Raw genomic sequence first — 112,051 nt, forward strand, 5'->3', positions numbered from 1 at the left:
ACCCCCACGGTGGTGGAGAGGGCAAGACCTCCGGTGGTCGCCACCCGGTCAGCCCCTGGGGCCAGTCCGAGGGACGCACCCGTCGCCCCAACAAGGAGAGCGACAAGCTCATCGTTCGCCGCCGCACCGCCGGTAAGAAGCGCAAGTAGGAGTTGTAGAAGATGCCTCGCAGTCTCAAGAAGGGCCCCTTCGTTGACGACCACCTGCTCCGCAAGGTGTTCACGGCCAACGAAGCCGGCAACAAGAACGTCATCAAGACCTGGTCGCGCCGCTCGATGATCATCCCGGCGATGCTGGGTCACACCATCGCGGTCCACGACGGTCGCAAGCACATCCCCGTGTTCGTGACCGAGACCATGGTCGGCCACAAGCTCGGCGAGTTCGCCCCCACTCGGACCTTCCGCGGTCACGAGAAGGACGACAAGAAGGGCCGTCGCCGCTGACGCGGCGACGAGAAGGAGGAGAGAAATGGTGGAGTCGATCGCACGCGTGCGACACATCCGCGTCACCCCCCAGAAGGCTCGCCGTGTCGTGAACCTGATCCGCGGGAAGCAGGCGGAGGAGGCCCTGGCCATCCTCAAGTTCGCCCCGCAGGGTGCGTCCGAGCCCGTCTACAAGCTCGTCGCCTCGGCGATGGCCAACGCTCGCGTCAAGGCCGATGCCTCGAACGAGTACCTCGACGACCAGGACCTGTTCGTGTCCCGCGCCTTCGTCGATGAGGGAACCACCCTCAAGCGATTCCAGCCCCGTGCTCAGGGTCGTGCCTTCCGCATCAACAAGCGCACCAGCCACATCACCGTCGTGCTGGCCACTCCTGAGGAGGGGACCAAGTAATGGGTCAGAAAGTAAACCCCTACGGTTTCCGTCTGGGAATCACCACCGACCACGTGTCGCGCTGGTTCTCCGACAGCACCAAGAAGGGCCAGCGGTACAGCGACTTCCTCGCTGAGGACGTCAAGATCCGCCGGCTCCTCGCCGCGCAGCTCGACCGCGCGGGCGTCGCCCGCATCGAGATCGAGCGCACCCGCGACCGCGTCCGCGTCGACATCCACACCGCCCGCCCGGGCATCGTGATCGGTCGCCGCGGCGCCGAGGCCGAGCGCATCCGCGCCGACCTCGAGAAGCTCACCGCCAAGCAGATCCAGCTGAACATCCTCGAGGTGAAGAACCCCGAGGCCGAGGCTCAGCTGGTCGCGCAGGGCATCGCCGAGCAGCTCTCCGCCCGCGTGGCCTTCCGCCGCGCGATGCGCAAGGGTCTGCAGGGCGCGCAGCGCGCCGGCGCCAAGGGCGTCCGCATCCAGGTCTCCGGCCGCCTCGGCGGCGCCGAGATGAGCCGCTCGGAGTTCTACCGCGAGGGACGCGTGCCGCTGCACACCCTCCGCGCGAACATCGACTACGGCTTCTACGAGGCGAAGACCACCTTCGGCCGCATCGGCGTGAAGGTCTGGATCTACAAGGGCGACATCACCAACAAGGAGCTCGCTCGGGAGCAGGCGAACAGCAAGTCGTCGCGCCCCGAGCGCAGCGACCGTCCGCGTCGCGCCCCCCGCCAGCAGAGCGAGGCGCCCGTCGCAGCAGGAGTTGAGGCATAACCATGTTGATTCCGCGTCGAGTCAAGCACCGCAAGCAGCACCACCCGGGCCGTTCCGGCCAGGCCACCGGTGGCACCAAGGTGTCGTTCGGTGAGTACGGCATCCAGGCCCTCACCCCGGCCTACGTGACCAACCGTCAGATCGAGTCCGCTCGTATCGCCATGACGCGCCACATCAAGCGCGGTGGGAAGGTGTGGATCAACATCTACCCCGACCGCCCGCTGACCAAGAAGCCCGCCGAGACCCGCATGGGTTCCGGTAAGGGCTCGCCGGAGTGGTGGGTCGCGAACGTCAAGCCGGGTCGCGTCCTCTTCGAGGTCGCCGGCGTCGACGAGCAGCTCGCTCGTGAGGCCATGACCCGTGCCATCCACAAGCTGCCCCTCAAGGCACGCATCATCAAGCGCGAGGAGGGAGACGCATAATGGCGATCGGATCCAAGGAGCTCGTTCCCACCGAGCTCGACACCTTCGAGGACGAGCGTCTCGTCTCGGAGCTGAAGAAGGCCAAGGAGGAGCTGTTCAACCTCCGCTTCCAGTCGGCCACCGGCCAGCTGGACACCAACGGCCGCCTGCGTGCCGTCAAGCGCGACATCGCCCGCATCTACACGGTCATCCGTGAGCGCGAGCTGGGCATCCGCGCCACCCCCGCCCCCGTCGAGGCTCCGGCCAAGGCGGAGAAGAAGCCGAAGACCAAGAAGGCCGCCAAGGCCGAGGTCGCGGCGACCGAGTCGAACGAGGAGGCCAAGTAATGGCAACCGTCACTGACAGCGCCGGCCACGAGTCGGCCGCCCACGACATCAAGGAGGCGGGTGCTCGCGGTTACCGCAAGACCCGTCGCGGCTACGTGACCAGCGACAAGATGGACAAGACCATCGTCGTCGAGGTCGAGGACCGGGTGAAGCACCCGCTGTACGGCAAGGTCATCCGCCGCACGTCCAAGGTCAAGGTCCACGACGAGCTGAACTCCGCCGGCATCGGCGACTCCGTCGTCATCAGCGAGACCCGTCCCCTCAGCGCCACCAAGCGCTGGCGCCTGGTCGAGATCCTCGAGAAGGCCAAGTAGGCCCCGGCCCGCTTGAGTTAGCAGGAGAGACACATGCTTCAGCAAGAATCCCGAGTCAAGGTCGCCGACAACACCGGCGCCAAGATGCTCCTCACCATCCGCGTGCTCGGTGGCTCCGGCCGCCGCTACGCCGGCCTCGGTGACGTCATCGTCGCGACCGTCAAGGACGCGATCCCCGGCGGAAACGTCAAGAAGGGCGATGTGGTCAAGGCCGTCATCGTCCGCACCATCAAGCAGACCCGTCGTCCCGACGGCTCGTACATCAAGTTCGACGAGAACGCCGCCGTGATCCTGAAGAACGACGGGGACCCCCGCGGCACCCGCATCTTCGGACCGGTCGGTCGCGAGCTCCGCGACAAGAAGTTCATGAAGATCGTCTCGCTGGCACCGGAGGTTATCTAGTCATGGCCAAGATCAAGAAGGGTGACCTCGTGCAGGTCATCTCGGGCGCGACCCAGGCCCGCGGCGGAGACCGCGGCAAGCAGGGCAAGGTTCTCGAGGTCCTGGTCGAGAAGAACCGCGTCGTCGTCGAGGGTGTGAACTTCGTCAAGAAGCACAACCGCGTCGGCCAGTCGCAGCGCGGCTCGAAGGAGGGCGGCATCGAGACCATCGAGGCCCCCCTCCACATCTCGAACGTCGCGGTCGTCGACCCGAAGACCAAGAAGCCGACCCGGGTCGGCCACCGCAACGTGGCCGTCACCAAGGACGGCGTGACCAAGACGGTTCGCGTTCGCTACGCGAAGGCGTCGGGTGAGGAACTGTAATGACTGACACCACCGCAGTGGCTGCGAAGGTTCAGCCGCGGCTCAAGGCCAAGTACCAGGCCGACATCATCCCCGCTCTCAAGGAGCAGTTCGGCTTCTCGAACATCCACCAGGTCCCCGGCCTGGTGAAGGTGGTCGTGAACACCGGAGTCGGCGAGGCGGCCCGCGACGGCAAGATCATCGACGGCGCCATCAAGGACCTCACCGCGATCACGGGCCAGAAGCCCCAGGTCACGAAGGCCCGCAAGTCCATCGCGCAGTTCAAGCTGCGCGAGGGCCAGGCCATCGGCGCGCACGTCACCCTCCGCGGTGACCGCGCGTGGGAGTTCCTGGACCGCCTGCTCTCGGTGGCGCTGCCGCGCATCCGCGACTTCCGCGGTCTCTCGGACCGCCAGTTCGACGGCAACGGCAACTACACCTTCGGCATCACGGAGCAGTCGATCTTCCACGAGATCGACCAGGACCGCATCGACCGCGTCCGCGGCTTCGACGTGACCGTGGTCACCACCGCGAAGACCGACGACGAGGGTCGCGCGCTGCTCAAGCAGCTCGGCTTCCCGTTCAAGTCGGCGGACAACGCGTAGCACGACCCCCGAGGCCGGAGGGCGGATCACCCGCCCTCCGGCCTCGCTGTGCACCCGCCCGCCCCGCGGCGCGGAAGCACTCTCAGAGCTCCGGTCCTCTCCCGGGAGGATCGGCCGTCGGCCCTCGACCGCCGGCCCTCAGCCGTGTACCATGGCTCGTTGGCCTGCGCTCGCGCGGCCGCATGGGCGTCGACGTCGTCGGCGCCGTCCCACACCACAGGTCGTCACTCTTGTAAAGGGTGCCGAAACCAGGCGAGAAAGGCACCATCAGCCATGACCATGACTGATCCGGTCGCAGATCTGCTGACCAGAATCCGCAACGCGAACTCCGCGCACCACGACTCCATCGCCCTCCCCGGCTCGAAGCTCAAGGCGAACATCGCCGAGATCCTCAAGCGCGAGGGCTACATCTCCGACTGGAAGGTCGAGGAGGCGCGCGTCGGCACGACGCTCTCCATCTCCCTCAAGTACGGACCGAACCGCGAGCGCTCCATCGCCGGCATCAAGCGCGTCTCGAAGCCCGGCCTGCGCGTCTACGCGAAGTCGACCGAGATCCCCACCGTCCTCGGTGGCCTCGGCGTCGCCATCCTGTCCACGTCGAGCGGTCTGCTGACCGACCGTCAGGCCGAGAAGAAGGGCGTGGGTGGGGAGATCCTCGCCTACGTGTGGTAACCCCATGTCGCGAATCGGAAGACTCCCCATCGAGATCCCGGCGGGCGTCGACGTCTCCGTCGCCGGATCCCTCGTCACCGTCAAGGGCCCCAAGGGCGAGCTGACCATCCCGGTCGCCAGCCCCATCCAGGTCGCCGTCGAAGGCGGCCAGGTCCTGGTCTCCCGCCCCGACGACGAGCGCGAGTCGCGCTCGCTCCACGGCCTCACCCGGACGCTCATCGCGAACGACATCATCGGTGTCACGCAGGGCTACTCCAAGGGCCTCGAGGTCGTCGGAACCGGTTACCGCGTGCTGGTGAAGGGCTCGGACATCGAGTTCGCCCTCGGCTTCTCGCACCCGGTCGTCGTCACCCCTCCCGCGGGCATCTCGTTCACGGTCGAGGGCAACAACAAGGTCACCGTGCACGGCATCTCCAAGCAGGCCGTCGGTGAAGTGGCCGCCAACATTCGTAAGATCCGCAAGCCCGAGCCCTACAAGGGCAAGGGCGTGCGCTACGCCGGCGAGGTCGTTCGCCGCAAGGCCGGAAAGAGCGGTAAGTGATCATGGGACTCGGAACCAGAGGAAAGAGCAAGTCCGCTGCGCGCGGTCGTCGACACGACCGTCTGCGCAAGAAGGTCGTCGGCTCCGCCGAGCGCCCCCGTCTCGTCGTCAACCGATCGGCCCGTCACGTCTTCGTGCAGATCGTCGACGACTCGCTGGGTCGCACCCTCGCGTCCGCGTCGACCCTCGAGGCCGACCTCCGCGTGTTCGACGGTGACAAGACCGCCAAGGCCCGCCGGGTCGGCGAGCTTCTCGCCGAGCGCGCGAAGACCGCAGGAGTCGAGGCGGTCGTCTTCGACCGCGGAGGCAACAAGTACGCCGGTCGCGTCGCCGCGATCGCCGATGGAGCACGAGAGGCAGGGCTCAACCTGTGACCGCCGCAGAGAGCAAGGAACCCGAGGTCGCCGCCGTGTCGGAGGCCCCCGTCGAGACCGCTGCGTCCACGCAGCCCCAGCAGGAGGCTCGCGAGCCCCGTCGTGGTGGCCGTGACCGCAACCAGGGTGGCCGCGACCGCGGTGGCCGCGACTCCGAGAAGAGCCAGTTCCTCGAGCGCGTCGTGACCATCAACCGCGTGTCGAAGGTCGTCAAGGGCGGTCGTCGCTTCAGCTTCACCGCGCTCGTCGTCGTCGGCGACGGCAACGGACTCGTCGGAGTCGGCTACGGCAAGGCCCGCGAGGTCCCCACCGCCATCTCCAAGGGCGTCGAGGAGGCGAAGAAGAACTTCTTCCGCGTCCCGCGCGTCGGCTCGACCATCCCGCACCCCGTCCAGGGTGAGGCCGCTGCCGGTGTCGTGCTCCTGCGCCCCGCGTCGTCGGGTACCGGTGTCATCGCCGGCGGTCCCGTCCGCGCCGTGCTCGAGTGCGCCGGCATCCACGACGTCCTGAGCAAGTCGCTCGGCTCGTCGAACACCATCAACATCGTCCACGCGACGGTGACGGCCCTGCAGCAGCTCGAGGAGCCGCGCGCCGTCGCCGCTCGTCGCGGGCTCGACTTCGACCAGGTCGCGCCGCCCCGGCTCGTCCGTGCCGAGGCCGACGCCCTCGCCGCCGCGTCCAAGTCGAAGGCAGGTGCCTGATGGCCCAGCTCAAGGTGACCCAGATCAAGTCGAAGGTCAGCGAGAAGCAGTACCAGCGCGACACGCTGCGCTCGCTCGGCCTCAGGAAGATCGGTCAGAGCGTCGTCCGCGAGGACAACTCTCAGAACCGCGGATACGTGAAGACCGTCGCCCACCTGGTGAAGGTCGAGGAGATTGACTAATGGCTGAGAAGAACCAGGCCGTCGCGGAGTCCACGACTCCCGCGCAGGCCTCGACCAAGGAGCACGTGCTCAAGGTCCACCACCTCCGACCCGCAGTGGGCGCCAAGAAGGCGAAGACTCGCGTCGGCCGCGGTGAGGGATCCAAGGGAAAGACCGCCGGTCGCGGCACCAAGGGCACCAAGGCCCGCTACCAGGTGCGCGTCGGCTTCGAGGGTGGGCAGATGCCGCTGCACATGCGCACCCCGAAGCTCCGCGGCTTCAAGAACCCGTTCCGCGTCGAGTACCAGGTCGTGAACCTGTCCGCTCTCGCGGAGCTCTACCCTCAGGGCGGCGACGTCACCATCAGCGACCTGGTCGCGAAGGGTGCCGTCCGCAAGAACGAGAAGGTCAAGGTTCTCGGCGACGGGGACATTGCGGTTACGCTGAACGTCGCGGTCGACAAGGTCTCCAGCTCTGCCGAGCAGAAGATCGTCGCCGCGGGCGGATCCATCAAGTAGCACCAGCAGCTTGTCGGTCGGGCTTGCCACGACGACTCCCCACGGGCACCTCGCCCCTGGAGAGCGCGTGGCAAGCTCGACCTGTATCCCGCACCAAGAACTGAGCAGGAGACCCTAGGTAGATGTTTGGCGCCGTAGCGCGGATCTTCCGCACCCCCGACCTCCGCCGCAAGATCGGCTTCACTCTCGCGATCGTGGCGATCTTCCGGCTGGGATCCTTCATCCCCGCTCCGTTCGTCGACTTCGAGGCCGTCCAGGCCTGCCTCGCCGGCAACCAGGGCACCTCGGGTCTCTACGAGCTCGTGAACCTCTTCAGCGGTGGAGCCCTGCTCCAGCTGTCGATCTTCGCGCTCGGCATCATGCCGTACATCACGGCGTCGATCATCGTGCAGCTCCTGCGCGTGGTCATCCCGCACTTCGAGACCCTCTACAAGGAGGGCCAGTCGGGCCAGGGCCGTCTGACGCAGTACACCCGCTATCTCACGATCGCGCTGGGCGTCCTGCAGTCGACCACCCTCATCACCGTCGCCCGCTCGGGCGCGCTGTTCGGCAACTCCGGTGTCCCGGAGTGCTCGGCGCTCATCATCACCGACGAGTGGTACTCCATCCTGCTCATGGTCATCACCATGACCGCGGGCACCGGCATCATCATGTGGATGGGCGAGCTCATCACCGAGCGCGGCATCGGCAACGGCATGTCGCTCCTGATCTTCACCTCGATCGCCGCCCAGTTCCCCACCTCTCTCTGGTCGATCGCGCAGTCGCGCGGCTTCGAGACCTTCCTCCTCGTCCTCGCGGTCGGGCTCGTGCTCGTCGTCGCGGTCGTCTTCGTCGAGCAGTCGCAGCGGCGGATCCCCGTGCAGTACGCCAAGCGGATGGTCGGGCGCAGAACGTACGGCGGCAACAACACGTACATCCCGATCAAGGTCAACATGGCCGGCGTCGTGCCCGTCATCTTCGCCTCGTCGCTGCTGTACCTGCCCGCGCTCATCGCGCAGTTCAACCAGCCCGCGGCCGGCCAGGAGGCGCCGTTCTGGGTGACCTGGATCACGAACTACCTCACCAAGGGCGATCACCCGCTCTACATGGCGCTGTACTTCCTGCTGATCGTCGGCTTCACCTACTTCTACGTCGCGATCACCTTCAACCCGGACGAGGTCGCCGACAACATGAAGCGCTACGGCGGCTTCATCCCCGGCATCCGCGCCGGCCGTCCGACCGCCGAGTACCTGAACTACGTGCTGACCCGGGTGACGCTGCCCGGCTCGGTCTACCTCGGTCTGATCGCGCTCGTGCCCCTCGTGGCGCTCGCGCTCGTCGGCGCCAACCAGAACTTCCCGTTCGGCGGCACGTCCATCCTGATCATCGTCGGAGTCGGACTCGAGACGGTGAAGCAGATCGACTCCCAGCTGCAGCAGCGCCACTACGAAGGGCTCCTCCGATGACCTCGACCCCGGTCGGCTTCCGTCTGCTGCTGATCGGCCCTCCGGGCGCCGGCAAGGGGACTCAGGCCGCTCGGCTCAGCGAGGTCCTGAAGGTCCCCGCGATCTCGACCGGAGACATCTTCCGCGCCAACGTCGCCAACGAGACCGAGCTCGGCCTGCAGGCCAAGTCCTACCTCGACGCCGGCCGCTACGTGCCCGACGAGCTGACCAACGCCATCGTGCATGACCGGCTGCAGGAGGCCGACGTCTCGACGGGCTTCCTCCTCGACGGCTACCCGCGCACCACGGAGCAGGTCGACGAGCTCGACCGCATCGTCGCGGCGGACGGCAACCGGCTCGACGCGGTCGTGCAGCTGACCGCCGATCCCGACGAGGTCGTCGCACGTCTGCTCAAGCGCTCCGCGGAGCAGGGCCGCAGCGACGACACCGAGGAGGTCATCCGGCACCGTCTCGCCCTCTACGAGGAGCAGACCGCGCCGCTGATCGACATCTACGCCGCGCGCGGGCTCGTCATCGTCGTCGACGGCCTCGGCCCGGTCGACGAGGTCACCGAGCGCATCGTCGTCGCCCTCGAGGGCCACCGCGTCGGTCGCCTCGTCGGCGACTCGCCGGCCGCCTGACCCGTGGCGCTGCGCTCCTCCCTCTACAAGACGCCGGCCCAGCTGCGATCGATGATCGCGCCCGGGCTGGCGACCGCCGCATCTCTGGACGCTGTCCGTGCCGCCGTGCGACCCGGCGTCAGCACGCTCGAGCTCGACGCGATCGCCGAGGCCGCGATCGTCGCGCTCGGCGGGCACTCGAACTTCCAGCTCGTGCCGGGCTACCGGCACACGATCTGCGCCTCGGTGAACGAGGAGGTCGTGCACGGGATCCCCGGCGGCCGCGTCCTCGAGCCCGGCGACATCGTCTCCATCGACAGCGGCGCCGAGATCGACGGCTGGAACGGCGATTCCGCCATGACGATCGTCCTGCCCGATGCCGAGCGCCCCGACGAGGTCGCGCGCCGCGAGGCGCTGTCCCGCGTCACCGAGGGCTCGCTCTGGCGCGGCATCGCAGCTCTGGCGTCCGCCCGGCACCTCAACGAGGTGGGCGCGGCGATCGAGGAGTACATCGAGGACGAGGCGGAGGCCTCCGGCGCCGTCTACGGCATCCTCACCGACTACATCGGCCACGGCATCGGCCGGACGATGCACGAGGCGCCGCCGGTGTTCAACTACCGGGTCCGCCAGCGCGGCCCGGAGGTGAAGCCCGGTCTCGTCGTCGCCATCGAGCCGATGGTCACCGCGGGCAGCGCGGAGACGGTCGTCCGCGAGGACGAGTGGACCGTCGCCACCATCGACGGCAGCATGTCGGCGCACTGGGAGCACTCGGTCGCGGTGCACCGCGACGGCATCTGGGTGACGACGCTCGCCGACGGCGGCGCCGCCGGCCTCGCGCAGTACGGGATCGTGCCGACGCCGATCGCGTAGGGGAGGACTTCGTCGCGGTGATGCGACCCATTGAGGGTCGCCGTCGCGTTGTCGAGTCTTCCGCGGTGAGGGCGGTCCACTGGACCGCCCGGCTGGCCGCCTTGGAGGAGCTGGTCAGGGCGACCGACAGCTAGCTGTCGATCACCCTGACCAGCTCCTCGATGAAGCCGCCGAAGTCCGCGGAGCGGCGGATCAGGCGCTGCACCTCCGCGCGGTCGGCGAAGACCTCGACGAACTGGTCGAACACCGACTGGAAGCTGCTGCGCCCGGCCGAGGCGAAGGCGATCATCGCGATCACGTTCACCCGCTGCTCGCCCCACGCCATCGGCACGTCGTTGACGACGATGGCGATCGCGGTCCGACGCGCGCTCATCGCCATCGCGTGCGGGACGGCGAGGTTGTCGGTGAACGCGGTGGAGCTCATCCGCTCGCGCTCGATCGCGCCGTCGACGTAGTCCTCGTCGATGATGCCGCCGGCGATCATCCGCTCGCCGAGCAGCCGGATCATCGCGGCTTCGTCGCGGGCGTGCACGTTCCGGAAGAAGAGCGACTCGTCGAAGAACTGCAGCAGCTCGTCCTTGATCCGCGCGCGGCGGCGGTGCCGGCGCACCCGGGCGATCGCGCGGCGCACGGCGTCCACGTCGTGGTCGGTGAGGAACGGCTGCACCACGACGACGTCCTCGGAGGCGGGCCGCTCGTCGATCGTGGTGATCACCAGATCCGCGGTGAGGCGGTCCCAGTCGACGTCGCTCCTGGTGATCAGCGAGCGGACCTCCACCTCGGTGCCGAGCGAGCGCTCGACCCGCAGCCGCAGCATGTGCGCGAGGTCGTAGTAGTTGGGGCAGACGATGACGCAGGAGAGCCGCTCCTCGCGCCGGGACACCCGCTCGAGGAAGGAGCCGACGTGCAGGGCGATGTAGGCGATCTCGTCCTCGTTGACGGTGATCCCGCGCAGTCGCTGCAGTCCGCTCGCGAGGAACACCGCGATCTCGTAGGTCATCGGGAAGCTGGTCTTGATCGAGCGGGTGAGCGGGTTCCGCGAGTAGCCGCCCTCGGCCGCCCGCGCGACGAGGTTCCGCACATGCAGTGCGAGGCGGACGATGAAGCCCTCGTCGTCCAGGTCGACGAGATAGGCCTCGTTCACATCGGCGACGAGCTCGCGGACGACGGCGACGTCCTCCGGATCGAGGTAGTTCTCGACGACGGCGGCGACGGGCTCGTTCTGCCCCGGCGTCGCCACCCGCGTCGTCATCAGGATCGCCAGCTGGGCGAGCTCGGCGTCGGTGAGCCGCGTGGCGAAGTGGCGCTCGACGAGCTCGGCGAGCAGGGCGGCGAGCTCGCCGTGCACCGCGGGGGAGGGGCGCGAGCCGGACGGGTCGCCGATGCCCCGCGAGACGCGGTCGACGGCGATCGCGATGTGCAGCAGCACGCTGTTCACGCCGTAGTCGTTGATGTAGTAGCCGCGGGTCTCGAGCTCGGCCAGCAGCTCGGTCTTGAACGCGCCGAGACCGGGGGAGGCGAACTCGCGCTGCACGTCGTCGAGCGTGAAGACGCCCTGCGCGCTCTCGTCGCGGAACATCCGCGAGATCAGCCGGCGCCGGGCCTCCTCGCTGCCCTCGAGACGAACGGAAGGACCCCGGCGCACGAGGGCCAGGCCGGACTCGTCCGCCAGCGCCTTCACCCGGCGCAGATCGGCGTCGATCGTCGACTCGCTGACGGAGAGCGTGTCCGCCAGTGCCGCGAGGTCGAGTCCTTCGTCGGAGTCGACCAGGCGCCGGACGATGCTGTACAGCCGGTCGCGCGGGGTGTCGGGCTCGTCGTCGCGGAGCAGCCGCGTCTCGAGGAAGGCCGTGTACGCGTCGCGGGCGAGCCGGTAGCCGTTCGCCGACGACTCCACGGGCTCGAGCGGGGCCGCCTGGGCCTTCACCGCCGTCACGTAGCTGCGGACGCTCCGGGTGGTGACTCCGAGCCGGTCGGCCAGCTCGTGCGCGGTCACCCAGCCGTCGGCGCGGGAGAGGTACTCCAGCAGTCGTTCGCGGTTGTCAGGCATCGGTCTTCCAGTCAACCATCTCCGGGTCGGCGGGGTCGGACCCGCGCCGAAGCCGCCGGGAGCGCTCTTCCGCCCCCGCGGAAGATTGTCTGCGGGGGGCGGACGCGCGGCCCCCGAGATGCTTGGATGAGGCAAGACCCGGACGCGAGGAGGCGAACGAGGTGCGCACGATCCTGATCGTCTGCGGTGCAGGCGCGTCGAGCACGTTCCTGGCCCACCGGCTGCGAGCGGGCGCGAAGCAACGCGGCATCGATGCCGTGTTCCGATCCGAGACCCTTCCCGGTCTCGCGGACGCTCTGCCCCAGGCGGACGTCCTCCTGGTCGGACCGCACCTCGAGCCGCAGTTCGACGAGCTCCGCCAGCGCGCGGTGCACGTCGGCGCCGCGGCAGCACTCCTCCCGCACGACGTCTTCGGGGCGCACGGTGCCGATGCCGTGCTCGACACCCTTCCCGTCCTCTTCGCCGCTCGCGCGGTCGTCGCAGGATCGGACGGGGACGCCTCACCTCCCGCCCCGGGCCTCGCGCCCGGCGCCGGGAACCACTGACGCAGTTCCGACTGCAGGATCAAGGAGAAACGTTCATGGTCGAGCGCACCGTGCAGGTTGCATCGTCGAAGGGCCTCCACGCCCGCCCCGCCTCGCTCTTCAGCCAGGCTGCGGCGAAGTCGGGTCAGAAGGTCCTGGTGAAGAAGGGCGAGGGCACCGCGGTGAACGCGGCCTCGATCCTCGGCATCATCTCGCTCGGCATCGAGCACGGCGACTCGCTGACCCTCTCGGTCGAGGGCGACAACGAGCAGACCGTCCTCGACGAGCTCAGCGACTTCCTCTCCACCGATCACGATGCGTGACGCATAGCGTCACGAAAGGCGGCAGCCCCGGCGCACACGGCGCCGGCAGCCGCGGAAGACCGCGAGTCGTGACGGCGACCCTCAATGGGTCGCATCAGCTCCTCCTGACTTCCACCCCCTCGACCCCCACCGCCCTCTCACCGACGAGACGCACGACAGGAACCGGGAACCCATGACGCTGTCCACTCCTTCCACCGCCTACGCCTCCGCGAAGCTCCAGGGCACCGGAGTCGGCCGCGGCCTGGCCCTCGGGCCGGTGCTGCGCATGCCCGACCCGCTCCCCGAGCCCGAGGACACCGCCAGCACCCGCTCCGTCGCGCAGGAGGAGGAGCGCGCGGTCGCCTCGCTGTCGGCGACCGCCGCGACCATCCGCCACCGCGGTGAGCGCGCCGGCGGCTCGGCGAAGGACGTCCTCGACGCGCAGGCGCTGATGGCGGAGGACCCCTCGCTCGCGGACGACGTCAAGGCGCGGCTCGCGACCGGCAAGACCGCCGAGCGCGCGGTGCACGAGGCGTTCGCCGGCTTCCGCGACCTGCTGGTCGCGATGGGCGGCTACATGGCCGAGCGCGCGACCGACCTCGACGACGTCTCGCAGCGGGTCGTCGCCCACCTGCGCGGCGTCCCGGCGCCCGGCGTCCCGGAGTCGGACGAGCCGTTCGTGCTCGTCGCCCGCGACCTCGCGCCGGCCGACACCGCGCTGCTCGACCTCGAGAAGGTCCTCGGCCTGATCACGAGCGACGGCGGCCCGACCTCGCACACGGCGATCCTCGCCCGCGAGAAGTCGATCACCGCCATCGTCGGCACCACCGGCGCACTCGACCTGCGCGACGGCCAGCTCGTCATCCTCGACGCCTCCTCCGGTGTCGTGACGGTGAACCCGTCCGACGTCGAGATCGGCGACGCGAAGTCCTCGATCGCGGAGCGCGCCGAGATGCTCGCCGCCCCCGTCGTCCCCGGCGCACTCGCGGACGGTCACGCCGTGCCGCTGCTGGCGAACCTCGGCTCGGCCGACGGCGCCGAGAACGCCGTCGAGCTCGGCGCGGAGGGCGTGGGCCTGTTCCGCACCGAGTTCCTCTTCCTCGACGCGAAGGAGGCCCCGACCGTCGCCGAGCAGGCCGAGCAGTACACCCGCCTCCTCGCAGCCTTCCCCGGCCGCAAGGTCGTGGTGCGCGCGCTCGACGCCGGCGCCGACAAGCCGCTCGCCTTCCTCAACGACAACCACGAGGAGAACCCGGCGCTCGGTCTCCGCGGCCTCCGCGCCCTGCGAGCGAGCGAGCAGATCCTCCGCGACCAGCTCACCGCGCTCGCCCAGGCCGACGCCGCGACCGACGCCGACCTCTGGGTCATGGCGCCGATGGTCGCGACGGTCGACGAGACCCGCTACTTCACCTCCATGGCCAAGGAGCTCGGGATCCGCACCGCCGGCGTGATGGTGGAGGTCCCCTCCTCCGCCCTGCTCGCCGACCGGATCCTCGGAGTCGCCGACTTCGCCTCCATCGGCACCAACGACCTGACCCAGTACACCCTGGCGGCGGACCGGATGCTCGGCACCGTGTCCGCCTTCCAGGACCCGTGGCACCCCGCCGTCCTCCGCCTCGTCGGCGAGGTCGGCCGCGCGGGCGCCGCACTGGGCAAGCCCGTCGGCATCTGCGGCGAGGCCGCCGCGGATCCGCTGCTCGCCGTGGTCCTCGTGGGCCTCGGCGCGACGACCCTCTCGATGTCGCCGTCGGCTCTCGCCGACGTCCGCGCCGAGCTGGCCGAGCACACCCTCGAGGACGCGAGGCGCTACGCCGAGCTCGCCCTCGCGGCCGACAGCGCGGCGGACGCCCGGTCCGCCGTCACCGAGGCGATCGCCGCCTCCTGATCCCGGGGATCGCGCGGCCCGCATCCGCGCGATCCTCCGCAGCACCACCCCGCACCACCGCACCATCCCGCACCACCCCTGCACCACCCCGTCTCGTCCCGCCCCGCGGGAGCCCGGCCCGCCTCAGGAGCGACCGGATCTCCCACCCTCAGAATCGGAGAACACACCACATGACAACGACGTCAGCGACGTCGACGCGCGGAGGTACGCGCGTCCACGTCCAGCGATTCGGCACCTTCCTCTCGGGGATGGTCATGCCGAACATCGCGGCCTTCATCGCGTGGGGTCTCATCACCTCGCTCTTCATCGCCGCGGGCTGGCTGCCCAACGGCATCCTCGGCGGCTTCGGCGACGCGGCCCAGATCGGCTGGGAGGGTGCCCGCACCCAGCTCGCCGCCGGTGAGGACGGCGCGACCTTCCAGCAGTACATCGGTCTCGTCGCCCCGATGATCACCTACCTGCTCCCGCTGCTCATCGCGAACACCGGTGGCCGCATGGTCTACGGCCAGCGCGGTGGCGTGGTCGCCTCGATCGCCACCATGGGCGTCATCGTCGGCGCCACCATCCCGATGTTCCTCGGCGCCATGATCATCGGCCCGCTCGCCGCGTGGCTGATGAAGAAGGTCGACTCGATCTGGGACGGCAAGATCAAGCCCGGCTTCGAGATGCTGGTCAACAACTTCTCCGCCGGAATCCTCGGCATGCTCCTCTCGCTGGGCGCGTTCTTCGGCATCGCGCCGATCATCTCGTTCCTCACCAAGATCCTCGGCGACGGCGTCGACCTCCTGGTGAACGCGGGCCTGCTGCCGCTGACCTCGATCTTCATCGAGCCGGCCAAGATCCTGTTCCTCAACAACGCCATCAACCAGGGCGTCCTCACCCCGCTCGGCACCGTCATGGCGCAGGACCAGGGCAAGTCGTATCTGTTCCTGCTCGAGGCCAACCCCGGCCCCGGCATGGGCGTGCTGCTCGCCTTCGCGATCTTCGGAGTGGGCATCGCCCGCGGCTCCGCCCCCGGCGCCGCGCTGATCCACTTCGTCGGCGGCATCCACGAGATCTACTTCCCCTACGTGCTGATGAAGCCCGCGCTCGTCGCGGCCGTCATCCTCGGCGGCATGACGGGCGTCGCGACCAACGTCGCGTTCGACTCCGGCCTCGTCGCCCCGGCGTCCCCGGGATCGATCATCGCGGTGCTCCTGCAGACCTCGCGTGACAGCTACCTCGGCGTGATCCTCTCGGTCCTGCTCTCGATGGCCGTGTCGTTCGTCGTCGCGTCGTTCATCATCCGCGGCAGCCGCAAGCGCGACCTCGACGCCATGGAGGCCGGTGACGACAAGCTCGCCGCCGCCGTCGCCGCCAACTCGTCGAACAAGGGCAAGGAGAGCGCCGTCGGCTCGCTCCTCAACGCGAGCGGCGCGTCCAACCAGGACGGCGCCTCGGCGACCGCCACCGCCACGCAGGTGCGCAACATCGTCTTCGCCTGCGACGCCGGGATGGGATCGTCCGCCATGGGCGCCTCCGTCCTGCGCAACAAGATGAAGAAGGCGGGCTTCGAGGACGTCACGGTCACCAACAAGGCGATCGCGGCTCTCGAGGACGACGTCGACCTGGTCATCACCCAGGCCGAGCTGACCGAGCGGGCGCGTCAGCGCACGCCGGGCGCGATCCACGTCTCCGTCGACAACTTCATGAACAGCCCCAAGTACGACGAGGTCGTCTCGCTCGTCGCGGAGCAGCACGGCAAGTAGTCGGGAACACCCCTGAGGGAGCCCGTAGGGTGCGACGTGGCGGAGACGCTCCGCTCGCCCCTGCGGGTTCCCTCATTCGTTCACCACCCACGGAAAGGACGCACGCCATGAGCGATGTGCTCACCATCGGACAGATCAACGCCTCCGGCACCGCCACGTCGAAGGAGACCGCCATCAAGGAGGCCGCCGACATGCTGGTCGGCGTCGGCGCCGTCACGCCCGCCTACCACGAGGCGATGCTCGCCCGCGAGGCGACCGTCTCCACCTACATGGGCAACCTGCTCGCCATCCCGCACGGCACGAACGACGCGAAGGACGAGATCCGCTCCTCGGCGCTGTCCTTCGTCCGCTACGCGCAGCCGATCGACTGGGACGGCAACGAGGTCCGCTTCGTCGTCGGCATCGCGGGCGTCAACAACGAGCACCTCGAGATCCTCTCGAAGATCGCGATCATCTTCTCCGAGGAGGACGAGGTGCAGAAGCTCCTCGACGCCCCGGACGCGCAGTCGCTCTACGCGCTGCTGGGCGAGGTCAACTCCTGATGCCCACCGCCGTCCACTTCGGCGCCGGCAACATCGGCCGCGGCTTCGTCGGGCTGATCCTGCACGGTGCCGGCTACGAGCTCGTCTTCGCCGACGTCAACGCGGCACTGATCGACCAGCTCGCCGCCGCCGACAGCTACGAGGTGCACGAGGTGGGGGAGTCGTCCGCGACGCACGTCGTCGACGGCTTCCGCGCGATCAACTCGGCGAGCGACGAGGAGGCCCTCGTCCGCGAGATCGCCGCCGCGGACATCGTCACCACCGCGGTGGGGCCGAACATCCTGCGCTTCGTCGCCCCGGTCATCGCGAAGGGCCTCGCGGCCCGCGCGGAGTCGGCGCCCCGCCTGGCCGTGATGGCCTGCGAGAACGCGATCAACGCGACCCGGCTGCTGCAGACCGAGGTCGCCGCGAGCCTGGGCGCGGACGACTGGGAGCGCCTGCGCACCCGCGCGGTCTTCGCCGACACCGCGGTCGATCGCATCGTGCCGAACCAGGCGGCCGGCCAGGGTCTCGACGTCACGGTCGAGAGCTTCTTCGAGTGGGTCGTGGACCGCACGCCGTTCGAGGGCTCCGAGCCCGAGATCCCCGGGGCGACCTGGGTCGACGACCTCGAGCCGTTCATCGAGCGCAAGCTCTTCACGGTGAACACCGGGCACGCCACCGCGGCGTACGTCGGCTTCGCGGCCGGCGCGCACAAGCTGTCGGACGCGCTCGCGCTGCCCGAGGTGCACGACGCGGTGAAGGCCGCGCTCGAGGACACCAAGACGCTGATCGTCGAGAAGCACGGCTTCAGCGACGAGGAGCAGGAGGCCTACCTCCAGAAGACGCTGAAGCGCTTCGCGAACCCGGGTCTGACCGACACGGTGGACCGGGTCGGGCGCCAGCCGCTGCGCAAGCTCTCGCGGCACGAGCGCTTCATCGGCCCGGCGGCCGAGCTCGCCGAGCGCGGGCACGTGCCGAGCGGACTGCTGACGGCGATCGGCGCGGCCCTCCGCTTCGACGTGCCGGAGGACCCGCAGAGCGTCGAGCTGAAGGAGAAGCTGGCGGCGCTGTCGCCGGAGGAGTTCGTCACCGAGGTGACCGGCCTCGGCGCGGACCACCCGCTGTTCGAGCAGGTCGTCGCGGTCGTCCGCGGCTGACCTCCGCGAGGCCGCGTCCGGAGGGGCGGGATCGGGTGCTCCGGCATCCGGTCCCGCCCCTTCGCAGTTCGCGTCGCGATCCGGAACGCGACCCGGACTAGAAGAGGCGCCAGCGGGTCAGCGGCCAGGCCACGGCGAAGACGCGCCCGACCACGCGCTCGATCGGCACCGTCTTCACGCAGGAGTCGATCGGGCCCGGCGCCCCGCGGCAGTCGCCGAGCGAGTCGTTGGAGTTGGAGCGGTGGTCGCCGAGGACGAAGAGCGTGTCCTCCGGCACCGTGTACTCCTGGAAGCAGCGGGTGGAGGCCGGTTGCGAGTCGCAGTCCTGGGTGCCGGGGGCGAACGGGAAGTCCTCGAAGACGTAGTCGCCCGCGAGCGGCTGCCCGTCCACGAGCACGTGCCCCTCGGCGTCGCAGCAGGAGACCGTCTGGCCGGCGGTCGCGATCACGCGCTTCACGAGGAACTCCTCGTGCGACGGGCCGATGCTCGTGACGTCGCCGAAGTACTTCACCGCCTCGGAGAGCGGGTTCCCGACCGCGTCGGTCGCGCCCCAGCGCGCGTCCCGCGAGAAGACGACGATCTGCTCCGACTCCGGCTCGCCGTGGAGCGCCGCGGTGCGGTCGACCAGGATGCGGTCGCCGAAGAAGCCGCCGCCCTGCAGGGTGTTCTCCATCGAGCCGGTCGGCACGGTGTACACCTTCACGAAGAAGGTCTGCACGAGGGCGATGACGACGATCGCGACGAGCACGGTCACCAGGGGGTGCGAGTACCAGCTCCGCCGGCTCCTCGCCGGGCCGTCCGTCGTCTTCTCCGTGCGCGCCATCCGCGGTCCCTTCGACGAGGGAGAGCCTAGGCGGCGGCCGTCGTGCTCGCGCTCCGCGGCGCGCACACCGCCGTCCCCGACGGGTGCCCGCCCCCGCCCTGAGGCGACACGCCCGGGCTGGCGGAGAAGCGGGGATTCGCGTAGTATCGACCCTTGGTGTTTGCGCGTGCTCCGGCACGCCCGCGCACCGCTCCCCAGGCTCCGCCCGGGGGGAGGATCGTCGCGGAAGCATTCGCACGACCAGTACACACACTACTTCCGAACGACAGTGAGGCTATGGCCAAAAAAGACGGTGTCATCGAAATCGAAGGTGCGGTTGTCGAGGCGCTCCCCAACGCGATGTTCCGCGTGGAGCTCACCAACGGACACAAGGTTCTCGCCCACATCTCGGGCAAGATGCGTCAGCACTACATCCGCATCCTCCCTGAGGACCGCGTGATCGTGGAGCTCAGCCCCTACGACCTGACCCGCGGCCGGATCGTCTACCGCTACAAGTAGACGTTCGCTCCGCTCAGTTCGCGACGTGCGTGTCCTGTAAGGAACGGCCCCGGCATCCGCCGGGAGCACGACGCCAGCGAAAACAAGGAACAGAACAATGAAGGTCAACCCCAGCGTCAAGCGCATCTGCGACCACTGCAAGATCATCCGCCGCCACGGCAACGTGATGGTCATCTGCAGCAGCAACCCCCGCCACAAGCAGCGCCAGGGCTAGTCCTCCGGGACTCCCGGCGCTCCTGCGAGGAGCGCGGGCGGGAAACCGCCCAGCAGCACGGCAACACACCACCCCGCAACGTCAGAAATCGCGCAGCACCCCGGGTCTCCCGGAGTGAACGGCGAGGACACCTTCGGTCGGAGGCCGAGGCACCGACGTTGCTTCACACCTCCACTCACTCACAGGAGAAGCCACCATGGCACGTCTGGCAGGAGTAGACATCCCGCGCGAGAAGCGCGTGGAGGTCGCACTGACCTACATCTACGGAGTCGGCCGCACGAGCGCGCTGAAGACGCTGAGCGACACGGGGATCGACGGCAACATCCGCGTCAAGGACCTCACCGACGACCAGCTCGTCGCGCTCCGCGACTACATCGAGGGCAACTACAAGGTGGAGGGAGACCTCCGCCGCGAGGTCGCCGCCGACATCCGCCGCAAGGTCGAGATCGGGTCCTACGAGGGCATCCGCCACCGTCGCGGCCTCCCGGTCCGTGGACAGCGCACCAAGACGAACGCTCGCACCCGCAAGGGCCCGAAGCGCACCGTCGCCGGCAAGAAGAAGGCCGGCCGCAAGTAACGCGGGCGACACGGACCTAGAGGAGATAACAAGTGGCTACCCCCAAGTCGGCCGCGCGCAAGCCGCGCCGCAAGGAGAAGAAGAACATCGCTGTGGGCCAGGCCCACATCAAGTCGACGTTCAACAACACCATCGTGTCGATCACCGACCCCGCCGGGGCCGTCATCAGCTGGGCCTCGTCCGGTGGAGTCGGCTTCAAGGGCTCGCGCAAGTCGACGCCGTTCGCCGCCCAGCTCGCTGCCGAGTCGGCCGCGCGTCAGGCGCAGGAGCACGGCATGAAGAAGGTCGACGTCTTCGTGAAGGGCCCGGGCTCGGGTCGCGAGACCGCGATCCGCTCGCTCCAGGCCGCAGGCCTCGAGGTCGGCTCGATCAACGACGTCACCCCGCAGGCGCACAACGGCTGCCGCCCGCCGAAGCGCCGTCGCGTCTAACGCAGCACTCGCAGCCGTCGGCCGGCCGAACGAAGCGCTCTCCAGCGCGACGTGAGGCCGGCCGGCGGATCGCGCATTTCTTTCACAACTTCAGACTCGCAAACGCACGTGTCATATAGCGGACACGTGATCGAAAGGAATCAACAGTGCTTATCGCACAGCGTCCGACGCTCACCGAGGAGAACATCTCGGAGTTCCGTTCCCGCTTCGTCATCGAGCCCCTCGAGCCCGGCTTCGGCTACACGCTCGGCAACTCGCTGCGTCGCACCCTGCTGTCCTCCATCCCCGGCGCCGCTGTCACCAGCATCCGGATCGACGGAGTCCTGCACGAGTTCACGACCGTCCCGGGCGTCCGCGAGGACGTCACCGAGATCATCCTGAACATCAAGGGACTCGTCGTCTCCTCCGAGCACGACGAGCCGATCACCGCCTACCTGCGCAAGCAGGGCGCCGGCCAGGTCACCGCCGCCGACATCTCGGCTCCGGCCGGTGTCGAGATCCACAACCCGGACCTCGTCATCGCGACCCTGAACGACAAGGCGAAGTTCGAGCTCGAGCTCACCATCGAGCGCGGCCGCGGCTACGTGTCGGCGACCCAGAACCGCAGCGAGTTCTCCGAGGCCGGCCAGATCCCGGTCGACTCGATCTACTCGCCCGTGCTCAAGGTCACCTACCGCGTCGAGGCCACCCGTGCCGGCGAGCGCACCGACTTCGACCGCCTCGTCGTCGACGTCGAGTCGAAGCCGGCGATCACGCCGCGCGACGCCATCGCGTCGGCCGGTCGCACGCTGACCGAGCTGTTCGGACTCGCCCGCGAGCTGAACAACGCGGCCGAGGGCATCGAGATCGGCCCCGCGCCGGTCGACGCCGTCCTCTCGACCGAGCTGTCCATGCCCATCGAGGACCTCGACCTCTCGGTGCGCAGCTACAACTGCCTCAAGCGCGAGGGCATCAACAACGTCAATGAGCTCGTCGCCCTCTCGGAGACGCAGCTCATGAACATCCGCAACTTCGGTCAGAAGTCGGTGGATGAGGTCAAGGAGAAGCTGACGGAGCTGGGCCTGTCGCTGAAGGACTCGGTCCCCGGGTTCGACGGCGCCCACTTCTACAGCTACGACGACGAGAGCATCTAGGTCTCCGCTCCGGCGTTCGACCTTCTGACACCCCTTTAGTACTGGAGTAAAGCCATGCCCAAGCCCACGAAGGGCCCCCGCCTCGGAGGCGGTCCCGCACACGAGCGTCTGCTGCTCGCGAACCTGGCCGCGGCCCTGTTCACGCACAAGAGCATCAAGACGACCGAGACCAAGGCCAAGCGCCTGCGTCCCCTCGCCGAGCGTCTGGTGACGTTCGCGAAGCGCGGCGACCTGCACGCCCGCCGCCGCGTCCTCGCGACCATCGGCGACAAGAGCGTCGTGCACGAGCTCTTCACCGAGATCGCGCCGCTCGTCGCCGAGCGTGAGGGCGGCTACACCCGCATCACGAAGATCGGTCCCCGCAAGGGCGACAACGCCCCGATGGCCGTCATCGAGCTCGTCCTCGAGCCCGTGACGCCGAAGGTCAAGAAGTCGCGCACCGGCGCCGCTCCCGTCTCGGCTCCGGTCGAGGACGAGGCCGTCGTCGCGGACGCCCCCGCCGAGGACGCCACTGTCGAGGAGGCGCCCGTCGCCGACACGACCGAGGCCGACGCGACCGTCCAGGACGCGCCCGTCGAGGACGCCCCGGTCGAGACGACCGCCGAGACCAAGTAGTCCCGAGCGCGTCTCGAGAGCCCTCCGCCCCCTCGGGGACGGGGGGCTCTCGTCGTTCCCGGCCGTGGCACTCCTGAGTGCTCGGTGGCGCGGAACGTCGCTTACGATGGCGGGATCGTCCCGACAGAGGGTCGGGATGCGTCCGGTACCCGGACCCCCGTCCTCGTCGGCCAGCAGGAGGAGTTCCGTGCGCGCGCACCATGCGGTCCTGCTCCTCGCCGCTACGGCCCTGCTGGCGGGCTGCTCCTCCACCGGGGTCGTCGACGTGCCGGAGTCGGCGCGCACGACGGCACCGAGCTCGGTCGCCGCCCCCGAGTCCGTGCCCAGCGCGACCGCTGCGACCGTCGCGGCGTCGGCTCCCGCCCTCGACTGCTCCGCGGCACTGCCCGCCTCAGCGGTCGAGACGGCGGTCGGACTGCCCGCCGGAACGGCCGTGCTCGTCCAGGCGGAGGACTCCTGCTCCTACGGCATCGCCGGAAATCCGTCCGCGGTCCTCGTCAGCGTCGGGCCCGCGCGGCTCGCGGAGACGTTCGCCGGTGCGGGGGAGGCCGTCGGCGCCGTGCCGGCTCCGCTGGGGGAGGCGGCCTACCGGCTCGAGGGCTCGGCGGCGACGCCGTCCCAGCTGGCCGTCCTGGCGGGCGGCTACGAGCTGCACGTCGAGTCCTTCGTCGGGGACCAGGACGTCCTCGCCGACTGGGCGGTGGCCGTCTTCGACTCGCTCGGCGTCCGGCTCTCGGCCGGCTGATCCGGCGACCCGGAACGGCCCGGCGGACGACCTAGACTCGTCGGGTGCTCCACCGCGTCCGCCTCGATCTGGCCTACGACGGCACCCACTTCGCGGGCTGGGCGCTCCAGCCCGGCCTCCGCACGGTGCAGGGCGTCCTCGAGGACGCGCTCGGCGTGCTGCTGCGCTCGGAGGAGCGGACGGTGGTCACCGTCGCGGGCCGGACCGACGCCGGCGTGCACGCGAGCGCGCAGGTGGCGCACCTGGACCTCACGCCCCAGCAGTGGTCGCGCCTGAACGGCAGCCCGCGGGCCGGCACCGAGAAGGTCGCGCCCGAGGTCGTGCTCCAGCGCAAGCTCCAGGGCATCCTCGGTCAGTACTCGGACCTGTCCGTGCACCGGGTGACCCGGGCGCCCGAGGGCTTCGACGCGCGCTTCTCCGCGCGCTGGCGGCGCTACGAGTACCGGCTCGCCGACCGCACCTCGCTGCGGCGGCCGCTCGAGCGCGGCTTCACGACCTGGATCAACGAGGCGGTCGACGAGGGCGTGATGGCGCAGGCGGCCGAGTCGCTGCTCGGCCTGCACGACTACGCCTCGTTCTGCCGCGCGCGCGTCGGAGCCACCACCATCCGCAGCCTCCTCGACTTCACCTGGGAGCGGGACGAGGACGGCGTGCTGCACGCCCACCTGCGCGCCGACGCCTTCTGCCACAGCATGGTGCGCGCCCTCGTCGGCTCCTGCGTGGCCGTGGGGATCGGCAAGCTGGAGGCGGGCGAGCTCCCGCTGCTGCGCGACGCCGCCCGCCGCACGAACGCCTTCGCGGTCATGCCGGCGCGCGGCCTCATCCTGCGCGAGGTCGATTACCCTGAGGACTCGGAACTTGCCGAGCGGGCGGTGCTCACCCGGGTGAAGCGCACCCTGCCCGGCGGGGACGCCCAGGGGGAGGACGACGAGTGATCCGAAGGAACCACCGCGGGAGCGCGCTCGTCGCCGCGCTCGTCCTGCCGGCGGCGCTGTTGCTGGCCGGCTGCTCGTCGTCGGCGATCGACGTGCCGGACCGGGCGCCCGCCGCCGCGGTGGACACCACCGCGCCGACCGCCGTGCCCACCGCGGTGCCGACCGCTCCCGCGGCCGAGCCGACCGCCGGTGCGACGGTCGAGGTCCTCGACTGCGCCGCGGTGCTGCCGGTGACGGCGATCGAGGCGGCCCTCGAGCTGCCCGAGGGCTTCGTCACCGCCTCGGACCAGGGGTCGGGCTGCGCCTGGGCGATGGCGGGCAACCCCGCCGCGCTCGTCCTGCAGACGGCCACCGGCGCCACCACGGCCGACGTCACCGCGCAGGAGTCCGAGGCCCCCGTCGAGCCGAGCGGGCTGGGCGACGTCGCCTTCTTCCGCGCCGGCGACCCGGCGGTCGACCCGGCCGCCACGGTCGTCGTGCTGGCCGGGGACCGGCTGCTCTCGCTCCGCTCCTACGTCGGCGGCCAGGCCCCGCTCGAGGAGCTGGCGACCGAGGTCCTGGCCGCGCTGGGACAGGACGACTCCTGACCCGGACCGCCCGGGGGAGCGCGGCGGCGAGCCCGTGAGCTTCCGCTCCGGTGCGGATTGCTGTACTGTCGACCCTTGGTGTTCTCGGCCGCGTGCCGGCACCCGAAGTTGAGCCCTCCACCGGATCGGTTCGGCCCCCTCGCGGGTCGAACGGCCACGGAGCGGGATTCACGAACTCCTCACTCCGATCAGAAAGCAGCACTCACGTGACTCGCACTTTTTCTCCGAAGCCGGCTGACGTCCAGCACGACTGGATCGTCATCGACGCGTCCGACGTCGTGCTCGGCCGTCTGGCCACCCACGCCGCTGCGCTCCTGCGCGGCAAGCACAAGCCGACGTTCGCGCCGCACATGGACATGGGCGACTTCGTCATCATCGTCAACGCCGAGAAGGTGGCCCTGACCGGCCAGAAGCTCCTCCAGAAGAAGGCGTACCGCCACTCCGGCTACCCGGGCGGCCTCACGGCCACCACGTACGCCGAGCTCCTCGAGAAGAACCCGATCCGCGCCGTCGAGAAGGCCATCCGCGGAATGCTCCCCAAGAACTCCCTCGGTCGTGCGCAGCTGCGCAAGCTGAAGGTCTACACGGGCACCGAGCACCCTCACGCGGCTCAGCAGCCCAAGGCGTACGCCTTCACCCAGGTCGCCCAGTAGGCTCCGGCCCTCCCCGACACCCCAGACTTCGAAGACAAAGGATCACCTACACCGTGGCGAAGATCGCAGACCAGATCGACGTGGCTCCCGAGAGCTACTCCACCGAAAGCCCGGCCACCGAGGCGTCCTCGACGCCCCGCGCCGTCCTCAACGTCTCCGGCGCAGCCGTGGGCCGTCGCAAGCAGGCCATCGCCCGCGTGCGCCTGGTCCCGGGCTCCGGCAGCCTGACCGTGAACGCCCGCGAGTTCGCGGAGTACTTCCCGAACAAGCTGCACCAGCAGCTGATCAACGACCCGTTCAAGGTCCTCGACCTCCTCGGCTCGTACGACGTCGTCGCGAAGATCACTGGCGGCGGCCCCTCCGGCCAGGCCGGCGCGCTCCGCCTCGCGATCGCGCGTGCGCTGAACGAGATCGACCGCGAGAACAACCGCGCCTTTCTGAAGAAGGCCGGCTTCCTCACCCGCGACGCTCGCGTCATCGAGCGCAAGAAGGCCGGTCTCAAGAAGGCCCGCAAGGCGTCCCAGTTCTCGAAGCGCTAGTCGCTGCGGCCCCCGTGGCCGCCGATCAGCAGCTTCAGAAGGGGACTGGCATCATGCCGCGCCTGTTCGGAACAGATGGCGTCCGTGGCCTCGCGAATCGCGACGTCACGGCCGACCTGGCCCTCGGCCTCGCTCAGGCGGCCGCCCGTGTACTCGGTGCGGCCGCCCGGGCGGAGGGCCGTCGGCCCCTCGCCGTCCTGGCCCGCGATCCTCGGATCTCGGGCCAGTTCATCGGTGCCGCCGTCGCGGCCGGCCTCGCGAGCGCCGGCGTCGACGTGCTGGACGCAGGAGTGATCCCGACGCCCGCCGCCGCCTACCTCATCGCCGACGAGAGCGCCGACTTCGGCGTGATGATCTCGGCGTCGCACAACCCCGCCGCCGACAACGGCATCAAGTTCTTCGCGGCCGGCGGCCGCAAGCTCCCGGACGAGCTCGAGAACCGCATCGAGGCGGCTCTCGGCGTCCCGCCGCTCACGCCGCTCGGCCCCGACGTGGGCCGCATCCGCCGCTTCGCCGACGCCGAGGACCGCTACGTCCTCCACCTGCTCGGCTCGCTCGGCAGCACCCGCCTGGACGGACTGCACGTGGTCATCGACTGCGCGCACGGCGCCGCCGCGGGCATCTCGCCGGAGGTCTTCACGGATGCCGGCGCGACCGTCACCGTGATCGGCAACGATCCGGACGGCATCAACATCAACGACGGCGTGGGCTCGACCCACCTCGACCACGTCGCCGAGGCGGTCCGCGAGGCGGGCGCCGATCTCGGCATCGCGCACGACGGCGATGCGGACCGCTGCCTCGCGGTCGACGCCGAGGGGCGCGTCGTCGACGGCGACCAGATCATGGCGATCCTCGCGACCTCGATGGCCCGTCGCGGCGTCCTCCGCGACAACGTGCTCGTCGCCACGGTGATGAGCAACCTCGGCCTCAAGACCGCGATGGCCGACGCCGGCATCCGCGTGATCGAGACGGGCGTGGGCGACCGCTACGTGCTCGAGGCGATGAACGACGGCGGCTACTCGCTCGGTGGTGAGCAGTCCGGTCACGTCATCATGAGCCGCTTCGCGACGACCGGCGACGGCGTCCTCACCGGGCTGCAGATCGCGGCCGAGGTGGCGCGGACCGGGAAGTCGCTCGCCGAGCTCGCCTCGGTGATGCGGGTGTTCCCGCAGACGCTCGTCAACGTCCGCGGCGTCGACCGCGAGGGCGTGCACGACGACGCCGTCATCGCGGCCGCCATCGCCGAGGCGGAGCGCGAGCTCGGCACCGGCGGGCGCGTGCTGCTCCGACCCTCGGGCACCGAGCCGATGGTGCGGGTCATGGTCGAGGCCTCCACCAAGGAGACCGCCGACCGGCTGGCCGAGTCCCTCGCGGCCGTCGTGCTCGAGCAGCTGCGCGTCGCGGCCTAGCGGCCTCGCCCGCCGCTGGCCCGGAGATCTCGAGACGCCCCTGCGGGGCTGCTCGATCAGCATGATTCCGCCTGCTCGCTGGGCGAGCCACGGCATGACTCGGCCTGCTCGCCGCCTGCTGGTCGAGCCGCGCCGGAGGCGCGCATCGAGACCTGCCGCCTCCCATGCTGGTCGAGTAGCGCCGGAGGCGCGTATCGAGACCAGCCGCCGGGACTTCGCGTCAGATCTTGCGGAGGAGCACCGAGGAGACGGTGTGGTCGGCCTGCTTGCGCAGGACGAGGCTCGCGCGCGAGCGCGTGGGCCGCACGTTCTGCAGCAGGTTCGGCTCGTTGATCGAGGACCAGATGCTGCGGGCCCGCTCGCGCGCCTCGTCGGGCGTCAGCGAGGCGTAACGGTGGAAGTAGGAGTTCGGGCTCGCGAAGGCGCCCTGCTGCAGCGCGAGGAACCGCTCCTCGTACCAGCGCGCGATGTCGCTCGTCCGGGCGTCGACGTAGACCGTGAAGTCGAAGAGGTCGCTGACGGCGAGGCCGTGCCCGGGCGCGGGCGGCTGCAGGACGTTCAGTCCCTCGACGATCAGCACGTCCGGTCGCCGCACCACGATCTCGGCGTCGCGGACGATGTCGTAGGAGAGGTGCGAGTAGAACGGAGCGCGCACCTCGGCCGCCCCGCCCTTCACCTCCGAGACGAAGCGCAGGAGCGCGCGGCGGTCGTACGACTCCGGGAAGCCCTTCCGGCTCATCAGCCCGCGCCGCTCCAGCTCGCTGTTGGGCAGGAGGAAGCCGTCGGTCGTCACGAGCTCGACGCGCGGGGTGTCGTCCCAGCGGGCGAGCAGCTCGCGGAGCAGGCGGGCGATGGTCGACTTGCCGACCGCGACCGAGCCGGCGACGCCGATCACGAACGGAGTGGGCTGCGCGCGCTCGCCGAGGAAGGTGCTCGTCGCCCGGTGCAGCTGGCGCGCGCCGCCGGCGTAGAGGGTCAGCAGGCGGGACAGCGGGAGGTACACCTCGGCGACCTCGGTGAGGCTCAGCCGGTCGCCCAGCCCGCGCAGCTGCACGACCTCGGTCTCGCTCAGCGGCAGCTCGGTGCTGCGGGCGAGCTCGGCCCAGTCGGAGCGGACGATCTCGACGAACGGGGAGGGGTGCGCCTCGCGCCCGGGTTCGCGAGCTGACGAGGACATCTGCACGATCCTAGCGGCCGTCGCGGCTCGGCCCCGTCGCCGCAGGAGCGCCCCCGCGCGCGATTAGGATCGAGCGCATGTGTGGAATCGTTGGATACGTCGGCGCGCGCGACAGCCTGGCCGTGCTGCTCGGGGGACTGAAGCGACTGGAGTACCGCGGGTACGACTCCGCCGGTGTGGCCGTGATCGACGCCGACGGCCGGATCGACAGCCGCAAGCGCTCCGGCAAGCTCAGCGTCCTCGTCGACGACCTCGAGGCGCACCCGATCGCGCAGGGCACCACCGGCATCGGGCACACCCGCTGGGCGACCCACGGCGGCCCGACCGACCGCAACGCGCACCCGCACCTCGCGGACGACGGGCGCCTCGCGGTCATCCACAACGGCATCATCGAGAACTTCCAGCCCCTCAAGGAGGAGTTGCTCGCCGAGGGCGCGGTCTTCGAGAGCGAGACCGACACCGAGGTCGCCGCGCACCTGATCGCCCGCGAGCACCGCCGCACCGGCGATCTCGTGCTCGCGTTCCAGGCCGTCGTCGCGCGCCTCGAGGGCGCCTTCACGCTGCTCGCGCTGCACCAGGACCAGCCCGGCGTCGTCGTCGGCGCGCGCCGCAACTCGCCGCTCGTGATCGGCCTCGGCGACGGCGAGAACTTCCTCGGCTCCGACGTCGCCGCGTTCGTCGAGTTCACCCGCCGCGCGGTCGCGATCGGGCAGGACCAGATCGTCACCATCACGCCGGACGAGGTGACCGTCACCGACTTCTTCGGAAACCCCGTCGAGACCGAGCCGTTCGAGATCGCCTGGGACGCCTCCGCCTCCGAGAAGGGCGGCTGGTCGAGCTTCATGGCCAAGGAGATCAGCGAGGGCCCGGAGGCCGTCGCCAAGACGCTGCTCGGCCGCATCCAGGACGGCGCGATCGTGCTGCCGGAGCTCGCGTCGCTCGACGCGACCCTCACCGACATCGACCGCATCACCGTGATCGCCTGCGGCACCGCCGCCTACTCCGGCATGGTCGCCAAGTACGCGATCGAGAAGTGGGCGCGCGTGCCCGTCGAGGTCGAGCTGAGCCACGAGTTCCGCTACCGCGACCCGGTGCTGACCCCGCGCACCCTGGTCGTCTCGATCAGCCAGTCCGGCGAGACCATGGACACGCTGATGGCCGTCAAGTACGCCCGCGAGAAGGGCGCGAAGACGCTCTCCGTCTGCAACACGCAGGGGGCGACGATCCCGCGCGAGTCCGACGCCGTGCTCTACACCCACGCCGGCCCGGAGGTCGCGGTCGCCTCGACCAAGGCGTTCGTCGCGCAGATCGCGGCGCTCTACCTCTTCGGCCTGCACCTGGCCGCGGTGCGCGGGGCGGCCACGCCCGAGCTGATCGCCTCGCAGGCCGCGCAGCTCGCCGCGATCCCGGAGAAGCTCTCGCGGGTGCTCGACGCCTCCGAGGCGATCGCGCAGCTCGCGGGCTGGATGGCGGACACCCGCGCGGTGCTCTTCCTCGGCCGCCACGTCGGCTACCCGGTGGCGCTCGAGGGCGCGCTCAAGCTCAAGGAGCTCGCCTACATCCACGCCGAGGGCTTCGCTGCGGGCGAGCTCAAGCACGGGCCGATCGCGCTGATCGAGCCGGGTCAGGTCGTCTTCGTGATCGTGCCGAGCCCGAGCGAGTCCTACGAGCTGCAGCGCAAGGTGATCTCGAACATCCAGGAGATCAAGGCGCGCGGGGCACGGGTGATCGCGATCGCCGAGCAGGGCGACGCGGCCGCGATCCAGATCGCCGACGAGGTCGTGCCGATCCCGCTGGCCGACCCGCTGTTCGAGCCGCTGCTCGCCGTGACGCCGCTGCAGATGTTCGCGATGGAGCTCGCCTCGGCCAAGGGCCTCGACGTCGACCAGCCGCGCAACCTCGCCAAGTCGGTCACGGTCGAGTGACCCTGCCGTGATCGTCGGGATCGGCGTGGACGTGGTGGATCTCGCGCGCTTCGAGCGGGCGATCTCCCGCACGCCCCGGCTCCGCGAGCGGCTGTTCGCCGAGAGCGAACGCGACCTGCCGACGCCCTCGCTGGCGGGACGGTTCGCGGCGAAGGAGGCGCTGATCAAGGCGCTGGGCGACTCCGCCGGCGCGCGCTGGCACGACATGGTGGTCGAGCGGGACGAGCACGGGAATCCGTCCTTCGTCCTGCACGGCGCGGCGCGCGCGGCGGCGGAGTCGCGCGGGATCGCGCGGGTGCACCTCTCGATGAGCCACGACGCCGGGGTCGCCTGCGCGTTCGTGGTGGCCGAGTCGTGATCGCGCCGCTGGCCTTCCGCGAGGCGCTGATCGATCTGGACGCCGTCGCGGCGAACACGGCGCGGCTCCGGGAGCTGACGTCCGCGCCCCGGCTGATGGCGGTCGTCAAGGCGAACGCCTACGGGCACGGCGCGCTCGCCGTCGCGCAGGCGGCGCTCGCCGGCGGCGCGGACGCGCTCGGCACGGCCGATCTCGACGAGGCGGTCGCGCTCCGCGAGGCCGGGATCCTGGCGCCGGTGCTCTGCTGGCTGCACGACCCCGAGCAGGACTTCGACACCGCCCTCGAGCACGGGATCGAGGTCGCCGTCTCCTCGGTCGGTCAGCTCGACCGGCTCGCGCAGGCCGCCGAGGACCGCGGCGTGCGCGGGGCGGTGCAGCTCAAGGTCGACACCGGACTCAGCCGCAACGGGGCGGCGGAGGCGGAGTGGGTGCCGCTCGCGCAGTCCCTCGTGCAGCACGCGGCGCGCGGCTCGCTGCAGCTCACCGGGCTGTTCTCGCACCTCTCCAACACCTCGCGCGAGGAGGACCTCGCGCAGCTCGCGCTGCTGCGCCGCGCGGAGGAGGTGCTGCGCGCGCACGGCACGCCGGCGCCGCTGGTGCACCTGGCCGCGACGGCCGCGGCGCTCCGCCTGCCGGAGGCGCGGCTCGACCAGGTGCGCACCGGGATCGGCGTGTACGGGCTCTCGCCGTTCGACGACGAGACGTCCCTCGGGCTCGGCCTGGTGCCGGCGATGACCCTGCAGGGGCGGGTGGCCGGAGTGCGGCGAGTGCCCGCGGGGACGGGCGTCAGCTACGACTACGCCTACCGCGCGTCCGGCGAGACGACGCTCGCGCTGGTGCCGTTCGGCTACGCCGACGGGATCCCGCGCGCCGCCTCCGGTGTCGCCGAGGTGTCGATCGGTGGGCGCCGGCACCGCATCGCCGGGCGGGTGGCGATGGACCAGTTCGTCGTCGACGTCGGGGATGCTCCCGTCGTGGTCGGCGACCCGGTGACGCTCTGGGGCGACCCGACCACCGGGGTCCCGTCGGTCGACGAGTGGGCGCGCTGGTGCGGCACCATCAACTACGAGCTCGTCACCCGGGTCGGGCACCGCGTTCCACGGAGGACGGTCGGCGGCTCTGCGGGAGGCGTCCGTGCCTGAGCGGGACTGGTTCGCCGACCGCACCGTCGAAATCGCGGATCCGGAGGCGATGGAGGAGCTCGGCCGCTCCCTCGGCCGGGTGCTGCGCGCCGGCGACCTGCTGGTGCTGACCGGGCCGCTCGGGGCGGGCAAGACGACCTTCACCCGCGGGCTCGGCGAGGGGCTCGGGGTGCGCGGGCCGGTGACCAGCCCGACCTTCGTGATCGCGCGGACGCACCCGCCGCTGCACGGCGGCCCGCCGCTCGTGCACGTGGACGCCTACCGCGTCGGCTCCGCGGTGGAGCTGGACGACCTCGACCTCGACCTCGAGCACTCGGTCGTCGTGGTCGAGTGGGGCGCCGGTCTGCTCGACGGCGTGGCGGACTCGTGGCTCGACGTCGTCCTGGAGCGCCCGACCGGCGGCTCCGACGCGGAGGACGGCGAGGAGCCGATCGAGCCGCGCACGGTGCGCTTCCGCGGCACCGGCTGGCGCTGACCGCTCTGCTGACGGCGGGTCTCGAGACGCCGCTGCGCGGCTGCTCGACCAGCATGGTCCGCCTGCTGACCGGACAGCCGTCGGAGAGGTCCGCCGGCCATGCTGATCGAGCAGCCCTCGGAGAGGGCGTATCGAGATCCACCGAGCAGCTGCGGAGCGCCGCGGGCTCCTCGGCCGGTGCCCCGTCGCCCGCGGGTACCCTGTCAGGGTGCTGCTCGCGATCGACACCTCCTCCGGAACCTCCGTCGCCGTCGTCGGCGCCGACGGGGCGGTCCGGGCCGAGCGCACCGAGACCGACACCATGCGGCACGCCGAGGTCGTCGGCCGGCTGATCGAGGAGGCCCTCGAGGCGGCCGGCATCGGCCCGGACGCGATCGAGGCCGTCGCCGTCGGCATGGGCCCCGGCCCCTTCACCGGACTCCGGGTCGGCATCGCCGCCGCCCGCGCCTTCGCGTTCGGCCGCGGCGTGCCCACCCTCCCGGTCGTCTCGCACGACGCGGTCGCACTCGGCGCGCTGCGCCACGGCCGTGCGGACGGTTTCCTCGTCGTCACCGACGCGCGCCGCCGCGAGCTCTACTGGAGCGCCTACGCCGGCCTCGACGAGCAGGGCCTGCCCGTCCGCACCGCCGGACCCGGCCTCGACAAGCCGCCCGCGCTGCCCTTCCCCGAGCTGCCCCGCCTCGAGGCGGAGACGGTGTCCGCCGCCGAGCTGGGCGTGGTGGCCGCGCTCACCCGCGCGGCCGGTCGCGCCCCCGCGGCGGACGAGCCGCTCTACCTCCGCTCGCCCGACGTCACGCTCTCCGCCGGTCCCAAGCGGGTCACCGCGTGAGCGCGGAGCTGCGCGACGCCACCGTCCACGACCTCGACGCGATCATGGCGATCGAGGAGTCCGAGTTCACCAGCGACGCCTGGTCCCGCACCATGATGCGCGAGGAGATCCGCAGCCGGCACACCCGCTACCTGGTCGCCGAGGACGCGGGCGAGCTGGTCGGCTACGCCGGGCTGCTCTGCCCGGTCGGCGCGCACGAGGGCGACGTGCAGACCATCGCGGTGCTCGCCTCCGCGCGCCGCACCGGACTCGGCAGGCGCCTCCTGCGCGCCCTCGTCGCCATCGCCGCCGAGCGCGGTGCCCGCGAGGTCTTCCTCGAGGTCCGTGCCGACAACCCGGCCGCCCAGTCGCTCTACCGCTCGGAGGGCTTCGAGGAGATCGGGGTCCGCCCCGCCTACTACCAGCCCGACAACGTCGACGCGCTCGTGATGCGCGCGCCGATCGCCGCCCCTCGACAGGAGTCGCCATGACCGCCGGTCCGATCGTCCTCGGCATCGAGACCAGCTGCGACGAGACCGGGATCGGCATCGTCCGCGGCACGACGCTCCTCGCCAACACCATCGCCTCGTCGATGGAGGAGCACGCCCGCTACGGCGGCGTCGTGCCCGAGGTCGCCGCCCGCGCGCACCTCGAGGCGCTCGAGCCGACGCTGCGGACGGCGCTCGCCGAGGCCGGCGTCACGCTGCAGGAGCTGGACGCGATCGCGGTCACCAGCGGCCCCGGGCTCTCCGGGGCGCTGATGGTCGGCGTCGGCGCGGCCAAGGCGCTGGCGGTCTCGCTCGGGAAGCCGCTCTACGCGGTCAACCACCTCGTCGGGCACGTCGGCGCCGACGTCCTGCGCGCCGACGGCGGCGAGGGCGGCCCGGTCGAGGTGCCGACCATCGCGCTGCTCGTCTCGGGCGGGCACACCTCGCTCCTGCACGTGCGCGATCTCGTCTCCGACGTCGAGCTGCTCGGCGAGACGATCGACGACGCGGCCGGTGAGGCGTTCGACAAGGTCGCCCGCGTGCTCGGCCTGCCCTACCCCGGCGGCCCGCAGATCGACCGCGTCGCCGCCGACGGCGATCCGCGGGCCATCCGCTTCCCCCGCGGCCTCACCCTCCCGAAGGACAGGGAGAAGCACCGCTACGACTTCTCCTTCTCGGGGCTGAAGACCGCCGTCGCGCGCTGGGTGGAGAAGCGCCAGGACGCGGGCGAGGAGGTGCCGGTCGCCGACGTCGCCGCGAGCTTCCGCGAGGCGGTCGCGGACGTGCTGCTGACCAAGGCGATCGCGGCCTGCGTCGACCGGGAGGTGCCCCGGCTGCTGCTGGGCGGGGGAGTGGTCGCCAACGCGCGGGTCCGCGAGCTCGCCGAGGAGCGCTGCGCGGCGGCGGGCATCGCGCTGCGGATCCCCCCGCTCTCGCTCTGCACCGACAACGGCGCGATGATCGCGGCGCTCGGCGCGCAGCTGATCGAGGCGGGGCACGCGCCCTCGAGCCTCTCCTTCGGCGCCGATTCCACGCTGCCCGTCACCGAGATCCAGGTGCGCTAGGCGCTCTACCGCAGTGCCGTCTCGCGTCACAAGCGCCGTCCAGGGTTTTGACAGCCCTCCGGGGACGCTGCCACTCTGAGCGCATCCACTCGTTCCTGATCAAGGGGGATCTTCCATGACCGCTCCGTACACGCCCGCGTCCGACCGCTACAACATCCTGGCGATCATCGGCTTCATCGCCTCGTTCTTCATCGCGATCGTGGGGATCGTCCTGGGCTTCATCGCTCTCTCGCAGATCAAGCGGACCGGAGAGAAGGGCCGCGGACTCGCGATCGCCGCCGTCGTGATCGGCTTCGTCGCGATCATCGTCTACATCGTCCTGTTCGTCACCCTGTTCTCCCTCGCAGGCATCGCGGGCACGACGAACTACTGATCCACTCCGCCCCGCCCTGCACGGCGGGGACGGCGGAGCGCTCGAGGAGGGCGACGTGAACGACGAGTCCACCGGCGATCCGGCACCGGGGTCGGTGCCGCCCCCGCCGCCGCGGTACGCGCCGCCCTCCGGAGCACCGTCCCCCGCCTCCGCTCCGCCGCCGGCGGCCGGCGGTGCCGCGTCCGGCTGGACCGGGGAGGCCGTTCCCTCCGGAGCCCCTGGCGGCCCGGAGGCCTTCGACGGCGCCGCGCATCCCGGCGCTCCCGCACCGCGCCCGCCGCTGAACGGCCTCGCCGTCGCCGCCCTGATCTGCGGCATCCTCGGGCTCGCGCCCGCCGCGATCGTCCTCGGGCACGTCGGCTTCGCGCAGGCGCGCCGCTCGGGGCAGCGCGGCCGCGGACTCGCGATCGCCGGCTTCCTCCTCGGCTACCTCGCGCTCGTGCTGCTGCTGGTCGGCGCTCTCGCCTACTCGGCCTTCGTCGGCGGACTCCGGACGGACGGCTACCTCCCGGCCTGAGCCGGTCGGCGGCCTCGTTCTAGACTTCGAGGCATGAGCGACAGCAGCCGGCCCGGGTCCGACGACCGACAGGGCCCTCCCGTCCCCCCTGCTCCCCCCGTGCCGCCGGCGCCCCCGGCCCCGCCCGTGCACTCCGGTGGCACTCCGGCGCCCCCGGCCCCGCCCGCGTACTCGGGCGGCACCCCGACGGCACCGGGACAGGGTGCCCAGGACACCCCGCCGCCCGCGTACGGGACGCCGCTCCCGCCGGCCCCGAGCGCCGCGCCGCCGCAGTACGCCTACGTCCCGGCAGCCACGACGGTGCCCAAGACCCTGAGCCTCACCGGCATGATCCTCGGCATCGTCGGCCTGGTCATCTCGATCTTCGGCTGGGGCTTCGGCTTCATCCTGTCCGCGCCCGCGATCGTGCTCGGCTTCCTCGGCCGCCGTCGCGAGCCGGGAGCACGCGGCTTCGCGCTGACCGCGATCATCACCGGCATCGCCGGCGTCGTGGTCTCGCTGATCTACCTCGCCGTCACGATCGTGATCTTCGTGGTCGCCCTCGACGCTGCGACCTCCTCCTCCGGCTACTGAGCGCCGGCGCCCGGTCTCAGGAGACGCGCTCGGCGAGCAGGGCGCGGTGGCGCCCCTGGATCCTGGTGAGGATCAGGACGGCGCTGCCCCGCCCGGCCAGGCCGAGCTTCCTGCGGAAGCGCGCGGGGTCGACGTCGACGCCGCGCTTCTTGATCTCCAGGACGCCGATGCCGCGGGCGCGCAGCTCGCGCGCGAGGGTGCGCTCGTCCAGGGGCAGCTCCGCGAGCACGCGGAAGCTCCGCAGGAACGGCGACGCGGACGGCTCGTCGCCCGTGAGGTAGGCGATGCCGGGCGAGAGCATCCGCGAGCCGCTGGTGCGGGCCAGCTCGCCGAGCAGGCGCGCGCGGATGGCGGACCCGTCCGGCTCGTGCACGAACGCGCCGAGGTCGCCCACCTCCTCGTCGTCGCTGTCGGCCGGTGCGGTGAGCTCCACGGCGCCGGTCGCCGAGAGCAGGAGCGCGGACCGGCGGACGCCCGGCCGCGCCAGCGGACCGAACCACAGGCCCGTCTCGACGAGCTCGCCGTCCACCGACACCCACTGCGCCTCCGCGTCAGCGGGGATCCGCTCGCGGTCGAAGCCCGGCCCGAGCTTCACGCCCACGGGCCGCGCCTCGGCGAGGCCGAAGGCGAAGTCGAGCGAGGGGGAGTAGTCGTCCGGATCGTCGAGGCGCCGGGTCTCGCGGTGGCCGGCGGTGCGGCGGGCCGGATCGAGGTAGACGGCGTCGAAGCCGTCCAGGTCGAACGCCTCGGCGTCGGCGTGCACGGCCTGTGCGGAGGGGAACGGGGCGAGGTTGAAGCTGGCCAGGGTCGCGGTGATCTCGTCCGCGTCCACCGCGGTCACCTCGAGGTCGATGGCCGCCATCGCGAGGGCGTCGCCGCCGATGCCGCTGCCGAGGTCGGCGATGCGGGTGAGCCCGGCGGAGGAGAAGCGGCCGGCGTGCAGCGCGGCGACCCGGAGGCGGGTCGCCTGCTCGAGTCCGGCGTCCGTGAAGAGCATCGACCGGGCGAACTCGCCGAACTTCCCGGTCGCCTTCGCCCGCAGCCGCGCCTGGGTCAGCACGGCCGACACCAGGCCGGGGGAGTGGCCGGCGGAGCGGAGCGCCGCGACGGCGCGCACCAGGTCGTCCGCGCGGTAGCCGTCGAGCGAGTCGAGGAGCCGGAGGCCCTCGGGGGAGAGGAGCTCGACCAGCTCGGCGCGTTGCATCCGGCCATGCTAGGCCACGCCCTCCGCCCGACGCGGCGCGCCTGCCTGGCACTCTGATTGCACGAGTGCCAGCGGAGCCTCTACAGTGGAGCTAGCACTCTCGGAGCGTGTCTGCCAACGGCGGCGCTCCGCCCCCGTCGTCGTCAAGAAAGAGGTCAACCGTGTCGGTGTCCATCAAGCCGCTCGAAGATCGCATCGTCATCAAGCAGGTCGAGGCCGAGCAGGTCACTGCTTCCGGTCTCGTCATCCCCGACACCGCCAAGGAGAAGCCCCAGGAGGGCGAAGTCGTCGCCGTCGGCCCCGGCCGCATCGACGACAACGGCAACCGCGTCCCGCTCGACGTGGCCGTCGGTGACAAGGTCATCTACTCCAAGTACGGCGGAACCGAGGTCAAGTTCGGTGGGGACGACCTGCTGGTCCTCTCCGCCCGCGACGTCCTCGCGGTCGTGGTCCGCTAGAGACGGATCCCCGAAGGGCCCGGCGACGACAGTCGCCGGGCCCTTCGTCTTTCAGCGCAGTGGGCCCGGCGACGCGAGTCGCCGGGCCCTTCGTCGTGCGCCCGGTCCTCTTCGCGACCGGTGGCCTGATCCTGACGTCCGGTGACCGTTCCGGGCGGTCCGCGGGCGCCGGCCCTGCGTAGCATCGGACGGGTGCCCGCCTCCCGCCTCCCCGCCGAACCCGCCTCGCCGACGACGGGCGACGCCGCGGCCGGCGAGGGCGTCGAGGCCCTGCCCGTGAAGGGCGCCGGCGGCGCGCTGTCGTCGACCGGCCTCTGGTTCGGCTTCGCCGCCTACCTGCTCTGGGGCGCGATGCCGCTCTACTTCATCGCGATGGCCCCCGCCTCGCCGTTCGAGATCGTCGCGCTGCGCGTGCTCTTCTCGCTGGTCTTCTGCCTGCTCCTGCTGACGGTGACGCGCAGCTGGCGCGGCTTCGCGGCGCTCTTCCGCGAGCCGCGGCTGCTCGGCGTGATGGCGATCGCCGGCGTGCTGATCTACATCAACTGGCAGGTCTACGTCATCGCGACGACCACCGGCCACGTGATCGAGGCGGCGCTCGGCTACTTCATGAACCCGCTCGTCACGGTGCTGCTCGGCGTGATCGTGCTGCGCGAGCGGCTGCGGCGGGCGCAGTGGATCGCGATGGCGATCAGCGCCGTCGCCGTCCTCGTGATCGCCGTCGGCTACGGCTCCTTCCCCTAGGTCTCGCTGGCGCTCGCCTTCTCCTTCGGCCTCTACGGCCTGGTGAAGAGCCGGGTCGGCGGCCGGATGGACGCGGTCAGCGGTCTCACGCTCGAGACGCTCTGGCTCACGCCGCTCGCGATCGTGCAGCTGCTGGTCGTCGGCTCGACCGTCGGGCTGACGCTGGCGACGGAGGGCACGGGGCACGCGCTCATCCTCGCCTCGGCCGGCATCGTCACCGCGGTGCCGCTGCTGCTCTTCGCGGGCGCCGCCCGGCGGCTGCCGCTCTCGATCGTCGGCTTCATCCAGTACCTGACGCCGGTGCTGCAGTTCGTCGTCGGCGCCTTCCTCCTGCACGAGGAGATGCCGCCGGAGCGCTGGATCGGCTTCGCGCTCGTCTGGGCGGCCCTGGCGATCTTCTCAGTGGACCTCGTCTCGGCCGAGCGCCGGAGGCGACGCGTGACGGCCGGACCTGCGGATCGCGTCGCGGGAGAGCGCTCCGACGACGAAAAGTAACGATCAGGTCGCGAAACGCATCTGAAACACCCCCGTATTGTTCACGGCTTCTCCGAAGGTTAGGTTGGCCGAGCGGTTGCCTCCGGCACCGCTCCCACGACAGAACCTCTCAAGGAGAAACATGCGCGTTCACGCGAAGGCCGGGACGGCCCGTACGCGATCCCTCCGGGCGACCCTGAGCGGGGTCGCCTTCCTGGGCGCCAGCGCTCTCGTCCTCGCCGGTTGCGCCAGCGGCGGCGGCGGAGACGCGGGCACCGACGGCGGCGAGTCCGGCGACCTGTCCCTGAAGATCGGCACGATCCTCCCGCAGACCGGCACCCTGGCCGTCCTCGGCCCGCCCGAGATCGCGGGCGTCGACCTCGCCGTCAAGGACATCAACGACGCCGCTGCCGGCCTCACCATCGATGTCGAGCAGAAGGACTCCGGCGACACCACGACGGACATCGCGACGCAGTCCGCGACCTCGCTGATCGCCGACGGCGCGAGCGTCATCATCGGTGCGGCCTCCTCGGGCGTCTCGAAGACGTTCATCGACCAGGTGACCCAGGCGGGCGTCGTCCAGATCTCGCCGGCCAACACCTCGCCGGACTTCACCACCTACGACGACGACGGCTACTACTGGCGCACCGCCCCCTCGGACGTGCTCCAGGGCCGCATCCTCGGCAACAAGATCCTCGGCGACGGCAAGACCAACGTCTCGATCCTGTACCTGAACGACGCGTACGGCACCGGCCTCGAGTCGAACATCAAGGAGACCCTCGAGGCGGGCGGCGCGACCGTCGCGGCCGAGGAGATCTTCGAGCCGGCCTCGACCGACTTCAACTCGGCGCTGACCTCGCTGCTCGCCCCGAACCCGGACGCGCTCGTCGTCATCTCGTTCGACGAGATCACCACGATCGCCGAGCAGCTCGCGGCCAAGGGCTTCGACTTCGCGAACCTCTACGGCACGGACGGCAACTACGGCGTCATCACCGATGCGGACACCAACGTCGACATCGACGGCGCCCAGTTCACCAACCCCGGTGTGCAGGCGTCCGACGAGTTCCAGTCGAACCTCCAGGCTCTCGTCGAGGAGCAGGGGAACGACGCGCTGACGGTGTTCAGCTACGCCCCCGAGTCGTACGACGCCACGGTGCTCGCCGCGCTCGCCGCGCTCAAGGGCGGCGCGACCGACGGAGCGACGATCCGCGACAACCTGCAGGACGTCTCGACCGAGGGCACGAAGTGCACCACGTTCGCCGACTGCGCCGCGCTGCTCGCCGACGGTGAGGACATCGACTACGACGGCCTCTCCGGCCCGATCTCGTGGGACGAGAACGGCGACCCGACCGAGGCGTCCGTCTCGATCTACAAGTACGGCCCCGGCAACGTCACCTCGTTCGAGGAGACCGTCGACGGCTCGCTGAACTAGCACCCCGCCTGCGGCTCCGGCCGCGACGCGCGAAGGGGCCCGGTCATCCGACCGGGCCCCTTCGTCGTCCCCGGGAGTCGTTGCTCGGCTGCTGACCGGCAGGGACGCGGCGCTCGGTGCTGGGGGACCGGTGGGCGGGTCTCGATACGCCGCTGCGCGGCTGCTCGACCAGCATGGTCTCGCTGCGCGGCTACTCGACCAGCATGGCCGGAGGGGCGTCGATCGCCGGCGGGCTGGCCGCACAACGCGTCGAGCGCGCGCCCCCGGGGGGACGCGCGCTCGACGGCGAGGCGGTGCGGCCTCAGGAGGCGCGGAGGAGCTCCGCCTCCTGAGCCAGGCGGTAGGTCACGAACGAGCGGCTGTAGTTGCGGCGCTTGCCGCCGGTGGTCTCGGCGATGACGACCTGAGCGTAGACGCCGACGACGGACCAGCGCTCGTAGTCGCCGATCGCACCGGTGCCGAAGGTCGCGCCGAGGGCGACGGGTGCGGGGGTGTAGCTCTTCATGGGTCGGCTCCTTCGAAGACGGGGACCGCGGCGCCGGGAGGGGACGCGGAAGGGGAAGGAATCGGTGCCGGGGAGAGCGGGAATCCGGCCCTGATCAGGGGGAGAGGAGTCCGGTCGAGGTGTCGGCGCCGATGTTTCTTGTCCCCAAAATTACGGCACGGCGGCCGCTGTCCTGGCCCTCGGGCGGGGGGTGCCAGCGCAGAGAGAGACTCGATGTCCGTGGTGCGCCGGCGCTCACTGCCAGCGGCAGGAGTCCTCGGCGATGAAGCGGTAGAGCGCCCCGCGCACGGCGTCGGAGACACCGACGGCGACGACGCCCGAGGTGCCGTCGTCGAGCGTGACGGCGACCGGGAAGAACGTGCCGCGCTTGTCCTCGGAGACGGTGTGCGTGTTGCAGTTGTTCGGCACGATCGCGAGGTCGACGCGGGTCGTGGCGGCGCCGGCGTCCATCGGCACCCCGACGGGCCAGCTGTCCTGTCCCGAGGCGGGTCGGAGCAGGATCGTGCGTCCGACCGAGGCGATCGAGACGCCCCCGTCGGCCCCCGTCGGCGTCAGGGTGAGCGGCAGGTGCGCGACGGGCTGTCCGCCCTCCTGCGCCACCGTGACGGCGTCTCCGGGCACGATCGACACCACCTCCGCCACGCGCTGTGCGAGGCAGTCCTCGCCGTGGATGCGCGGCAGGCTGCCGAGCGGATCGTCCGGCGCGACCACGGCCGTCCCCGAGACCCCGCCCTGCGTGAAGGCGAGCCTCACACGGGCGTCCGCGCCGGGGTCCGCGCAGTCCGGGGGAGCGAGCTGCAGCCGGAGCGCGGTCGTCGTCCCCGGGCGCACCGTGGTCGGGCCGTCGGTGGCGGCCGGGTCGGTGAAGGCGGGGGAGTCGAGCCGCGCCTCCCAGACGTCCAGGGGCTCGTCGGCGGTGTTGGTCACCAGGACCTCGAGCCGGCGGGGACCGTAGTCGTCGCGGTTCTGCTGCACGCCGACGGAGACGCCCGCCGGCAGGTCCGAGACCGGCCCGGGTGCGCAGCCGGAGAGGAGCCCTGCCGCGAGCGCGACGACGACCAGAGCGGCGCTGCGGCGCATCCGGTCCTCCTCCTCGACGACGACGGGCCCGCCCCCGCCTCTCGGCGGGTGACGGGCCCGGGGGTGCGGCGGCCTCAGCCGCCGACGGTGGGCGTGCTCGTGGTGACCTCGTTGGTCGTCGCGAGCGTGCCGAGGTAGAGCTCGATCACCTTCGGATCGTTCATCAGCTCGCGGCCGGGACCCTCGTAGGCGTCGCGGCCCTGGTCGAGCACGTAGCCGCGGTCGCAGATCTGCAGCGCGCGGCGGGCGTTCTGCTCGACGATCATGATCGAGACGCCGGCGCGGTTGATCCGCTGGACGTTGACGAAGGTCTCGTCCTGGCGCATCGGCGAGAGACCGGCGCTCGGCTCGTCGAGCAGCAGCATCGACGGGTCCATCATCAGGGCCCGCGACATCGCGACCATCTGGCGCTCGCCGCCCGAGAGCGAGCCGGAGCGCTGCTTGAGGCGCTTGGTCAGCTCGGGGAAGAGCTCCGTCACGAACTCGAGGCGGTCCTTGAACATCTTCGGCTTCTGGTACATGCCCATCTCGAGGTTCTCCTCGATGGTGAGCGACGGGAAGACGTTGTTGTTCTGCGGCACGAAGCCGACGCCCTTGGAGACCAGCTTGTCGGCCTTGAAGCCGGTGATGTCCTCGCCGTTGAGCAGGACCGTGCCCTGGCGGATGTTCACCAGCCCGAACATCGCCTTGAGCAGCGTCGACTTGCCGGCTCCGTTGGGGCCGATGATGCCGACGAGCTCGCCCTTCTTCACGTAGACGTTCGACCCGTTCAGGATGTTGACTCCCGGCACGTACCCCGCGTGGAGGTCGTGCGTCTCGAGCGTGTTCTGGGTCACTTCTCGTCCTTTCCGAAGTCGACGGCGGGCGCGTCGGTGGTCGGCGCGATGCTCGTCGGTGCGCCGTCCGCGGGGACGGCCGTCGCGGGGGCGGCGTCCACGGCGTGCGCGACGGCGGGGGACGGCGCAGCGGTGGCCGCGTCGTCGCGGTGCGGGTGCACGTCGACGCCGGCCGCCTCGGCCCGCTTCTCGACGTCCTCGCGGACGAGGTCCGAGTCCATCTCCTCCGCCACCTCGAGCTGGCCCTCGATCGTGCCGAGGTCGGTGTCGTGGTGCGCGCCGAGATAGGCGTCGATGACCGCGGGGTCGTTCATCACCGTCGAGGGCGGTCCCTCGGCGACGACCTTGCCCTCGGCCATCACGATCACCCAGTCGGCGATCGTGTTGACCATGTGCATGTCGTGCTCGACGAAGAGCACGGTCATGCCCTCGTCCTTGAGGTTCACGATGTGGCCCAGCAGCGACTGCGTCAGCGCCGGGTTCACGCCGGCCATCGGCTCGTCGAGCATGACCAGCTCGGGCTCCGACATCAGGGCGCGCGCCATCTCCAGCAGCTTCTTCTGGCCGCCCGAGAGGCTGGACGCGTAGTCGTCCTTCTTTGTGTCGAGCTTGAACTTCTCCAGCAGCCGGATCGCGCGGTTCTCGATCGACTCCTCCTCCTTCGACCACAGCGGCCGGATGAGCGAGGTGAGGATGTTCTCGCCCTTCTGCCCCTTGGCGCCGAGGAGCATGTTCTCGAGCACCGTCATGCCGCCGAGGGCCTTGGTGAGCTGGAAGGTGCGCACCATGCCCATCCGGGACACCTTGTAGGCGGGGACGTTCGCGAGGTTCTTGCCCTTGAAGTTCCAGCGCCCGGTGTTGGGCTTGTCGAAGCCCGTCAGCAGGTTGAAGAACGTGGTCTTGCCGGCGCCGTTCGGGCCGATCAGCGCGGTGATCGAGCCGCGCGGGATCTCGACGTGGGCGACGTCGACCGCGGTGAGGCCGCCGAAGCGGCGGCTGACGCCGTCGGCGACGAGGATGGGGTCCTTCTTGACGACCCCGGGGACGATTTCCTGCTCGGTGATGTCCGAGACCGGCGTTTTAGGCAAAGTGCAGATCCTTCTTCTTGCCGAAGATGCCCTGGGGTCTGAAGATCACCAGGAGCATGAGGGCCACACCCACCACGATGAACCGGATCGGTCCGGTCTGCACGGTGGTGAGCTTGATGAGGTCGTTGTTGAGGACCCCGGTGTCGATCCCGAGCGTGAGCAGTCCGTCGGTCAGACCGAGGACGACCCAGAAGATGATCGAGCCGACGACCGGCCCGAAGACCGTCGCGGCACCGCCCAGCAGCATGATCGTGTAGAGGAAGAACGTCAGCTGGGTGCCGTAGTTGTCGGGCTGCAGGGAGCGCGGCAGGATGAACAGCGCTCCGGCCAGGCCGCCCAGCACGCCGCCGAGGATCAGCGCCTGGATCTTGTAGGAGAAGACGTTCTTGCCGAGCGAGCGCACGGCGTCCTCGTCCTCGCGGATGCCCTTGATGACGCGGCCCCAGGGGCTGCGCATCAGGAGGAAGACCAGCAGGCAGGCCAGGAGCACGAGGCCCCAGCCGACGATGCGGACCCACCACTGGTCCTGGTTGTAGGTGAGGATCCCGATCCCGAAGCGCCCCTCCGGCAGCGGGTTGAGGTCGTTGAACGCCTTCGCCGCGCCGTTGATGCCCTCCGAGCCGCCGGTCACCGCCGAGAACTCGGGTGTCTTGACCGAGAGCCGGACGATCTCGGCCGCCGCGATCGTGACGATCGAGAGGTAGTCCGCCCGCAGTCTCAGCGTCGGGATGCCGAGGATGAGGGCGAAGAGGGTCGCCGCGACGATCGTCGCGAGCAGGGAGCCCCAGACGGGCCATTCGAACTTGACCGAGGTGATGGCGAAGGCGTAGCCGCCCACCGCCATGAAGCCGGCCTGGCCGAAGTTGAGGAGGCCGGTGAATCCGAAGTGGATGACCAGGCCGATGGTCGCGAGCGCGTAGGCGGCGACGGTGGGATCGACGATCTGCCCGATCGCCAGCCAGATGAAGTTGAGGTTCATGGTGTCAGCCGATCCGTTCCTTGCGACCGAGGATGCCCTGCGGTCTGACCAGCAGGATGATGATCATGAGGACGAGCGGAGCCACGTACTTGAGGTTCTCCGGGATCCAGATCGTCGAGATGTTCATCATCAGGCCGATGATGAGCGAGCCGACCAGCGCTCCGTAGGCGGAGCCGAGTCCGCCGAGCGTGATCGCCGCGAAGATCAGCAGCAGGATCGACGCTCCGGTGTCCCAGCGCAGCGACTGGTAGTAGCCGATGTAGACGCCGGCCAGTGCGGCGAGGGCTCCGGAGAGCACCCAGACCACGCGGATGACGCGCTCGACGTTGATGCCGGAGGCGGAGGCGAGGGCCCGGTTGTCGGACACCGCGCGCATCGCCTTGCCGATCTTGGTCTTCGTGAGCAGCAGGGCGACACCGACGATGCAGACGATGCCGACGGCTGCGCCGACGAGGTCGGTGAACTTGAGGCTGATGCCGAGCGCCGGGACCGTGAAGAACGGCGCCGTGCTGTTCGGCAGCGAGAGGCGGTCCGCGCCGAAGAAGAAGACGAAGGTGTAGCGCAGCGCGAGCGACAGGCCGATGGTCACGATCATCAGCGGGATCAGCTGGATGTTCCTCTTGCGCAGCGGCTTCCAGAGCAGTCCGTCCTGCGCGAAGCCGAACACCCCGCCGAGGATCACCGCGATCGGGATCGCCAGCAGCGCCGGCAGCCCGAAGACGCCGGAGAAGAGGTACGCCATCAGCGCGCCGAAGGTGACCAGCTCGCCGTGGGCGAAGTTGTTCAGCCCGGTGACGCCGTAGATCAGCGAGGCGCCGATCGCCGCGAGGGCGATCAGGAGTCCGAAGATCAGGCCGGTGACGACCTTGGGCCAGAAGATGATCCAGAAGGTGTTCGCCGTGACCGGCTGGTTCGCCGCGGTCGAGGTCCCGTCGGGGTTCGTCGCGTCGTTGCCCGTGGTGCCCTCGGTGGCGGGGTTCGTGGGGGCGGCGGAGTCGGTCGGGACCGGAGCGCTCGCGCCCGTGCCGATCGGGTTGGCCGTCGAGACGATGAAGTTCACGATCTGGTTCTGCGAGGAGACGATCGTCACCTGCTTCGGGTTCTGCCCCGCTGCCGGGTAGCCCTTGTCGGCGGGGAGCGTCTCCTCGTCGACCGTCACGCTGAAGGTGCCGGCCTCTTCGAGCGGGAAGACGGCGCGGCCGTCGTCGCCCGTGGTGAGGGTCGCGGTGGCGTCGCCGCCGAGCTCGACGGTCACCCCCACCAGGTTCTCGTTCGTGCCCTGCACGCGGACCCAGGCGATGATCGACTGGTCGGCCGTGGTCTCGGCGGTCGCAGCGGGCGCCGCGGCGGCGACGCCGGTCAGGGTCGCGGCGAGCAGGCCGAGTGCGACCAGGCCGTCGCGGAGCGTGCGGAGTGTGGGGAGCCGCCTAGGCACGGGGAGCCTCCCGGTCCGTCGGATGCAGGGTCGTCGCGCGCTTGTGGCGCGTCGAACGGCTGGCTGTGAGCAAGACGTCTACCTCTCGTCAGGGTGCACAGACGGATGGGGTCCTCGGGCGCGCCCGGATCGCCGTCGTCAAACAACGTTGGTTGACCATACGTTCCGCATGTGTCGGCGGTGTTTCCCCACCTGCACTACTGCGTGACGACATTATGCGGGGCGGAGAGCGCTCCCGTGTCCCCCGCACGGGTCGCGAGCGCGCCCGGAGCACATCCGAGGGACGTCCGGGCAGGAATACCGGGCGCGTCGCCGCGCTTAAGATTGAGCATCCGGGACACCCGTGACCGGATGCGCGACCTCCACCACCGGGCCACCCGCACGACCTGCTAAGGGGCATTGATGGACCAGCCGGATCCCTTCGGATTCCTCGGACTCACCTACGACGACGTCATGCTGCTCCCCGGGCACACCGACGTCATCCCGAGCGAGGCCGACACGGCCTCCCGGCTCACCAAGCGCATCACGGTCGCGACCCCGCTGCTCTCCGCGGCGATGGACACCGTCACCGAGTCGCGGATGGCGATCGCCATGGCCCGTCAGGGCGGGCTCGGCATCCTGCACCGCAACCTCTCGATCGCCGATCAGGCCGACCAGGTCGACCGCGTCAAGCGCAGCGAGTCGGGCATGGTGTCGAATCCCGTCACCACCACCCCCGACGCGACGGTCGCGCAGGTCGACGACCTCTGCGGGCAGTACCGGATCAGCGGCCTCCCCGTCGTCGACGCGAGCGGCGTCCTCGTCGGCATCATCACCAACCGCGACATGCGCTTCGTCTCGCCGTTCGAGAAGGCGTCCACCCTCGTCCGCGACGTGATGACGAGCGCCGGCCTGATCACCGGCCGCGTCGGCATCCCCGACAGCGAGGTGATCGCGCTCTTCGCGCAGCACAAGATCGAGAAGCTGCCCCTCGTCGACGCTCAGGGCAAGCTCGCCGGGCTCATCACGGTGAAGGACTTCGACAAGTCCGAGCAGTACCCGAACGCGACGAAGGACGAGGAGGGTCGCCTGCGCGTCGGCGCCGCCATCGGCTTCTTCGGCGACGCCTGGCAGCGCGCCACCGCGCTCCTCGACGCCGGGGTCGACGTCCTCGTCGTGGACACCGCGAACGGGGACTCCGCCGGGGTCCTCGAGATCATCCGCCGCCTCAAGGCCGACTCGGCCTTCGCCGGCGTCGACGTCATCGGCGGCAACGTGGCCACCCGCTCCGGCGCCCAGGCGCTCGTCGACGCGGGCGCCGACGCCATCAAGGTCGGAGTCGGCCCCGGCTCCATCTGCACCACCCGCGTCGTCGCCGGCGTCGGCGTGCCGCAGGTGACCGCCGTCTACGAGGCGTCGCTCGCCGCCCGCGAGTCGGGCGTCCCGGTGATCGCCGACGGCGGGCTGCAGTACTCCGGCGACATCGCGAAGGCGCTCGTCGCCGGCGCCGACACCGTCATGCTCGGCTCGCTCCTCGCGGGCTGCGAGGAGAGCCCCGGCGACCTCGTCTTCCAGAACGGCAAGCAGTTCAAGACCTACCGCGGCATGGGCTCGCTCGGCGCGCTGCAGACCCGCGGCGAGCGGACCTCCTACTCGAAGGACCGCTACTTCCAGTCCGACGTCCCCACCGACGACAAGCTGATCGCGGAGGGCATCGAGGGCCAGGTGCCGTACCGCGGGCCGCTCGCGAACGTGGCGTACCAGCTGGCGGGCGGGCTGCGGCAGTCGATGTTCTACGTGGGGGCGCGGACGATCTCGGAGCTCAAGGAGCGCGGGAAGTTCGTGCGGATCACGGCGGCGGGGCTCAAGGAGTCGCACCCGCATGATGTGCAGATGGTGGTGGAGGCGCCGAACTACCGGCGCTGATCCTGCTGCTGGGGCTCTGGGTGGGGGTCGGCGTCGGGTCGTGAGGGCGGCCCCTCTGCCCGATGGGCCTTCGGCCCATACGCCCACCACGCCGGAGGGGCCGCCCTCACGACCCGACGCCTCCCACTCGGGGCACGCGGACCTGGGGGAGACCGAGGGACTCAGCGCGAGCGGCGCTGACGCGCCGCCGCGACTGCCCCGCCAGACACGCGCGGCAGCAGGGTGGGAGCGCTATCCGCCGATCCGCGTGCCAGCGGATAGGCGTGCGCGGACGCGAGACGCTCTACGGGACGCGACCCGTTGCTCGAGCCGACTGCGGGCGACAGACGAGCGGAGTGCTGAGCGGAGCGAGGCGCGGAGCGAGGATGGAGCCACAGGTAAACTGCCGCTCATGGAGATCGAGATCGGGCGCGCCAAGCGCGCCCGCCGCGCGTACGCCTTCGACGACATCGCGGTGGTCCCGAGCCGCCGGACCCGCGACCCGGAGGTGGTCTCGGTGAAGTGGGCGATCGACGCGTACCAGTTCAGCACTCCGATCCTCGCGGCGCCGATGGACTCGGTGGTCTCGCCGGCGACGGCGATCACGCTGGGCCGGCTGGGGGCGCTGGGCGTCCTCGACCTCGAGGGGCTGTGGACGCGCTACGAGGACCCGGAGCCGCTGCTGGCGGAGATCCGGGAGCTGCCGGCGGAGCGGGCGACGCAGCGCATGCAGGAGATCTACTCGGAGCCGGTGAAGCCGGAGCTGGTGACGGCGCGGCTCGCGGAGATCCGCGCGGCCGGCGTGACGGTCGCGGGTGCGCTGTCGCCGCAGCGCACCGCCGAGCTGTACCAGACGGTGGTCGACGCGGGGGTCGACGTGTTCGTCATCCGCGGAACGACCGTGTCGGCCGAGCACGTCTCGCGGGACACCGAGCCGCTCAACCTCAAGAAGTTCATCTACGAGCTCGACGTGCCGGTCATCGTCGGCGGGGCCTCGACGTACACGGCCGCCCTGCACCTGATGCGCACGGGCGCCGCGGGCGTCCTCGTCGGCTTCGGCGGCGGCGCCGCCTCGACGACCCGCGCGACGCTCGGCATCCAGGCGCCGATGGCCACCGCGGTCGCCGACGTCGCCGGCGCTCGCCGCGACTACCTCGACGAGTCCGGCGGACGCTACGTGCACGTCATCGCGGACGGCGGCCTCGGCACCTCCGGCGACATCGTCAAGGCCGTCGCGGTCGGCGCCGACGCCGTGATGCTCGGCTCCGCGCTCGCCCGCGCCACCGACGCGCCCGGCGGCGGCTGGCACTGGGGTGCCGAGGCGCACCACCAGCAGCTCCCGCGCGGACGCCGCGTCCAGGTCGGCACCGTCGGCACGCTCGAGCAGGTGCTCTACGGCCCCGCGACCGACGCGAACGGCACCGCGAACCTGATCGGCGCCCTGCGCCGCTCGATGGCGACCACCGGCTACTCCGACCTCAAGGAGTTCCAGCGCGTCGAGGTCGTCGTCGCCCCCTACCAGCCCAGCTAGCCCGCCGGCCGGCCGAGGTGACCGCTCGCCGTCTTCGCCGGATGGCTCGCGCTCATGGGCCCTTGTTTGCTGGTCGAGTAGCGCCGGAGGGGCGTATCGAGACCCACCGTCCTCAGCAGGGGGGTCTGCAGACTCGTCGTCTGACGCGGGTGGATCTCGATACGCCCGCTGCGCGGGCTACTCGATCAGCATGGGTCAGGTGTGCTGCGATCAGGGAGCGGAGTCCGAGGTCCGGTCGCCCGTCCTTGCTCGTTCGTGCGCCCTTCTTCGCTGGTCGAGTAGCCCCGGAGGGGCGTATCGAGACCCACCGTGATCAGCACGGCGGATCTGCAGACTCATGTCTTCATGCGCGTGCATCTCGATGCGCCCGCTGCGCGGGCTGCTCGATCAGCAGAGGGGACGCACCTCGACCGAGCGAGGAGGCCGACGTGACCGGGTCCTCCGTGGGCGAACGGGGGCCGGGGGCGGGCGGTGGCCGCCTAAACTGGGAGGAATCCCGAGGTCGGAGCGCTGTCAGGCGCGGATGGAGCACGCATGGTCGAGGTCCGCAGGGTCAAGCTGCCCGGTGTCGGTGTCCTGCACACCTTCCTCACCGCCGACGGCGGCAAGGTCGGCGTCATCGCGCACCGCTCGGGTCACAGCGACCTGATCACCTTCGCCGAGGGCGATCAGGACGGCGCGAAGGTCTCGCTCCGCCTCAGCGACGACGAGGCGCACACCCTCGCCGAGCTGCTCGGCGGCACCCAGATCACCGAGTCGCTCACCGCGCTCGACCAGATCCCCGGGCTCTCCATCGACTGGTTCACCGTCGACTACGACGACCACATCGCGGGCCAGCAGCTGGGCAAGCCCGCCGACCGCGGCATCGTCGGCCTCACCGTCGTCGCCGTCGTGCGCGGTGACGCCGCGAACCCCGCTCCCGCCCCCGACTTCCGGGTGTTCCCGGGCGACACGCTCGTCGTCGCCGGCAGCCCGGAGAAGGTCGCCAAGGCCTTCGCCTTCTTCCGCTCCGGCGTCTTCGCCAAGGCTACCGAGACGCCGCCCGGAGCCTGAGGATGCACCACGGCGAAGACCTCATCGTCCTCGGTGTCCTGTTCGTCGTCGCCTACGTCCTCGGGCGGCTGGGGCGCACGATCGGCCTTCCGGCCATCCCGATCTACATGGTCGTCGGCCTGCTCGCGAGCCCGAACTTCCACCTCTTCCCGCTCGACTTCGAGTCGTCCTACATCGAGCTGACGGCGGTCTTCGGGCTGATCCTGCTGCTGTTCAACCTCGGCCTGGAGTTCGATCAGGACGAGTTCTACGGCAATGCGGCGCGGCTGATCCTCTCCGGCGGCTCCTACATCGCCGTCAACATGGCGGCCGGCCTGGCCTTCGGGTTCGTGCTGGGCTGGGGCAGCCGCGAGGCGCTGATCATCGCGGGCATCACGGCGACGAGCTCGAGCGCGATCGTGACGAAGCTGCTGATCGAGCTCAAGCGCCTCGCCAACCCGGAGACGCCGATGATCCTCGGCGTGACCGTCGTGGAGGACATCTTCATCGCGGTCTACCTGGCGATCGTGTCGGTCGTGCTCTCGGGCGAGACGGAGCCGTGGCCGGTGGTCCTGAAGCTGGTCATCGCGTTCGCGTTCCTCGTGGTGATGTTCGCGATCGCGCGCTGGGGCGGCCGGGTGGTCTCGCGGTTCTTCCGCACCCGCGACGACGAGCTGTTCACGATCCTGTTCTTCGGTCTCGCGATCCTCTTCGGCGGGATCGGTGAGGTGCTCGGCGTGACCGACGCGATCGGCGCGTTCCTGATCGGCCTGGTGATCGGCGCCACCCGGTTCCGCGCGCGGGTCGAGCGGATCGCGATCCCGCTGCGCGACGTGTTCGGCGCCTTCTTCTTCGTCAACTTCGGCCTCGGCCTCGACCCCGGGGCGTTCCCCGAGGTGGTGCTGCCGGTGATCGCCGCCGCGGTGATGACGATCGTGCTCAACCTCGGCGCCGGCCAGTTCGTCGCCTGGCTGAACAAGCTCGGGCCCCGGGCCGGGCTCAACGCGGCCTTCATCCTGCACAACCGGGGCGAGTTCGCGCTGATCCTCGCGACGCTCTCGCTCTCGGCGGGGCTCGACGAGCGGATCCAGCCGTTCGCGGGACTCTACGTGCTGATCATGGCGATCGTCGGCCCGATCCTCGCGTCGCGCTCGGAGAGCATCGGGCAGTTCCTCTCGCGGCGGCGGCACCGGCCGAAGCCGGCCACCCGCAGCGCGATGGCGGAGGAGGACTTCGCTCTGGTCGAGGCGGCGATGGCGGACGGGGCGGCGGACGAGCGTCCGGCGGCCGACCCCGCCGAGGCGCCGGTCGCCGAGCCTGCTCCCCGCCCGCGCCGACCCGTCGAGCCCGACGAGCTGGACGACGAGTTCCCGGACCCGATGCGGCAGGCCCTCATCGACCAGGCGATGCAGCAGTCCGACGGCATCGACTCCGACCGGCCGCGGCGCCCGCGCGAGCCCGACTACTGAGCCGCCCGGCGCGGTCGCTCGGCGGACGCCCTCTGCTGATCGAGTAGCCCGCGGAGCGGGCGTATCGAGATCCACCTCGATCAGCAGGAGGGATCTGCAGACCCGCCCTGTCGGTGACGGTGGGTCTCGATACGCCCCTGCGGGGCTGCTCGAGCAGCAGGAGGGGCAGCGATCCGAGGGTCCTCCCACCCTGGTTGGCTAGGCTTCAGCGGTCCGCCGCCGCCGAGCGGATCCGCCCCGAACGAGGAACGCATGACGCAGAGCGCCCCGCCGCAGAGCACGGTCTGGCAGGTCGCCCGGCGACCGCGCTGGCTCGCGGCCCTGGCCCTTGCGCTGGTGATCGCGGGGCTCTTCGCGGCCCTCGGCCAGTGGCAGGTGGGACGCGCGGTCGAGGCCGCCGCGCCCGACTCCGGCGTCTCCGAGACGGTGCTGCCGCTCGACGAGGTCGCCGCCCCGTCGCGCCCGATCACCGCGACCGCCGACGGCCAGCGCGTGGCGGGCAGCTCCGAGTTCGTCCCGGGCGGCGCCGAGATCCTCGGCGGGCGCCTGAACGGCGAGCAGCCGGGCTGGTGGGTCATCGCGCGCACCCGCACCGCTGACGCCGACCTCGTCGTCGCCTACGGCTGGACCGCGGACCAGGAGCAGGCGCGGAGCGTCGCCGAGCGTCTGAACGACGGCGCGGAGGCGGCGCCGACCGGCTTCACCGGCCGCCTCGTCGCGAACGAGGCCGCCGAGGTGCCCGCCGAGGGCACCGATCCGATGACCCTCACCGCGCTCTCGATCCCGGCGCTGATCAACCGCTGGCCGGACCCGCCGCTGGACGTCTACCAGGGCTACGTCGTCGTCGACCAGCCGGTCTCCGGCCTCGAGGCGATCGACTCGCCCGCCCGCGTCACCGACGTCTCGCTGAACTGGCTCAACGTCTTCTACGCGATCGAGTGGGTCGTCTTCGCCGGCTTCGCGCTCTACCTGTGGTTCCGCCTCGTCCGCGACGCCTGGGAGCGCGAGACCGAGGAGGCCCTCGAGGCCGCCGAGCTCGCGCAGAGCCCGGTCACCGCCTCCGCCCCGTAAACTGGACCCCATGCCCCTCGAGCCCAAGCCCGCGCAGTTCCCTGCGATCCGGAGCGCGCTGCGCTTCTACCGGGTGACCTCGATCATCACCGGCGTGATGCTCCTGCTGCTCTGCGCGGAGATGCTGCTGAAGTACGTGTTCCACCTCGAGCTGTTCGTCTTCGGGCAGCAGGGGATCGCGCACTTCGCCCCGATGTACGAGGTGCCGGGCGGCGAGTGGAAGTCGAGCGGGACGGGCGCGAACCTGTCCACCGGCATCCTGATCGCGCACGGCTGGTTCTACGTCGTCTACCTCTTCGCCGACTTCCGCCTCTGGAGCCTGATGCGCTGGCCGTTCTCGCGGTTCGTCCTCATCGCGCTCGGCGGCGTCGTGCCGACCCTGTCCTTCTTCGTCGAGACCCGCATCGCCCGCGAGGTGGAGCAGTACCTCGAGCGGCGTACCGCCGCCCTCGAGCCGACGACCCCGACCGACTCCGTGGAGGCCCCCCATCAGTGAGCAGTCCGGCGCCAGCGCGCCGCAGTCCGCCCCGCAGCCGCACCTCGCCGCCCAGCCCGTGCTCGTCGTCGACTTCGGCGCCCAGTACGCGCAGCTGATCGCGCGGCGCGTCCGCGAGGCGAACGTGTACTCCGAGATCGTTCCGTCCGGCACGACGGCCGCGGAGATCGCCGCCAAGTCGCCGGTCGGGATCATCCTGTCCGGCGGTCCCTCGAGCGTCTACGAGGAGGGGGCGCCGCAGCTCGACCCCGCCATCTTCGACCTCGGCATCCCCGTGCTGGGCATCTGCTACGGCTTCCAGGTGATGGCCAAGACGCTCGGCGGCGAGGTCGCGAACACGGGCCTGCGCGAGTACGGCGCGACCGACGCGTCCGTCACGGCCGACGGCGGCGTGCTCCTCGGCGACCAGCCCGTCGACCAGACGGTGTGGATGAGCCACGGCGACCAGGTCTCGAAGGCGCCTGCCGGCTTCGACGTGCTCGCCTCGACCGGCTCGACCGCCGTCGCCGCGTTCGGCAGCGACGAGCGCCGCCTCTACGGCGTGCAGTGGCACCCCGAGGTCAAGCACTCCGCGCACGGCCAGGCCGTCATCGAGAACTTCCTGCACCGCGCCGCCGGCATCCCCGCCGACTGGAACTCCTCCAACGTCATCGACGACCAGGTCGCGCTGATCCGCGAGCAGGTCGGCACCGGCCGCGTCATCTGCGGCCTGTCCGGTGGCGTCGACTCCGCCGTCGCCGCCGCGATCGTCCACCGTGCGGTCGGCGACCAGCTGGTCTGCGTCTTCGTCGACCACGGCCTGCTGCGCAAGGACGAGCGCCGCCAGGTCGAGGAGGACTACGTCGCCGCCACGGGTGTGCGCCTGGTGACGGTCGACGCGCGCGAGCAGTTCCTCGACGCGCTCGCCGGCGTCAGCGATCCCGAGCAGAAGCGCAAGATCATCGGCCGCGAGTTCATCCGCACCTTCGAGGGCGCCGCCGAGGCGCTCGTGCTCGAGGCGCAGGGCGAGGGCACCTCGATCGACTTCCTCGTGCAGGGCACGCTCTACCCCGACGTCGTCGAGTCGGGCGGCGGCACGGGCACCGCGAACATCAAGTCCCACCACAACGTCGGCGGCCTCCCCGAGGACCTGCAGTTCGCGCTCGTCGAGCCGCTGCGGACCCTCTTCAAGGACGAGGTCCGCGCCATCGGCCGCGAGCTCGGGCTGCCCGAGGCGATCGTCGGCCGCCAGCCGTTCCCCGGCCCCGGCCTCGGCATCCGCATCGTCGGCGAGGTCACCCAGGAGCGGCTCGACCTGCTCCAGGAGGCCGACGCGATCGTCCGCGCCGAGCTCACCGCCGCCGGGCTCGACGGCGAGATCTGGCAGTGCCCGGTCGTGCTGCTCGCCGACGTCCGCTCCGTCGGCGTCCAGGGCGACGGTCGCACCTACGGCCACCCGATCGTGCTGCGCCCCGTCTCCTCCGAGGACGCGATGACGGCCGACTGGACGCGCCTGCCCTACGACCTGCTCGCCCGCATCTCCAACCGCATCACCAACGAGGTGAGCGGCGTGAACCGCGTGGTCCTCGACGTGACCTCGAAGCCGCCAGGCACCATCGAATGGGAGTAGCCGCGACCGCGGTCTGAGAACGGGCCTCCTGCGGGGGGCCCGTTCCTCGTCGTGCTCGGGTGGTCCGATGAGCAGGTGATCCCGGCGCGAGAGCGCGCTCACCCGCGTCGGACGTGAGCGGGCGGCCGGATCGCCTGCGAATCGGACGGGGGCAGGCGGGGCGGGCGGGTCAGACGGGGGTGTCGAGGACGCCGACGAAGCGGGTGCCGATGCCGTCGTACTCGTCGCGGCGGTGACCCTCGGGGTGGTGCGGCCACGCGTCGGGGGAGTGGTCCTCGCAGACGAGGAAGCTGAAGTCGGGCCACCACTTCTTCGGGCGGGCCGACTCGGAGCAACCGCAGACGGCGCAGTCCAGGGTCACCCAGACCGGGCGCTTCCCGGTGCGGTTCTCGCGCGACTGGGCGAGCCAGGCGGGCGGATCCTGCTCCAGGGCGACGAGCTCCTCCTCGGAGAGGCGCGTGGGCAGCCCGTGCCGCGTCGCCATCTCGACGGGGATGTCGAGGCGCTGAGCGGCTTCGCGTCGCGTGATCATCGGATCACCCTAGCCGAGCGCCGGGCGGGCGGCCCGGGTGCGCGGCCGGAGCGAGGCCCGCGCGACCAGCCACTCCAGCGGCCCCTGGCCGACGAAGCGGCGCCAGAGCAGGGCGCCGAACACCGCGACGACCGTGAAGGACGCGAGCAGCGTCCAGCTCTGCCAGGCGGCGAAGTCGAAGGGCTCGTAGGGGATCAGGTAGACCGCCAGCGCGACGAGCTGCACGGAGTAGACCGTGAGCGGCATGGACCCCACCGCGGCGAGCGGCGCGGTGACCGCACGGACGACGGCGAGGCGCGCGGCGAGCGCGGTGAGCGCTCCGATCGCGACGGCCGCGACACCGCCGGCGCCGACGATCTCGGCGGTGGTGCTCGAGTGCGCCTCGACGCTCTCCGGCCCGCCGAGGGCGAGGCCGACACCGTAGCCGAGGACCGCGGCGATCGCGCCGCCGATCACGAGCCAGCGCTGCGTCGTGGCCGAGCGGATGTCGCAGCGCGCGATCAGCAGCCCGAGCATCGCGTAGGCGAGCCAGGAGGGCACGGGATAGTACTGCGTCAGCCAGGTGAGCGGCATCCGCGCGAGCAGGGCGTCCTCGGGGGACAGCGTCGTGATCCAGTCGTTCCCGGCGGTGACGATCCGGTCGACGAGCAGGGGGCCGCCGACGGCGGAGACGGCGGCGAGGGCCGCGAGCACCGCCCGCGGCAGGAACATCAGCAGCGCCGCGACGACGAACATCAGGCCGTAGTGCGGCAGGATCACCGCGATCGGCGTGCCGAGCAGAGTCAGACCGACCCCGATGACGAGGAGGTAGAGGCCGCGCAGGAGGATCGACGCGGTGTCCAGGAACGGCCGGGTCGACCGCGTCGCCCCGCCGGACATCAGGCCGATCGAGACGCCCGCGAGGACGGCGAAGAGGACGGCGCTGCGGCCGTCCCAGATCATCTCGCGCTCGGTGGGGGCGAGGTGCGCCGCGAACATCCCGAGCACGGCGAGACCGCGGGCCACGTCGAGGCCGACGATGCGGGTCGAAGCGGCGGCCATCATTCCTCCATCGTCTCAAAAGCGGCGGGCGGGGCTGCGCGGCCCGGCCGCAGAACGACGAACGGGCGCCCGACCGTGAGGTCGAGCGCCCGTCGGGCCGGTCCGGATCGCTCCGGAGAGGACGTGACTACTGGCGGAAGATCGAGATCAGGCGCAGCAGCTCGAGGTACATCCAGACGACGGTGACGAGGATGCCGTAGGCGCCCGTCCAGCCGTAGATGCGAGGGGCGCCGTTGCGGACGCCCTGCTGGATGAACTCGAAGTCCATCACGAGGGAGTAGGTGGCGAGCGCGATGGCGATGAGGCCGATCACGATGCCGATGAAGCCGGTGCGGAGACCGAAGCCGCCGCCGACGCCGAACAGGCCGAGGCCGAGGTTGACCAGCGAGAAGACCGCGTAGCTGATCATCCCGATGAAGAAGATCTTGTTCAGCTTCGGCGAGGTGCGGATCTTGCCGTTCATGAACAGCGCCAGGGTGACGCCGATCACGACGACGGTCGCGAGCAGGGCCTGGACGACCGCGCCCTCGTAGGCGCTCTCGAAGAAGCGCGAGATCGCGCCGACTCCGATGCCCTGGGTCGCCGCGTAGCCGAGGATCAGGGCCGGCGACGGCACCTTCTTGAAGGCGTTGACGATGCCGAGGACCAGCGCGATGAGCACGGCCGGCAGCATCAGCCCGGGGACGAACCAGCCCACCGCGGCACCCGCGAGGAGCACGACGAAGGCGAGTGCCGTCTTCGCGAGGGTGTCCTCGACGGTCATCCGGTTGGTGTCGGCCGAGCCCGCGGCCGGACGGTTGTACATCTGGTCGAGCGTGCCGGGCGACACGTCCGGGACGTCCTGCACGCGGCCGGCGTAGCCCCGGTTGCTGAACTCCGGACGACCGAACGCCGGGTTGTTGCTTGCCATGGTTCCTCTTCTCTCAGGTGCGCTCGACGGTGACGGACGGATCCGTCGGGACTCGCGGAGCTGAGTCGCTGTGACTGCGGGATCCACCGGCTGCCCTCTCGGGCCGCAGGCGGTAGGTCCACAGTATCTGAGAACATCTCTCAGAGTCTGGCTATTCCCTTCGCGGGAGCCCCGGTTCCGCCCGGAGTCACCTGCCGCCGCCCGTAGGATCGCCGCATGCCGACCCGTCCCGTCCCGCTCGTCATCGGCCACCGCGGGGCCAGCGGCTACCGCCCGGAGCACACCAGATCGGCCTACGAGCTGGCGATCGCGCTCGGCGCCGACGCCGTCGAGCCGGATCTCGTCGCCTCGCGCGACGGGGTGCTGGTGCTCCGGCACGAGAACGAGATCTCCGGCACGACTGACGTGGAACGTCGCCCCGAGTTCGCGCAGCGCCGCACGACGAAGCGCGTCGACGGCAAGGAGATCACGGGCTGGTTCACCGAGGACTTCACCTGGGCCGAGCTGTCGACGCTCCGCGCGCGGGAGCGGCTGCCGGCCGTCCGCGCCTCGAGCGCCACCTTCGACGGGCAGTTCCCGATCCTGCGCTTCCGCGATCTCCTCGCCCTGCTCGACCGGGCGGGGGAGGAGTCGCCCCCGTCGCCGCCGGGGCTCGTCGCCGAGATCAAGCACGCCACGTACTTCGATGCGCTGGGTCTGCCGCTGGACGTCCTCCTCGAGCAGGAGCTGGCCGCGGCGGGCTGGGCGCGCACCGATCCGCGGCTGACGATCGAGAGCTTCGAGAAGACCGTCCTCGAGCGCCTCGCGGTCCGCGGGGTGGGCACTCGGCGCGTCTACCTGATCGAGTCCCGCGGCACCCCGCCCGATCTCGTCGCCGCCCACGGCTCCCGGGCGACGCCCTACGCCGACTTCGTCACCCCCGCGGGCCTGCGCGGTCTCGCCGGAACGGTGGACGGCGTCAGCGTGGACAAGAGCATGCTCTTCGGGCGGGACGGCGCCGGGCGGGCCGTGGGGACGAACTCGCTGGTCGCCGACGCGCACGCGGTCGGGCTGCAGGTCTACACGTGGACGCTGCGCGCCGAGAACCGCTTCCTGGAGAAGGTGCACCGGATCGGCAAGGAGCCGGAGGCGTACGGCGCCTGGCAGGACGAGTTCCGCGCGATTCTGCGCACCGGGATCGACGGCGTGTTCGCGGACCAGCCGGACCTGGCGATCGAGGCGCGCGCCGCCGAGGACGACGCCTGGGCGGGGTCCGCCGGCTGATCCCGAGCGCGCGGCCCGGCGAGTGCGCAGGCGACCGGGAGCCTCCGCTGGCATCATCGGGCCGACGACCCCGCCGCCCGGCGCCCCCGCCGGTGCCGACCGACCCCGCCCCGCGCATCCCGAGAGGAGCCCGACCGTGAAGACCCGCGCCCGCATCACCCGCCGCTGGATCGTGTTCGCCGTGCTCGCCGCGCTCGGGGTCGCCGTGGTCTACGGGCTCGCCGTGCTCACCCCGCAGGGGCAGGCGGCCGAGAACTCCGGGCTGCGTGGCGCGGACCTGGTCTTCGGCCGGGCCACCGGCACCGCGGCGGGTGCGCTCGCCGACGTCACCCCGGTGTCGATGATCGGCGGTGCGCTGCTGGTCGCGGCGATCGCGCTGATCCGCCGGCGTCCGGCGCTGGCGCTCGCCTCCGTCGGCTCGATCGTGGTCACGGCCGGGCTGACGCAGCTGCTGAAGAACGTGGTGCTCGAGCGGCCGCTGCTCGTGGAGACCGACTCCTGGTACACCGGCGGCAGCTTCCCGAGCGGGCACACCGCGGCGGCGGTGTCGGTGGTCTTCGCGCTGGCGATGGTCGTCCCGGGGCGCGGGCGCACGGTCGTGCTGGCGATCGGCGGCGCCGTGGTGGTGCTGGTCGGGAATCTGACGATGGCCGCCTCCTGGCACCGCGCGAGCGATGTGCTGGGCGCCGATCTGGTCGGTCTCGCCTCCGCTTCCCTGGCCTGCGCCTGGCTGTCGACGCGGGCGCAGGTGTGGCGGGCGCCGCGGAAGCCGCCGCGCCGGGCGGTGCTGCGGGTACTGCTGGTCTGCTCGATCGTGCTCGTGCTGACGCTCGGGGCGCTCGCCGTGCAGGGCATCCAGTACTACCCGGACGACACGAAGGACCTCACGGCGTTCGTGCTGCTGCAGGTGCTCGCGGTGGCGACCTCCACCGTCGCGGTGGTCGGCTTCGCGCTGGCCTGGCGCGGACTCGACATCGGTGGGCCGCTCACCACGCCCGCGCGGCGGTCGCGCGCCGCCTGATCGGAGCCCGACCGTGCGGCGTCCCGCGGCGGGGTGTCGGAGGCGCGATCTACACTCGGAGGGACATGAGCCTCCTCTTCGATCCGAGCGATTCCCGCGCCACCCCGGTCATCGTCGGCGCGCCCGGCGGGCCCTCCGGCGACTCCGCGCGCACCGACCCCGAGCACGAGCGCCTCGTCGCGGGACTCAACCCGCAGCAGCGCGAGGCGGTCGAGTACCGCGGCGACGCGCTGCTCATCGTCGCGGGCGCCGGGTCCGGCAAGACCAGCGTGCTGACGCGGCGCATCGCGAGCCTGCTCGGCAGTGGCGAGGCCTGGCCCAGCCAGATCCTCGCGATCACCTTCACCAACAAGGCGGCCGCCGAGATGCGCGAGCGCGTCGAGAAGATCGTCGGCCAGGCGGCCGAGGGGATGTGGATCTCGACGTTCCACTCCGCCTGCGTGCGGATCCTGCGGCGCGAGGCCGAGAACTTCGGGATGACCTCGTCGTTCACGATCTACGACTCGGGTGACCAGCGGGCGCTGCTCAAGCGGATCGTGAAGGACCTCGAGGCGGACTCGCTCGGCATCACGGTCGCGAGCGCCTCGTCGAAGATCTCCAAGCTCAAGAACGAGCTCGCCGACGTCGACTCCTACGCGCGGACGGCGAACATGAGCGACCCGAACGAGGAGATGTTCCTCCAGGTCTTCCGCGCCTACTCGCGCGCGCTCGAGAGTGCGAACGCCTTCGACTTCGACGACCTGATCGCGCAGACGGTCTACCTCTTCCGCGCGTTCCCGCACGTCGCGGCGAAGTACCAGCGCCGCTTCCGGCACGTGATGGTCGACGAGTACCAGGACACGAACCACGCGCAGTACTCGCTGATCCACGAGCTGACCCGGGCCGTGCCGCCGGCCACGATCGCGGCGGCCGCCTTCGACCGGCCCTACCGCGGCCCGGTGACGGCCGACGGCTCGATCCCCGGCGCCTCGCTCACCGTGGTCGGCGACTCGGACCAGTCGATCTACGCGTTCCGCGGGGCGGACATCCGCAACATCGTCGAGTTCGAGCGCGACTTCCCCGGCTGCCGGGTGATCCTGCTCGAGCAGAACTACCGCTCCACCCAGAACATCCTCTCGGCCGCGAACGCCGTCATCTCGAACAACTTCGACCGCCGTGCGAAGAACCTCTGGTCGGCCAGCGGCGAGGGCGAGAAGATCATCGGCTACACCGGGTACTCCGGCCACGACGAGGCGCAGTTCGTCGTCGACGAGATCGCCCGGATCCACGCGGCCGGCACCGGCTACGACGAGATCGCGGTGTTCTACCGCACCAACGCGCAGACCCGCGCGCTGGAGGAGATCTTCATCCGCTCCGCCCTGCCCTACCGGATCCTCGGCGGCACCAAGTTCTACGAGCGCGCCGAGATCAAGGACGCGCTCGCGTACCTGATCACGGTCGCGAACCCGGCCGACGTGCTGGCGCTGCGGCGGATCATGAACACGCCCAAGCGCGGCATCGGCCCGGCGACGGAGGCGCAGCTGCAGTCCTTCGCGGACACCAACGCGGTGACCCTGCGCGAGGCGATGCGCAACGCCGGGTCGCTGGGCATGGGGCCGAAGGTGACGAAGGCGATCGTCGACCTCGCGACGCTGCTCGACGAGTGCGCCCTGATGCTCGACCCGGGGCGGCCCGAGGGCGAGGCGAAGGTGCACGAGGTGCTGTCGGCGCTGCTCTCCCGCAGCGGGTACATCGACATGCTCCGCGCCAGCCGCGACCCGCAGGACGAGGCGCGCGCCGAGAACGTCGACGAGCTGATCGCCGTGACGAAGGAGTTCGCGCGGAACAACCCCGACGGCGGCCTGGTCGACTTCCTGACCGAGGTGTCGCTGGTCGCCGCGGCGGACGACCTGGACGACGACTCCGGGACCGTGTCGCTGATGACCCTGCACACCGCGAAGGGGCTCGAGTACGACGCGGTGTTCCTCACCGGCATCGAGGAGGACCTGCTCCCGCACCGCATCTCGGCGAACGAGCCGGGCGGCCCGGCGGAGGAGCGGCGGCTGTTCTACGTGGGCATCACCCGCGCGCGCAAGCGGCTCTACCTCTCGCTCGCGATGACCCGCGCGCAGTACGGCGAGACCTCGGTCGCGATGCCCAGCCGGTTCCTCCAGGAGATCCCGGCCGAGCTGATCGAGTGGCGCCAGTCGCCGGGGGCGGCGACCTCTCGCGGCGGCACCCAGCCGCGGGCGCTGAACGCGCAGCGGCCCGGGTTCGGCCGCTCGAAGTCGAACACCGAGTTCCGCCAGGCGCTCGCCGCGGCGCCGAAGGCGAAGGGCGAGTTCCCCAACCGGATCACCGGGATGGTGCGCGACAACGGCGACCTCGAGCTGATCGCGGGCGACCGCATCCGGCACACCGACTTCGGCGAGGGCCGCGTGAACGCGGTCACCGGCGAGGGCAGCAAGCGGGTCGCGCACGTGCTCTTCGACCAGGTCGGCGCCAAGAAGCTGCTGATCAAGGTCGCGCCCATCGAGAAGATCTGAGCCGGTCGGAATGCCCCGTGCCGGTCGACGAGTCGTGAGCCGCTTCAGGGGCCCTGCGGCCGACACCGCGACGAGCGGACGCGGGCCGCTCGCGGCGCGGGTGGCGACGGAGGCGTTCGCGCCGCCGGTGCTGGCGATGGTCGTCCCGCTCATCGTGGGCGCGCGGGTCGCGGACCCGCCGCTGCTCGGCGTGGCCTGGGGAGCACTCGCGGCGCTGTTCGTGGGCGTGCTGCCGTACCTCGTGGTGCGGCTGCTGATGCGCGCGGGGCGGATCCGCGGCGATCACCACGTGCCGGACCGCCGCGAGCGGGCCCTGCCGATCGGGCTCGCGCTGGTCTCGATCGTGGTCGGGCTCGTGCTGCTCGCCGTGCTCGGCGCGCCGGCCGAGGTGACGACGTTCGGGGTGGTGACGGTGGCGGTGCTCACGGTGATCGGGATCGTCAACCTCGGCTGGAAGCTGTCGGGCCATGCGGCGGTCGTCGCGACCTGCGCGGTGGTGGTGCTGATCGCCTACGGCCCGTGGTCGCTGCTGATCACCGTGCCGATCGCGCTCTGGACCGGCTGGTCGCGCGTACGCCTCGGCGCGCACACTCCCGCTCAGGTGATCGCGGGCGCCCTGGTCGGCGCCGTGCTCGCCTCGCTGGTCTGGTCGCTCCTGAGCTGACCCCCGCCGCGAGATGCCACTTGTGCACGCTCGACACGGCGTGTCGCCTGCACAAGTGGCATCTCGCGGCGGGGGAGGGGGTTACTTGTCGCAGGCGATGCCGTCGCCGTCGCGGTCGAGGTCGTACTCGTCGGGGCCGACGACCGTGACCGGGCCCTGGATGTAGACCGGGCCGTTGCCGGAGCCCGCGGCGCAGTCGCCGTCGGAGGCGATGGGGACGCACTCGCCGGCGTAGCTGGGGTGGCAGCCGGCGTCGGCTGCCGCGGCGACCGGGGCGGGGGCCGGGGCCAGCGTGCCGACGCGGGTGACGTCGTCGACAGCGGCTGTGGTGACCGCCTCCGACAGCTGCGCGCGGGAGACCTCGACGCCGTCGTGCTTGACGACCTCGAAGGTGCGGGTGAGCACGCCGTCGACGCCCGCCACGACGGTGCTCGTGCCCTGCGCGGCGCTCGGGTCGTCCTCGGTGCGCGAGGAGCGGGCGATAGGAGCGGTCTCGGTGACCGTCTCGGTCGTGACCACGACGATCGGGGTGGGCGTCGGGGTCGGAGTGGGAGCCGGGGTCGCGGTGCGGGTCGGAGCGGCGGCGGGCGACGCCGAGCTCTCGGGTCCGGAGGCGACGGCCGGGTCGTCCGTGGGCGCCGGGGCCGCTGTCGACCCGAACGCCGACAGGCCGACGATCAGGGCGAGCATCGCCGCCGTTCCGGCGTACGCCGACGAACGACGACGGCGGGGGAGCCCGAGCCAGGTCGGCCGGCGCAGGAGCACACCGTAGGCGGCCGTGACGAGAACGACGAGGGCGATCACGACGAGGGCCGCCCCGGGGCCGCCCGTCAGCCAGCCGACCAGTGCGAAGAAGAGGGTGACGCCGCCGACGACCCACTGCAGCGGAGTGAGGCGGAGGCGGGTGAGCCGCAGCGATCCCGCCCGCAGCGGCCGGCGCCCGGACGGGCTGCGGTCCGGGGAGGCGGGGGCGGCGGGAACGCTGTCCTGCGGCCGGCCCCCGGACCGGAGGAGGGCGGGCAGGGCGGCCGCCCGTCGGCGGACGGCGGACTGCGGATCGGCGGAGCGGGCGTTCCGGCGGGCGCGACCCGGCAGATCGGGCGGGAGGTGCGGGTGGCGGGGGCTCATCGTCGTTTCTTCCTGGTGGCGCGGCGGGACGCCTCAGCATGCCCCACGCGCGCCCCTCCCCGTGTCCCCCTTACAGGGCAGACTCTGCACAGCGCTCCCAAGCTCACCTCTTCGCGAGATGCCACTTATGAGCGCGACACGCCGTGAGAGGTGTGCACTAGTGGCATCTCGCGGAGGGGACGCAGGGGTCAGGAGTACTGGGCGACGAGCTCGCGCTTCAGGATCTTGCCGCTCGGGCCGAGGGGGAGAGCGTCGACGAGCTCGATGCGGCGGGGGAACTTGAAGGCCGCGAGGTGCTCGTTCGCGTAGGCGATCAGCTCCTCCGCGGTCGCCGTCGCCGAGGGCAGCAGCACGACGGCCGCCATGATCTCCTGGCCGTGCTTCTCGTCGGGGACGCCGAAGACAGCGGCGTTGGCCACGGCGGAGTGCCCGATCAGGACCTCCTCGACCTCGCGCGGGTACACGTTGTAGCCGTTGCGGATGATCATGTCCTTGGTCCGGTCGAGGATGCGGATGTAGTCCTCGTCGTCCTTGGTGCCGAGGTCGCCGGTGCGGAACCAGCCGTCGACGACCGCGGCGGCCGAGGCCTCGGGGTTGCCGAGGTAGCCCTTCATCAGGTTGTGGCCGCGGACCACGATCTCGCCCAGCTCGCCGCGGGGGAGCAGCTCGATCCGGTCGGCGACCTCGGCGCGGGCGACCTCGACGTCCACGCCCCAGATCGGCGTGCCGACGGTGCCTGCGCGCGGCGGGACGCCGACGTGGTTGAAGGTCGCGACAGGGGAGGTCTCGGTCAGGCCGTATCCCTCGTAGATCTCGACGCCGAACACCTCGCGGAACCGCTCGATCACCGCGACGGGCAGGGCTGCTCCGCCGGAGACCGCGTAGCGCAGCGGCGGGCGGTCCTCACGGCGGGTCGCGGCGTCGAGCAGTGCGACGTACATCGTCGGCACGCCCTCGAACACGGTGCACTCGTGCGCGATCATCGCCTCGAGCGCGGCGTCGCCGTCGAACTTGGGCACGAGCACGACGGTCGCGGCGGTGCGGAACGCGGTGTTCATCGCGCAGACCTGGCCGAAGGTGTGGAAGAGCGGCAACGCGCCCAGCACGACGTCGCCCTGATGCAGGTCGAAGGTGTTCATCAGGAGCACGTCGGACTGCGAGACGATCGCGAAGTGCGTGCCCTCGGCTCCCTTGGGCCGGCCGGTGGTGCCGCTGGTGTAGAGGATCGTCGCGGTGTCGAACGGCGAGCGCGGCACGTAGGTGTCGACCGGCGTCGCGTCGGCGGCGAGGTCCTCGAGGCGGGGGAAGGGGCTCTCGGTGCCGTCGGGCACCAGCACGCTCAGCACGGGGACGTCGGCCAGGGCCGCTCCGGCGGCGCCCTCGGCCAGCAGCGGAGCCGCGCAGATCAGCGCGGTCGCTCCGGAGTCGCGCAGCACGTAGGCGATCTCGTCGTGCTTGAGCAGCGCGTGCACGGGCACCACGACGGCGCCCAGGGCGAGCACGGCGAAGTAGCCGCGCGGGAAGTCGGGGACGTTGGGGATCAGCAGGGCGACCCGGTCGCCGGGGCCGATGCCCCGCGCGCGGAGAGCTCCGGCGTAGGCGCGGGTCTGCTCCCAGAGGCTCCCGTAGTCGATCGCCTGCGGGCCGACCCGGACCGCGATCGTCGCCGGCGTCCGTCGGGCCGCCTCCGCCAGGATCGCCGCGACCGAGACGCTGCCGAACCCGGCCGTGGGCGGGGGTGCGGCGGGTGCCTCGGTGGTGCGCGGTTCGGTGATGCTCATCGGGGCTCCAGTCGTCGTTGACCGCCGCGGCGCGTTCGCCGGGTGCTTCACGGTAGATCCGCCGGGGGCGCCGTTCAAGCGCTGCGCATCGGATGCTCAGCGTGCCCTCCCTCTGCGGCAGCGCGGCGGCAGGCTGGTGGTGGTCGTCGGCGAGGGAGCGGATCCCGCCGGAGACAAGGGCCTGCAGCCGAGCACGGCCGCCCGTACAGTCGAGGCGACGACGGAGGAGGCGCTCATGCGCGGCGAGGCGACGCTCTACACCGAGACGATCGCGACGGCGCCGTTCGCGCTGGCCGTGATCGCGGAGGCGACCGGCTCGCGGGTGGTCGGCGCGCGCACGGCGGATGCGCACGTCCCGCTCTACAGCGGCCCGACCAGCGCGCGGGTCTCGGTCGCGGGCTTCGGCGACAGCGTGCCGATCAGCGTCGACGTCCGCGACGAGCGCGGGCAGGACGAGGCGCGGGCCGCCGCGCAGGCGCTCGGGCTGGAGCTCGCCGCCTACGCGGGCTGGACGATCACGGCCGGCTTCTGAGGCTCCGGTCGGACTCCGCGCGCACCCGGGCCAGGAAGAACCGGCTCGGCGCCGTGCGCACCGCGGTCGGCAGGACGCGGTAGACGGCGAAGGTGCGGGCGAGCGCCCGGTCGAACCGCGCCTGCTGCCGCGCGCTCCAGCGGAAGCCGAACGGCGCGCGGAGCTCCGGTGGCAGGAGGCCCGCCGTCATCAGCCGCAGGTAGGGGCCGACCGGTCGCAGCCACCAGGCGGCGATCCCGCCGTCGAGCAGGTCGTGCGCGACCCGGCGCGCGGCGGGCGTGACCTCGAGCCGGGCGAGCTCCCGCTCCCAGTAGGCGTCGAAGGCCGCCCGGGAGTCGGGCCAGAGCTCCTCGGGCATCTGCAGCGCCGTGCCGACGACGCGGGAGCGGTGCACGATCTCGTCCGCCTCCTCGCGGCCGAGCGGGCCGAAGGCGCCCTCGTGGAGCTGGAGCATCGACTGGGTGATCGTCGCGGCGACCCAGCGCTGGAGCTCCGGATCGAACGCGGTGTAGCCGGGGCCGCGGACCGGCGCATGCGCGCGGTTCACCCGGCGCTGGACGGAGCGGACGTCCTCGCGGCTGCCGAACTGCAGGGCGTAGAGGTAGGAGAGGGTGCCGAACAGCCGGCCGAGCGCGCGGTGGACGAAGTCGGAGTGCTCGGCGACGCCGGCGCCGACCGCGGGGTGCGCGATCTGCAGGAGGATGGCGCGCGCGCCCGCGACGAGGAAGACGCCCTCGCGGAAGACGTCGCGGTCGGCGGGTGCTCGCAGGGGCATCCCTCCACGGTACGCGGGGCAGGTCCCTCCACACGCGGCGATCCGGTGGTCCCTCCACAGTCCGCCGCTGCGCGCCCCGCGGCGCAGGAACGCCTCGCGGGGTCCGGAGTAGAGTTGGCGCGGCCCAGGAAGAGTGCCGACACAGAACCGTGCCGAGACTCCGGACAGCGCAGCGGACCACCAGCGCGGATCCGGACAGCACGGACCGCCGGCGCCGTGGGCCGACCTCGGACTCGGAACGCAAGCGCGCTCGGCGCGGAATGGGAATGCAGCGTGGATCTCTTCGAATACCAGGCCCGTGATCTGTTCGAGAAGTACGGCGTGCCCGTGCTCCCCGGCATCATCGCCGACACGCCGGAGGAGGTGCGCGCCGCGGCGGAGAAGCTGGGCGGCGTCACCGTCGTCAAGGCGCAGGTCAAGATCGGCGGCCGCGGCAAGGCGGGCGGCGTGAAGGTCGCGAAGACCGCGGACGACGCGTTCGAGGCGGCGAAGTCGATCCTCGGCCTGGACATCAAGGGCCACGTCGTCAAGCGCGTCATGGTCGCCGGTGGCGCCCGCATCGACCGCGAGTTCTACTTCTCGGTCCTGCTCGACCGGGCGAACCGCTCCTACCTCTCGCTCACCTCCTACGAGGGCGGCATGGAGATCGAGCAGCTCGCCGTCGAGCGCCCCGAGGCTCTCGCGCGCGTCGAGGTCGTCCCCGGCCAGGGCATCGACCAGGCCAAGGCCGAGGAGATCGCCCGCGCGGCGAAGTTCCCGGAGGAGCTGATCGCCAAGGTCGCCCCCGTGCTCGTCAAGCTCTACGACGTCTACACCGGCGAGGACGCGACGCTCGTCGAGGTCAACCCGCTCGTGCTCACCGAGGAGGGCGACATCGTCGCGCTCGACGGCAAGGTCTCGATCGACGAGAACGCCGGCTTCCGCCACCCCGAGCACGCCGCGCTGGAGGACAAGGACGCGGCCGACCCGCTCGAGGCCAAGGCCAAGGAGAACGACCTCAACTACGTGAAGCTCGACGGCGAGGTCGGCATCATCGGCAACGGCGCGGGCCTGGTCATGTCCACGCTCGACGTCGTCGCCTACGCCGGCGAGAAGCACAAGGGCGTGAAGCCCGCCAACTTCCTCGACATCGGCGGCGGAGCCTCCGCCCAGGTGATGGCGAACGGCCTCGACGTGATCCTCGGCGACGAGCAGGTCAAGAGCGTCTTCGTCAACGTCTTCGGCGGCATCACCGCCTGCGACGCGGTCGCCAACGGCATCCTGCAGGCCCTCGAGATCCTCGGCGACTCGGCGACCAAGCCGCTCGTCGTGCGCCTCGACGGCAACAAGGTGGAGGAGGGCCGCGCGATCCTCGAGGCCGCCGCCAACCCGCTCATCACCCTGGCCGCGACGATGGACGAGGGCGCCGACAAGGCCGCCGCACTCGCCGCCGCATAACGACCCCCTCGACTCAAGGAATCAGAGAACAAGCATGTCGATCTTCCTCAACAAGGACTCCAAGGTCATCGTCCAGGGCATCACCGGCGGCGAGGGCACCAAGCACACCGCGCTGATGCTCAAGGCCGGCACGAACGTCGTCGGCGGCGTCAACGCCCGCAAGGCCGGCACGACCGTCACCCACGGCGACGTCGAGCTCCCGGTCTTCGGCACCGTCAAGGAGGCCATCGAGGCCACCGGCGCCGACGTCTCGATCGCGTTCGTCCCGCCCGCCTTCTCGAAGGACGCCGTCATCGAGGCGATCGACGCCGAGATCGGCCTCCTCGTCGTCATCACCGAGGGCATCCCGGTGCAGGACTCGGCCGAGTTCTGGGCCTACGCGCAGGAGAAGGGCAACAAGACGCGGATCATCGGCCCGAACTGCCCCGGCATCATCACGCCGGGCGAGTCGCTCGTGGGCATCACCCCCGCGACGATTACCGGCAAGGGCCCGATCGGCCTCGTCTCCAAGTCGGGCACGCTGACCTATCAGATGATGTACGAGCTGCGCGATCTGGGCTTCTCGACCGCCATCGGCATCGGCGGCGACCCGATCATCGGCACCACGCACATCGACGCCCTCGCGGCGTTCGAGGCGGACCCCGAGACCAAGGCGATCGTGATGATCGGCGAGATCGGCGGCGACGCCGAGGAGCGCGCGGCCGACTTCATCAAGGCGAACGTCACCAAGCCGGTCGTCGGCTACGTCGCGGGCTTCACGGCTCCCGAGGGCAAGACCATGGGCCACGCCGGCGCCATCGTCTCCGGCTCCGCGGGCACCGCGCAGGCGAAGAAGGAGGCCCTCGAGGCCGCCGGAGTCCGCGTGGGCAAGACGCCCTCCGAGACGGCCGACCTGCTCCGCGAGGTCTACGCCGCGCTGTAGCGCACCACCGTCCCGCGCGCCGCGGGACGCGATCGGACGGGATCCTCTGCCTCGGCAGGGGGTCCCGTCGGTCGTTCGGGCCCCCGGCGGCGGTAGCGTGCAGGGGTGACCCGCCGCCTCGGACTCGACTTCCTGACCTTCGTCCCCTACCCGGAGGGCCCCGAGCAGCCGGGCGACGCGGCGCGCAGCCTCGAGGACGGCCTCGCGCTCTTCGAGCTCGCGGAGGAGCTCGGCTACGACACCGGCTGGGTGCGGGTGCGGCACTTCGAGCGCTTCCTCGCCTCGCCGATGACCTTCTTCGCCGCCGCCTCGCAGCGCACCCGGCGCCTGCGCCTCGGCACCGCCGTGATCGGCGCGCGCTACGAGTCGCCCGTCCGCCTCGCCGAGGACGCGGCCACGGTGGACCTGCTCTCCGGCGGCCGGCTCGACCTCGGCGTCAGCAGCGGCTTCGCGCACCTCGCCTCGGTCTTCGACGGCGTCTTCGGCCAGGCCGACCGCGAGTTCCGCGCCGAGGCGCAGGAGCGGATCGAGCGCCTGCGCGACGCGCTCTCGGGCTCGGTGCTCGGCATCGCGGAGTCCGCGCTGATGTCGGTGCCGGTCGGCGATCCGCTCGTGCAGCAGCCGCACGCGCCCGGTCTGGCCGACCGGCTCTGGTACGGCGCCGGCACCACCGCCTCCGCGGTCCGCGCAGGGGAGCAGGGCATGCACCTCCAGGTCTCCACGCTCAACACGGAGGAGACCGGGCTGTCGTTCGCGGAGCAGCAGGCCGCGCAGATCCGCGCCTACCGCGAGACGTTCGCCGCCGCCCACCCCGGACGCACCTCGCGGGTCACGGCGGGGCGCATCGTGCTGCCGCTGACCGGCCCCGCGGACGAGGAGGCGCACCGCCCCTTCATCGAGGGCTACCTCGCGCGGATGGACGACGACGGCCGGCCGCGCACCGCCGACCGCTCGATCATCGCGGCGCCGATGCGCTTCAGCCCGCTGCACCTCGGCACGGCCGACGAGATCGTCGCGTCGCTTTCAGCCGACCCCGCGCTGGCGGAGGCGGACTCGCTCACGATCACGCTGCCCGCGGTCGGCGGGGTCGAGTCGCACCGGCGGATCCTGCGGACGATCGCCGCGGAGATCGCGCCGCGGCTGGGCTGGACGCCCGCCGCCTAGCTGCGGCGCAGCAGGAGCAGCGAGAGCGGACGCTGGGCGATCAGCAGCAGCAGCCACCAGAGTCCGACCGAGGGCACGAGCAGTGCGAGCGCGAGGGCGAGCACGAGAAGGGCGAACGGGACGACGGCGGGGGCCAGCCGGACCGGCCCGGCGCCCTCCCGCAGCAGGTGCGGCCGGCGCCGCAGCCGCAGCTCGATCAGCAGCAGCGCCCCGCTGACCACGACCATCGTGCCGATGTAGAGGCCGATCGTCGCGCGCGAGTCGGGCAGCAGGGCGATGGCGCTCGTCGAGAACGGGAAGAACGCGATCGCGACCAGCCAGAGCAGATCGAGCCAGACCAGCCCCGCGTCGTAGTCGCCGGCCAGCTCGAAGACCCGGTGGTGCGGCATCCAGAACACCGCGATCAGCGTGAAGGAGAGCGCGAAGGCGAGCACCGAGTCGAGGTGCCGGCCGAGGACCTCGCCCACGCCGCCGCCGTCGCGGCCGATCTCGGGGGCGAGCTCGACCAGCGGGAGCACCAGGATCGTGATCGCGATGGCGACGGTCGCGTCGGAGAAGTTGACCAGCCGGTCGAGGCCCCGCTCCGTGCGGGTGGGCCGGTGCCGCTCCGGCGGGTGACCGCGGTGCACCAGGCGCTCGATCGGGCCGGAGAGCAGCAGCAGCAGGAGCGCGAACATGTTGACGCTCGGGAGGGTGACGGCGAGCACGAGCGCGGCGGCCAGCAGCGCGATCACGATCAGCGAGCGCGAGAGCGAGCGGAGCGGGTCCGTGCCGGGCACGAGGAGGGCGGGGTCCCGGCGCAGGATCAGCTGCATCGCCAGGGTCGCGGTGCTCGCGACGATCATGGTGCCGATGTAGAGCGCGAACACGCTCGGGTCGGTGGTGAAGACGTTCGACAGCAGATTCGCCGCGAACGGCAGCAGCACGATCGCCGCGAGCCAGACGAAGTTCACCGCGACCAGCGCGGGGGAGTAGCGGGCCACGCCCTCGAAGACCGCGTGGTGCACCAGCCACAGGCGCCCGATCACGGCGAAGGTGATGAAGAACGCCGAGAGCGTGCCGTAGTGGCCGCCGAGCAGCGCGCCGAGGTCGGTCGCGCCGCCCTCCTCGACGACGTCGACGAGGGGGAGCACGAGGAACGTGATCGCGATGGCCACCGTCGCGTCGGTGAAATTCACCAGGCGGTCGAGTCCGCGCTCGGTGCGGGAGGCGCTGGTCGTCACGGCTCGACCCTAGGGGACGGCTGCTCTGGTGACGCAGGTGGATCTCGAGACGCCCGCTGCGCGGGCTGCTCGATCAGCATGAGCGGGCCGTCCGGCGCGCGTCGATCAGCACGGCCCGGCAATGTGCATGCTGGTCGAGTAGCCCCGGAGGGGCGTATCGAGACCCCGCATCGTCAGCGGGGCTTCCGGCCTCGGTCCGGGGCGTCGCTGGACGGTGCCGGGCGGGGCCGCCGATAGGCTCGACAGGCTCATGAACCGGATCACCGTCGCACTCCTCGCCGCCTTCGACGCCGCGCTCTCGGCGCTGATCGGCCTCGCGATCCCGCTCGTGCCGCTGACGATCCTCTGGGCCGTCCAGTACGACACGGCGGTCGACTGGAGCGTCTTCTGGCGCGTCGCCGCTGACGCCTGGCTGCTCGGCCACGGCGCCGATCTGCAGGCCGCCTTCGCCCCCGACTCCCCGCTGGCGCTCGGGCTGCCGGACGGCGGGCAGTCGTTCGCGATCACTCTCGCCCCACTGGCGTTCGCGCTCCTCGCCATCCTGCTCGGCGCTCGCACGGGCCGTCGCGCGCAGGAGTCGCCCTACCGCCTCCTCGGCATCGGCTCCGCGATCGCCACCTACCTCCTCGTCGCGCTGCTGGTCACCCTCGGCGCGACCACCGACGTCGCCCGGATCGACGTCCTGCAGGGCACGCTGCTCCCGCCGCTCGTCTTCGGCCTCGGCGTGCTGATCGGAGCCGCGACCCACTCGGCCAGGAGCGGCGAGCGCGACCCGATCGGCGAGTTCGCCGACCGGACGCTGCACCGCCTGCCCGAGCCGGCCGCGCCGCTCGTCCTCGCCTCGCTCCGCGGCGGGACGCTCGCGGCGGCCGGCGTGATCGGAGTCGCCGGCGTGCTCGTCGCGGTGCTGCTGGTCGCCGACTACGCCGCCGTCGTCGCGCTCTACGAGGGTCTCGGCGGGGAGGCGCTCGGCGGCCTCGCCCTGACGCTCGGGCAGCTGGCGATCCTCCCGAACCTGGTGATCTGGGCGGCGAGCTGGCTGATCGGACCGGGCTTCGCCCTCGGCGTCGGCTCGTCCGTCGCACCCGCCGGGACCCTCCTCGGCCCGATCCCCTCGATCCCCGTGCTCGCGGCGCTGCCGCAGGGCGAGCTCGCCTTCGCCTTCCTCGGTCTGCTGGTGCCGCTGCTCGCGGGCTTCCTCGCCGGCTGGCGGATGCGCGCGGAGGTCGTCGACGGGCTCGACGGCCGGTCGCTGCTGCGCTGGGGTGCGGCCGCGGCGGGCGGCATCGGCGTGGTCGGCGGTCTGCTGCTCGGGCTGCTCGCCTGGTTCTCGGCGGGAGCGGCCGGGCCGGGGCGCCTCGTCCAGGTCGGGCCCGACCCGCTGCTCGTCGGGGCGCTCGCGGCGCTCGAGCTGGCGCTCGCCGCGGGTCTCGGACTGGCAGCCGGCCGCATCCGCCGCGGCTGAGCGCCGGGCCCGACCGCCGGTGGTCGCCGCGGAGGCGTCCCCCTAGACTTGCGCAGTGCTGAAGTTGGTCGTCCTCATCTCCGGCGGTGGCTCCAATCTCCGCGCGCTGCTCGAGGCGACGCGCGACGACCGCTTCCCCGCCCGCGTCGTGGCGGTCGGCAGCGACACCGACGCCGACGGCCTGCGCCACGCCGAGGCGCACGACGTCCCCTCTTTCACCGTGACGCCCGGCGCCTTCGCCTCCCGCGACGCCTGGGGCGCGGAGCTGCTCGCGCAGATCCAGGGCTGGCAGCCCGACCTCGTCGTCTGCGCCGGCTTCATGCGGATCCTCCCGCCCGTCGTCGTCGACGCGCTCAGCCCGCGGATGATCAACACGCACCCCGCCCTGCTGCCGCTGTATCCCGGTGCGCACGCCGTCCGCGACGCCCTCGCCGCAGGCGCCACCGAGACCGGAGTGACGGTGCACGTCATCGACACCGGCGTCGACACCGGCCCGGTCATCGCCCAGGAGAGCCTCGCCGTGCTCCCCGGCGAGAGCGAGCACGAGCTGCACGAGCGCATCAAGACCATCGAGCGTCGCCTGCTGGTGCAGACGGTGCTCGACATCGCCCACGGAACCGTCGATCTCGAGGAGCTCGCCCGCGCATGAGCATCACCGCACACGATCCCAGCAGCTACGACGACCGCGACGTCGTCCCCGTCCGCCGGGCGCTGATCTCGGTCAGCGACAAGACCGGACTGCTCGAGCTCGCCTCGGCGCTGGCCGGCGCCGGCGTCGAGCTGGTCTCCACCGGCTCGACCGCCGCGACCATCCGCGACGCAGGCCACTCCGTCACCGACGTCGCGGCCGTGACCGGCTTCCCCGAGTCGCTCGACGGCCGGGTGAAGACCCTGCACCCCGGCGTGCACGCGGGCATCCTCGCGGACGTGCGCCTCGCCTCGCACCGCGAGCAGCTCGAGCAGCTCGAGATCGCGCCGTTCGAGCTCGTCGTCGTGAACCTCTACCCGTTCCGCGAGACCGTCGCCGGCGGCGCCGACGCGCCGACCGTGGTCGAGAACATCGACATCGGCGGCCCCGCGCTCGTCCGCGCCTCGGCGAAGAACCACGCGAACGTGGCGATCGTCGTCGATCCGGCCGACTACGCCGGCGTCGTCGCCGCGCTCGGCACCGGCGGCACGACCCTCGCCGCTCGGCGCACTCTCGCCGCGCGCGCCTTCGCGCACACCGCCTCGTACGACTCCGCCGTCGCCGCCTGGTTCGCCGGGCAGGAGGCGGATGGCGAGTCCGAGTTCCCCGGCTCGGTCGAGATCCGCGGCACCCGGCAGCAGGTGCTCCGCTACGGCGAGAACTCGCACCAGAAGGCCGCGCTCTACGTCTCGCCCGACGGCACCGGCATCGCCCAGGCGCGCCAGCTGCACGGCAAGGAGATGTCGTACAACAACTTCGTCGACGCCGACGCGGCCGTCCGCGCGGCCTACGACTTCGTCCTCCCCGCCGTTGCGATCATCAAGCACGCCAACCCGTGCGGCATCGCGATCGCCGGCGCGAAGGCCATCGACCCGATCGCGTCCGCGCACCGCCGCGCCCACGAGTGCGACCCGGTGTCGGCCTTCGGCGGCGTCATCGCCGCGAACCGGACCGTCACCCTCGCCATGGCCGAGACGGTGAAGGAGATCTTCACCGAGGTCCTCGTCGCCCCCGGCTTCGAGCCCGAGGCGCTCGAGGTGCTGAAGACCAAGAAGAACCTGCGCCTGCTGCAGCTGCCCGACTTCTACGCCCCGGTCGAGACCGAGTTCAAGCAGATCTCCGGCGGGATCCTGCTGCAGCAGCCGGACCGCTTCGTCGGCGGCCCCGGCGAGGTCAGCTCCGGCTGGGAGCTCGTCGCCGGCGAGCCCGCCGACGCGGACACGATGCTCGACCTCGAGTTCGCCTGGAAGGCCTGCCGCGCCGTCAAGTCGAACGCGATCCTGCTCGCCAAGGGCGGTGCCTCCGTCGGCGTCGGCATGGGCCAGGTCAACCGCGTCGACTCCTGCCACCTCGCCGTCTCCCGCGCCGGCGACCGCGCCCCCGGCTCCGTCGCCGCCTCCGACGCGTTCTTCCCCTTCGCCGACGGCCTCGAGGTCCTCCTCGCCGCCGGCGTCAAGGCCGTCGTCCAGCCCGGCGGCTCCGTCCGCGACCCCGAGGTCATCGAGGCCGCGAAGCGCGCCGGCGTCACCATGTACACGACGGGGGAGCGGCACTTCTTCCACTGAGCGCCGCAGGCGCTCAGTGGGCGCCTTCTTCCACGCCGCTCCCTGCGCGGCGTGGCGCGGTCGGCCTCCTGGGGTGGTGCGTTCCGCAGAGCGGGTCGCGTCGGCCGCCGCGGGAATCGCTTGGCACGCGATCCCCGCACGCGGCCTCTCCCTTCGGGAGTCGGGGTCTGCCCGCTCCACTCCTCAGAAGTTGTCGTAGTCGAGCGTCGAGTCCGACAACATCTGCGGACTCGGGGTGCGTGCCCGGCGCCGCGCCGCCACTCTCCAAAATTTGCGGTAGTGGCATGCGACTACCGCAACTTCCGCGGAGTCGGTGGCCTCCGAGCGCGGACGGGTCCCTCCGCTCTCCAGAAGTTGTCGTAGGCGACCGTCGAGTACGACAACTTTTGCGGACTCGGGGAGCGAGCCCGGCGCCGCGCACCCACTCTCCAGAAGTTGCGGTAGCGGGGCGCGACTACCGCAACTTCTGCGGAGTCGGCGGCTTCCGAGCGCGGAGGAGCCGCTCCGCTCTCCAAAAGTTGTCGTAGTGGGGCGTCGGGTACGACGACTTCTGCGCACTGGCGGCGCGAGGCGGGCGGGCGGCTTCATTCCGTAGAAGTTGCGGTAGTGGGGTGCGAGTACCGCGACTTCCGCGGAGTCGGTGTCCGGCGAGGGCGGGCCGGGTGCTCCATCCGCCGGAAGTCGCGGTAGTGGGGTGCGAGTACCGCGACTTCTGCGGAGTGGCGGGGGAGCCGGGCGGGCGCGGCCCGGCCCGCGGCTCTCAGATGGCTGCAAGGGTCTGGGCAGGGGGCGCAGGGGTGCGGGCGCGTAGGGTCTCCGGGTGCCCTCCGACTCGACGCTGAACGCGCCCACCGCCCCGACCGCCGCCACCGCTCCGACCGTGAGGCGGCGCCTGCTGACGGCGCTCGTCGCCGCGGCGGCCACGGCGGTCGCGGCCCACCTCGCCAACCTGCTCGCCTTCTTCATCGGCAACCAGCTGGCGCCGACGTCGATCCCGCAGGTCAACGCCTACTTCCTGCTCTCGAGCGTGCTCGCCTTCGTGGTGGTGCTCGTCCTCGCCGCGGCCGGGCTGCTCGCCCGCGCCTGGACGGCCGCGATCGCCGGGCTCGTCGCGGGGATCGTCGGCGCCGTCTTCGGCACCCTCGTGCAGGCCAGCGCGACGGGCGAGCCGATCACCGGCGAGGTCTGGTTCTCCATCGTGCAGACCTTCGGCGGGCTCAACCTCGTCTTCCTGCTCGCCTTCGTGATCGCCGCCGCGACCCTCGGCCACCGCATCGCCGTCGCCTCGACGCACGCCAGGTCCGCGAAGTCCTCGGCCACCGCCGCCCGCCCGGAGCGCCGCATCGCGCTCATCCGGCAGCCCGCGGACGACCTCGACGCCGGCGAGCTCACCCACCTCGAGCGCGTCCCCGTCGACCGGGTGAAGGCGCTGCAGCAGTGGGAGGAGTACGTCGATGCGCTCGAGGAGGCCGGCTGGGAGACCGTCCAAGTCGCCACGGCGCCCGAGCTGCCCGACTCCGTCTTCCTCGAGGACGCGCTGCTCGTCGTCGACGGGCACGCGGTCCTCACCCGCCCGGGTGCCGAGTCGCGCCGCGGCGAGGTCGACGGCGCGGAGGAGGCGGCCCGCGCCCTCGACCTGATCGTGCACCGGATCGAGGCGCCCGGCACCCTGGAGGGCGGCGACGTCCTCCGCATCGGCTCGACCGTCTACGTCGGCCGCGGTGGCCGCACCAACGCCGAGGGCGTCGCGCAGCTGCGGGTCCTGCTCCGTCCGCTCGGCCTGAGGGTCGTCGCGGTCCCGCTCACCCGCGCCCTGCACCTCAAGAGCGCCGTCACCGCGCTGCCGGACGGCACCGTGATCGGCTGGGAGTCCGTCGTCGACGAGCCGCGGCTCTTCCCCTCCTTCCTGCCGATGCCGGAGGAGGGCGGCGCCCACGTGGTCGTGCTCGGCCCGGACACGCTGCTGATGGCGGCGTCCGCGCCGCGGAGCGCGGAGCTGCTCCGCGAGCTCGGCTACCGCGTCGTGGCGGTCGACATCTCGGAGTTCGAGAAGCTCGAGGGCTGCGTGACCTGTCTGTCGGTGCGGGTGCGCTGACCGCCTCGGCGGCGCTCGCGCGGGCACTCGACGGGGCCGGTCGTGGTGGAGAAGACGACCCGGCGATCCGCGCCCGCGGTCGCCGTGCGGTGGACGCCGCCGAGGGACCGGGTATAGCCTTCAAGGCTGCCCAGAAGCCCGCAAGGGGCCGGCGGCATCCCCGCCCTCGCGACGCCACGGTGCCGCGGGGCTCCGTCCTCCGTCGCGAAAGCCCAGCACCGTGCTCGCACAGTCCTCTCCGCCCGCCGCTCCGAAGCGCCCGAACACCCTCCGCACTCTGCTGCGCCTGGTCCCGTTCGTCGGCGACGCGCTGCCCCGCCTGGTCGGCGGCATCGCGATCGCCCTCGTGGCCAGCCTCGTCTCGCTCGCGATCCCGATCGTCCTCCAGCAGCTGGTCGACGGACCGCTCGGCGACGGCGCGACCGCCGCAGGGTCCGGCGATCTCGGCCCGCTGATCGGCCCGGTCGTCGTCGTGCTCCTGCTCGGCGTCCTCGAGGCCGCCGCCATCGCGCTGCGCCGGCGGATGGTGCTCACCCCGAGCACGCGGGTCGAGGCACGGATGCGCACCGCGCTCTACCGCCAGCTCCAGGACCTGCCCGTCTCGTTCCACGACCGCTGGCAGAGCGGGCAGCTGCTCTCGCGCGCGATGAGCGACCTCAGCCTCATCCGCCGCTGGATCGCCTTCGGCTTCGTGCTGCTGGTGGTCAACGCGCTGACGATCGTCGTCGGCTTCGGCGTCCTCGTCTACTGGAACCCGATCCTCGGCGCGCTGTTCGTGGCCTGCTCGATCCCGGTCTGGATCTACGGCTTCGCCTTCGAGAAGCGCTACTCGAGCATCGCGCGCCGCAGCCAGGACCAGGCCGGCGACCTCGCCACCACGGTCGAGCAGTCGGTGCACGGCATCCGCGTCCTCAAGGCGTTCGGCCGCCACCAGCACGCGCTCGCCGGCTTCGCCGACCAGGCGGAGAAGCTGCGCGGCACGGAGGTGGAGAAGGCGAAGGCCATCGCGGGCATCTGGGTGGTCCTGCTGCTCATCCCCGACATCGCCTTCGCGCTCTGCCTCCTCGCCGGAGTCTGGCTGGCCGCCGACGGACAGCTCAGCGTCGGCGAGCTCTTCGCCTTCTTCGCCACCGCGACCGTGCTGCGCTGGCCGGTGGAGTCGATCGGCTTCCTCCTCTCGATGACGTTCGACGCGCGCACCGCCGTCGACCGCTACTTCGAGGTGATGGACAGCCGGAACACGATCACCGACCCGGAGGCGCCCGCGACGATCGCCCGGCCGCTCGGCCGAGTGAGCTTCCGCGACGTGCACTTCCGCTACCAGGACGCGCCCGAGCGCTTCGCCGACCTCCTCGACGGCGTCGACCTCGAGGTCGAGCCCGGCGAGACGATGGCGCTCGTCGGCCTCACCGGCTCCGGCAAGACGACGCTCACCGCGCTGCTGCCGCGCCTCTACGACGTGACCGGCGGGGTGATCGAGATCGACGGCGTCGACGTGCGGCACCTCCGGCGCGACGAGCTGCGCTCCCACGTGGGCATGGCCTTCGAGGACGCGACGCTGTTCTCCACCTCGGTGCGCGAGAACGTGCTGCTCGGCCGCCCCGACGCCTCCGAGGCGGAGCTGCTCGAGGCGCTCGAGATCGCGCAGGCGGACTTCGTGCACTCCCTGCCGAACGGGCTCGACACCACCGTGGGCGAGGAGGGGATGAGCCTCTCCGGCGGCCAGCGCCAGCGGCTCGCCCTCGCGCGCGCCATCGCCGCGCGGCCCGCCGTCCTCGTCCTGGACGACCCGCTGTCGGCCCTCGACGTCGACACCGAGGCGCGGGTGGAGAAGGGCCTGCGCCGCGTGCTCGGCGACACCACCGCGCTGATCGTCGCGCACCGCCCCTCGACGGTCGCCCTCGCCGACCGCGTCGCCCTCCTCGAGGAGGGCCGCGTCACGGCGGTCGGAACCCACACCGAGCTGCTCGCGAGCAGCCCGCACTACCGCTTCGTCATCTCGAGCCTCGAGGAGGACGAGCTCGCCCGTCCCCGGGGCACCGAGCGCGTCGGCTCGCGCCCGCGCGCCGAGGCCGAGCTGACGGACCTGACCGACCTCACGGAGCTGGAGACCCGATCATGAGCACTCTCGGATCCACCGAGGAGCGCGACGACCTCACCCGCGCGGAGTCCGCGGCCCTGCGCCGGCGCTCGCTCGCGCTGCTCGGGTCGCTGCTGCGCCCGCTGCGGATGCGGCTGGTGCTGACGGCCGTCGTCGTGGTGATCTCGACCGCCGCCCAGGTGGCGGGGCCGGCGCTGATCGCACTCGGCATCGACAACGGACTGCCGGCGATCCTCGACGGCGACGCGACCCCGCTGGTCCTCACTGTCGTCGCCTACGTCCTGACCGGCGTGGTCGGCGCCGTCCTCGTCGCCTGGTACACCGTGCTGTCGGCGCGGGTGAGCCAGGCGATCCTGATCGACCTGCGCAAGCGCGTCTTCCTGCACACCCAGAAGCTGAGCCTCGAGTTCCACGAGAACTACACCTCCGGCCGGATCATCTCCCGGCAGACCAGCGACCTCGACTCGATCCGCGAGCTGCTCGACTCCGGCATCAACCAGCTCGTGCAGGGCGCCCTCTACATGGGGTTCGTCGCCATCGCGCTGGTCTCGCTCGACGGCGTCAGCGGCCTCGTGCTCGCCTGCGCTCTCGTGCCGCTGGCGATCCTGACCCGCTGGTTCCAGAAGCGCTCGCAGTCGCTCTTCCGCGGCACCCGCGTCGCGTCGTCCCGCCTGATCGTCCAGTTCGTCGAGACGATGACCGGCATCCGAGCGGTGCAGACCTTCCGCACCCAGGAGCGCAACGAGTCGGCCTTCGGCGTCGTCGTCGAGCGCTACCGGGTCGCCTACAAGAAGGTCTTCGGCGTCTTCGGCACCTTCGACCCCGGTCTCGTGCTGATCGGCAACGTCACGATGGCGGCCGTGCTCTTCTTCGGCGGGATGCGGGTGCTCGACGGCGGTCTCGAGATCGGCGCCCTGCTCGGCGTGCTGCTCTACACCCGGCGGTTCTTCGCGCCGGTGCAGGAGATGGCGATGTTCTACAACTCCTACCAGTCCGCGGCGGCCGCGCTCGAGAAGATCTCGGGCGTCCTCGCGGAGGAGCAGAGCGTCCCGGATCCGGCGCACCCCGTCGACCTCCGCGAGGCGCGGGGGGCGCTCGGCTTCGAGGGCGTCCGCTTCGCCTACACGACCGACCGGGAGATCCTGCCGCGCTTCGACCTGCGGATCCCCGCGGGCCAGACGATCGCGCTGGTCGGCTCGACCGGCGCCGGCAAGTCGACGCTCGCGAAGCTCATCTCGCGCTTCTACGACCCGACCGACGGAGTGGTGACCCTCGACGGCGTCGACCTCCGGCAGCTGCACCCGAAGGACCTGCGGCGCGCGATCGTGATGGTGACCCAGGAGGCGTACCTCTTCTCCGGCTCCGTCGCCGACAACATCGCGATCGGCCGACCCTCGGCCTCCTACGACGAGATCGTCGACGCGGCGAAGGCGGTCGGCGCGCACGCGTTCATCCAGGCGCTGCCGGACGGCTACGACACCGACGTGAACAAGCGCGGCGGACGGGTCTCGGCCGGCCAGCGCCAGCTGATCTCGTTCGCGCGGGCGTTCCTGGCGGACCCGGCGGTGCTGATCCTGGACGAGGCGACCTCCTCGCTCGACATCCCGAGCGAGCGGCTGGTGCAGCTCGGCCTGCAGACGCTGCTCGCGGACCGGACCGCGGTGATCATCGCGCACCGGCTGTCGACGGTCGCGATCGCCGACCGGGTGCTGGTGATGGAGCACGGCCGCATCGTCGAGGACGGGACGCCGGAGGCGCTGATCGCGGGCGACGGCCGCTTCGCCACGCTGCACGCGGCCTGGCGGGACTCCCTGGTCTGACCCGGAGCGGCTGCCGCGTCAGGGCGTCCAGCGCGCGGCGCGGACGTCCACCCGGTAGCCGCCCGGCGTCGTGACGAGCGGCGTGCCCTCGCGCTCGTAGTGCTCGCGAGCGCGCTCCTCGTGCCCGATCGCGGGCGCGCCGCCGGAGCGGACGACCCGCCACCAGGCCACGTCGGAGCCGTAGCGGGCGAGCACCGTGCCGACGGCGCGGGCGGCGCGGGTGCCGAGCACCGCGGCGATCCCGCCGTAGGCCATCACGCGGCCGGGCGGGATCGCGTCGACGACGGCGAGGACCGCCGAGACGAAGTCTGCGGGGTCCGCCGCGTCGTCGGGACGCTCGGTCAGAGCTTCAGCGCCCCGATGTTCTCGCCGTACGGGGTCTCGCCGATGACCTCGAAGCCGATCCAACGGAAGAACTGCTCGGGGCCGTCGGCGCCGGACTCCCAGATCACGGTGAGGGTGTCGAAGCCGCGGGCGCGCGCCTCGTCGGCGGCGGCGCGGACGGCGAAGGTGCCGACGCCGCGGCCCTGCTTGGCCGCGTCGATGTTGATCCGCCAGATGCAGCTGCGGAACTCCTCCGGCGCCTGCGGGTCGAAGTGCGCGTGGATGAAGCCGACGAGCTCGTCGCCGTCGAGGATCGCCCGCTGCCAGGCCGCGCCCGGGTCGATCACGGCGGCGGCCGCGGAGTACGACTCCGGTGCGACGAACTGCTCCTGACCCGGTTTGAGGCTCAGTCCGTTCACGGCGGAGATGTTCGCGGCCGACAGCTCTTCCAGGCGGAGGTCACTCATGCCGCCCAATCTAGCGGCCCGGCTCGGCGGCGGTCATCCTCCTCGCGGACGAGCGTCGCGGCGCGCAGGGTGCGGGGCTCCTCCCCGCGGAGAACTGTCTCGACGTCGAGACAGTTCCGGCCTCGGGTAGGCTGGTCGAGGCCGTCTGGAGCGGCCGCGGAGCCACCCGTCCCTCGCAGCAGCGGGGCGGTGCAACGAGACCCTGGGAGTGCAATGTCGAAGATCAAGGTTGAAGGAACCGTCGTCGAGCTCGACGGCGACGAGATGACGCGGATCATCTGGCAGAAGATCAAGGACACCCTGATCCACCCGTACCTCGACGTGAACCTCGAGTACTACGACCTCGGCATGGAGTACCGCGACCAGACCGACGACCAGGTCACGATCGACGCCGCCCACGCCATCCAGAAGCACGGCGTCGGCGTCAAGTGCGCGACCATCACGCCCGACGAGGCGCGCGTCGAGGAGTTCGGCCTGAAGAAGATGTGGAAGTCGCCGAACGGCACGATCCGCAACATCCTCGGCGGCGTCATCTTCCGCGAGCCGATCATCATCTCGAACATCCCGCGCCTGGTGCCCGGCTGGAACAAGCCGATCATCATCGGCCGCCACGCCTTCGGCGACCAGTACCGCGCCACCGACTTCGTCTTCAAGGGCAAGGGCACGCTCACCGTCGAGTTCACCCCCGAGGACGGCTCCGAGCCGATGAAGTTCGAGGTCTACAAGGCCCCCGACGACGGCATCGCGCAGGTCCAGTACAACCAGGACTCGTCGATCCGCGACTTCGCGCGCTCCTCGCTCAACTACGGCCTGACCCGCAACTACCCGGTCTACCTCTCCACGAAGAACACGATCCTCAAGGCCTACGACGGCCGGTTCAAGGACATCTTCGAGGAGATCTTCGAGACCGAGTTCAAGGAGCGCTTCGAGGCCGCCGGTCTCACCTACGAGCACCGCCTCATCGACGACATGGTCGCCTCGGCCATGAAGTGGGAGGGCGGCTACGTCTGGGCCTGCAAGAACTACGACGGCGACGTCCAGTCCGACACCGTCGCGCAGGGCTTCGGCTCGCTCGGCCTGATGACCTCGGTCCTCTCCACCCCCGACGGCAGCGTCGTCGAGGCGGAGGCGGCGCACGGCACCGTCACGCGCCACTACCGCCAGCACCAGGCCGGCAAGCCCACCTCGACGAACCCGATCGCCTCGATCTACGCCTGGACGCGCGGCCTCGCGCACCGCGGCAAGCTCGACGGCAACCAGGAGCTCATCGACTTCTCGCTGACCCTCGAGGACGTCGTCATCAAGACGGTCGAGTCCGGCAGCATGACGAAGGACCTCGCGCTCCTCGTCGGCCCCGACCAGGCCTGGCAGACGACCGAGGAGTTCCTCGCCACGCTCGACGAGAACCTCAAGGCGCGCATGGCGAGCTGAGCTCCGCCCCTCGGCCCGACCTCGGGCTCGCATGAACGGCTCCGGCTCGCGGGAATCCTCGGATTCCGCGAGCCGGAGCCGTTTCCGCGTGCCGGAGGTGCGGTGGCGGTCGGTACCGCCGTCAGAGCACGCGCGCCAGCTGCTCCATCGCCGCCCGGGGATCGCTGCCGACCGGCATGAGCACGGTGCTGGCCGCTCCGGCCGCGTGCAGCTCGTCGATCCGCGCGCGGGCCGTCTCCGGAGTCCCGACGACGGCGAGCCGGTCGACCCACTCGTCCGGCAGATCGCGGACGAAGGCGGCGCGGTCGGCGCTCCGGGCGCGCAGCTGCGCGAACTCCTCGGCGAAGGGCAGCGGCTCGATGTGCGGCGCCCAGTCCGGCTCACCGACCCACTCCAGTCCGGGGCGCACGGCGGCGCGGGCCTCTCCGGCGTCGTCCGAGACGGCGGCCACGTTGTAGGCGACGACGCGGCCCGGCGTGCCCATCTGCTCCCGGGCGCGGGCGAGGTACTCCGGAGCGACCGGCTCGGCGAGGATCGCCCCGTCGGCGATGCGCCCGGCGAGCTCGAGCGAGCGCGGTCCGCGCACGCCGGCCAGCAGCGGCGGCACGACCCGCGGCGGTGACTCGAGCCGTAGCCCGTCGACGTGGACGTAGCGGCCGTCACGGGTCACCTGCTCGCCGGCGAGCAGTGCGCGGATCGCGTCGAACTGCTCCGAGAGCAGGGTCAGCGGGCTCTTCGGCCAGACGCCGAGTCCGCGCATCCAGCCCGGCATGCCGTGGCCGATGCCCGCGTGGACGCGGCCGGGGAAGAGCTCGGCGAGCGTGCCGAGCTCCATCGCGGTGAAGGCGGCGGTGCGGACCGCGGCGGGCAGGATGCCGATGCCGACGACGATCCGCTCGGTCGCGGCGAGGACGGCCGCGGCCTGGGCGACGCCGCCGCGGAAGCCGAGGTCCTCCACGACCCAGAGCTCGTCGAAGCCGAGCTCCTCGGCCCGGCGGGCGTAGGGCAGGACCTCGGCGGCGGGGAGATCGCGGGGGAGCAGGACGCCGACGGCGGCGTCGGGATTCGGAGAGCGCATCCCGCCAGCGTAGGACCGGCAGGGTGGAGTCCCCGAAATGGGGGCATCCGGATCCCCGGAGATCGGACGCCGCTGTCCCCCGAACAAGGACTTCGTTACCTGTTCGTAACAGAGCCGGGCGATCCAGTTCGTAGGGTCGACTCTGTGCGAGAACCGATCCGGTTCTCAGCAACTGTGAGTAAAGGACATCGATTGCCGCTTCACTTGTCCCACCGTCCACCCGTCCGCCGCGCTGAGAAGCGCATCCTCGCCGGCCTCGCCGCCCTCGGCATCGCCGCCTCCGGCGCCTTCGCCGTCTCGGCCGCCTCGGCCGCCCCGCTCGTCGGCGGGGCCGCTCTCGTCGGCGGACTCTCCACCCTCCAGACCTTCGACGACGGCGACTACGTCGTCACGCTCGTCGAGCCGTCCGCGGCGACCTACGAGGGCACCGACGCCCGCTTCGCCCGCACCGCTCCGGACGCCGGCGCGCAGCTGCAGGCCCGCTCGGCTCCGGTAGAGGACTACTCCGCGCACCTCGAGCAGCGGCAGGACGACGTCGCCGCCGCCGTCGACGCCGCGATCGGCTACCACTACACGGTCGCCCTCAACGGCTTCTCCGCCTCGCTCACCGCCGCGCAGGCGAGCGAGCTCGCCGGCCGCAAGGACGTCGCGCAGGTGCGGGAGCTCGAGGACCTGAAGCTCGACCGCGCCGCGGCCTCCACCACGTCGGCTCCCGGCGCCACCGCCGAGGCCGGCATCCCCGTCCCCGACACCGGTCAGGAGTCCTCCACGAGCTTCCTCGGCCTCGAGGGCGACGGCGGAGTCTGGGACACCGTCGGCGGTGTCGAGAAGGCCGGCGAGGGCATCGTCGTCGGCGTCATCGACTCCGGCATCGCACCCGAGAACCCGTCCTTCGCGGGCGCTCCGCTCGCGACCTCCCCGGGCGCCGCTCCCTACACGGACGGCACGACCGTCAGCTACCGCAAGTCCGACGGCACCACCTTCGCCGGCTCCTGCTCGCCCGGCCTCGCCGCGTCCGAGCAGTGGGACGGCGGCGAGTGCAACCAGAAGCTGATCGGCGCGCGCTGGTTCCTCGGCCAGAACGAGGAGGCCGGCTCCGCTGACAACCCCGAGTACCGCTCCCCGCGCGACGCGGACGGCCACGGCTCGCACACCGCGAGCACGGCGGCCGGCAACGCCGACGTCGAGGCCTCGGTCGACGGCTACGACTACGGCACCATCTCCGGTGTCGCACCCGCCGCGAAGGTCGCCGCCTACAAGGTCTGCTGGAACGGCGACGTGGACGGCACCGACGACGACGACTACTGCTCCGGCGAGGGCATCCTGGCCGCGATCAACGCGGCCGTCGCGGACGGCGTCGACGTGATCAACTTCTCGATCGGCGGCGGTTCCGCCGTGTCGACGCTGACCCCCTACGACGAGGCGTTCCTGAACGCCGCGGCCGCGGGTGTCTTCGTGGCCGCCTCGGCCGGCAACTCCGGCCCGGGCGTCTCGACCCTCGACCACGCCTCGCCCTGGTACACCACGGTCGCCGCGTCCTCGATCCCGACCTACACGGCGACCGCCACCCTCGGTGACGGCCAGGCCTTCGTCGGCGGATCGATCAGCGTGCACGACGACGTCACCGGCCCCCTCGTGAACAGCGCCGACGTCGTCGTCGCCGGGACCGAGAACGCCGACATCTGCGCGCCGGGCTCGCTCGACGCCGCGAAGGTCGCCGGCAAGATCGTCGCCTGCACCGCGGGCGTCACCGCGCGCGTCTCCAAGTCGGCCGAGGTCGACCGGGCCGGGGGCATCGGCATGCTGCTGCTGAACCCGTTCCCGAACGCCCTGCACGTCGACGACCACTCGGTCCCGAGCATCCAGATCGACTCGCAGGCCTACGACGCGATCACCGCGTACGCCGGCACCGCGGGCGCGACGGCGACGCTGACCGAGGGCAACGCGACCGGCACCGAGATCCCGGTGCCGCAGGTCGCAGGATTCTCCTCGCGCGGCCCGGCCGAGGCGGACGGCACCGACGTGCTCAAGCCCGACCTCACGGCGCCCGGCGTCGCGATCCTCGCCGACAGCTTCAACGCCGAGGGCGACGACCCCGCCTTCGCGTTCGAGTCCGGCACCTCGATGTCCTCCCCGCACATCGCGGGCCTCGCCGCCCTCATCCTCGGCGTGACCCCGAACGCGTCGCCGTCGGCGGTCAAGTCGGCCATGATGACGACCTCCTACGACAGCGTCGACCAGTCGGGTGCCGCGTCCGACGACGTCTTCGCGCAGGGCGCCGGACACGTCGACCCGACCGCGTTCCTCGACCCCGGACTGCTCTACGAGAGCGGCACGAGCGACTGGATCGCCTTCCTCAAGGGCGCCGGCTACGTCTTCGCCGACCCCGAGCTCGACGCGGTCGAGGCGATCGACCCGTCCGACCTCAACCAGGCCTCGATCGCGATCGGCGCCCTGGCCGGGACCCAGACGGTCACCCGCACGGTCACCTCGACCGAGGCCGGCAGCTACACCGCCGGCCTCGACATCCCGGGAGTCGACGCCGTCGTCTCCCCGTCGACCCTCTCCTTCACCGGAGCGGGCCAGACCGCCGAGTACACGGTGACCTTCACCCGGACCGACGCCGAGCTCGCCGAGTTCGCGACCGGCTACCTCACCTGGTCGAGCGCCGAGCACGAGGTGCGCAGCCCCGTGGCCGTGCGTCCCGTGCTGCTCGACGCGCCGTACGAGGTGTCGGGCTCCGGCTCGACCGGCTCGACGAGCGTCGAGATCATCCCCGGCATCGACGGCCCGCTGCCGCTGGTCCCGAGCGGCCTCGCGGTGGGAGTCCTCGCCGAGGACGCGACCGCGGCGGACGGCCACACCGGCACCCTGCCGCAGGGCGAGACCTTCGAGACGACCGTCGAGGTGCCCGAGGGCACCGAGTTCGCCCGCTTCGACCTCGACTCGCTCGACGACACGGCCGACCTCGACCTGACGATCGCGCAGATCGTCGACGGGAAGCCGGTGACCACGGCGACCAGCGCGACCGGCTCGGCCGACGAGCGGGTGGACCTCTACGCCCCTGAGGCCGGCAGCTACCTGGTCTCCGCGGACATCTACGCGGTGGGCGCGGAGCCGGAGGCGACCTTCGACCTCCGGAGCTTCCTCATCGCGGCGGACGGCGGCGAGGGCTCGCTGACCACCGCGCCCGAGACCGTCGACGCGGTCCTGGGTGAGCCGACGAGCTACTCCGTGTCCTGGACCGGCCTCGCCGGCCCGGCGCAGTACCTCGGCAGCATCGACTACGCGGACTCGGGTCTCCGGACCCTCGTCAGCGTGGACGTGACGGAGGCGGCGACGCCGGCTCCGACCGCGACGCCGACGGCCGGACCCACGGCCGAGCCGACCGCGACGCCGACCGCCGGACCGACGGCGACGCCGGCTCCGACCGGGACGCCGACCGCCGGACCGACCGCGCCTCCCGCGCCGACCTCCACGCCCACCGCCGGACCGGGCGCCCCCGGCCACGGCGCGGGCGGGCTGCCCTCCACCGGCTTCGGCGGCGGACTGCTCGGAGCGGGCGCCCTGGCGCTGATCGGCGCCGGAGCGGTTCTGACGGGACTGCGTCGCCGCGCGCTCGCGCAGCGTGAGGCGGGCGCCGCGGAGTAGCCCTCCGCAGCCCGTCGACGGCCGCTCCGCACGCCCCTCCGGGGGCGGCGGGGCGGCCGTCGCTCGTTGCGCGCGGGTCGAGCCCCACCGTCGTCAGCAGGGTGGTCTGCAGGCCACTGTCCTGATGGAGGTGGATCTCGATACGCACGCTGCGCGGGCTACTCGATCAGCATGAAGCGACGCCCTCGTCTGCTGAGCCGCAGCCCCCTCGCATGCTGGTCGAGTAGCCCCGGAGGGGCGTATCGAGACCCGCAGTCGCCAGCAGGGTGGTCTGCAGGCTCCGGTTCGGGTGGTGGTGGATCTCGATACGCCCGCTGCGCGGGCTACTCGATCAGCACAGGTGCACTCGCACAGCGCCGTCAGCTCAGCGCGCGGCGCCCCGAGATCACGCCGGACACCACGGCGACCACGCCGAAGACGATCGCGACGACCGGCTGGCCGAGGTCGAGCCAGGCGAGGGCGGCGGCGCCCATGACCAGCAGCTCGATCAGCGAGCGGCCGTAGAGGTCGATCGCGAGGACGGCGCGCGGCGACAGGAAGAGCGCCCACAGCAGGATCGCCAGCACCGGTGCGCCCACACCGAAGACGATGCTCCACGGCAGATCCCAGGACAGGAAGCCCCACAGTCCGAGGCTGACGAAAGCGAACAGCTCGAGCACGAGGCGGAGGACGTCGTTCGGCCCGACCTTCGGATCGGTCCGTGCAGTGCCCGCTGTCGCTCGATTCACGCGGACCATCGTATCCGCCCGCGGTGAGTCGCCCGAGAGGGCTCGTTCTCCCGCCTTGCGGGCAGCCGTTCCGGGCGACTCGACGTCGCGCGCCGGAGCGGCGCGGCGGTCAGTGGAAGATGATCGTCCGGGCGCCGTCGAGCAGCACGCGGTCCTCCGCGAACCACTTCACGGCCTGGGTGAGCGTGCGGCTCTCCTCGTCCTGCCCGATCGCGACCAGCTGCGCGGGCGAGTGCGAGTGGTCGACCCGCACGACGTTCTGCTCGATGATCGGGCCCTCGTCGAGGTCGCTCGTCACGAAGTGCGCGGTCGCGCCGATCAGCTTCACCCCGCGGGCGTGCGCCTGCTTGTAGGGGTTCGCGCCCTTGAAGCCGGGCAGGAAGGAGTGGTGGATGTTGATCGCCCGGCCGGCCAGGCGCGCGCAGAGCTCGGGGGAGAGGATCTGCATGTAGCGGGCGAGGACGACCAGCTCGACGTCGTGCTCCTCGACGACCTCGACGACGCGCTCCTCGAAGGCGCGCTTGGTCTCGGGCGACGTCACCGCGCGCGACTCGAACGGCACTCCGTAGAAGCCGGCCAGGTCCTGCAGGGTGGCGTGGTTCGAGAGGATCAGCGGGACGTCGATGGCGAGCTGCCCGGCGCGCTGGCGGAACAGCAGGTCGTTCACGCAGTGCCCCGCGGTCGAGGCGAGCAGCAGCGTGCGCAGCGGGCGGCCGACGACGTCGAGCCGCCAGGTCATGCCGTAGTGCTCGGTGACGGGGAGCAGCGCGGCCTCGAACTCGTCGCGGGTGACGGGCGACTGCACCTGCAGGCGCATGAAGAAGCGCCCGGTGTCGGCGCTGGAGAACTGCTGGCTCTCGGTGATGTTGCCGCGGGCCTGCACCACCGCTCCCGAGACCGCGTGCACGATGCCGGGCAGATCGGGGCAGGCGAAGGTGAGCGTCCAGTGGTTGCCGGGACCGTCGTCGCCGGCGCCGCTCGCCGCGTCGGCGGGCGTTCGGGCGGGAGCGGGCGCGGCGGAATCGGTCTGCATCCGCTCAGGATATCGGCCGCCCGTTGCTACACTGGCCGCGTCGCGACTGGCGTTCGGATGGGTGACCATCAGGGAGCGGCACCCTCTCCGGAGACCTCTTCCGGACACTTTTCCAGCCGCTCGCCTGGGCCGGAACGGATACCGTTGTTCTGCGTGCCCGAGCGTGCCTCGTCGCCTCGCGGACGCCATCCGTTTCGCAGCCAAGGAGCGCACGTGTCCTCTTCTCCCGCCTCGAGCACCGCCAGCACCGGTGTCTCTGCCTCGTTCAACGAGCCCGTCTCCGTCGTCGATCCCGAGATCGCCGCCGTCCTGCAGCAGGAGCTCGACCGCCAGCGCGGCTACCTCGAGATGATCGCCAGCGAGAACTTCGTGCCGCGCGCGATCCTCGAGTCGCAGGGCTCGGTCCTCACCAACAAGTACGCCGAGGGCTACCCCGGCCGTCGCTACTACGGCGGCTGCGAGTTCGTCGACGTCGCCGAGCAGCTCGCGATCGACCGCGCCAAGGCCCTCTTCGGCGCCGAGTTCGCGAACGTCCAGCCGCACTCCGGAGCGACCGCGAACGCGGCGGCGCTCGCCGCCCTCGTCCAGCCGGGCGACACCATCCTCGGTCTCGAGCTGGCGCACGGCGGCCACCTCACCCACGGGATGAAGCTCAACTTCTCGGGCAAGCTCTACAACGCCACCGCGTACGGAGTCGACCCGCAGACCTTCCGCATCGACATGGACGCGGTCCGCGAGAAGGCCCTCGAGGTCCGCCCGCAGGTCCTCATCGCCGGCTGGTCGGCCTACCCCCGCCACCTCGACTTCGAGGCGTTCCGCGCGATCGCCGACGAGGTCGGCGCCAAGCTCTGGGTCGACATGGCGCACTTCGCCGGACTCGTCGCCGCGGGCCTGCACCCCTCGCCCGTCCCGCACGCCGACGTGGTGACCACCACGGTGCACAAGACGCTCGCCGGCCCGCGCTCGGGCCTCATCCTCGCCAAGCAGGAGTACGCCAAGAAGCTCAACTCCGCCGTCTTCCCGGGCCAGCAGGGCGGACCGCTCATGCACGTCATCGCCGCGAAGGCCACCGCGTTCAAGCTCGCGGGCGAGCAGGAGTTCGCCGACCGCCAGGTGCGCACCATCCGCGGCGCGCAGATCCTCGCCGAGCGCCTCACCGCCGCCGACTCGAAGGCCGAGGGCATCGACGTGCTCACCGGCGGCACCGACGTGCACCTCGTGCTCGCCGACCTGCGCGACTCCCCGCTCGACGGCAAGCAGGCGGAGGACCGCCTGCACGAGGTCGGCATCACGGTCAACCGCAACGCGGTGCCGTTCGACCCGCGCCCGCCGATGGTCACCTCGGGCCTGCGGATCGGCACCCCCGCGCTCGCGACCCGCGGCTTCGGCGACGCAGAGTTCGCCGTCGTGGCCGACGTCATCGCCGAGGCGCTCAAGCCCTCGGCCGACCTCGAGGCGCTGCGCGCCCGGGTCAAGGGGCTCACGGACGACTTCCCGCTCTACCCGGGGCTGTAGGCCGCCCCGCCCCTTTCGGGTGACCCTGCGCTCGGCGGGGTCCGGAGCGCCGAGCGCGGCTCCGGACACCGCCGAGCACTACTGCACGACGGGCGCGGGAGCGCCGACGAACGAGGAGTTCCACGATGACGGCACAGGTACTCGACGGCGTCGCGACCGCCGCGACGGTCAAGGCGGAGATCGCCGAGCGCGTGGCGGTGCTGCGCGAGAAGGGCGTCGTGCCCGGTCTCGGCACGCTGCTGGTCGGCGACGACCCGGCCTCGCGCTCCTACGTCGCGGGCAAGCACCGCGACTGCGCGGAGGTGGGCATCGAGTCGATCCGCGTCGACCTGCCCGCCACGGCCTCCGCCGAGGACATCCGCGCGGCCATCCGACAGCTCAATGAATCGGACTCGGTGACCGGCTACATCATCCAGCTGCCGCTGCCCAAGGGCATTGACGAGAACGCGATGCTCGAGCTGATGGACCCGGACAAGGACGCCGACGGACTGCACCCGACCAACCTCGGCCGGCTGGTGCTGGGCGTCGAGGGCGAGCTCGACAGCCCGCTGCCCTGCACGCCGAACGGCATCGTCGAGACGCTGAAGCGCCACGAGATCCCGATCTCGGGGAAGCACGTCGTGGTCGTCGGGCGCGGGCTCACGGTCGGCCGCCCGCTCGGGCTGCTGCTGACCCGCAAGGGGCTCGACGCGACGGTGACGCTGACGCACTCGCGGACGACGGATCTCGCGGCGGAGGTGCGGCGGGCGGACATCGTCGTCGCCGCTGTGGGTGTTCCAGGGCTGATCGCGGCGGACTGGGTGAAGCCGGGGGCGGCGGTGCTCGACGTCGGGATCACGCGGGTCGAGAATCCGGAGACGGGGAAGGCGAAGCTGACCGGCGACGTCGCTCCCGGGGTGGCCGAGGTCGCGGGGTGGCTGTCGCCGGTGCCGGGCGGGGTCGGGCCGATGACGCGGGCGATGCTGATCCACAACGTGGTGGGGGCGGCGGAGCGGGCTCTGCGCTAGTTCGACGTCGGGGGGTGCTTGCTGCTGCCGTTCTGACGGGGGGAGGGGCGACGGCTGCGGAGGGGCGCGCCCTTCGGGCGGCGCGGTGAAGAGTCCGGGTTTCAGGGACCAGAGGTGGTCGCGAACCTCGGTGGTCAGGAGTGGAAGCGGACCTCGTCGCCCGGGGTCAGGTGGGCCAGGGCGTCGAGGGACGTCGAGGCGACGACGGCGAGGACGGGGTAGCCGCCCGTTGTGGGGTGGTCGGGGCCGAAGAGGACGGGGAGGCCCGAGGGCGGGAGCTGGATCGCGCCGTGGACCAGGGCCTCGCTGGGGAGCTCGGGGGCGTCGCCTGTGGGGAGGGGGGTGCCGGTGAGGCGGAGGCCGATGCGGTCGGCGGAGGGGCTGAGGTGCCAGGGGCCGGTGAGCAGGCGCTGCCACGTGCCGGGGGGCAGGAGGTCGAGGCGGGGGCCGGGGTGCACGCGCAGGACCGGGTCTCGGGGCGGGTCGAAGGGCCACCAGTCGGGGAGGAGGACCTCGCCGGCGTGGGTGCCGAACGCGAGCAGGTCGCGGGGGCGGAGGGGGGCCGGGCCGAGGGCGGAGAGGGTGTCGCGGGAGCGGGAGCCGAGGACGGGTGGCGCGGCGATGCCGCCGCGGACGCCGAGGGTGCGGCGCAGGCCCGTCGTCAGGGGGCCGAGTCGCAGGACCGAGCCCTCGGGGGCGAGCGTCGGCAGGACGCGGGCGAGGGCGGCGCCGTCGAGGGTCGCGGCTCCGGCGGCTCCGGTCAGGCTGATCCAGGCGGAGGTCTCGAAGCGGGCGGTGAAGCCGGCGCCGAGCAGTTCGAGCGCAGCCGCGTCCGGGGCGTTGCCGAGCAGGCGGTTCGCGAGGCGGAGAGCGCCGCGGTCCATCGCGCCGGAGCGTCCGACGCCGACGGCGGCGTGGCCGGGGCGGCCGTGGTCCTCGACGAGGGCCAGGGGGCCGGGGTCGAGGATGCGCAGGCTCACGGCAGTGCCCGGAAGCGGACCTCGTCGCCGGGGGCGAGCAGGGCGGGCGGCAGGCGCTCGATGTCCCAGAGCTCCGCGTCGGTCGAGCCGATCAGCTGCCAGCCGCCGGGGGAGGAGCGCGGGTAGACGCCGGAGTAGCCGGCTGCGAGGGCGACCGCGCCGGCGGGGACGCGGGTGCGCGGCTCGGCGCGGCGGGCGACCTCCGGCCAGGGGGTGAGCGCGACGAGGTAGGCGAAGCCGGGGGCGAAGCCGCCGAAGGCCGCGCGCCACGGGGTCGCCGTGTGGCGGCGGATCAGCTCGGCGGTCGTCCAGCCCAGGGCGTCCGCCGCCTCGGCGAGGTCGACGCCGTCGTAGCGGACGGCGATCTCGTGCCGGCGGCCGACGGTGCCCGGCACGTTCGGCTCCGTCGCCTCCGCGGTCCGCAGGATCCACGGGGACGCGGTCGCGACCGGCAGTGACTCGTCCAGCACGACGAGGACCGTCCGGGCGGCAGGGACCAGGTCGAGGACGCCCGCGGGCCGGGAGCGGTCGAGCGCCGCCGCGAGGGCGAGCGCCTCGTCGAGGCCGTCGACCTCGGCCAGCACGGCGCGGTCGCCGGAGGGCAGCAGCCGCACCGGGATCACGGCGCAGCGCTCACCAGGGTGACGCCCGCCTCGGAGAGGGCCGCGCGCACCGCCTCCGCCATCGCGACGGCGCCGGGGGTGTCGCCGTGGACGCAGAGGGAGTCGACGTCGAGCTGCAGGTCCTCGCCCGAGGCGGCCGTCACGGCGCCCTCGAGGACCATCCGCACGGCCCGGGCGGCGACGACCGCCGGGTCGGTCAGCAGGTCGCCCGGCTCGCCGCGGGGCACCAGCGTGCCGTCGGCGCGGTAGCCGCGGTCGACGAACGCCTCGCGGAGGAACGGCAGGCCGGCGCTCGCCGCCGCGCGCTCGACGGCGGAGGACCCGAGGCCGAGCAGGGGCAGTGCGGGAGCGGTGTCCCGGACGGCGGCGACCACCGCCTCCGCCTACCGCTCGTCGTGCACGATGCGGTTGTAGAGAGCCCCGTGCGGCTTGACGTAGCGCACCTCCGTGCCCGCGGCTCGCGCGATCGCCTGCAGGGCGCCGAGCTGGTAGACGACGTCGGCGTGCAGCTCGGCCGGGTCGACGGGGAGGTCGCGGCGGCCGAAGCCGGCGAGATCCCGGTAGGCGACGTGGGCGCCGATCGCCACACCGCGCTCGGCGGCGGTGCGGCAGGTGGCGAGCATGATCGAGGGGTCGCCGGCGTGGAAGCCGCAGGCGACGTTGGCGCTCGTGACGATCCGGAGCATCGCGTCGTCGTCGCCGAGCGACCATACACCGAAGCCCTCGCCGAGGTCGGCGTTCAGATCGATCGTCCTCCGCATCCTCCGAGCCTACGGGCGGCGTCCAGCCGGGGCTCGCTAGCGTGGGTAGACGCGCTCGCGTTCCCACCCCCTCCGGACCACCGCTCGAGCGCGCCCCCACGAAGGAGAAAACATGCTGACCGTCAACGCCTACGCCGCCCCCTCCGCCACCGAGCCGCTCGTCCCCACCACGATCGAGCGCCGCGACGTCGGAGCGCACGACGTGCTCATCGAGATCGCCTACGCGGGCATCTGCCACTCCGACATCCACACCGTCCGCGGCGAGTGGGGCCCCGTCCAGTACCCCCTCACCGTCGGCCACGAGATCGTCGGCGTCGTCGCCGAGGTCGGCTCCGAGGTGACCAAGCACAAGGTCGGCGACCGCGTCGGCGTCGGCTGCATGGTCAACTCCTGCCGCGAGTGCGAGAACTGCCTCGCCGGCGAGGAGCAGTACTGCCTGAAGGGCAACACCGGCACCTACGCCTCCGTCGACCGCGACGGCACCGTCACCCAGGGCGGCTACTCCACCCACGTCGTCGTCGTCGAGGACTTCGTGCTCCGCGTCCCGGAGTCGATCCCCTACGAGGCCGCCGCGCCGCTGCTCTGCGCCGGCATCACCACCTACTCGCCGCTCTCGCACTGGGAGGCGGGCCCCGGCAAGCGGGTCGCCGTCGTCGGTCTCGGCGGGCTCGGCCACATGGCCGTCAAGTTCGCGCACGCGATGGGCGCCGAGGTCACCGTGCTCTCGCAGTCGCTGAGCAAGAAGGAGGACGGCCTCCGTCTGGGCGCCGACCACTACTACGCGACGAAGGACGAGGAGACGTTCTCCACGCTCAAGAACACCTTCGACATCATCATCAACACGGTCAGCGCGCCGCTCGACCTGGACGCCTACCTCGGCCTCCTGCGCCGCAACGGCACGATGGTGAACGTCGGCGCTCCGGCCGAGGCGCTGCCGCTGCACGTCTTCACCCTGTTCGCCGCGCGCCGCTCCTTCGCGGGCTCGGGCATCGGCGGCATCCGCGAGACCCAGGAGATGCTCGACTTCTGCGCGGAGAAGGGCATCGCGAGCGAGGTCGAGGTCGTCTCGGCGTCGCAGATCAACGAGGCCTACGAGCGCGTGCTCGCCTCGGACGTGCGCTACCGCTTCGTCATCGACATCGCGACGCTCACGAAGTAGCGGTTCCACCGGTCGCGGGGTCGGCTACGGTCGTTCGCATGAGCGAGCGCAGCCACCCCGCGGTCGACCGCGTCCTGGCCGATCTCGAGGCGCACGGGATGCGGCCGCCGGTCCGCTGGCTCGACGAGGCGGCGTCGACGGCGGCGCTCGCCGCGGCCGCCCTCGGCATCGAGGTCGGCCAGATCGCGAACTCGCTGGTCTTCCTCCTCGACGGGTCGCCGCTGCTGATCCTCACCAGCGGCGCGCACCGCGTCGACACCGACTGGCTGGGCGCTGAGCTCGGCGGGGAGATCACCCGCGCCTCGGCCGCGGTCGTCAAGGCCGCGACGGGCCAGACCATCGGCGGCGTCGCGCCGGTCGGTCACCCGACCCCGCTGCCCACCGTGGTCGACTCCGCCCTGGCCGAGTTCGACACCGTCTGGGCGGCCGCCGGCCACGCCCACACCGTCTACCCGACCAGCGCCGCGGAGCTCGTCCGCGTCACCGGAGGCGCTCTGCGCTCGGTCGTCCCGCCGGCGCCGGCCGAGTAGCCCGCTCCGCGTTTCGTGGTGAGGAAAAGGACGCGCCGCGCCCCTTCTCATGCTGGTCGAGTAGCCCCGCAGGGGCGTATCGAGACCCACCGCCCTCGACAGGGCGGGTCTGCAGACTCGCGTTCTGACGGTGGTGGATCTCGATACGCCGCGCTCCGCGGGCTACTCGATCAGCATGGTTCGCCCATGCCTACCAGGTGATCTCTCCTAGGAGATCGGAGGATCAGCGGACGCGGCCCGCGCCGTCGGCCGCGGTCACGAGGAAGAGCTCGGGCGTGCGGAAGCCCTTGTCGGCGAAGGCGGCGAGGACCGCCGCGCGGACCTCCTGCTCCTTCTCGACCGGGGTGAGCGCGATGGCGGAGCCGCCGAAGCCGCCGCCCGTCATCCGCGCACCGATCGCGCCGGCGCCGCGGGAGGCCTCGACGGCGGTGTCGAGCTCCGGGATCGAGATCTCGAAGTCGTCGCGGAGCGAGACGTGGCCGGCGTCGAGGAGCTCGCCGATCGCGCGCGGCCCCTGCTCGCGGAGGGTGCGGACGGTGGTGAGGACGCGGGCGTCCTCGGTCACCACGTGCTTCACCCGGCGGTAGGTCACGTCGTCGAGGAGCTCCTCGGCGCGCGGCAGGTCGTCCACCGACAGCTCGCGCAGCGACTCCACCCCGAGCGTCGAGGCACCGAGCTCGCAGGACGCACGGCGCTCGGCGTAGCCGCCGGTGGCGTGCGCGTGCTCGACCCGGGTGTCGATGACGAGGAGTACCAGCCCGGCCTCCTCGAAGCCGAGCGGCACGACCTCGGTGTCCAGGCTCCGGCAGTCGAGGAAGACGGCCGCGTCGCGCTCGCCGAACAGCGAGGCGGACTCGTCCATGATCCCGGTCGGCGCGCCGACGGCCACGTTCTCGGCGCGACGGCCCACGCGGGCGAGCGTCGCTCGGTCGAGCCCGAGCTCCCAGAGCTCGTTCAGCGCCACGGCCATCGCGCACATCAGTGCGGCCGAGCTGGAGAGCCCCGCGCCGACCGGCACGTCGGAGTCGACGAACGCGTCGAAGCCCGAGCGCGCGCCGAGGTCGACGCCGTACTCGGTGAGCGCCCAGACGACACCGAGCGGGTAGGCAGACCAGCCGTCGAGCGCGTCCGGCCCGAGGTCGTCCAGCGAGATCTCGACGTGCTCGGGGGAGAAGGCGCTCGAGATCCGGACGACCCGGTCCTCCCTCGGCGCGACGGCCATCGCGGTGGCGCGGTCGATGGCGAACGGGAAGACGAAGCCGTCGTTGTAGTCGGTGTGCTCGCCGATCAGGTTGACCCGGCCGGGGCCGGCCCAGACGCCGACGGCCGGGTGGCCGTAGGCGCGCTCGAAGTCCTGCGCGGCGCGCTCGGCGACGGCGTCGAGGGAGGCGGAGGTGGTCATCGGTTCTCCTCGGGGGTGGTGTCGGCGGCGGGGAGCGACGCGTCGGGGTTCGCGGCCGTCTCGGCGGCCAGGGTCGCGGCGTCGGCGCGCTCGATCGCCTCGCGCAGGGCGGCGGCGCTCGTCTCGGGGGCGATGTCGCCGATCCAGGCGCCCATCGCCGCCTCGCTGCCCGCCAGGTACTTGAGCTTGGTGGCGGCGCGGCGCGGCGACGTGATCTGCAGCATGAGCCGCACCTCGTCGCGCCGCTCGTGCACCGGCGCCTGATGCCAGGCGGAGATGTAGGGGGTGGGCGAGTCGTAGAGCGCATCGATCCCGCGCAGGAGCCGCTGGTAGACCACGGCGAGCTCGTCGCGCTCCTCGGGCGTCGTCTCGCTGATGTCGGCCACGTGGCGGTGCGGCAGCACGTGCACCTCGATGGGCCAGCGCGCGGCGAAGGGCACGAAGGCGGTCCAGTGCTCGCCGCGGACGAGCACGCGCTCGCCGGCCTGCTCGAAGGCGAGGATGTCGGCGAACATCCCGGGGCCGTAGGCGTCGAGCGACGCGAGCAGCCGCGTCGTGCGCGGGGTGACGTACGGGTAGGAGTAGATCTGGCCGTGCGGGTGGTGCAGGGTGACCCCGATCGCCTCTCCGCGGTTCTCGAACGGGAAGACCTGCTGCACCCCGGGCAGAGCCGACAGCGCGGCGACGCGGTCGGCCCACGCCTCCACGACGGTGCGGGCCCGCGAGGCGGAGAGGGTCGCGAACGAGCCCTCGTGCTCGGGGCTGAAGCAGACGACCTCGCAGCGGCCGACGCTCGTCAGGGTCCGTCCGAGGCCGAGCGTGCGGAGGTCCTCGAGGGACGCGGGCGCGTCCTCGTCCTCGAGCAGCGGCCCGAAGGACGGCGAGCGGTTCTCGAAGACGGCGACGTCGTAGACGCTCGGCACCTCCGACGGGTTCGTCGGCGAGGCCGGGGCGAGCGGGTCGAGCTCGGCGGGCGGCAGGAAGACGCGGTTCTGCCGGGAGGCGGCGATCGACACCCACTCCCCGGTGAGGACGTCCTGGCGCATGCGCGCGGTCGCGGGGCGGGGATCGAGCTCGCGGGCGTCCGCCGAGCGCTCGGGAGGGAGGGACGTGTCCGCGTCATCGAAGTAGATGAGGTCGCGGCCGTCGGCGAGGACGTGCGGGCGCTTGACGACGCCGGCGGAGAGGGGGATCGCTTCGTTCATGGCACCGCCCACGATAGACCGCGACCTTCGGAAAGGAAAGCGTGGTTTCTCTTTGACAAGTCGATGGCGCGAAGGACACGATGGAGCGATGAGGACGGACGGGGAGCAGGAGGGCCGCTCGGCGCTCGAGCGCCGCTTCGAGATGCGGCTGCTCGCCGAGAAGCAGGGCTTCGTCTCCGTCGCGGACCTCTCCGACCGCCTGGGCGTCTCCGTCGTCACCGTCCGCTCCGACCTCGACCGGCTCGCCGGCGAGGGGACCGTCCAGCGCGTCCGCGGGGGAGCCGTGCCGACCGGCGAGCGCTCGGGGGAGCGCTCGTTCGAGGAGGGCCTCGCCTCCGCCTCCGACGAGAAGGCCGCGATCGGCCGCGAGGCCGCCGCCTCGGTCGTCTCCGGCGAGAGCGTGATCCTCGACGTCGGCACCACGACGCTCGCGATCGCCCACGCACTCGTGGCCCGCGACGACCTCCGCGACGTCACCGTCGTCACCAACGGCCTCAGCATCGCCCTCGCCCTCGAGCCCGCCATCCCGCGCTTCACCGTCGTCGTCACCGGCGGCACCCTGCGCCCGCTGCAGCACTCCCTCGTCGAGCCGCTCGCCTCCGAGGTGCTCGAGCGGATCCGCGCCGACGTCGTCTTCGTCGGCTGCACGGGCGTCCACCCGGAGGCGGGCGTGACCAACGTGAACCTGCCCGAGGCGACGCTCAAGCGCCGCATGCTGCACGCGGCCACCCGCCGCGTCGTGGTCGCCGACTCGAGCAAGCTCGGCGTCGTCGACCTCGGCCGGGTCGCCGGCACCGAGGAGTTCGACCGCCTGCTCACCGGCGCGGCCGCCGGCGACGCCGTCGTGGAGCGGCTCGAGGCGGCGGGCCTCGCCGTCACCCGCTGCGGCATGCTCCGGCCCGGTCCGCAGGCCGACGGCGGTGCCGGTCCGTAGGATTCAGGGATGGCCGACTTCACTCCCGCCCCCGCAACCGGGCGCCAGTTCGCCCTCGACCTCACCGCCGAGGGACGCACCCTGCACGCCGTCGTCACGGAGGTGGCCGCAGGGCTGCGCCACCTCTCCGTCGACGGCGTCGAGATCACCGCCGGATACCCCGAGACCGTCGTCCCGCCGTTCGGCTCGGGCATCGTCCTGATGCCCTGGCCCAACCGCGTGAAGGACGGCCGCTGGCACCACGCCGGCCGCACCCAGCAGCTCGACATCACCGAGCCCAAGTACCACAACGCGATCCACGGCCTGCTGCGCAGCGCCTCCTACCGCGTCGTCGAGCAGGGCCCGTCCTTCGTCGAGCTCGCCGCGCCCGTCGTCCCGCAGGCCGGCTACCCGTTCCACCTCGAGACCACGGTCCGCTACGAGCTGCAGGCCGACGGCCTGAAGGTCGTGCACCGCGTCGTCAACGTCGGCGCCGATGAGGCACCCGTCGCGATCGGCACGCACCCGTTCCTCGCGATCGGCGACGTCCCGACCGACGAGCTCGAGATCACGGTCGACGCGGCCGTGCACATCGAGGTCGACGAGCGGCTCAACCCCACGGGTCAGAGCCCGGTCGACGGCACCGAGTGGGACCTCCGCCGCGGCCGCCGGATCGGCGAGCTCGAGCTCGACGACGCCTGGGCCGACGTCACGATCGTCGACGGCGAGAGCGTCCACGGCCTCCGTGCCGACGACGGCCGCCGCGTGCTGCTGTGGGCCGACGCCTCGCACAACTTCATCCAGGTCTTCATCACCCGGATCTTCCCCGACGGCGACGACGTCAAGACCGCCATCGCGGTCGAGCCGATGACCGCGCCCGCCGAGGCGCTCAACTCCGGTCAGGGCCTGCGCTGGCTCGAGCCGGGCGAGGAGTGGAGCGTCGCCTGGGGCATCCGCCACGAGGGCTTCCCCGCCTCGTCATGACGACGAGCAGCACGAGCGCCGTCAGCACCTCCGCCGGCGGCACCTCCGCCGGGCGCGACGACGAGGCGAAGCGCGCCGCCCTCGTCGCGATGAAGCGGCTCGCCACCGGGCTGCTGGTGCTGATGGCGATCGTGTTCGCCGTGTCCTTCGCGCTCCAGGACCGCTACCCCTGGCTGCAGTGGGTGCGCGCGGCGAGCGAGGGCGGCATGGTCGGCGCGCTCGCGGACTGGTTCGCGGTGACGGCGCTCTTCCGGCGGCCGCTCGGGCTGCCGATCCCGCACACCGCGATCATCCCGACCAAGAAGGACGAGATCGGGGCGAGCCTCGCCCAGTTCGTCGAGGAGAACTTCCTCCGCGGCGCGATCGTCCGCGAGAAGCTCGACTCCTTCGGCATCGCCCGCCGTGCCGGGCTCTGGCTCGCCGAGCCCGAGAACGCGCACCGGGTCGGCGGCGAGAGCGCGGCGGCGGTCCGCTCCGCGATCGCGCTGCTCGACGACTCCGACGTGCAGCGCGTGATCGAGGCACTCGCCCGGCGCCACCTGCTCGACCCGCAGTGGGGCCCGCCGCTGGGCTCGCTCGTCGGCAGCGTCGTCGAGGCCGGGCACCACCGCCGGCTCGTCGACACGCTGGTCGAGCAGGCCGAGGCCTGGCTGATCGCGAATCCCGAGAGCTTCACGAGGATGGTCAGCGGCCGGCTCCCCAGCTGGCTGCCCTCCGCGGTCAGCCGGGCGGTCGACGAGCGGCTCTACCGCGAGGCGCTCGTCCTCGTCGAGACGATCCGCGACGACCAGGGCCACCCGTTCCGGATCGCGGTGGACGGCTACCTCGCGACGCTCGCGAAGGACCTCGGCAGCGACCCCGACCTGATCATGCGCGTCGAGGAGATCAAGAACCGCGCCTTCGACAGCCCCCGGGTGCGCGAGCTGGCCGGGGACGCCTGGGAGTCGACGAAGTCGTCGCTGCTCGGCGCGATGGATGACCCCGAGAGCCCGCTGCGCGCGAGCATCGAGTCGATCGTCGTCGACCTCGGCCGCCGGCTCTCGACCGATCAGGCGCTCGCCTCGACCGTCGACACCTGGATCGGCACCGTCGCGGCGAACCTCGTCGACCGCTACCGGGGCGACATCGCCAGCATCATCGGCGAGACGATCGGCCGCTGGGACCCGCAGGAGACCTCCGAGAAGCTCGAGCTGCAGGTCGGCAAGGACCTGCAGTTCATCCGGATCAACGGCACCGTCGTCGGCTCGCTGGCGGGCCTGGTGATCTTCACCGTCGCCCACGCTCTCCTGGGCTCCTGACGCGGGACGCCCGCCGGATCGGGCGCGCGATCGGAACGGGTCGCCCGGGCCCGCTCCGCAAGCCCTCGCCCGGTGTCGGTGGTCGGGCGTACGGTCGCAGCATGAGCGACGACATCCCCAACACCACCGATCCCGACGTCAAGACCGAGGGCGACGTCCTCGGCGCCCGTGCCGATGACGGCAGCGACACCAGCGCCAGCAAGGACCCGTCCGACTGGGTCACCGGCGACGAGCCGATGACCGGCCCGCAACGCAGCTACCTCGACACCCTCGCCCGCGAGGCCGGCGAGACCCTCCCGGCCGACATCACGAAGGCGGAGGCGTCCGAGCACATCGATCGCCTGCAGTCCGCGACCGGCCGCGGCGACGGCAGCAAGTAGTCACCCGCACCACTCGCACCCGGGCGCACGACGGCTGAGCATTGCTGCCGTCGTGCGCCCCCGTGTCGGGGCCGTCAGGACGCGCCGACCCTCTCTAGGGTCACGGGCATGGCGATGTCCCGGACCACGCAGACGGCTCTCGATCTCATCGACGCGGTACGGATCCCGGAGGGGATCGACCCGCGTCTCGCCCGCCAGGTCTCGCTCTCGCTGAGACTCCTCCTCGAATCCGACAGCTTCGGTCCGAGCGACCGGACGCTGCGCCGCCGCTCCCGCAGGCTGCGCGCCGGTCGCCTGGTCTGAGGGCTGTGGCTGGAGCGCCTGCGTGACCTCGCAGGGGGCAGACAGCGCGACCGCAGCGGTCTAGAGTTCGGGTCATCCGGTCCGCCGGACGCCCGCGGGGCCGAGCACGGGGACGACGTCGTCTCACGAGCCGGGCCCGCCGTCCGCTCGCACGACGAGCGACCGCTCCCTGCCGACGCCCAGCGCCGACGCCGTCTCGATGAGGAGACCGTCATGCCGTCCTTCCGCTCCACCCTGCTCGCCCTCGCCGCCTCTGTCGCCCTCGTGGGCGCCGCCGCCACCCCCGCCCTCGCCGATCACAACGCCGGGGCCAACCTCGACGGCTACGCCTCGACCGACATCTCGTCGAACGGCTCCTGCTACTACGGCGCCCTGCTGCCCGCCGCGCCCGGCTACAGCCTCCAGACGAAGGACTACCGCTTCGTCCGGTCCGGGACGTCGCTGACGCTCGTCTGCGTCTTCACCGGCATCCCCGCCTTCGTGCCCGCCGACGACACGGTCACCGGTGACGACTACACGGCGCCGACCCGGCTGACCCGGTACGTCTCCCTCGGCTCGTGCCTCCCGCCCGGCGTCGACTCCGCCTCCGAGCTCTACCCGGACTACGAGCGCGAGGTGCCGAGGGTCGACGCGGTCACCTACTCCTACCGCTCGACCACCACGATGGTCTGCCACTGGCGCGTCGACCCCACGCGCTGACCCGCAGGGGCGGCCGGCGGTGTCCCCTTCCGCCGGTCGCCCCGCCCCCGCGGCCACCCCTGCTGATCGCTCAGCCGCCATCGCAGGGCGATGAGGAGACCGAGGTTCATGGGGAGGTGGGTCTCGATACGCCCCTGCGGGGCTACTCGACCAGCAAGCTCTGCGCCCTCTCTTCCCAGTCGACCCGACTCTCGAGCAGCCCCTCCCCGCCACCGACTCATGCTGGTCGAGTAGCCGCCGCAGGCGGCGTATCGAGACCCGCCCACCGCCCGAGCAGCTCCACCAGGCGCCCCGCCACGACCCCGCCCCGACAGGACACCCCCGATGACCCACCGCCTCCAGCCCCACCAGAGCACGACCGTCCGCCTGGTCCGCTGGTTCCGCACCGTGGACGGCTGGCAGTCCGAGATCGTCCGCGGCCGCCTCCTCGAGCACCACGACGGCGTCTGGCGCCTGCTCTCGACCGAGGACGGCGAGGAGCGCGACTACCCCGACGCCGCCTGGTCCCTCTGCCACGAGTGATCTCGGCCGTCGGCGGGAAGGGCGTCGAGCGCTGCTGCTCCGCCGCGTCCACCGACGCACGTTCGCGGCGGTCGTGCTCGGGAGACGGCGGGAGGAGTGGGCCCCGTCGGGCTCGAACCGACGACCCGCGGATTAAAAGTCCGCTGCTCTGCCAACTGAGCTAGAGGCCCGCGGCATCCAGGGTAGCGCCCCCGCGCGCCCGGAGCGGCGTCGGGCATACCTGCCCAGGCGCAGGCGTTACCCTCCTCGAACCCCCACGAAGCAGGACGCGTCCGCGCGTCCCGCCCGACCGCGGAAGGCGGCCCCATGACAGACGGCTTCCACAAGCCGACCAAGTTCCCCTCCCGCGTCTTCGAGGCGTTCCAGGGCGGGGAGGACCCGGCGCAGATCAGCCGGGTCGCCCACGAGACGGCGATCGCACTGCTCAGCCGGGTGCGCGAGGACCCGGATCCGGTGGTCATCGACCGCCTGGTCGAGTACACCGACCACAACGGCATCGACGCGCTCGCCGAGCTCTGGGCCCGCTCCAGCCCGTCCAGCCTCCCCGGCGCCCTCTGGCGCATCTACCTGCTGCGGCTCGTGATCCGGCAGGACCCGGAGAGCACGAGCTTCCTCTACCAGCGCGGCGTCGAGCTCTCGGCGACCATCGACCCGGTCGTCGCCGGCGCGGTCACGCCGACCGGACCGGCCGAGATCACCGAGCTGGCCGACCGCATCCTCCGCGGAGTGTTCGACGGCGACTTCGCCGTCGCCCTCGACCGCGCGGCGGCCTTCTGCCGGGTGAGCGCCTCCGGTGCCGCCTCGGTGGCCGACGACGTCGAGCTGATCGACGGACCGCGGGCGAGCCAGCTGACGACCCGCGCCCTCCGCCTCTCGACCACCGCGGCCGAGCTGGTGAGCTGCGCACGCCTCTGGCGCAGCGACTCACTCGAGTAGGAGCGGACTCCGCTACCCGATCGCGGCGCCCTGCGGCACCCCGCGTTCTCGCTCCGCGAACGCCCCTCGCGGGCGTGCGAGGGACAGCCGGTACACTGGTCGGAGCCGGATCGCAGTAACCCCGGGCTCCACTTATAGCCGCTTCGAGCGGCCTCGCGCCGAGAGGCGTTTCTGCGATCCGGCCCCTTCTCCTCTCGACAGCATCCCCAGCGGATCCCGGCGGCGAGCGAGGGCCCAGTGGCGGGCGGTCCGAGGCGCGAGTCCTCCCCTCCCGGCAGAGTCCCCGACAGACAGGCGACATCCGGAATGAAGAACCGCAGGGCACTCCGGATCGGCGCGCGATGGTGGGCCGGGATCGCCCTCCTGGTGATCGCCGTCCTCCTCTTCCTCTCCGCCCCGGGCGTGGACGACGAGATCGGCGCCCTCCTCGGCAACGGCGTCGTCTTCTCGCAGGGCGCGCTGATGCGCACGCTCGCCGTGCTCGACACGGCCGCCGCGCTCTGGGTGCTCGTCCGTCCGCGCAGCTCCGCCGGTCTGACCGCGGCCCTCGCCGCCGTGATCGGACTGTGGCTCGCCCCGCGGATGGGCGCCGCGGCGCTGGTCGACGTGGGCGGCTTCGCTCTCGACGTCCGCTTCGTCGTCCTCCCCCTCGAAGTGTCGGTCGTGATCGCGGGACTCGCCGTGACAGCCTTCTGGATGACCCGGAATCTGAAGTCCCGGGCACGAGCAGGGCAGGGCGCATGAGCGACGACACCACCGCCGAGGGCACCGCCCCCGACCTCGGCGCTCTCCTCGAGCGCATCGCCGCGGGGGAGCAGGCCGCGTTCTCGCAGCTCTACGACCTCGTCGCCTCGCGCGTCCTCGGACTGATCACGCGGGTCCTGGTCGACCGCGCCCAATCGGAGGAGGTGGCCCAGGAGGTCTTCCTCGAGATCTGGCAAACCGCTGGACGCTTCGCTCCGAATAAGGGAAGTGCGACGACCTGGATCCTCACGATGGCACACCGCAGGGCCATCGATCGGGTTCGCGCGGCCCAAGCGGGCCGTGATCGGGACGTCCGCATAGGAATCCGCGACCTCGGTCGCGACTACGACCAGGTCGCCGAGCAGGCGGAGGTGTCCCTCGAGCACGAGAAGGTCACCGCCGCCCTGGAGCGGTTGACCGAGCTCCAGCGGCAAGCGCTGCAGCTCGCGTACTACGGCGGCTACTCGCACAGCGAGATCGCCGGGATCCTGAACTGCCCCGTCGGTACCATAAAAACGCGCCTGCGCGACGGGATGATACGACTGAGAGAAGAGATGGGGGTGGCCCTGTGAACGACGTGCAACTCCCCGAAGATCCGCGCGAACTCGCAGCAGGACACGCACTCGGCATCCTCACCCCGGACGAGACCGCCCGGTACGAGAGATTCCTGGACGAGAATCCGGAGGCGCGCGGCGAGGCCGACGCGTTCTCGACCGTGGCCGACGCGCTGGCCGCCGACGCTCCGGCGGTCGCACCGTCGCCGGCCCTCAAGGCCGATCTGATGGCGCTGATCGCGACCACGCCCCAGCTGCCCCGCGACGACACCTCCGATGCTCCGGCCGAGGACCTCGCCGACCGGCGCGAAGCGGTCCCGACCCTGCGCGCCGTCGAGCCTTCCGCGGCCGCCGCGAGCGGGCCGTCGGCCGTTGCGCCGTCCGCCACCGCGACCTCCGGCCGTCACGGCGCCGAGGCCCGCGCCCGCGGACGCTGGTTCACCCGCCCCGCCGTCTACCTCTCCGCCGCCGCCGCCGCGGCCGTCATCGTGGTCGGGGGAGTGGCGCTCCCGCCGCTGCTCACGCCCGATGCCGGGCAGAGCCAGCAGCTGACCGCGCTCGAGCAGATCCGCAGCGCTCCCGACGTGCAGGAGACGGCCGGAGCCGTCGCGACCGGCGAGACCGCGACCCTGGTCTGGTCGGCCTCGCTCGGCCGCTCGGCGCTCGTCGTCGACGACCTCGCGCCGCTGCCCGACGACAAGACCTACGAGCTCTGGTACATCGGCTCGTCCGGCCCGGTCTCGGCCGGCACGTTCGACGGGGGTGACGGCCGCACGGTCGCACCGCTCGAGGGCACGCTCGCCGAGGGCGCCGTCGTCGCGGTGACCGTCGAGGACGCGGGCGGTTCCGAGGCGCCGACCACGGACCCGATCCTGGCCATCGCGACCGCCTGACACCGCCACAGCATCGAGGAGAGAAGAGCCGCATTCCCCGAGGGGGTGCGGCTCTTCTGCGCTCCCCACCGGGGGCCGCCGGCTGCAGGCGGCTCTCACGGGCTCCCGGACAGCAGAAGAGCCGCACCCCCGGGGGAGTGCGGCTCTCGTGCGTGCCGGCCGGAGGCTCAGCCGAAGCGGCCCGAGACGTAGTCCTCGGTCGCCTGGACGGACGGCCGCGAGAAGATCGTGGCGGTGTCGTCGTACTCGATGAGCTTGCCGGGCTTGCCGGTGCCCGCGATGTTGAAGAACGCGGTGCGGTCCGAGACGCGCGAGGCCTGCTGCATGTTGTGGGTCACGATCACGATCGTGTACTCGTTCTTGAGCTCCTCGATCAGGTCCTCGATCGCGAGGGTCGAGATCGGGTCGAGGGCCGAGCACGGCTCGTCCATCAGCAGCACGTCGGGGGAGACGGCGATGGCGCGGGCGATGCAGAGCCGCTGCTGCTGGCCGCCGGAGAGGCCGGAGCCGGGCTTCTCGAGCCGGTCCTTGACCTCGTTCCAGAGGTTCGCGCCCTGCAGCGACTTCTCGACGAGGTCGTCCGCGTCGGACTTCGAGATGCGGCGGTTGTTGAGCTTGACGCCGGCCAGCACGTTGTCGCGGATGGACATCGTCGGGAACGGGTTGGGGCGCTGGAAGACCATGCCCACCTGGCGGCGCACGAGCACCGGGTCGACACCCGGGCCGTAGAGGTTGTTGCCGTCGATCAGCACCTCGCCGTCGACGTAGGCGCCGGGGATGACCTCGTGCATGCGGTTGAGCGTGCGGAGGAAGGTCGACTTGCCGCAGCCGGAGGGGCCGATGAACGCCGTGACGGTGCGGGGCTCGATGGTGAGACCGACTCCCTCGACCGCGAGGAACTTGCTGTAGTAGACGTTGAGGTCGTTGACTTCGATGCGCTTGGACAACGGAGATCCTTCGGGTTAGCGGCCGAGCTTGGGGGCGAAGATGCGCGCGACCAGGCGAGCGAGCAGGTTGAGCAGCATGACGATCAGGATGAGGACCAGCGCGCCGGTCCAGGCCCGATCGATGTAGGCGGCGGCGTCGGCCCCCTGGTCGGCGTACTGGCGGAACACGAAGACCGGGAGGGTCATCATCCGGTCGTCGAACGGGTTGTAGTTCATCGACTGGGTGAACCCGGCGACGATGAGCAGCGGGGCGGTCTCGCCGATGACGCGGGCGATCGAGAGCATGACGCCCGTGACGATGCCGGCGATCGAGGTCGGCAGGACGATCTTCACGACGGTCAGCCACTTCGGCACGCCGAGGGCGAAGGACGCCTCGCGCAGCTCGTTCGGGACCAGGCGCAGCATCTCCTCGGTGGAGCGCACGACGACCGGGATCATCAGCACCGACAGCGCGATCGCGCCGCCGAAGCCCATCCGGATGCCGTCGCCGAAGAGGAGCACCAGCAGGGCATAAGCGAAGAGGCCGGCGACGATCGAGGGGATGCCGGTCATCACGTCGACGAAGAAGGTGATGCCGCGGGCGAGCGCGCCCCGGCCGTACTCGACGAGGTAGATGGCCGTCATCAGGCCGATCGGGATCGAGATGACCGCGGCCAGCGCCGTGATGATCAGCGTGCCCATGATCGCGTGCAGCGCTCCGCCGCCCTCGCCGACGACGTTGCGCATCGAGGAGGTGAAGAAGAGGATGTCGAAGCGCGCGGCGCCCGCGGTGACCGCGGTGTACATCAGCGAGATCAGCGGGATCAGCGCGACGACGAACGCGGCGGTGACCAGCGTGGTGACGACCCGGTCGGTGGCGCGGCGGGGGCCCTCGACCAGGCGGGCGAGGACGAAGACGGCGACCGTGTAGAGCACGGCGCCGAAGAAGACGGTGCCGACCACGTCGAAGCCCTGGGTGGTGCCGGTGACGGCGAGGAGGGCGTAGACGAGCGCCATCACGGCGATGCTGCCGACCAGGAGGGCGACGGGCGCCCACTTGGGCAGCTGGCCGCTGGTGAGCGTGTTGACCGGCGCAGGGACCGCGTCCTCGACGCGGCGCTGGCGGGGCGGAGTCATCGTGACCATCAGTTCGCTCCCGAGAAGGCCTTGCGGCGGTTGATGATGTAGCGCGCGAGCATGTTGACGAGCAGCGTGATGACGAAGAGCATCAGGCCGGAGGCGACGAGCTCGTTGACCTTCAGGCCGTAGGCCTCGGGGAAGCTCAGCGCGATGTTCGCGGCGACGGTGTTCGAGTTCGTCGACTGCAGCAGCGCGAAGTTCACGACGAAGGACGGCGAGAGCACGATGGCGACCGCCATCGTCTCGCCGAGTGCGCGGCCGAGGCCGAGCATCGACGCGGAGATGATGCCGGGGCGGCCGAAGGGCAGGACCGCCGTGCGGACCATCTCCCAGCGGGTCGCGCCCAGGGCGAGCGCGGCCTCCTCGTGCAGCGTCGGCGTCTGGAGGAACACCTCGCGCGAGATCGCCGTGACGATCGGCAGGATCATGACCGCGAGCACGAGGGCGACGGTGAGGATCGTGCGGCCGGTGCCGGAGACCGGGCCGTTGAAGAGCGGGAACCAGCCGAAGGCGTCCGTGAGGAACGCGTAGAACGGCTGGACGAAGGGGGCGAGCACCGTGATGCCCCAGAGGCCGAAGACGACCGACGGCACGGCGGCCAGCAGGTCGATCACGTAGCCGAGGCCCTGCGCGAGCTTGCGCGGGGCGTAGTGCGAGATGAAGAGCGCGATGCCGATCGCGATGGGGACGGCGATCACCATCGCGAGCCCGGCGGCGTAGACGGTGCCGAACACGAGCGGGCCGACGTAGGACCAGAAGCCCGCTCCGCCGGAGATCGTGTCGGGGGACGCCGTGAGAGCCGGGATCGACTGGACGACCAGGAAGAGGGCGACGGCGGCGAGGATGACGAGGATCAGCGCGCCGGAGGCGACTGCCGTTCCGGAGAAGATCCGGTCTGCGGGCCGCTGCTTCGCCTTGATGGCGCCGACGGGCCGCTCTGCGGTGGTCATGTGGGTGTCCCTGCGTTCGGTGTGGGGGAGGGGGCCGAGCCGTGACGCGGCCCCGGACCGGCTGGGGTCCGGGGCCGCGTCATGAGGGGGAGGTTACTTGATCGACTCGATGGCCGTCGCGACCTGGGTCGACAGCTCGGACGAGAGCGGCGCGGCGCCGGCGGAGGTGGCGGCCTCCTGCTGGCCCTCCTCGCTGGTCACGTAGCCGAGGTACGCCTTGACGAGCTCGCCCGTCGCGGCGTCCTGGTACTCCTGGCAGGCGATGAGGTAGCTCACCAGGACGACCGGGTAGACGCCGGACTCCTCGGAGGCGTAGTCGATCTCGTAGACGATGTCGTTCTCGGGACGGTCGGTCGCCTCGGGGGACGCGTCGACGATCGCGGCAGCGGCCTCGGGCGAGTAGGCGACGAAGTCGTCGCCGACCTTCACCTTGGCGGTGCCCAGGCTGCCGGCGCGCGAGGCGTCGGCGTAGCCGATGGTGTTCTGGCCGTTGGTGACGGTGTCGATGACGCCCGAGGTGCCCTGGGCCGCCTCGCCGCCCTCGTAGGGCCAGACTCCGTCGGGCTCGGCGTCCCACACGGTGGGCGCGGTCGCGTTGAGGTACGCGGCGAAGTTCTCGGTGGTGCCCGAGTCGTCCGAGCGGTGCACGGCGGTGATGTTCGAGGACGGGAGCGTCGCGTCGGGGTTCAGCGCGGCGATCTCGGGGGCGTTCCAGGTGGTGATGGTGCCCTTGAAGATGCCCGCGATGGTGGCGGCGTCGAGGTTCAGCTCGTCGAGGCCCTCCACGTTGAAGACGATCGCGATCGG

General features: G+C 71.7%; 117 protein-coding genes, 1 tRNA gene and 2 pseudogenes (2 of these 120 only partly in view). 88 read left to right on the forward strand and 32 right to left on the reverse strand.

The genetic code is table 11. From position 1 onward, the window contains the following. The 19 genes from rplB to map form a co-directional block, all read left to right on the forward strand. On the forward strand, positions 1-149 hold the end of the coding sequence (gene rplB / locus MT350_RS01905) for a 50S ribosomal protein L2 (RefSeq protein ID WP_123445043.1). It extends 691 nt beyond the left edge of the window; 149 of the gene's 840 nt are visible here — the last part of the coding sequence; the start codon falls outside the window, past its left edge; its stop codon occupies positions 147-149. A gap of 12 nt (positions 150-161) precedes the next feature. Then, positions 162-443: a 30S ribosomal protein S19 gene (rpsS, locus tag MT350_RS01910; RefSeq protein WP_055787078.1), complete on the forward strand. Its 282-nt coding sequence runs from the start codon at positions 162-164 to the stop codon at positions 441-443. 25 nt (positions 444-468) lie between these two features. After that, positions 469-834, forward strand: coding sequence for a 50S ribosomal protein L22 (gene rplV / locus MT350_RS01915; protein WP_123445044.1), 366 nt, complete (start codon positions 469-471; stop codon positions 832-834). Continuing rightward, positions 834-1,592: a 30S ribosomal protein S3 gene (gene rpsC, locus MT350_RS01920; protein ID WP_243615318.1), complete on the forward strand. Its 759-nt coding sequence runs from the start codon at positions 834-836 to the stop codon at positions 1,590-1,592. Before rplV ends, rpsC begins: the two co-directional genes overlap by 1 nt. 2 nt (positions 1,593-1,594) lie before the next feature. Then, positions 1,595-2,014: a 50S ribosomal protein L16 gene (gene rplP / locus MT350_RS01925; protein ID WP_123445045.1), complete on the forward strand. Its 420-nt coding sequence runs from the start codon at positions 1,595-1,597 to the stop codon at positions 2,012-2,014. Continuing rightward, on the forward strand, positions 2,014-2,340 hold the full coding sequence (gene rpmC / locus MT350_RS01930; protein ID WP_123733513.1) for a 50S ribosomal protein L29: 327 nt from the start codon (positions 2,014-2,016) through the stop codon (positions 2,338-2,340). Before rplP ends, rpmC begins: the two co-directional genes overlap by 1 nt. Then, a complete protein-coding gene (gene rpsQ / locus MT350_RS01935; RefSeq protein ID WP_123445047.1) occupies positions 2,340-2,654 on the forward strand; it encodes a 30S ribosomal protein S17 in 315 nt (104 codons plus the stop codon). Before rpmC ends, rpsQ begins: the two co-directional genes overlap by 1 nt. Positions 2,655-2,687: 33 nt before the next feature. Next, the gene (rplN, locus tag MT350_RS01940) at positions 2,688-3,056 is read left to right on the forward strand and encodes a 50S ribosomal protein L14 (RefSeq protein WP_123445048.1); all 369 of its coding nucleotides are present in this window, start codon (positions 2,688-2,690) and stop codon (positions 3,054-3,056) included. Between the two features lie 2 nt (positions 3,057-3,058). Beyond that, entirely contained in the window at positions 3,059-3,418 is a 360-nt protein-coding gene (gene rplX, locus MT350_RS01945) for a 50S ribosomal protein L24 (protein ID WP_123445049.1), read from the forward strand. Continuing rightward, entirely contained in the window at positions 3,418-4,002 is a 585-nt protein-coding gene (gene rplE, locus MT350_RS01950) for a 50S ribosomal protein L5 (protein WP_123445050.1), read from the forward strand. Before rplX ends, rplE begins: the two co-directional genes overlap by 1 nt. A 273-nt stretch (positions 4,003-4,275) precedes the next feature. Next, complete coding sequence (gene rpsH / locus MT350_RS01955; protein ID WP_123445051.1) at positions 4,276-4,674, forward strand: 30S ribosomal protein S8; 399 nt, start codon at positions 4,276-4,278, stop codon at positions 4,672-4,674. Between the two features lie 4 nt (positions 4,675-4,678). Next, on the forward strand, positions 4,679-5,215 hold the full coding sequence (gene rplF, locus MT350_RS01960; protein ID WP_243600556.1) for a 50S ribosomal protein L6: 537 nt from the start codon (positions 4,679-4,681) through the stop codon (positions 5,213-5,215). 2 nt (positions 5,216-5,217) lie between these two features. Further along, a complete protein-coding gene (rplR, locus tag MT350_RS01965) occupies positions 5,218-5,589 on the forward strand; it encodes a 50S ribosomal protein L18 (protein ID WP_123445053.1) in 372 nt (123 codons plus the stop codon). Continuing rightward, positions 5,586-6,290 carry a 30S ribosomal protein S5 gene (gene rpsE / locus MT350_RS01970; RefSeq protein ID WP_123445054.1) on the forward strand — a complete coding sequence of 235 codons (705 nt, stop codon included), beginning with the start codon at positions 5,586-5,588 and terminating at the stop codon, positions 6,288-6,290. Before rplR ends, rpsE begins: the two co-directional genes overlap by 4 nt. After that, positions 6,290-6,472 carry a 50S ribosomal protein L30 gene (rpmD, locus tag MT350_RS01975; RefSeq protein ID WP_173232138.1) on the forward strand — a complete coding sequence of 61 codons (183 nt, stop codon included), beginning with the start codon at positions 6,290-6,292 and terminating at the stop codon, positions 6,470-6,472. Before rpsE ends, rpmD begins: the two co-directional genes overlap by 1 nt. Then, positions 6,472-6,969 carry a 50S ribosomal protein L15 gene (gene rplO / locus MT350_RS01980; RefSeq protein WP_123445055.1) on the forward strand — a complete coding sequence of 166 codons (498 nt, stop codon included), beginning with the start codon at positions 6,472-6,474 and terminating at the stop codon, positions 6,967-6,969. Before rpmD ends, rplO begins: the two co-directional genes overlap by 1 nt. Positions 6,970-7,091: 122 nt before the next feature. Then, on the forward strand, positions 7,092-8,414 hold the full coding sequence (gene secY / locus MT350_RS01985; protein ID WP_123445056.1) for a preprotein translocase subunit SecY: 1,323 nt from the start codon (positions 7,092-7,094) through the stop codon (positions 8,412-8,414). Continuing rightward, complete coding sequence (locus MT350_RS01990) at positions 8,411-9,034, forward strand: adenylate kinase (protein WP_123445057.1); 624 nt, start codon at positions 8,411-8,413, stop codon at positions 9,032-9,034. The genes secY and MT350_RS01990 overlap by 4 nt, the downstream gene beginning before the upstream one ends. 3 nt (positions 9,035-9,037) lie before the next feature. Continuing rightward, a complete protein-coding gene (gene map, locus MT350_RS01995; RefSeq protein WP_123735030.1) occupies positions 9,038-9,883 on the forward strand; it encodes a type I methionyl aminopeptidase in 846 nt (281 codons plus the stop codon). Between the two features lie 130 nt (positions 9,884-10,013). On the opposite strand, the gene MT350_RS02000 is transcribed toward map, so the two are convergent. Then, the gene (locus MT350_RS02000; RefSeq protein ID WP_123735031.1) at positions 10,014-11,933 is read right to left on the reverse strand and encodes a BglG family transcription antiterminator; all 1,920 of its coding nucleotides are present in this window, start codon (positions 11,931-11,933) and stop codon (positions 10,014-10,016) included. Between the two features lie 161 nt (positions 11,934-12,094). Between MT350_RS02000 and MT350_RS02005 the strand changes: the two genes are divergently transcribed. The 6 genes from MT350_RS02005 (at position 12,095) to MT350_RS02030 (ending at position 18,073) form a co-directional block, all read left to right on the forward strand. After that, a complete protein-coding gene (locus MT350_RS02005; protein ID WP_165909035.1) occupies positions 12,095-12,478 on the forward strand; it encodes a PTS sugar transporter subunit IIB in 384 nt (127 codons plus the stop codon). Between the two features lie 35 nt (positions 12,479-12,513). Beyond that, the gene (locus MT350_RS02010) at positions 12,514-12,780 is read left to right on the forward strand and encodes an HPr family phosphocarrier protein (RefSeq protein WP_243600557.1); all 267 of its coding nucleotides are present in this window, start codon (positions 12,514-12,516) and stop codon (positions 12,778-12,780) included. A gap of 265 nt (positions 12,781-13,045) precedes the next feature. Continuing rightward, entirely contained in the window at positions 13,046-14,644 is a 1,599-nt protein-coding gene (gene ptsP / locus MT350_RS02015; protein ID WP_243582597.1) for a phosphoenolpyruvate--protein phosphotransferase, read from the forward strand. 170 nt (positions 14,645-14,814) lie between these two features. After that, positions 14,815-16,392, forward strand: coding sequence for a PTS mannitol transporter subunit IICB (locus MT350_RS02020; protein ID WP_123735034.1), 1,578 nt, complete (start codon positions 14,815-14,817; stop codon positions 16,390-16,392). A 107-nt stretch (positions 16,393-16,499) separates the two neighbouring features. After that, the gene (locus tag MT350_RS02025) at positions 16,500-16,934 is read left to right on the forward strand and encodes a PTS sugar transporter subunit IIA (protein ID WP_123445065.1); all 435 of its coding nucleotides are present in this window, start codon (positions 16,500-16,502) and stop codon (positions 16,932-16,934) included. Beyond that, complete coding sequence (locus tag MT350_RS02030; RefSeq protein ID WP_243615319.1) at positions 16,934-18,073, forward strand: mannitol-1-phosphate 5-dehydrogenase; 1,140 nt, start codon at positions 16,934-16,936, stop codon at positions 18,071-18,073. Before MT350_RS02025 ends, MT350_RS02030 begins: the two co-directional genes overlap by 1 nt. A gap of 97 nt (positions 18,074-18,170) precedes the next feature. On the opposite strand, the gene lepB is transcribed toward MT350_RS02030, so the two are convergent. Beyond that, positions 18,171-18,896, reverse strand: a complete 726-nt coding sequence (gene lepB, locus MT350_RS02035; protein WP_243615320.1) for a signal peptidase I — start codon at positions 18,894-18,896, stop codon at positions 18,171-18,173. 276 nt (positions 18,897-19,172) lie between these two features. On the opposite strand from lepB, the gene infA reads away from it, so the two are divergent. From infA to glmM, 12 genes are all read left to right on the forward strand, one after another. Next, positions 19,173-19,394, forward strand: a complete 222-nt coding sequence (infA, locus tag MT350_RS02040; protein WP_022883252.1) for a translation initiation factor IF-1 — start codon at positions 19,173-19,175, stop codon at positions 19,392-19,394. Positions 19,395-19,491: 97 nt separating this feature from the next. After that, positions 19,492-19,608 carry a 50S ribosomal protein L36 gene (gene rpmJ, locus MT350_RS02045; protein ID WP_055787164.1) on the forward strand — a complete coding sequence of 39 codons (117 nt, stop codon included), beginning with the start codon at positions 19,492-19,494 and terminating at the stop codon, positions 19,606-19,608. 196 nt (positions 19,609-19,804) lie between these two features. After that, positions 19,805-20,185: a 30S ribosomal protein S13 gene (gene rpsM, locus MT350_RS02050; protein WP_056037260.1), complete on the forward strand. Its 381-nt coding sequence runs from the start codon at positions 19,805-19,807 to the stop codon at positions 20,183-20,185. A 32-nt stretch (positions 20,186-20,217) separates the two neighbouring features. Continuing rightward, positions 20,218-20,616, forward strand: coding sequence for a 30S ribosomal protein S11 (rpsK, locus tag MT350_RS02055; RefSeq protein ID WP_056037257.1), 399 nt, complete (start codon positions 20,218-20,220; stop codon positions 20,614-20,616). 146 nt (positions 20,617-20,762) lie between these two features. Beyond that, positions 20,763-21,749: a DNA-directed RNA polymerase subunit alpha gene (locus MT350_RS02060; RefSeq protein ID WP_123445069.1), complete on the forward strand. Its 987-nt coding sequence runs from the start codon at positions 20,763-20,765 to the stop codon at positions 21,747-21,749. 54 nt (positions 21,750-21,803) lie between these two features. Continuing rightward, positions 21,804-22,364 (forward strand): 50S ribosomal protein L17, encoded by a 561-nt coding sequence (gene rplQ, locus MT350_RS02065; RefSeq protein ID WP_243615321.1) that lies wholly within the window; start codon positions 21,804-21,806, stop codon positions 22,362-22,364. Positions 22,365-22,551: 187 nt separating this feature from the next. Next, positions 22,552-23,109: a hypothetical protein gene (locus MT350_RS02070; RefSeq protein ID WP_243615322.1), complete on the forward strand. Its 558-nt coding sequence runs from the start codon at positions 22,552-22,554 to the stop codon at positions 23,107-23,109. A gap of 44 nt (positions 23,110-23,153) precedes the next feature. Next, complete coding sequence (locus MT350_RS02075) at positions 23,154-24,044, forward strand: tRNA pseudouridine(38-40) synthase TruA (protein WP_243582569.1); 891 nt, start codon at positions 23,154-23,156, stop codon at positions 24,042-24,044. After that, complete coding sequence (locus MT350_RS02080) at positions 24,041-24,631, forward strand: hypothetical protein (protein ID WP_243615323.1); 591 nt, start codon at positions 24,041-24,043, stop codon at positions 24,629-24,631. The genes MT350_RS02075 and MT350_RS02080 overlap by 4 nt, the downstream gene beginning before the upstream one ends. 206 nt (positions 24,632-24,837) lie before the next feature. Continuing rightward, positions 24,838-25,284, forward strand: coding sequence for a 50S ribosomal protein L13 (rplM, locus tag MT350_RS02085; protein ID WP_123445074.1), 447 nt, complete (start codon positions 24,838-24,840; stop codon positions 25,282-25,284). A 53-nt stretch (positions 25,285-25,337) separates the two neighbouring features. Beyond that, complete coding sequence (gene rpsI, locus MT350_RS02090) at positions 25,338-25,823, forward strand: 30S ribosomal protein S9 (protein ID WP_243615324.1); 486 nt, start codon at positions 25,338-25,340, stop codon at positions 25,821-25,823. A gap of 53 nt (positions 25,824-25,876) precedes the next feature. Then, complete coding sequence (glmM, locus tag MT350_RS02095) at positions 25,877-27,232, forward strand: phosphoglucosamine mutase (RefSeq protein ID WP_123735040.1); 1,356 nt, start codon at positions 25,877-25,879, stop codon at positions 27,230-27,232. 220 nt (positions 27,233-27,452) lie between these two features. Here glmM and coaA read toward each other — a convergent pair whose 3' ends face one another. After that, entirely contained in the window at positions 27,453-28,409 is a 957-nt protein-coding gene (coaA, locus tag MT350_RS02100) for a type I pantothenate kinase (protein ID WP_123445076.1), read from the reverse strand. Positions 28,410-28,486: 77 nt separating this feature from the next. Here coaA and glmS point away from each other — a divergent pair, with 77 nt between their 5' ends. The 10 genes from glmS to MT350_RS02150 all read left to right on the forward strand — a co-directional run bounded on the left by glmS (position 28,487) and on the right by MT350_RS02150 (position 36,132). Beyond that, positions 28,487-30,334, forward strand: a complete 1,848-nt coding sequence (gene glmS, locus MT350_RS02105) for a glutamine--fructose-6-phosphate transaminase (isomerizing) (protein ID WP_123702134.1) — start codon at positions 28,487-28,489, stop codon at positions 30,332-30,334. A 7-nt stretch (positions 30,335-30,341) separates the two neighbouring features. Further along, on the forward strand, positions 30,342-30,692 hold the full coding sequence (locus tag MT350_RS02110) for a holo-ACP synthase (RefSeq protein ID WP_243600564.1): 351 nt from the start codon (positions 30,342-30,344) through the stop codon (positions 30,690-30,692). Further along, positions 30,689-31,834, forward strand: a complete 1,146-nt coding sequence (alr, locus tag MT350_RS02115; RefSeq protein WP_243600565.1) for an alanine racemase — start codon at positions 30,689-30,691, stop codon at positions 31,832-31,834. The genes MT350_RS02110 and alr overlap by 4 nt, the downstream gene beginning before the upstream one ends. 49 nt (positions 31,835-31,883) lie before the next feature. Then, positions 31,884-32,309, forward strand: a complete 426-nt coding sequence (tsaE, locus tag MT350_RS02120) for a tRNA (adenosine(37)-N6)-threonylcarbamoyltransferase complex ATPase subunit type 1 TsaE (RefSeq protein ID WP_243600611.1) — start codon at positions 31,884-31,886, stop codon at positions 32,307-32,309. A gap of 208 nt (positions 32,310-32,517) precedes the next feature. After that, positions 32,518-33,138 carry a tRNA (adenosine(37)-N6)-threonylcarbamoyltransferase complex dimerization subunit type 1 TsaB gene (tsaB, locus tag MT350_RS02125; protein WP_243600566.1) on the forward strand — a complete coding sequence of 207 codons (621 nt, stop codon included), beginning with the start codon at positions 32,518-32,520 and terminating at the stop codon, positions 33,136-33,138. Further along, entirely contained in the window at positions 33,135-33,608 is a 474-nt protein-coding gene (rimI, locus tag MT350_RS02130) for a ribosomal protein S18-alanine N-acetyltransferase (protein ID WP_132436025.1), read from the forward strand. Before tsaB ends, rimI begins: the two co-directional genes overlap by 4 nt. Beyond that, on the forward strand, positions 33,605-34,669 hold the full coding sequence (tsaD, locus tag MT350_RS02135) for a tRNA (adenosine(37)-N6)-threonylcarbamoyltransferase complex transferase subunit TsaD (protein ID WP_243600567.1): 1,065 nt from the start codon (positions 33,605-33,607) through the stop codon (positions 34,667-34,669). Before rimI ends, tsaD begins: the two co-directional genes overlap by 4 nt. Positions 34,670-34,784: 115 nt before the next feature. After that, positions 34,785-35,042: a DUF4190 domain-containing protein gene (locus MT350_RS02140; RefSeq protein WP_123735045.1), complete on the forward strand. Its 258-nt coding sequence runs from the start codon at positions 34,785-34,787 to the stop codon at positions 35,040-35,042. 55 nt (positions 35,043-35,097) lie between these two features. Then, a complete protein-coding gene (locus MT350_RS20325) occupies positions 35,098-35,559 on the forward strand; it encodes a DUF4190 domain-containing protein (RefSeq protein WP_243600568.1) in 462 nt (153 codons plus the stop codon). A gap of 33 nt (positions 35,560-35,592) precedes the next feature. Next, complete coding sequence (locus MT350_RS02150; protein WP_243615325.1) at positions 35,593-36,132, forward strand: DUF4190 domain-containing protein; 540 nt, start codon at positions 35,593-35,595, stop codon at positions 36,130-36,132. A 16-nt stretch (positions 36,133-36,148) separates the two neighbouring features. Here the strand turns inward: MT350_RS02150 and MT350_RS02155 are convergent, their stop codons facing one another. Next, on the reverse strand, positions 36,149-37,336 hold the full coding sequence (locus MT350_RS02155; RefSeq protein WP_243600569.1) for a class I SAM-dependent methyltransferase: 1,188 nt from the start codon (positions 37,334-37,336) through the stop codon (positions 36,149-36,151). 161 nt (positions 37,337-37,497) lie between these two features. On the opposite strand from MT350_RS02155, the gene groES reads away from it, so the two are divergent. From groES to MT350_RS02170, 3 genes and pseudogenes are all read left to right on the forward strand, one after another. Continuing rightward, positions 37,498-37,794, forward strand: coding sequence for a co-chaperone GroES (gene groES / locus MT350_RS02160; RefSeq protein ID WP_068251574.1), 297 nt, complete (start codon positions 37,498-37,500; stop codon positions 37,792-37,794). Positions 37,795-38,070: 276 nt separating this feature from the next. After that, a pseudogene (gene rarD / locus MT350_RS20575) lies at positions 38,071-39,030 on the forward strand (EamA family transporter RarD). Positions 39,031-39,151: 121 nt separating this feature from the next. Continuing rightward, positions 39,152-40,441: an ABC transporter substrate-binding protein gene (locus tag MT350_RS02170; protein ID WP_243586270.1), complete on the forward strand. Its 1,290-nt coding sequence runs from the start codon at positions 39,152-39,154 to the stop codon at positions 40,439-40,441. 301 nt (positions 40,442-40,742) lie between these two features. On the opposite strand, the gene MT350_RS02175 is transcribed toward MT350_RS02170, so the two are convergent. The 6 genes from MT350_RS02175 to MT350_RS02200 all read right to left on the reverse strand — a co-directional run bounded on the left by MT350_RS02175 (position 40,743) and on the right by MT350_RS02200 (position 46,364). Beyond that, positions 40,743-40,946 (reverse strand): hypothetical protein, encoded by a 204-nt coding sequence (locus MT350_RS02175; protein ID WP_123445088.1) that lies wholly within the window; start codon positions 40,944-40,946, stop codon positions 40,743-40,745. A 234-nt stretch (positions 40,947-41,180) separates the two neighbouring features. Continuing rightward, positions 41,181-42,026 (reverse strand): hypothetical protein, encoded by an 846-nt coding sequence (locus MT350_RS02180; protein ID WP_243600570.1) that lies wholly within the window; start codon positions 42,024-42,026, stop codon positions 41,181-41,183. Between the two features lie 74 nt (positions 42,027-42,100). Next, positions 42,101-42,862, reverse strand: coding sequence for an ABC transporter ATP-binding protein (locus MT350_RS02185; protein WP_123445090.1), 762 nt, complete (start codon positions 42,860-42,862; stop codon positions 42,101-42,103). Further along, positions 42,859-43,959 carry an ATP-binding cassette domain-containing protein gene (locus MT350_RS02190; protein WP_374204668.1) on the reverse strand — a complete coding sequence of 367 codons (1,101 nt, stop codon included), beginning with the start codon at positions 43,957-43,959 and terminating at the stop codon, positions 42,859-42,861. Before MT350_RS02190 ends, MT350_RS02185 begins: the two co-directional genes overlap by 4 nt. Then, on the reverse strand, positions 43,943-44,929 hold the full coding sequence (locus tag MT350_RS02195; protein WP_123445092.1) for a branched-chain amino acid ABC transporter permease: 987 nt from the start codon (positions 44,927-44,929) through the stop codon (positions 43,943-43,945). Before MT350_RS02195 ends, MT350_RS02190 begins: the two co-directional genes overlap by 17 nt. Positions 44,930-44,933: 4 nt before the next feature. Beyond that, positions 44,934-46,364 (reverse strand): branched-chain amino acid ABC transporter permease, encoded by a 1,431-nt coding sequence (locus tag MT350_RS02200; protein WP_243600572.1) that lies wholly within the window; start codon positions 46,362-46,364, stop codon positions 44,934-44,936. A 402-nt stretch (positions 46,365-46,766) separates the two neighbouring features. Between MT350_RS02200 and guaB the strand changes: the two genes are divergently transcribed. The 7 genes from guaB to guaA all read left to right on the forward strand — a co-directional run bounded on the left by guaB (position 46,767) and on the right by guaA (position 55,456). Then, positions 46,767-48,269: an IMP dehydrogenase gene (gene guaB, locus MT350_RS02205; RefSeq protein ID WP_243600573.1), complete on the forward strand. Its 1,503-nt coding sequence runs from the start codon at positions 46,767-46,769 to the stop codon at positions 48,267-48,269. Between the two features lie 391 nt (positions 48,270-48,660). Further along, entirely contained in the window at positions 48,661-49,779 is a 1,119-nt protein-coding gene (locus tag MT350_RS02210) for a GuaB3 family IMP dehydrogenase-related protein (protein WP_123733534.1), read from the forward strand. 534 nt (positions 49,780-50,313) lie between these two features. Continuing rightward, the gene (locus MT350_RS02215; protein ID WP_243600574.1) at positions 50,314-50,832 is read left to right on the forward strand and encodes a cation:proton antiporter regulatory subunit; all 519 of its coding nucleotides are present in this window, start codon (positions 50,314-50,316) and stop codon (positions 50,830-50,832) included. Between the two features lie 2 nt (positions 50,833-50,834). Then, positions 50,835-52,280 (forward strand): cation:proton antiporter, encoded by a 1,446-nt coding sequence (locus MT350_RS02220; protein ID WP_243600575.1) that lies wholly within the window; start codon positions 50,835-50,837, stop codon positions 52,278-52,280. Positions 52,281-52,532: 252 nt separating this feature from the next. Continuing rightward, positions 52,533-53,351, forward strand: coding sequence for an SURF1 family cytochrome oxidase biogenesis protein (locus tag MT350_RS02225; RefSeq protein WP_243600576.1), 819 nt, complete (start codon positions 52,533-52,535; stop codon positions 53,349-53,351). Positions 53,352-53,361: 10 nt separating this feature from the next. After that, positions 53,362-53,847 (forward strand): DUF3817 domain-containing protein, encoded by a 486-nt coding sequence (locus tag MT350_RS02230; RefSeq protein WP_123445099.1) that lies wholly within the window; start codon positions 53,362-53,364, stop codon positions 53,845-53,847. Between the two features lie 58 nt (positions 53,848-53,905). After that, a complete protein-coding gene (guaA, locus tag MT350_RS02235; RefSeq protein ID WP_208110562.1) occupies positions 53,906-55,456 on the forward strand; it encodes a glutamine-hydrolyzing GMP synthase in 1,551 nt (516 codons plus the stop codon). A 169-nt stretch (positions 55,457-55,625) separates the two neighbouring features. Here the strand turns inward: guaA and MT350_RS02240 are convergent, their stop codons facing one another. From MT350_RS02240 to MT350_RS02250, 3 genes are all read right to left on the reverse strand, one after another. Beyond that, entirely contained in the window at positions 55,626-55,988 is a 363-nt protein-coding gene (locus tag MT350_RS02240; protein WP_243600577.1) for a hypothetical protein, read from the reverse strand. Between the two features lie 9 nt (positions 55,989-55,997). Then, positions 55,998-57,032 (reverse strand): DUF418 domain-containing protein, encoded by a 1,035-nt coding sequence (locus tag MT350_RS02245; RefSeq protein WP_243615326.1) that lies wholly within the window; start codon positions 57,030-57,032, stop codon positions 55,998-56,000. Positions 57,033-57,156: 124 nt separating this feature from the next. Next, a complete protein-coding gene (locus tag MT350_RS02250; RefSeq protein WP_243600579.1) occupies positions 57,157-57,939 on the reverse strand; it encodes a Bax inhibitor-1/YccA family protein in 783 nt (260 codons plus the stop codon). 216 nt (positions 57,940-58,155) lie between these two features. On the opposite strand from MT350_RS02250, the gene MT350_RS02255 reads away from it, so the two are divergent. The 4 genes from MT350_RS02255 to MT350_RS20340 all read left to right on the forward strand — a co-directional run bounded on the left by MT350_RS02255 (position 58,156) and on the right by MT350_RS20340 (position 63,412). Further along, positions 58,156-59,202 (forward strand): glycerophosphodiester phosphodiesterase family protein, encoded by a 1,047-nt coding sequence (locus MT350_RS02255; protein ID WP_243600580.1) that lies wholly within the window; start codon positions 58,156-58,158, stop codon positions 59,200-59,202. A 136-nt stretch (positions 59,203-59,338) separates the two neighbouring features. Continuing rightward, positions 59,339-60,223 (forward strand): phosphatase PAP2 family protein, encoded by an 885-nt coding sequence (locus tag MT350_RS02260; RefSeq protein ID WP_243615327.1) that lies wholly within the window; start codon positions 59,339-59,341, stop codon positions 60,221-60,223. A gap of 65 nt (positions 60,224-60,288) precedes the next feature. Beyond that, positions 60,289-62,748, forward strand: a complete 2,460-nt coding sequence (locus MT350_RS02265) for an ATP-dependent helicase (RefSeq protein WP_123735062.1) — start codon at positions 60,289-60,291, stop codon at positions 62,746-62,748. A 34-nt stretch (positions 62,749-62,782) separates the two neighbouring features. After that, complete coding sequence (locus tag MT350_RS20340; protein ID WP_243600582.1) at positions 62,783-63,412, forward strand: phosphatase PAP2 family protein; 630 nt, start codon at positions 62,783-62,785, stop codon at positions 63,410-63,412. Positions 63,413-63,493: 81 nt separating this feature from the next. Here the strand turns inward: MT350_RS20340 and MT350_RS02275 are convergent, their stop codons facing one another. After that, a complete protein-coding gene (locus tag MT350_RS02275) occupies positions 63,494-64,540 on the reverse strand; it encodes a G5 domain-containing protein (RefSeq protein WP_243615328.1) in 1,047 nt (348 codons plus the stop codon). A 188-nt stretch (positions 64,541-64,728) separates the two neighbouring features. Beyond that, positions 64,729-66,321: a long-chain fatty acid--CoA ligase gene (locus tag MT350_RS02280; protein ID WP_243600584.1), complete on the reverse strand. Its 1,593-nt coding sequence runs from the start codon at positions 66,319-66,321 to the stop codon at positions 64,729-64,731. A gap of 139 nt (positions 66,322-66,460) precedes the next feature. Here MT350_RS02280 and MT350_RS02285 point away from each other — a divergent pair, with 139 nt between their 5' ends. Then, the gene (locus MT350_RS02285; protein ID WP_243615329.1) at positions 66,461-66,853 is read left to right on the forward strand and encodes a hypothetical protein; all 393 of its coding nucleotides are present in this window, start codon (positions 66,461-66,463) and stop codon (positions 66,851-66,853) included. Here MT350_RS02285 and MT350_RS02290 read toward each other — a convergent pair. Then, the gene (locus MT350_RS02290; protein ID WP_243600586.1) at positions 66,837-67,628 is read right to left on the reverse strand and encodes an oxygenase MpaB family protein; all 792 of its coding nucleotides are present in this window, start codon (positions 67,626-67,628) and stop codon (positions 66,837-66,839) included. The genes MT350_RS02285 and MT350_RS02290 overlap by 17 nt on opposite strands. 273 nt (positions 67,629-67,901) lie before the next feature. Here MT350_RS02290 and sucC point away from each other — a divergent pair, with 273 nt between their 5' ends. The 3 genes from sucC to MT350_RS02305 all read left to right on the forward strand — a co-directional run bounded on the left by sucC (position 67,902) and on the right by MT350_RS02305 (position 71,151). Continuing rightward, positions 67,902-69,065, forward strand: coding sequence for an ADP-forming succinate--CoA ligase subunit beta (sucC, locus tag MT350_RS02295; protein WP_123702180.1), 1,164 nt, complete (start codon positions 67,902-67,904; stop codon positions 69,063-69,065). 34 nt (positions 69,066-69,099) lie between these two features. Beyond that, positions 69,100-69,987: a succinate--CoA ligase subunit alpha gene (sucD, locus tag MT350_RS02300; protein ID WP_123445113.1), complete on the forward strand. Its 888-nt coding sequence runs from the start codon at positions 69,100-69,102 to the stop codon at positions 69,985-69,987. Between the two features lie 105 nt (positions 69,988-70,092). Then, complete coding sequence (locus MT350_RS02305) at positions 70,093-71,151, forward strand: LLM class flavin-dependent oxidoreductase (protein WP_243600587.1); 1,059 nt, start codon at positions 70,093-70,095, stop codon at positions 71,149-71,151. On the opposite strand, the gene MT350_RS02310 is transcribed toward MT350_RS02305, so the two are convergent. Continuing rightward, positions 71,148-72,374, reverse strand: coding sequence for a TMEM175 family protein (locus tag MT350_RS02310; RefSeq protein WP_243600588.1), 1,227 nt, complete (start codon positions 72,372-72,374; stop codon positions 71,148-71,150). The two genes, MT350_RS02305 and MT350_RS02310, sit on opposite strands and share 4 nt — an antisense overlap. Positions 72,375-72,624: 250 nt before the next feature. Between MT350_RS02310 and MT350_RS02315 the strand changes: the two genes are divergently transcribed. From MT350_RS02315 to MT350_RS02340, 6 genes are all read left to right on the forward strand, one after another. Then, positions 72,625-73,839: a DUF6350 family protein gene (locus MT350_RS02315; protein ID WP_243600589.1), complete on the forward strand. Its 1,215-nt coding sequence runs from the start codon at positions 72,625-72,627 to the stop codon at positions 73,837-73,839. 55 nt (positions 73,840-73,894) lie between these two features. Next, positions 73,895-74,488: a phosphoribosylglycinamide formyltransferase gene (gene purN / locus MT350_RS02320; RefSeq protein ID WP_243600590.1), complete on the forward strand. Its 594-nt coding sequence runs from the start codon at positions 73,895-73,897 to the stop codon at positions 74,486-74,488. Next, a complete protein-coding gene (gene purH, locus MT350_RS02325) occupies positions 74,485-76,092 on the forward strand; it encodes a bifunctional phosphoribosylaminoimidazolecarboxamide formyltransferase/IMP cyclohydrolase (protein ID WP_243615330.1) in 1,608 nt (535 codons plus the stop codon). Before purN ends, purH begins: the two co-directional genes overlap by 4 nt. An 820-nt stretch (positions 76,093-76,912) precedes the next feature. Then, positions 76,913-78,187: a dimethylargininase gene (gene ddaH / locus MT350_RS02330; protein WP_308197436.1), complete on the forward strand. Its 1,275-nt coding sequence runs from the start codon at positions 76,913-76,915 to the stop codon at positions 78,185-78,187. A gap of 220 nt (positions 78,188-78,407) precedes the next feature. Beyond that, a complete protein-coding gene (locus MT350_RS02335) occupies positions 78,408-80,309 on the forward strand; it encodes an ABC transporter ATP-binding protein (RefSeq protein WP_243600592.1) in 1,902 nt (633 codons plus the stop codon). Next, on the forward strand, positions 80,306-82,108 hold the full coding sequence (locus MT350_RS02340; protein WP_243600593.1) for an ABC transporter ATP-binding protein: 1,803 nt from the start codon (positions 80,306-80,308) through the stop codon (positions 82,106-82,108). The genes MT350_RS02335 and MT350_RS02340 overlap by 4 nt, the downstream gene beginning before the upstream one ends. Positions 82,109-82,126: 18 nt before the next feature. On the opposite strand, the gene MT350_RS19910 is transcribed toward MT350_RS02340, so the two are convergent. Together MT350_RS19910 and MT350_RS02350 are read right to left on the reverse strand one after the other, a co-directional pair. Continuing rightward, on the reverse strand, positions 82,127-82,516 hold the full coding sequence (locus MT350_RS19910; protein ID WP_279392524.1) for an MGMT family protein: 390 nt from the start codon (positions 82,514-82,516) through the stop codon (positions 82,127-82,129). After that, the gene (locus MT350_RS02350; RefSeq protein ID WP_123445122.1) at positions 82,450-82,899 is read right to left on the reverse strand and encodes a GNAT family N-acetyltransferase; all 450 of its coding nucleotides are present in this window, start codon (positions 82,897-82,899) and stop codon (positions 82,450-82,452) included. The genes MT350_RS19910 and MT350_RS02350 overlap by 67 nt, the downstream gene beginning before the upstream one ends. 213 nt (positions 82,900-83,112) lie before the next feature. On the opposite strand from MT350_RS02350, the gene MT350_RS02355 reads away from it, so the two are divergent. Then, positions 83,113-84,330 carry an NADP-dependent isocitrate dehydrogenase gene (locus MT350_RS02355; protein ID WP_123445123.1) on the forward strand — a complete coding sequence of 406 codons (1,218 nt, stop codon included), beginning with the start codon at positions 83,113-83,115 and terminating at the stop codon, positions 84,328-84,330. Between the two features lie 121 nt (positions 84,331-84,451). On the opposite strand, the gene MT350_RS02360 is transcribed toward MT350_RS02355, so the two are convergent. Next, positions 84,452-85,408: an LLM class flavin-dependent oxidoreductase gene (locus tag MT350_RS02360; protein WP_243600594.1), complete on the reverse strand. Its 957-nt coding sequence runs from the start codon at positions 85,406-85,408 to the stop codon at positions 84,452-84,454. Between the two features lie 204 nt (positions 85,409-85,612). Between MT350_RS02360 and MT350_RS02365 the strand changes: the two genes are divergently transcribed. Then, the gene (locus tag MT350_RS02365) at positions 85,613-89,059 is read left to right on the forward strand and encodes a S8 family serine peptidase (RefSeq protein WP_243600595.1); all 3,447 of its coding nucleotides are present in this window, start codon (positions 85,613-85,615) and stop codon (positions 89,057-89,059) included. A gap of 359 nt (positions 89,060-89,418) precedes the next feature. Here the strand turns inward: MT350_RS02365 and MT350_RS02370 are convergent, their stop codons facing one another. Next, positions 89,419-89,787: a YrdB family protein gene (locus MT350_RS02370; RefSeq protein ID WP_243600596.1), complete on the reverse strand. Its 369-nt coding sequence runs from the start codon at positions 89,785-89,787 to the stop codon at positions 89,419-89,421. Positions 89,788-89,896: 109 nt separating this feature from the next. Then, complete coding sequence (gene purU / locus MT350_RS02375) at positions 89,897-90,820, reverse strand: formyltetrahydrofolate deformylase (RefSeq protein ID WP_243600597.1); 924 nt, start codon at positions 90,818-90,820, stop codon at positions 89,897-89,899. A 213-nt stretch (positions 90,821-91,033) separates the two neighbouring features. On the opposite strand from purU, the gene glyA reads away from it, so the two are divergent. After that, positions 91,034-92,335, forward strand: coding sequence for a serine hydroxymethyltransferase (glyA, locus tag MT350_RS02380; RefSeq protein WP_308197437.1), 1,302 nt, complete (start codon positions 91,034-91,036; stop codon positions 92,333-92,335). Between the two features lie 125 nt (positions 92,336-92,460). Then, positions 92,461-93,342: a bifunctional methylenetetrahydrofolate dehydrogenase/methenyltetrahydrofolate cyclohydrolase gene (locus tag MT350_RS02385; protein ID WP_243600598.1), complete on the forward strand. Its 882-nt coding sequence runs from the start codon at positions 92,461-92,463 to the stop codon at positions 93,340-93,342. A 134-nt stretch (positions 93,343-93,476) separates the two neighbouring features. Here the strand turns inward: MT350_RS02385 and MT350_RS02390 are convergent, their stop codons facing one another. The 3 genes and pseudogenes from MT350_RS02390 to MT350_RS02400 form a co-directional block, all read right to left on the reverse strand. After that, positions 93,477-94,322, reverse strand: a complete 846-nt coding sequence (locus tag MT350_RS02390) for a biotin-dependent carboxyltransferase family protein (protein ID WP_243598717.1) — start codon at positions 94,320-94,322, stop codon at positions 93,477-93,479. Then, on the reverse strand, positions 94,319-94,945 hold the full coding sequence (locus MT350_RS02395; RefSeq protein ID WP_243598718.1) for an allophanate hydrolase subunit 1: 627 nt from the start codon (positions 94,943-94,945) through the stop codon (positions 94,319-94,321). Before MT350_RS02395 ends, MT350_RS02390 begins: the two co-directional genes overlap by 4 nt. Then, positions 94,942-95,706, reverse strand: a pseudogene (locus tag MT350_RS02400) (LamB/YcsF family protein). The gene MT350_RS02395 and the pseudogene MT350_RS02400 overlap by 4 nt, the downstream one beginning before the upstream one ends. Positions 95,707-95,818: 112 nt before the next feature. On the opposite strand from MT350_RS02400, the gene MT350_RS02405 reads away from it, so the two are divergent. Both MT350_RS02405 and MT350_RS02410 read left to right on the forward strand, forming a co-directional pair. Continuing rightward, on the forward strand, positions 95,819-96,865 hold the full coding sequence (locus MT350_RS02405) for an NAD(P)-dependent alcohol dehydrogenase (protein WP_123735082.1): 1,047 nt from the start codon (positions 95,819-95,821) through the stop codon (positions 96,863-96,865). 38 nt (positions 96,866-96,903) lie between these two features. Further along, the gene (locus MT350_RS02410) at positions 96,904-97,395 is read left to right on the forward strand and encodes a YbaK/EbsC family protein (RefSeq protein ID WP_243598720.1); all 492 of its coding nucleotides are present in this window, start codon (positions 96,904-96,906) and stop codon (positions 97,393-97,395) included. Positions 97,396-97,618: 223 nt separating this feature from the next. On the opposite strand, the gene galK is transcribed toward MT350_RS02410, so the two are convergent. Beyond that, on the reverse strand, positions 97,619-98,797 hold the full coding sequence (galK, locus tag MT350_RS02415) for a galactokinase (protein ID WP_243598721.1): 1,179 nt from the start codon (positions 98,795-98,797) through the stop codon (positions 97,619-97,621). Continuing rightward, positions 98,794-100,002: a galactose-1-phosphate uridylyltransferase gene (galT, locus tag MT350_RS02420; RefSeq protein ID WP_123702214.1), complete on the reverse strand. Its 1,209-nt coding sequence runs from the start codon at positions 100,000-100,002 to the stop codon at positions 98,794-98,796. The genes galK and galT overlap by 4 nt, the downstream gene beginning before the upstream one ends. A gap of 88 nt (positions 100,003-100,090) precedes the next feature. Here galT and MT350_RS02425 point away from each other — a divergent pair, with 88 nt between their 5' ends. The 7 genes from MT350_RS02425 to MT350_RS02455 all read left to right on the forward strand — a co-directional run bounded on the left by MT350_RS02425 (position 100,091) and on the right by MT350_RS02455 (position 105,101). Then, entirely contained in the window at positions 100,091-100,936 is an 846-nt protein-coding gene (locus MT350_RS02425) for a DeoR/GlpR family DNA-binding transcription regulator (RefSeq protein WP_243615331.1), read from the forward strand. A gap of 9 nt (positions 100,937-100,945) precedes the next feature. Continuing rightward, positions 100,946-101,899 (forward strand): aldose 1-epimerase family protein, encoded by a 954-nt coding sequence (locus MT350_RS02430; protein ID WP_123735086.1) that lies wholly within the window; start codon positions 100,946-100,948, stop codon positions 101,897-101,899. Next, complete coding sequence (locus MT350_RS02435; RefSeq protein ID WP_132435992.1) at positions 101,896-103,197, forward strand: DUF445 domain-containing protein; 1,302 nt, start codon at positions 101,896-101,898, stop codon at positions 103,195-103,197. Before MT350_RS02430 ends, MT350_RS02435 begins: the two co-directional genes overlap by 4 nt. 101 nt (positions 103,198-103,298) lie before the next feature. Then, the gene (locus MT350_RS02440) at positions 103,299-103,577 is read left to right on the forward strand and encodes a DUF3072 domain-containing protein (protein ID WP_123445134.1); all 279 of its coding nucleotides are present in this window, start codon (positions 103,299-103,301) and stop codon (positions 103,575-103,577) included. Positions 103,578-103,685: 108 nt separating this feature from the next. After that, positions 103,686-103,880: a hypothetical protein gene (locus tag MT350_RS02445; RefSeq protein WP_123445135.1), complete on the forward strand. Its 195-nt coding sequence runs from the start codon at positions 103,686-103,688 to the stop codon at positions 103,878-103,880. Between the two features lie 213 nt (positions 103,881-104,093). Beyond that, positions 104,094-104,579, forward strand: a complete 486-nt coding sequence (locus MT350_RS02450; RefSeq protein WP_123445136.1) for a hypothetical protein — start codon at positions 104,094-104,096, stop codon at positions 104,577-104,579. A 324-nt stretch (positions 104,580-104,903) separates the two neighbouring features. Beyond that, entirely contained in the window at positions 104,904-105,101 is a 198-nt protein-coding gene (locus MT350_RS02455; RefSeq protein WP_243598725.1) for a hypothetical protein, read from the forward strand. Positions 105,102-105,198: 97 nt separating this feature from the next. On the opposite strand, the gene MT350_RS02460 is transcribed toward MT350_RS02455, so the two are convergent. Then, positions 105,199-105,271 (reverse strand) — tRNA-Lys (locus MT350_RS02460). A 136-nt stretch (positions 105,272-105,407) separates the two neighbouring features. Here MT350_RS02460 and MT350_RS02465 point away from each other — a divergent pair. The 4 genes from MT350_RS02465 (at position 105,408) to MT350_RS02480 (ending at position 108,228) form a co-directional block, all read left to right on the forward strand. Next, entirely contained in the window at positions 105,408-106,037 is a 630-nt protein-coding gene (locus MT350_RS02465) for a DNA-directed RNA polymerase subunit beta (RefSeq protein ID WP_123445137.1), read from the forward strand. 306 nt (positions 106,038-106,343) lie between these two features. Further along, complete coding sequence (locus MT350_RS02470; protein WP_243615332.1) at positions 106,344-106,781, forward strand: hypothetical protein; 438 nt, start codon at positions 106,344-106,346, stop codon at positions 106,779-106,781. Continuing rightward, complete coding sequence (sigK, locus tag MT350_RS02475; protein WP_123445139.1) at positions 106,778-107,353, forward strand: ECF RNA polymerase sigma factor SigK; 576 nt, start codon at positions 106,778-106,780, stop codon at positions 107,351-107,353. The genes MT350_RS02470 and sigK overlap by 4 nt, the downstream gene beginning before the upstream one ends. Beyond that, complete coding sequence (locus tag MT350_RS02480) at positions 107,350-108,228, forward strand: anti-sigma factor (RefSeq protein ID WP_243615333.1); 879 nt, start codon at positions 107,350-107,352, stop codon at positions 108,226-108,228. The genes sigK and MT350_RS02480 overlap by 4 nt, the downstream gene beginning before the upstream one ends. Positions 108,229-108,395: 167 nt before the next feature. On the opposite strand, the gene pstB is transcribed toward MT350_RS02480, so the two are convergent. From pstB to MT350_RS02500, 4 genes are all read right to left on the reverse strand, one after another. After that, the gene (pstB, locus tag MT350_RS02485; RefSeq protein WP_132435969.1) at positions 108,396-109,175 is read right to left on the reverse strand and encodes a phosphate ABC transporter ATP-binding protein PstB; all 780 of its coding nucleotides are present in this window, start codon (positions 109,173-109,175) and stop codon (positions 108,396-108,398) included. Positions 109,176-109,190: 15 nt separating this feature from the next. Then, positions 109,191-110,300 (reverse strand): phosphate ABC transporter permease PstA, encoded by a 1,110-nt coding sequence (gene pstA, locus MT350_RS02490; protein ID WP_374204637.1) that lies wholly within the window; start codon positions 110,298-110,300, stop codon positions 109,191-109,193. Beyond that, positions 110,300-111,244: a phosphate ABC transporter permease subunit PstC gene (gene pstC, locus MT350_RS02495; protein ID WP_123445142.1), complete on the reverse strand. Its 945-nt coding sequence runs from the start codon at positions 111,242-111,244 to the stop codon at positions 110,300-110,302. The genes pstA and pstC overlap by 1 nt, the downstream gene beginning before the upstream one ends. A gap of 93 nt (positions 111,245-111,337) precedes the next feature. After that, positions 111,338-112,051, reverse strand: partial view of a phosphate ABC transporter substrate-binding protein PstS gene (locus MT350_RS02500; protein WP_243598730.1) — the 3' portion only. It continues 390 nt past the right edge of the window; 714 of the gene's 1,104 nt are visible here — the last part of the coding sequence; the start codon falls outside the window, past its right edge; it ends in the stop codon at positions 111,338-111,340.

Source organism: Rathayibacter sp. VKM Ac-2928 (assembly GCF_022815545.1).
Lineage (GTDB): Bacteria > Actinomycetota > Actinomycetes > Actinomycetales > Microbacteriaceae > Rathayibacter > Rathayibacter festucae.

Bases quoted from the DNA above. Each gene is read 5' to 3' on its own strand.
- rpsS (WP_055787078.1), top strand. From the start codon at position 162: ATGCCTCGCAGTCTCAAGAAGGGCCCCTTCGTTGACGACCACCTGCTC.
- rplV (WP_123445044.1), top strand. From the start codon at position 469: ATGGTGGAGTCGATCGCACGCGTGCGACACATCCGCGTCACCCCCCAG.
- rpsC (WP_243615318.1), top strand. From the start codon at position 834: ATGGGTCAGAAAGTAAACCCCTACGGTTTCCGTCTGGGAATCACCACC.
- rplP (WP_123445045.1), top strand. From the start codon at position 1,595: ATGTTGATTCCGCGTCGAGTCAAGCACCGCAAGCAGCACCACCCGGGC.
- rpmC (WP_123733513.1), top strand. From the start codon at position 2,014: ATGGCGATCGGATCCAAGGAGCTCGTTCCCACCGAGCTCGACACCTTC.
- rpsQ (WP_123445047.1), top strand. From the start codon at position 2,340: ATGGCAACCGTCACTGACAGCGCCGGCCACGAGTCGGCCGCCCACGAC.
- rplN (WP_123445048.1), top strand. From the start codon at position 2,688: ATGCTTCAGCAAGAATCCCGAGTCAAGGTCGCCGACAACACCGGCGCC.
- rplX (WP_123445049.1), top strand. From the start codon at position 3,059: ATGGCCAAGATCAAGAAGGGTGACCTCGTGCAGGTCATCTCGGGCGCG.
- rplE (WP_123445050.1), top strand. From the start codon at position 3,418: ATGACTGACACCACCGCAGTGGCTGCGAAGGTTCAGCCGCGGCTCAAG.
- rpsH (WP_123445051.1), top strand. From the start codon at position 4,276: ATGACCATGACTGATCCGGTCGCAGATCTGCTGACCAGAATCCGCAAC.
- rplF (WP_243600556.1), top strand. From the start codon at position 4,679: ATGTCGCGAATCGGAAGACTCCCCATCGAGATCCCGGCGGGCGTCGAC.
- rplR (WP_123445053.1), top strand. From the start codon at position 5,218: ATGGGACTCGGAACCAGAGGAAAGAGCAAGTCCGCTGCGCGCGGTCGT.
- rpmD (WP_173232138.1), top strand. From the start codon at position 6,290: ATGGCCCAGCTCAAGGTGACCCAGATCAAGTCGAAGGTCAGCGAGAAG.
- rplO (WP_123445055.1), top strand. From the start codon at position 6,472: ATGGCTGAGAAGAACCAGGCCGTCGCGGAGTCCACGACTCCCGCGCAG.
- secY (WP_123445056.1), top strand. From the start codon at position 7,092: ATGTTTGGCGCCGTAGCGCGGATCTTCCGCACCCCCGACCTCCGCCGC.
- MT350_RS01990 (WP_123445057.1), top strand. From the start codon at position 8,411: ATGACCTCGACCCCGGTCGGCTTCCGTCTGCTGCTGATCGGCCCTCCG.
- MT350_RS02000 (WP_123735031.1), bottom strand. From the start codon at position 11,933: ATGCCTGACAACCGCGAACGACTGCTGGAGTACCTCTCCCGCGCCGAC.
- MT350_RS02010 (WP_243600557.1), top strand. From the start codon at position 12,514: ATGGTCGAGCGCACCGTGCAGGTTGCATCGTCGAAGGGCCTCCACGCC.
- ptsP (WP_243582597.1), top strand. From the start codon at position 13,046: ATGCCCGACCCGCTCCCCGAGCCCGAGGACACCGCCAGCACCCGCTCC.
- MT350_RS02020 (WP_123735034.1), top strand. From the start codon at position 14,815: ATGACAACGACGTCAGCGACGTCGACGCGCGGAGGTACGCGCGTCCAC.
- MT350_RS02025 (WP_123445065.1), top strand. From the start codon at position 16,500: ATGAGCGATGTGCTCACCATCGGACAGATCAACGCCTCCGGCACCGCC.
- MT350_RS02030 (WP_243615319.1), top strand. From the start codon at position 16,934: ATGCCCACCGCCGTCCACTTCGGCGCCGGCAACATCGGCCGCGGCTTC.
- lepB (WP_243615320.1), bottom strand. From the start codon at position 18,896: ATGGCGCGCACGGAGAAGACGACGGACGGCCCGGCGAGGAGCCGGCGG.
- infA (WP_022883252.1), top strand. From the start codon at position 19,173: ATGGCCAAAAAAGACGGTGTCATCGAAATCGAAGGTGCGGTTGTCGAG.
- rpmJ (WP_055787164.1), top strand. From the start codon at position 19,492: ATGAAGGTCAACCCCAGCGTCAAGCGCATCTGCGACCACTGCAAGATC.
- rpsM (WP_056037260.1), top strand. From the start codon at position 19,805: ATGGCACGTCTGGCAGGAGTAGACATCCCGCGCGAGAAGCGCGTGGAG.
- rplQ (WP_243615321.1), top strand. From the start codon at position 21,804: ATGCCCAAGCCCACGAAGGGCCCCCGCCTCGGAGGCGGTCCCGCACAC.
- glmM (WP_123735040.1), top strand. From the start codon at position 25,877: ATGCCGCGCCTGTTCGGAACAGATGGCGTCCGTGGCCTCGCGAATCGC.
- coaA (WP_123445076.1), bottom strand. From the start codon at position 28,409: ATGTCCTCGTCAGCTCGCGAACCCGGGCGCGAGGCGCACCCCTCCCCG.
- glmS (WP_123702134.1), top strand. From the start codon at position 28,487: ATGTGTGGAATCGTTGGATACGTCGGCGCGCGCGACAGCCTGGCCGTG.
- tsaE (WP_243600611.1), top strand. From the start codon at position 31,884: ATGGAGGAGCTCGGCCGCTCCCTCGGCCGGGTGCTGCGCGCCGGCGAC.
- tsaD (WP_243600567.1), top strand. From the start codon at position 33,605: ATGACCGCCGGTCCGATCGTCCTCGGCATCGAGACCAGCTGCGACGAG.
- MT350_RS02140 (WP_123735045.1), top strand. From the start codon at position 34,785: ATGACCGCTCCGTACACGCCCGCGTCCGACCGCTACAACATCCTGGCG.
- MT350_RS02150 (WP_243615325.1), top strand. From the start codon at position 35,593: ATGAGCGACAGCAGCCGGCCCGGGTCCGACGACCGACAGGGCCCTCCC.
- MT350_RS02155 (WP_243600569.1), bottom strand. From the start codon at position 37,336: ATGCAACGCGCCGAGCTGGTCGAGCTCCTCTCCCCCGAGGGCCTCCGG.
- MT350_RS02170 (WP_243586270.1), top strand. From the start codon at position 39,152: ATGCGCGTTCACGCGAAGGCCGGGACGGCCCGTACGCGATCCCTCCGG.
- MT350_RS02175 (WP_123445088.1), bottom strand. From the start codon at position 40,946: ATGAAGAGCTACACCCCCGCACCCGTCGCCCTCGGCGCGACCTTCGGC.
- MT350_RS02180 (WP_243600570.1), bottom strand. From the start codon at position 42,026: ATGCGCCGCAGCGCCGCTCTGGTCGTCGTCGCGCTCGCGGCAGGGCTC.
- MT350_RS02195 (WP_123445092.1), bottom strand. From the start codon at position 44,929: ATGAACCTCAACTTCATCTGGCTGGCGATCGGGCAGATCGTCGATCCC.
- guaB (WP_243600573.1), top strand. From the start codon at position 46,767: ATGGACCAGCCGGATCCCTTCGGATTCCTCGGACTCACCTACGACGAC.
- MT350_RS02210 (WP_123733534.1), top strand. From the start codon at position 48,661: ATGGAGATCGAGATCGGGCGCGCCAAGCGCGCCCGCCGCGCGTACGCC.
- MT350_RS02215 (WP_243600574.1), top strand. From the start codon at position 50,314: ATGGTCGAGGTCCGCAGGGTCAAGCTGCCCGGTGTCGGTGTCCTGCAC.
- MT350_RS02220 (WP_243600575.1), top strand. From the start codon at position 50,835: ATGCACCACGGCGAAGACCTCATCGTCCTCGGTGTCCTGTTCGTCGTC.
- MT350_RS02225 (WP_243600576.1), top strand. From the start codon at position 52,533: ATGACGCAGAGCGCCCCGCCGCAGAGCACGGTCTGGCAGGTCGCCCGG.
- MT350_RS02230 (WP_123445099.1), top strand. From the start codon at position 53,362: ATGCCCCTCGAGCCCAAGCCCGCGCAGTTCCCTGCGATCCGGAGCGCG.
- MT350_RS02240 (WP_243600577.1), bottom strand. From the start codon at position 55,988: ATGATCACGCGACGCGAAGCCGCTCAGCGCCTCGACATCCCCGTCGAG.
- MT350_RS02245 (WP_243615326.1), bottom strand. From the start codon at position 57,032: ATGATGGCCGCCGCTTCGACCCGCATCGTCGGCCTCGACGTGGCCCGC.
- MT350_RS02250 (WP_243600579.1), bottom strand. From the start codon at position 57,939: ATGGCAAGCAACAACCCGGCGTTCGGTCGTCCGGAGTTCAGCAACCGG.
- MT350_RS02255 (WP_243600580.1), top strand. From the start codon at position 58,156: ATGCCGACCCGTCCCGTCCCGCTCGTCATCGGCCACCGCGGGGCCAGC.
- MT350_RS02265 (WP_123735062.1), top strand. From the start codon at position 60,289: ATGAGCCTCCTCTTCGATCCGAGCGATTCCCGCGCCACCCCGGTCATC.
- MT350_RS02275 (WP_243615328.1), bottom strand. From the start codon at position 64,540: ATGAGCCCCCGCCACCCGCACCTCCCGCCCGATCTGCCGGGTCGCGCC.
- MT350_RS02280 (WP_243600584.1), bottom strand. From the start codon at position 66,321: ATGAGCATCACCGAACCGCGCACCACCGAGGCACCCGCCGCACCCCCG.
- MT350_RS02290 (WP_243600586.1), bottom strand. From the start codon at position 67,628: ATGCCCCTGCGAGCACCCGCCGACCGCGACGTCTTCCGCGAGGGCGTC.
- sucD (WP_123445113.1), top strand. From the start codon at position 69,100: ATGTCGATCTTCCTCAACAAGGACTCCAAGGTCATCGTCCAGGGCATC.
- MT350_RS02315 (WP_243600589.1), top strand. From the start codon at position 72,625: ATGAACCGGATCACCGTCGCACTCCTCGCCGCCTTCGACGCCGCGCTC.
- purH (WP_243615330.1), top strand. From the start codon at position 74,485: ATGAGCATCACCGCACACGATCCCAGCAGCTACGACGACCGCGACGTC.
- MT350_RS02340 (WP_243600593.1), top strand. From the start codon at position 80,306: ATGAGCACTCTCGGATCCACCGAGGAGCGCGACGACCTCACCCGCGCG.
- MT350_RS02350 (WP_123445122.1), bottom strand. From the start codon at position 82,899: ATGAGTGACCTCCGCCTGGAAGAGCTGTCGGCCGCGAACATCTCCGCC.
- MT350_RS02355 (WP_123445123.1), top strand. From the start codon at position 83,113: ATGTCGAAGATCAAGGTTGAAGGAACCGTCGTCGAGCTCGACGGCGAC.
- MT350_RS02360 (WP_243600594.1), bottom strand. From the start codon at position 85,408: ATGCGCTCTCCGAATCCCGACGCCGCCGTCGGCGTCCTGCTCCCCCGC.
- purU (WP_243600597.1), bottom strand. From the start codon at position 90,820: ATGCAGACCGATTCCGCCGCGCCCGCTCCCGCCCGAACGCCCGCCGAC.
- MT350_RS02385 (WP_243600598.1), top strand. From the start codon at position 92,461: ATGACGGCACAGGTACTCGACGGCGTCGCGACCGCCGCGACGGTCAAG.
- MT350_RS02405 (WP_123735082.1), top strand. From the start codon at position 95,819: ATGCTGACCGTCAACGCCTACGCCGCCCCCTCCGCCACCGAGCCGCTC.
- MT350_RS02410 (WP_243598720.1), top strand. From the start codon at position 96,904: ATGAGCGAGCGCAGCCACCCCGCGGTCGACCGCGTCCTGGCCGATCTC.
- galK (WP_243598721.1), bottom strand. From the start codon at position 98,797: ATGACCACCTCCGCCTCCCTCGACGCCGTCGCCGAGCGCGCCGCGCAG.
- galT (WP_123702214.1), bottom strand. From the start codon at position 100,002: ATGAACGAAGCGATCCCCCTCTCCGCCGGCGTCGTCAAGCGCCCGCAC.
- MT350_RS02425 (WP_243615331.1), top strand. From the start codon at position 100,091: ATGAGGACGGACGGGGAGCAGGAGGGCCGCTCGGCGCTCGAGCGCCGC.
- MT350_RS02430 (WP_123735086.1), top strand. From the start codon at position 100,946: ATGGCCGACTTCACTCCCGCCCCCGCAACCGGGCGCCAGTTCGCCCTC.
- MT350_RS02435 (WP_132435992.1), top strand. From the start codon at position 101,896: ATGACGACGAGCAGCACGAGCGCCGTCAGCACCTCCGCCGGCGGCACC.
- MT350_RS02440 (WP_123445134.1), top strand. From the start codon at position 103,299: ATGAGCGACGACATCCCCAACACCACCGATCCCGACGTCAAGACCGAG.
- MT350_RS02445 (WP_123445135.1), top strand. From the start codon at position 103,686: ATGGCGATGTCCCGGACCACGCAGACGGCTCTCGATCTCATCGACGCG.
- MT350_RS02450 (WP_123445136.1), top strand. From the start codon at position 104,094: ATGCCGTCCTTCCGCTCCACCCTGCTCGCCCTCGCCGCCTCTGTCGCC.
- MT350_RS02455 (WP_243598725.1), top strand. From the start codon at position 104,904: ATGACCCACCGCCTCCAGCCCCACCAGAGCACGACCGTCCGCCTGGTC.
- MT350_RS02465 (WP_123445137.1), top strand. From the start codon at position 105,408: ATGACAGACGGCTTCCACAAGCCGACCAAGTTCCCCTCCCGCGTCTTC.
- MT350_RS02470 (WP_243615332.1), top strand. From the start codon at position 106,344: ATGAAGAACCGCAGGGCACTCCGGATCGGCGCGCGATGGTGGGCCGGG.
- sigK (WP_123445139.1), top strand. From the start codon at position 106,778: ATGAGCGACGACACCACCGCCGAGGGCACCGCCCCCGACCTCGGCGCT.
- pstA (WP_374204637.1), bottom strand. From the start codon at position 110,300: ATGGTCACGATGACTCCGCCCCGCCAGCGCCGCGTCGAGGACGCGGTC.
- pstC (WP_123445142.1), bottom strand. From the start codon at position 111,244: ATGACCACCGCAGAGCGGCCCGTCGGCGCCATCAAGGCGAAGCAGCGG.